We start from the raw sequence: 110,756 nt of genomic DNA, 5'->3' as shown, positions 1-110,756 counted from the left end.
GGCTTGCGCCTGCACCAGCGCGGCCTGCGCCTCTTCATGCTCCTGCCTGCTCACGGCGTTGGCCTTGACCAGTTCGCCGAAGCGATCGGCCTTGCCGCGCAGGCTGGCAATGGTGGCCTGCGAGGTGGCCAGCGTGGCTTGCGCCTGCTCGTGCGCGGCCTCGAACGGGCCGGGCTCGATCTCGTACAGCACCTGGCCCGCGCGGACCATGCCGCCTTCTTCGAACAGTCGCTTGCGCACAATGCCGTTGACCTGCGGCCGCACCTCGGAGACGCGGTAAGCGGCCGTGCGGCCCGAGAGCTCGGTGTGCACGGCCACATCACTGGCGTGCAGGGCGACCACGCCGACTTCGGGCGGCGCGTCATCGGTGGTGGAGGCCTGCTTGGCGCCGCATGCAGCGAGCGCGAGCAAGGCTATCGGAAGCAGAAGCTTGAAAGGGGTGGTCATGGCCATCGGGAATCGCGGTGCGGTACGACGCGCACGGGGATCGCCCGGCTGGTTACATTTGCACCCAAATGGTGCATTCTGCCTTCGATGTTGCGTTGCAACCTGAAGGAATCCTGTGTTTGCCGTAGGTGAAATCGGCGGCGGCCGTGGGCCCCGCTCGCGCGCCCGCAGCAGCAAAGAAAAAGGCCGCGCAGTGCGGCCTTCGTCGGAGTGTCTACAGAGGGGGAATGTGTGGTGGTAGGCCGTGAGTGGCTTGAACACTCGACCAACGGATTATGAGTCCGAAATCAAGGCACTCTGTCGCATGTCGTCGCACGATAGAATCCATATAAGTTATTGATTTATATGAATTATTCGTGCGAGATAGTGCAATGCCATTCACCACCATAGATCAAAATTCTGGCAATATTCTGGCAACGAAAAATGAACCCTTGATCGCGGCGCCTGCGCCCGTCGCCAGCGTGGGCCGCCTTCTCAATGCTCTGGCTCCCGGAACCTTCAAGACGCTCCAGAAAGTGCAGCCGAGCGGCGCACTCCAGGCGCGCAAGAGCAGCAGCAACGCCATTTCATTCTTCTGGCGTTACAGCATCGGAACCAAGAGCGAGCGCGTACCAATCGGGCTTTACGATCCTTCGGCACCGCCGAAGAGCCTGACGGCGACCGCCAAGGGGTTCTCGGTGGCCGCGGCGATCCGCGCCGCTGAAGGGCTGGCGCTCGAACACCATGACCACAGACTGCATGGTGGCCGCCCTGCCCTGCTCGAAACCAAGCGTAAAGCCGACGAGGCGGCAGCCAGGCGCGCCGACAAGGTCGGCAAACACACGCTGGAAAACCTGCTTGATCACTACGCCGACCACTTGGAACGGCTGGGGCGGCGCTCGCACCGCGACGTGCGTTCCATCTTCCAACTCCACGTTAAAGGTCCATGGCCCGATGTGGCGAGGCTGCCGGCCAAGGAAGTCACCGGCGAGCAGATCGGGGACATGATGCGGCGCGTGGCAGACGCCGGCAAGGGCCGCACGGCCAACAAGCTACGCAGCTACGTTCGTGCGGCGTATCAGACGGCGCGGGCCTCACGGTCAAAAGCGTCGGTCCCTGTCCACTTCAAGGACTACGAGATCACGCACAACCCTGCAATGGACACGGAGCCAGACGAGAGCCAAAACCGCGCCAAGAAGCAGCCGCTGCTCGAAGACGATATGCGCCGGTACTGGCAGCAGATCAACTCCATGCGCGATTTCAAAGGTGCCGTCCTCAGGTTGCACGTGTTGACCGGTGGACAGCGCATCGAGCAATTGGTGAAGCTTCACACCGAGCACATCAAGACCGATGAGATTCTGCTGTTCGACGGTAAGGGACGGCCCGGCAAGGGGGTTAGAGAGAACCTGGTTCCTCTGCTGCCGGTTGCTGTAGCGGCGTTGGCCGAGTGCAAGCCCAGCGGCGTCTTTGCGATCTCAACGGATGGCGGGGAAACGCATTTGGCAGCCACCACGCTCAGCCAGTGGGCGAAAGATGTGGCGTCGGAAGCTGGCATCAAGAACTTCCAGGCCAAGCGCATCCGCTCTGGCGTGGAGACGCTGTTGGCCAAGGCCGGTGTGAGCCAAGAGATACGCGGGCGGCTCCAGTCGCATGGCATCTCTGGCGTGCAGGCACGCCACTACGATGGCCACGACTACATGGAAGAGCAGCGCGTTGCACTCCGAACCCTATTCAATGTGTTGACCAGCATAAGACCATCGAAGACGCGCCCGGCCGCCGCCAAGCCCTTGGGCTAACACGGAGAAGAGGCTCAAGAAATGTCTTGTCATTCTCATCGGCAATCCCTAGGCACCACTGCATGAACACAAGAAAATCTCCGAAGAAGCAACCCCTCGCGAATCCAATCGGCAAGACGAACGACGCAGATGGGCAGCCCCCGAGTCGTCCAGATTGGAGTTTTTGGAAGCGACGTCGCTACTGTCGGATTTGGCAGGCAGCTCTACTTTCTCTGGATGTGGAGCCATCGCGCACGAACCGAATCAAGCTAGAGAAGTCGGAGCCTGTTCGCTATTCCGAGTATCGGAAACGCCGCGAAATTCTCATCGTCAACCGAGGGCATCACTCGCTACTGGACCCCATCGAACATTTAAGGGCGGGAGATAGAGAGGGTGAGAAATACATTGACCTTTCCCAAGTTCTCGACTTCGCGCGGCAGCAAGACTGGTCGATAGTTGAGGCATTCATCCAGGGTATGGAAGGTAAGCACATCGAAACCAGTGCGCTCGGTGCCGGCATTCAAGACATCGACGAAGACGAGTTCGATATGCACGAGCTGAAGAAGGGGGACCGGTATTTGATGGTGCGAATGGGGGCCATCCTGATCCTCCTTGAAAAGTGCCTCAGGTCTGGAAAGGAGGTTAACCCCCATCGATATCTCAAAAAGGATGACTTGAACTACTTGGCTTTAGGAAAGGAGATCGAGAAGATCATTACGGACGTAGCTAAGAAGAAGGATGCCCGCTTCGGATTTGAAGGGAATCGAAGCGTTTTTTCAGATGCCGTAAAGGCGTTAAATACGTTCTTCAGCACTGCAAAGCGCTGATCTGGGAAGTTGCGCCACCGGAATTGGGAAATTGGACTGCCTTACCTGGGAAGTTCATCTGAGACCTGAGGAGTTCGCATCTAGCTGGGAAGTTTGCTCTTTGACGCGTTTGCTTCCGTTTCAATTGAATCCATCGCGATGCTGATGGGTTCGACGGGACTCATCGAAAGGTTCAGCAACTACTTTCACGAGGAGCCCGCAGTGGCACAAGAACTCCAAGCCCTTCTTCGCAAGAAGAGGGTTCTCGAACTCACAGGGCTGTCCAACAGCACCTTCTATGCACTGATCCGAAACGGCTTGATCAAGCCGGGCGTTCCGGTGGGATCACGCATTAAGGCTTGGCCGGAAAGCGAAGTTCAAGCATTCATCGACAGCTGCATCACTGCTCGCGATACGGGAGGTGCACGATGAGCACAGCCCCTATCAACCCAATGGCGCACCTGGCCTGCCTTCCCGAGGGGGTAACCGTGTTGCACACACCCACCAGTCTCGGGACTGAGGTGGTGACAGCGGCGATCAAGGAGGCCGCAACGGCTGGCCAGAACTTCGGCTTGAAATTTCCGCCGTCGCCAATTGTCAACGTGCTGGTGTCTGGCAGCGCACGCGAGGTTCAGCGCGCGGAAGCCTTGCATGCCGGCAACGCACTCGGTGAAGACGCGGCCAAGGTCCGATTCGTACCAGTTGGTCTACGCAAGAACGTCGACTACTTCTCCCAAGAGGGGCAATTTTTCCTGCAGGCCGAGCTCTGCAAAGAGCGCGCCGCACCCGAGACATGGGTGTTCGAACAGACATTGGACGGCGAAGTTGACTTTCTGGTTGCCGATGCGTTGTGTCGGCTGCGCGTGATGGCCAAGGCAACGCACTCATGCGTGGTTGCGATTATTGCGTGTGACCGACTGCGCGAAGAAGCCCGCATCGCCGATCTGGTCGATGAGTTCATCAAGATCGAAGCGTGTGAGCCCGATGTGGATGGCGGCGTCGCTTTCTCGTTCGATTGCACGGCCCTTCAGGGGCTGCAACACTTTGGCCTGGGCAAGGTCATGTGCACGCTCAAGTTCGGCGAGGATTTCCGTTACGAGCGAACATTCACGCCATTCGTCGCAAAGAGCCTGCTGGATCGCGCCATTCGCACGCTGCACGTCAACGACTACAAAATGGCCGCGATCAGTGAGATTGTCGATTTAAACAAGTCCAATGTGTCGCGCCGTCTCGACGGGTGGCAACCGCGCCGCATTCCGATGGCCGAAGGCTGGCCAGACCAGCTCAAGGAATACTTTGCAATGGGCGGCGGCAAACGCCGCGCTGCGATCGAGGACAACGACGACAGCGAATCCGACGTCGATGACGACGACGGCGACATCGACGAAGAAGGCTGACCGACTGCCTATCGACGTGTGCAGCAAGCTTCACGTCTCACGGGCGTTGCGCTGTGTCGCGGAATGCGCGCAACCAGCGCAACGCACGCAACGCCTGTCGATCAGCTCGTCAGCTGTAACCGCTGACTATTTTTAATTCGAAGCTCGCCGGTGGTCGGCGAGCCCTTCGAAGGATCCCCCATGCCTTTCATCATCATCGGCGGCCGCGCATTCCGCGTCGTCTATGGCTTCGACCGGGTCACGCTCTGGTTCGATCGCGCCGAACTCCCCATCTCCGAAGCGGAGCTGAAGGCGCACTGTCACGAACTCGCGTTCATCTGCGGCGACATGAAGTTCAATCCTCGTTGGAAGTCCTGCATCTCCGTTTACCAGCCGAGCTGTAAGTTCTTCCGCGTACTGCTCGCGGCGCTCGGTACCGAGATAGCCATTTGCATCAACTACGTCGAGATCGTCCGCGACTTCGTGCCGGTACTGGCTCCGAACAAGGGCGTAGTGCCGCCGGGCTCACACCACTCGCCCGCAGATGCGCGTACGGCCGTCTTGCATCTGCGTGACTGGTTCTTGCGCAGTGCCATTGTCGGGCGTCAACACCAAGCCGTGGTCTATAGCCATGGTGCTCTCTTCTACTATGGTCGTCGCTGCGAGAAAGACGGCATCACGAAGAGCGCGAACGTGTTCGTCGTATACGGGGACAAGCCGTCGAAGCAGTCCGGTGTTCGTTTGAGCAAGAGTTCTCGCAACGAAGTGTCGTGCCTGCACACCGAATGGCGTGCGAACGGCACGCCGGTGCTGGCTGACCTCGGCATCTCATGCATCCAGGATCTGCTCTCATTCGACTTCCCCGCATTCTGGACGCGTGAAGTGAAGCTGCTGCGCATTCCCAAGCAAAACACTGCTCTCGGCCTACTACTTCCGGGCCAGCGAAACAGCAGCAGCCGAGCGTATCGAAAACGCGCAGCTGCGCTAGCGCCCGAGGGCTGCAACGTCATCGTGCTGCAGAACGCGCGGACCACGCATCGGATATCAGCGTCGGCGTTTCTCAAGAAGCTAGGTCGGCTGCCCCTGCAAGAGTGGTGCGCCGAAGTCCCGGCAATACCGACCAAGCACCGTCAGCCATAGCCGCTACGCAGGGCTCAACTGCTATAGATACCGAAAGTAGATCGGAAAGACCGTCAATCAGGTTGGAAATCTCCGTCTGTTCAATCTCTTCATCTACATCCGGAACCATGAAAACACAGTGCTTTTTCAAGAATCGGCACATTTCTTCGTTCTCCTACCATGTCCAAAATCTCTCCGAAAAAGCGGAACCTCACCCGGATTCCAAGCTCTTCCGCAGCTCCCCAAAGACCAACTGGCTCGAGTGTTTCGTCAGCTCTTCGCACTCCTTCTGGCTCCATCAATTCCGCTGCTTCTCTCGCTCCCGCGTCGTCTTCGCTCCCCGCCCAGGCGCCTCGTCGCACCAACCAGTCGTTCGAGCTGAGCCCTCAAGCAAAAGCCATCGTCCAGACCGATGCTCGGTATGTCGAGGGCATGGCTTGCGCCGGCAGCGGCAAAACGACGGTCTTGGTGCATCGTGTGGCGCATCTGATGGCCAAGCGCCAAGTGCCGGCATCCGCGATCTTGGTGCTCAGTTTCTCCAATGCCACGGTCTCTGAAGTCCGCCTGCGGTTCACCCGTTTTGAAGGCGAAGAAGCCCGCGAGAATGCTCCCGCCGCCAACGGCATTGACCCCGTTGATCTGCAGAGCGTGACCGTCAAAACCGCCCATGCGTTTGCGCGCCAAGTCACCCGGTCGATCTCTGGCAGCCGCAATCTGCCGAGCCTATTGAAACCTGCTGAGATCGTGGAGTTCATGACGCGCGCGGCCACCACCGCTCGAAAATCTCTAGGCAAAGACCGGACCATCGCAGCGGAGCGCCGTCTCCAGTTCCTGGCGTGGCTCAAGTCACTCACGGCCTCTGATCTCAAAGCAGCTCACGCGCTCTTCGATTTCGGCACCGCCACAGACCAGTCGATCAAGAAGTTGGTGAAGCTCGAGAGATTTGCCCCCCAGTTCGGCCCCTACAGGTTGGCGCTTCAGCTGCTGCGGCTGGCCTATCAAGCGATCAAGTTGGAACATCGAAAGATCGACTACACGGACATGCTGGTCGATGCGCGCACGGCGCTTGGAGCCCGCGACGGAACGACCGCACTCCACGACATCAAGTACATCGTGGTCGATGAGTGCCAAGATAGCAGCCTGGCCCAGCTGCAGCTCATTGCGGCGCTGGCACGGCGGCCCGGTGTTGAGCTGATGGTGTTGGGCGATCAGCAGCAGTCGATCTTCCGGTATGCCGGTGCGGCGGCGGCGGGCCATGCGCTATCCGAACTGCTGCCGGGCGTCGTGAGCATGCCACTCTCGCGTTCATATCGCGTGCCGCAGACGGTGGCAACAGCGACTACCGCGATGCTGCGGCATGGTGGTCTGGTAGACGTCCCGACCATGACCGGTCGACCCGGCGGCAGCAAGCCGGCGCTGGCTCATTCTGCTGATCTGGCTCGCCAGCTTGCGGCGGTCGCCAACGACGTTCAAGCTCGACTGGCCGAGGGTGTAGCAGCCAGCGACATAGTGATTCTGGCTCGCGTCAAATCGACTCTCCGTGAAGTCGGCGCCGCGCTGTTGGCTCGAGGCATTGATACGGATATGCGCGGCACCGTCCAGAACACCGAGCACGCGCTGCAGGTTCTCCGGCTCGTTCATCTGGTCGAGCTACACGAGGCTGCTCAGCCACTGACGCTCCGAGCATTGCGCCAGCGACTCAGACGCGGCCTTGCCGTAAAGGCATCGGGCCAGCAGTGGACCGATGCACTCCAGCACTTGCATCGGGCTGGCCGTGGGTCATCGCTTGAAGGCCGGTACATCAGGTGCGCAGCCATCTATCTCCGGCTCATGGGTGGTGTGCGTGCAGATGCGGACCGCCGCGCCGACGTGAACCGGTGGGCTCCGCTGTGCCGCGACCATCAGACCGCAGATGAGATGCGCCAGGCTCTGGCGAGTATCGCGGACTCACCGCGGGTCACGCTATCGAGCATCCACAAGGCCAAGGGCGGCGAGTGGAAGCACGTGTTCATCGTGGGCGTGGCCGATGGCCAGATGCCGAACTACTTGTCTCGAGGCAAAGACGCGTTGATCGAAGAACAAAGCCTGCTGCATGTGGCAATGACCCGCGCCTCCGAGACAGTGCGCTTGTACTGTGCACCGGTCCAGCATGCACGCAGCCGCCAGAAGTTCGACCGGCTGAGCCAGTTTCTCGATCACCCCGAGGTACTGCGGCATTTTGATATTGAGGACCGACGTTGACGACGTAGGCGAGGCTGCGACGCCGCGATCTTGATAGCGATGGCATGGCCGGCTGTGTTGGCTAATTTGAGAGCGAGTACCAGTAACTCTCAAATTCAGACCATGCCTCAACTCCCAGCCTCGTCGAAGAAGCCAACCACTGCCGCCGCCGCCAAGCCTCGTAGCCCATACAACCGTAGCCCGTATCGCGAGAAAACGGTGGCCGTACGTGTGCCCGAATCAATGCTTCCTCAAGTTCGCAAGATGCTGAGCCGGCGCCGAGATCAGACAGCGCGACATGTCAACGGCGAAACCAAAGTCAAGCCGAAGCTGAAGCCAAAGCGCAAGCTCATGGGCAATGTCTCGAGCCTACGGAAGGATCGACGGTGACTAGAGCACATGCACGTCTTTCGATGCGCCGCAGCGCTCGACATCTCCTGCCTACAGCCGCAACCGCAGGGTCCAGCACAGTGCCGAGTGTTCGTTTCGCTGGGCGGTTCTTCCCACTGTCGATGGCGGAGGCTTGCGAGCGCTCCGCGAAAGCGGCTTTCAATGCGCGCAGCTTCTCGCGGCTTTCTTCACGGCTGCGCTCGTGTTCGGCCTTCAACTTTTGGAGAAGACTTTCGGTGTTCGTCTCAAGCTGTGCTCGCTCCTCAGCAGTCAACCTTCGGTCTGTCGTCGTGTATGCCGCAACTCGTTGCTTCGAGGTCCAACCAAACAGTTTTGCGCAGCACTGCGAGCCGTAGAGCTTCAGACCTTGGTCAGCTTGAATGACGTGGATGGCGCGATAGACACCGTGGTTGCACCCTGGAGCTTGACAGCGAATACGTTGCTCTTGCTCAACCTCCACCACCGCCAGAAGAGTTGGTTCAGCCATGGGCCGAGCCCTCCCGCAAAGCTGTCTGATAGGCCTTTGCGACCTGTTCACGTTCAAAACTCACGCGCTCCCCCTCGTCCCGATGAAAACAAAAGGCTGTAAGCTAGTGTAAACAGGCGTACAGGCCTCAGGAGGGAAAGATGTTCAGGTTGTTGGTGATAGCCGCCTTGCTCTTTGGTGCCTGGAAAGGGTACGAGCACTACCAGGCCAAAAATCTTGCTGGGCGCGCGCCTGCCGCAGCGCCATTCAGTCTCACCTCCACGAGCCAGCCCTCGGCTTCGTTCTCCTGCGACGGTCGAAAATACTGCTCGCAAATGACTTCGTGCCAAGAAGCCACCTACTTCCTCAAGAACTGCCCAGGCGTGAAGATGGACGGCAACAATGACGGCGTGCCCTGCGAACAACAATGGTGCCGATAGAAATGAAATCTATGAGAAAACTCACAGTCGGTATAGCACTCGCAGGATTGAGCAGCGTGGCTCTCGCTGACGCCCCACAGTTTCAGATGTTTGCCTCGGACTTGAACAACGTTCTGAGCTGTAAGTACACGAAGACCACACCACCTGACGAGCTCGGCGGCACTCTCTACATGTGTATCGCGGGCAAAGCTGAAACGGCCAAGGTGTTCATCAACAAGGACGAAAAAACCGGCAAGGTTGAGAACCTCAAAATCATGTGGAATGATTGGTTCAAGGAGGCTGGCTACGGCGTTCACCCCGATAAAAAAGAAGCCACTGGATTTATCAACCTGCTGAGCAAACGTCTCACGCCAGCGCTCACCGCTCCGATGTTGAAAGCCTTCGAAGGCAAAGCTACCGCTACTTTCTCCTCTGACGCCTGGGACGTGAAGTACACCTACAACCGTGGCCCAGCGATTGACGAGCGGTTGTTTGTCTTCACGCCGAGGTAGACCTTTGTTGATTGCGGTATGACCCCCGACAAAGCTTCTGAGCTCAAGAAGAAGATTGCGCAACTCAAGGGCCTCATGACGGCCTACTCCACGGACGGTAGACGACCAGAGCAGCCCCACGAGTACGAAGAGCTCTACCGCGAGGTGGCACTCGACCTGGAGGACGCCAAGTACGGGAACCCCAACCCGTATAAGTCGCTTGAGGTCTTCTATGGCTACGTGCGCAGTGAAGAGCTCAAGACGTATGCCTCCCGACGAACCTGTATCAGCAAGCTCTACGAAGACTTGCTCCTTGAGCTCAGTCGCGCAGAGCGGCAAGAAAAACCCTCGAAGGTTTGGGCGAAGGCAAACGATGCGATGGAAGGCGAACTGACGCTCGTGCGCGTTCAGTGGCTCAAGGCACGCAACTTCATTCAGAGCAACACGCCGGACTTCGAAAACTCAGTCAAGGAGTCGATCAGCTGCGTTGAATCGACCCTACGAATCTTGCTTCAACAACCGAAGGCAACGCTTGGCAATCTGTTGAAGGAGGCGAATCTTGACAGCGATATCGAGCGCCTCATCAGTCAAGCCTATGGCTACGCGAGCAACAGAGACGCAGTGCGGCACGGCGGCACAAAGCCCTCAACCCTCACGAAGCTCGAAGCAGAGTTCTTCCTCGAATTCGCTGGGAGTTCAATCGCGTACATAACAGCTCGATTGAAGGGCAATGGAGGAAGCGATGCTTGAAAAACTGAAGAGGCTTTTTGGCAAGGCCCCTCCCCCGCACAACATTACGTTTAGCACAGCTCAGTCGGAGCGAATCGTTTCGCTCATGGTTGACGCCATTGAGCTCCAGCTCACCATGGCGGAAGTCGGCGAACCTTCGCAATGGACAGCGAAAACACGCTCGACAGTGTTGGGGTATATCGCTGCGGTAGGCGAAGCGATGACCAATGACCCAGGCGGGCCAAAGGCCATGTTGGTATGCGTTCAGTCCGCACAAAAAGTTCTGAGGAACACATTCAATCCCGAACTGATTCTGAACGATTTTGAAGACCTGAACGTTGCTCGCGACACCTACTACGGCGCTGGTGCTACCGCAGGTTATACAGACACACCACGCCTTCAGCAGAAAAGGCCCCTGATTGGGCTCTTGGCTGCGCTTCAGTAGGTCACTGTATGGACTGAATTGCCTTAAACGGGTTCGACACGAATCCCGAAGGCTTAGATTCATAGGAAGTACAGCCAGGTTAGATTTTAGATTAACAAAGAGGAGATTGCATTGTTTAAGTATTCGAGGGTTGCCGCTGGTTTGGTTATTGCGCTTTCTATTTCGGGTTGCTCGAAGGGATTGGATAGAAAACTAGATTTTTCAGGCACAGCCAAAGACTTGGGCGCCAGTTATGGCGAGGCAATGGCAGAGGCAACCGCTGATCAGCAGAATGTTATGCGGGAGCGCTTTGTAGAGTCGCTAGGCTATTTAGAGAGCCTCTTGAAAAATAGCAATCCGTTGGCTACCGAGGCAAATAAGGCGAAGCAGAACGCTGCGGAGCTAGATGAAATCAAGAAGATGACGGTACGTCAATTCATGATTCACTACGTGGGCAAGCAGGAAAAAGCTCTAGCGGAAGCCCAGCGTGCTGTTAATTACTTTGTCAATGAGAACGGCTTAGAGTTGACAAAGCTAGACTTGGAAAAGTTGACTCCATCAGAGATCACGGAAGCTACTCGCTCAGTGGAGCTCCAAGGAATTATCACGCTCAAGAATAATTCAAAGGACTTTGATTTTGATTTTCGAGGTTGCCAGCTTGCTTTGAGTTTAGATGGGGTTGAGGCAAACAAATTGGCCGACACGAATGATTGCAAAAAGTGGGAACCAATCATCAAAGGGGGATCGAAAGAGTTCACGTTCACCCATTCCATAAAGGAATTCGAGCAAACTCAGAAGTTTGCCCGCCTTCTTCAGAATGAAGAAGAAAAGAAAATTACTTGGAAGTTTGCTCCCTCAGGCGACTCCTATGTAAGGGGAGCAGCTGGACAGGTGTTTCAGGTGAACGCGAATGAACTGGCGGCGTTTGAAGCTCGGGCTACGAAAGCCCAAGCCGATATCGCATTGCTCCAGAAGTAAGAGAGTGCGGCCCCCGGCAGCCCCTCTGTAAACCCACTCCCGTCAGTGACGATTGCACTAGTATTTTTGATTGAAAAAGAGACAGAAATTGAATAGCTCAATCCAGACAAAGTACCGGTCTGCAGTACTTCTCGCGGCAACATGTTTGACGCTGGCACTCGCGGGATGTGGAAGCTCCGAAGTAAGTGCGGTGAAAGCTGCTGCCTTACCCCAAGATTCGACACATACATACGAAACGGCGCTATCCAAGAGAGAGTCGTGCAAAGACGACGACTGGGCCGTTTCCACCGATGAAGCGAATCGAAAAGTAGTTAGCTATAACTGTGTACTCAAGGATGGTGCCGAACTCGTCGAGGCTCTGCGCCTCCAAAAACTAGCTGACACGAACAAGGAATATCAACTCTACTATTCTGGGCTTGCAAGTACTCTTGAGCAAATCAAACAAGGGCCAGCGAGTAATCGGAAACTGTTGAGTGAGGCCAAGGCGAACCTCGACCAAGCAATGGCCGACTACAACAAGGAGATGGACGAGCTGAAAGACGATCCGATCAGGGCCATGAAAATTGCTCAAGTACGAAATGAGATGGGTCCTCTTGCGAGTGCTAAATCAGCTGTGAGCCAAGCTCAGGAGCGCCTGAAAGAGGCCGAGGAAAACCTTGAGTCGCGACTGGCCGGCATGCAACGTGAACGGGACCGCTTCGAGCGCGCAGAAAAGGCCGCCATCGAAGAGATCAACAAGACGTACGAAGGGACCACCAAAGCAAACGAAGTCTTCACGTGGTTCGTGAGGGATGGCAGCATCACACCCGCGTGGTCTGGGGTGGAGTTGTCGAAGAAGGACGGAAGCGTCGCGAAACTTCGACAAGATTGGTCGTTCACGATGCGCCACTTACTTCAGTACCGTGGCGTAGAGCACGTTCGCTCAGCTCTCAATGTTCCTGCGCACGTAATCCCTGGTCAACCGCCAGTGGTGGAGTCCACCGCCATGAAAGCAGCGCCGGAAGCAAACCGGCCAGCAGGGGCAAAGGGTCAAGCTTGCTACGACGCCAAGCTCAAAGAATTTCGTACTGGTGAAGGTGAAGAGGCCCCGGTCAGCAACGACATGATGAATGAATGGCGCGGTGAATGCGGGTTGCCCGCAGCATAAGGACTCGCTCTAGAAGGCCCAGTCCCAAGAGCGAGGCATGAGTCCGGTCTACCCAGCCGCTGCGCCAGGCAACCAACCCACTGTTTCAGGAGGCCCTCCACGGAGGGCTTTTTCATTGGCTGAAGAGCTAGGCCCCATCGGCCGTTTCAGACATACTGAACTCAGGTGTATCAAGCTGTACAAGAATGACTTCAAAGCTCCCCCTCCTCTTCGCTCTCGCCGCTCTGTCGCTCAGTGCTTGTGAGAAGCAACCTCCCCCGAAGCCCGCAAAAGCCAAGTTCGTCTACCCGGCAAGAGTTCAGGTCATTAAACCGATTGCTGATGGGCCAGGCGTATGGCAACCCCTGACGGACCATTTTCATAAAAAAAGCACGCTGGCTGACGAGTACCCGGCTGAGTGGGAAAGCATGGTCAAGCTTGTTGCCGTCTCTGCCGTCATGAACAACAAGAACTGCGACAACCTCGATTTTCTATCCCCTATGGGACTTGCGAACCACACAGCGTTTCGAGTCGGTTGTATCGGGAGGGACGGTAAGTATCGAACTTACGTTATGGCTCGCCATGTGGATTCTCAAGCGAACTTCACCATGGAATACACCAAGTAGCTCGCAGCCATGAGTAAACCCTCAGCGCTGGCGCGCTCTGCGGAAAAGCTCGGCATTCCATTCGAAGAGATTTCGCTTTGCCGAGGCCCTGAGAAGGGTTGGACGTGCCCCCAGAGTGGAGGAGTTCTGAGCGTTGAAGAGGCGGTGCTCTCCCACTACAAAATGGACGGCTGGCGCGGCTACAGCGGTGAAGGTGGACTTCTTCTGAACCTCATAAAAGCGATGTCATTCAAGGAGGTGCCCCATCGCAACCGAGCGACCTACATCGAGGCCCTCTACTACCAAAATGTTGCCTTCGAAGAAGACCGCTTCGCGCCGGCAACCTTGCTTGAACACGTCTTGAAGGCCGACCAACAGAGTGTCGTGAAGAACTTCGAGGTTATGGCCTATCGTGAGATGACAGTGGAGCGGTACGCAGGGATCAGAAGCTCTGAATCCACCTCAATGCTCGACTTCTTCCCGGGCCTTGAGCGCTGGATGTTTGTAGAGCTTCTGGCGACAGCCGGCAACGCGCTGATTCACGCAATCGCAAGCAAGTTTGCGGAGAGCCCCTATGAATATCGCAGAGGTTGGCCTGACATAACCATGTGGCGAGACGGTGAGCTCAGGTTCGTGGAAGTCAAAGGGCCAGGCGACAGACTCCACGAGAGCCAGAAGAAAATCATTGCCGAGTTCGCCAAACCCCTCGGACTTCACTTCACCTTGGCAAGTGTCATTGAATGACAAACGAAAAAGCCGATTGGTCCAAGGCCGCGATGACGCTGGAGATAACCACCTTCACCCTGGAGGAAATCGGTTCACCCCACGCGAGCGCCGTGTTGCTCCAGCACTTCGACTCCGAAGAGGGCCTTAAGTCCTTCTACTGGGCAATCCCCACTCAAGCTGAGAGAGAACAATTTTTACTGGTGTGCGCCAAGTACCGGTACATGGTCAAGGAAGGCGACTGGGTTTCGACCGTGAACAATGAGAGCCGAGTCGTTGACTATCTGACGAATTCAAACAAGCTCCTGGCTATCTTTGCCCTCATTGAGTCGTTAAGCAATGTCAAGCACATGGAGTTCTTCGATTGGCTGAAGCTCCAAGGCAATTTCCCCATTGAATCGAAGAAGACCTTGAATGACCTCCACCAGCTCTACAAGGTGGAGCATGGCTCAATCAAGAAAGTTATGAAGTTCTTCGAGCGCTTGAGCGCAGACCACCAGGCCAGACTTTGTGGCCTCCTCACGAAGCATAAGCAACCCATGGAGAACATAAAGAAACTCGCCCAGTTCTTGTACGACATGAGAAGCAAGTTTGCTCACGAGTGCAAACCAGCAGTTTCTATCCACTCCAACGATCACATTCAATATCTGAGCAAAGACTTGGTGTTGGTCAAAATTACGATTGCCGACATCATGGAAGCCTTCGAGTTGGGCCTCATTGCGCATTTTCGTGAGCGTCCGGCGACACCTACTTGACGCCAGAACCCCAGCAAAACGACCACGCTGTGGGTTGCCCCTCGCCGCTAGCGCCTACAACGGGCGCGCAAGGAAACCACGCCTTTGCCTAGGGCGAAAATACCTGGCAAAATTTAGCTGACGCCAGCAGGTGTTAGCGGGGTTGCCTCCGAGATTTTTCATCTTGGTGCCCCCTGACCAGTCCAAGTCCAGCACTCGTTCCTGGGCTTTTTTCTCCAAAACGCCCCTTCGTCTCTGACGTTCCGTCGCCGGTACGCGCTCCGCAGCCATTGCGGTTTCGCTGCCGGCTTTTTTGCGTCTACCGCTGGGTATCGCGAAGCTGACATTCTCGATACCTGGCCGCGCGCGCTTCTTTTCCTGAGAGCTTTTATGGAAAAACCACAAGATTCGCCCGCGACCGCCTTGAAGAGCGGGCAAGAAATTCAGAATTCCGCCCTGTCCGCCGCCGCCACCGAACCGACGCTCATCGGCGCCGCCGCCAAGCCGTCGAATCCGACCGCTGACGCGCCGTCGGCGCTCGCCAATGGCTACATGGCGGCATCGCAATCGAGTGCGACAGCGGCCGCCTACGCGCTCGACGAAAAAATGTTCCGTGCGGCCGGCGGCACGATACCGGCGAGCCCCGTGCAGATCGCGGAATTTTTGGCCGTGTTCGCTGGGAAATTGGCCGTCGCCACGCTGGAACGGCGGCTCATCGGCATCCACCATGCGCATGTCGAGCGCGGCTTGGCTTCGCCGGTACATGACCCCGTAGTTAAGAAGACCATGGCCGGCATCAAACGCACATTCGGCGTGCGCCAGCGCCGCGTCCGGCCCATCCTCAAAGACGACTTGGTGGCGATGATGGTGATGTCCGACCGCCAAAGACCGAAGAAAGCCGCGCGTGACAAGGCGCTGCTATTGATCGGATTCGCTGGCGCATTCCGCCGCAGCGAGTTGGTAGCCATCAAGCGCGAACACGTGACCGAGCACAGCAACGGCATCGAAATTCTGCTGGTTCGTTCCAAGACCGACCAGAGCGGGGCAGGACGAACCGTCTTCATTCCGCAGGCTAACGGTGATCGCTGCCCCGTGTTGGCGCTGCAGGAGTGGCTGACGATCTCCGGCATCGGCACTGGCTACATCTTTCGCGGCGTCGACCGTCACGACCGCATCGCCGATGGACCACTGACAGCGCAGTCGGTGGCGTTGATCATCAAATCTGCCATCGAAAAGGTTGGGGGCCACGAAGCGGATGTGTCCGGTCACTCCATGCGAGCCGGCTATTGCACGCAAGCGGCAATAGCCGGGCTCCAGCCGTTCCAGATCAGGGAGCAGACCGGTCACACGTCCGACGCCACGCTCGCGCGCTACATCCGGCCAGTGGCGAAGCGCAAGATACCGTCGTTGCTGTAGCCATACATAAAGATGGTCTCCGGCCGGCCTGTGATCATCTGCCTAGCAGCGGTTACTGCCGGAGGGAGCCGATGAACGGACTCACGCTGCCCAATACAAAGCCGACATTCGACTCGTCCACACTCACGGGCTCGAGCGGCAGCCGCACGAGGTCGTGCGGCCGTGACAACTCCACGAAGTAATGGAATTCATGCCTGCGACCGCCTCCCTGCCATCCGAGATTGCGGTCCCGCCCCTTGCGGACCTTCGTCGGGCCATTGGCGCTACTGGGAAGCTGCCGCTCAACGATCACTCATCCCCTTCGCAGCCAGTCCGCCGCAACCGCAGGGTAGGCGTCACTCCCGCCAGCAATCCGCTCCGGCCTGATGAGTATCCTGGTTGGCCCTCCACTGCGAATACAGCCTTTTTCAAGCTTAAGACCCTCGTGATTTGATAGAGCGGCTCTTGCTCACCAAGTCAGCGCCTGCTACGGCTTTCGGTAGGACGCACTTGAGCGGGAAGTCGGGACCGCACTATATCCGTTCAGGGCTAGGAAGTAGTCAAGGTCGAACTGGGAAAGCTTGCAGGTAGGGCCAAGTCGGATGTCATTGACCAGTGGAGTGGTTGAGCCCTTCGGGACTGGCTCGTACTCGAAGTACGTGTAGATGTCGTTCGCTGTGCAGCGTTGGTGGACCTCCAATTCGTTCCCGAAAGTCCTATGTTCGTTACTCGCGTTGGTCATCAGCATCGGGGTGTACACGAGACGCTTCTCAGCTTCCTCACGAAATGCATCATTCTTGTAGAAGGTTGAATAGCCGGATAGCGGGTAGAGCGCCTCGGTCATCGCGACATCGCGATCCCCGTCCTTGCACTTTTTCAGGTATGCCACCACGACCCGCTGCACCTGGGCCGTTTGATCGTTGGGGTCATAAACGACCGGCCACAGACCAACCTCCGGAGTGCCAGCGTGACGAGACGGCATGCGAGTTGGCTGCGCGAATACGTCCGCATTGAACCCGATGGCCACACCTGAGCCGTCAGCCGCGTACGCCCGCCATTGGCTGAGCAGATCCGGCTGGGACGACATACAGAAGACGAAGGGATGAAGCTTATTTATCTCAAGGTGATTCCAGAGGAAGGTCAGATCGTCCCGGCAGCTCGGATCGTCGTACTGCGTAAAGACCCGGCCGATTGCGTCGTGCGCCCACTCCACTTCCTTATGGTCGTTCATGTGCCGCGCGTCGCACAACCGCAGCTTCCGTGACTTCAGGATGTGGAACAGAGATTCGACGGAGCAGTAGTGATAGAGCGTTGCCATGGTCCAGTTTCCTAGATGTCGATCACGATCCAGTGCTTGGCGACGTACTTGAGCCGCTGCGACCTACAGTCCCCCAGCCGCCTTGTCCGTCCAAGCTCCGTTGGGCCAAATCGAGCGCTTGCCGACGTTCTTTCCCCGCGAGGACTCGCCGGAAGTCATGCTTGAACCAAGCCGCCTCTAGCAGAGGTTCATTGGATTCAACGCGGTAGCTGTGACCAGATCGGCATGCTGTCGATGGTAACGGGTACGCCGATCACTCCGGACGCAAGTAATCGATCACAAACCACCAACCGACTGAGCATGGTCGAGCGACTTGTGATGGAGATGCAGTGGTCACACGAGGCCATGTTCTTCGAACGACCGGTGATTGCCGTGAGCTGCCGTTCAGGCCCTCGATCACGAGCGACTGGGTCCAGTCTGAAGTGGCCTTCGGCAACAGGCCGCGATGTACCGCGCCATCAAAGCCGCCCAAGCGCCGACGCCGCAGCTTGGCAAGAAGCGGCTAGATCCTTGGCGAAGGTGACAGTCAGCACAGCGGGAAACTGCGGAAACTCATCTGCGTGGTGGATCCCGTTAACAAACTGCACCACATCCGATACCGTCACCATCAAGTTCCGGGAAAACGTGATGTGCGCAGGCGTGGCTGTGAACTTCTCTTTGCCCCGCGATAACAGAGCCGTCAGGCCGTACTGCGCACTAACACCACTGGAAGGGCCCAGGCCCATCGCAGCAGCGGCGTGGCTAGCCAATGTGTGACGGTTCGTCGGCTGACAGTCTCGCCACACTCGCGCGAAATGCGAAACGATGAACCCACTATCTATAGCGCCGCCGGGACGAAACTCGGAGCCACTGCGTGCCTGCAGGCCTTGGCTGGAACTGGCAATAAGATGCACGACGTTGGTCGGTGCCACGCCGGTCCCGACTAGGCTCATGAGGGCGTCGGCAGCGGTAGGCGTCAAGTGTGCGACGGCCTGCAGGCGTTGACACAGGGCCTGCTCCAGTTCGAACAAGGCGCTGTTAATGGCGGCCTGCGGGATGTCCGGAGAAGCCAGCGACAAGGTGATTGTGGAAAACACGCTTTGCACGTTCGCAATCAGAATTTCGCCCGGCCATTGCGGAAACCAGTCCGGCAATGGGACCGGTGAAGACAGCTGCGGAATCCCCAAGGGTCGCTTCGACACGAGGACAAGGCTGAATCGTTGATGCTCGGCGACCAGCTTCCTAGCCTCGGGGGTGCACCATGCTCGGTTGTCCCGAATAGTCAGACCCAAATCGTCGGACACCCCGTTGGCATCCTGGAAGCGATTGGCGACGACTGGGGCGACCATGATCGGATGCCCGGCAAGACGGCCGGCTAGGTCAGTGGCCAGCTGTTGGCGCGAATTTGTTGCTTCGATCCAGAAGACTTCGATCTTGTCGCTCTGCTGCCGGTGAAACCTCAGAAGCGAATCGGCAATGGTGTCGGGGCTGAGCATGGGCAACAGTGAGTTAACGGGCGACACCGACTGCGGCGGAAATGCGCGCGAGCAAGGGGATTTTCGCCCGGACCTGATCATCGACCAGTTCGACGAAATTGCTTTCCGCCGCGCTGGCCAGAAATGAGTTGCCGGTATAGGTGCCGAGGCCTGATTCCGCCAGCATGGAGTCGACATAGCCTTGTGCATGCTCGAAACTCGTGGAGCCCGCAGCATCGCTATTCACGGCCAGGTGCCGAAGGAGTTTGTAGGCCGCATGCAGCCAGGGTCCTTGCTCGATGCTGGCGTCGGAAAGTGCTTCGCTCGCCGCTTCTCGGAAGAACTTATAGTGCGCGCTCCTACCGATGGCGGCGACTGTCAGTTCCTCGGCTGCGTACTCACGGTACAAGACACGCGTCAGAAGCGTGGCACTCGGGATTGCCTTACGCTTGATCAGCCAGTCAACGATGTCTCGCAGCAGATTGACCGCGAGGAAGGGGTGCCCGCCGGTCTCTTCGAAGACTGCATCCACGAACGAGGTATCGAAGGCCAACGTCTGCTGAAAAGTACGGCGCACAAGTTCATGAAACTCGCTCTCGGGCGAGCCCACCTCGTGGCTGAAGAGCGGGTAGGGCTCCTGCTGTACATAGGCGCTCAACTGATTTTGGTCCATGAAGATGAAATGCGCGTTGGGTTGCTGACCTAGCAGGACCAGTAGATTTTCCGTTGCGAACTCGACCAGTTGGTCAAGCAGCGGCTGTACTACCAAGGTCCGGGCATCCTCGCTGCGGCGCCCCATAACCTTCAGTCTGCCGAACAGGCGGTCGTACTCGTCTACGATGAGAATAGAGCCGCGGTTCTCCTGCACGCCCATTGGTGCGGCCCGCGAGACGATGCTGCGTAGGAAGTCGCGCGGCAGCGGTGCAGCGCGGTCGAGCGCGTCGCAGACTTCCTCATAAAGCATGCGGCTGGCCTTATCGCTATCGGTCATCTCACAACGCTGGAACACCGCGTTGCGATCCGCAATGCCGCTGGCGAGTTCGCTGACGCCTGTGGTCTTTCCGCTGCGACGAACACTGCACCACAGTAGCACCCCCGTGCGCGTAGACAAGGTCGTCTGCAGCGCTCGGACGCTGGGCCGCTCAACGCGGAAAAACGGCAACTGGCCGGGGCTCTCCAACGGGAACCGTTCCGCGATGTTGGTCTTGAGCGGCACACTTGGTTGGACCACCACCGTGTTCTCGTAAAACCGCAGCCGCAAGCGCGAAAGCAGAAAGCCGGCGGAACTGCTGCCCTCTGCGGGCATCGGCACGACAATGTCGCGGACCTCTTTCGTTGGAAACGTGCCCTTCCAATATTCCTGCACCGCTTTTGGGGTCAGGCAGGCGATATATCCCAGCTTGGCTCTGCGCTCGATCTGATACCGCAACAACCCGTCTCCACCCAGGATGGCAATTTCCAAAGGCTTGGTATCGCTCGAGTCCGCCGGCGGTCGCAGCGTGAGGTCGATTGAGACGTCGTCAATATTTACCTGAGTTGACGTCACCACCACCGCATCGACGCTGCTCTTGGCGGAGGCGTGGTCCAGTTCCTGCACGAGCAGTTCTAGCGGGCGCCCCAGGATCGATGCGATGGCCTCCAGGTCGATGCTTTGGCCCAGTAGACGGAGGTCGGCCTGTTCCAGCAACGGCAACACGTGGACCCAGGACTTGGCGGTACGCGCCAGCAGTTCCTGCGCATTGAGTTCGCCAAGCCGCGAGGCAAGGAATCCTGCAAGGATGCCCCGCAGCATGCGGGAAGTCACCCTTCGCAACGCACGGCAGCCCTTTGGCTCGGAGATACGCGACGAATCTTCGGCATAGATTTCGACCGGCAACGCAAGGAACGAGCGTAGTCCGCCCAAGGCCTTGGCCACGGCCGCTTCCTGCGTGGTTCGACCTTGAGAAATGACTCGATCAAAGCCCTTACCGAAGATCTCGCTCGAATGCGCTTGAATTGCCTTGCCCACCGCGTCGAAGGCTGCTTCGGGATGGCTATTGCTGCGCTGCAATTCCACTGTGTCGGCGACGATCACTTTGAGCTCGTCGCGGTAATACGTTGACCATTGAAAAATGTGCCACTCGCTGAGCTCTGCGAATCTGCTATCCAAGGAAGCGATGAACTGCTGCAGACGGATCGGATGTCCAGGGTAACTGGGAGCATCAGACTCCAGGTCCACGGCGGCGACCTTGCCACTGCGCTGCAAGCGGCTGTCGAGTTCCTCGCCAAGCATGCGGCGCTTTTTCGGCATGAATCTGCCGATGATCTCCTTGATCGGCTCGTGCAGTCGCTTGATGTCGACTTGGCTGCACTGCTGAAACAGGCTGATCAAATTGTCGAACGCGTCGTTGTATTTGTGCCGAGAAATCAGCTCCTCGGCTTCAGCTAGAACTGCCTCTATGGACTTGGTCATTTCGGTCAGTATTCGAGGGTATAGGGAGCAATCGAACAAATGGAATACGCGGCTGCAGCAACGACTTTCTGCAAGGCGTAGCCGAGTCGGCCATAGCGCGCGCGAGATCAAACGACCCACCGCACCATCGCACAAATGATCTTCTACGACCCAGCCTATGGTAATTCAGAGGTCAGGCTTGAAGGATGGAGCCATGCCACTCAAAGACAGGTCGCGATGCGGCCGGGGAGAGGCCGCTGGTCACCATGCAACACCTCTCCAGGTACCAGTACTCGGTAGTTGATCAGTGTTCCCTAGAGAACGACCCCGAACGAGTAAGTCCTGAATTCCCGGTACAGGATCATGTGGGACACGAAAGCCGTAGCCTGCCAATCTGGCAGAGCACTTGCAATAAGCCCGAGGAGTGCTTTGGCCGGCATCGCTGCGGTTGGTACTGACACGTCGACGTTGTTGTAGTCCGCATGGCCGTTTCGATAGTGGCCTTCAACCTGGAACCGCAGCAGGTATGGAAGATTGTCCTTGAGCGAAAGCAGCAGTTCGCGAGCATTCCAGACTCGCGGGGCCACCCATGTGCATGGCAGGTCGTCGATGATGGGGTGGAGTGAATCGAAGCCTTCGGGGTGCTTGTTTGTGGTCTCGCGATCGCGGCCCGGGTCATGGGGGCCAAACCCCGTGCCATTCCAGGCGCAGAGCCCAACGTTCAAGCTCTTGTAGTGCACGATCAATGACGCCTCGGGCGCGAGCGCGGTCCAGTTCTTGTGAACGTAGAGGCATTTGAAGGCAAGCTCTGACAACACTACATTGCGGCGCCCGGTTAGCTTTTTGAGATGGTCGCCGAGTCGGCTTCGCAGGTTGTCTGCCTTGCCAACGTACACCGTGATGCCTTGCTTGTAGAGGACATAAATGCCTTGCTGCGATTCGACCTGAGCGATGTGCGCCACGTCCAAGGGGGCGAGCGTCAACGTATCCAAAGCAGCCAAGAGCTGACCCGACAAGGCATCGATGATGTCAATCTCGAAGGGAGCGTGAAAAGCCATTCCAGACAGCCCTAGGCTTGTTCGCCAGCTTGATTCGCCGGTTGAAGCACATGGGCGGTGCCAGGAAATGACACGCTGCGAAGATGGTTGGCGACATCTCGCAGGATTTCGTCGGAACTCTCTTGACGAGGGGGCAGCCGCTTGGCCCAAAGCCTTCCAGGGTGCAACGTGTCCCAACGCGGCCGCACGCCTTTCTCTCGTCCGCTCCCTGGCGTGTGGTTGCCGAAACCGTCGAGAAACTGGTTCCACAGGGGGTTGAACTTCGCCACGAGCAGTGATTCGCCGAGTGGAATCCACACGTCATCGACGATCAAGTACCTGCAAAAAAAATCCTCGAGCTTCAGGCTTGGTGCTACACCGTCGGTCGCTTCCCTTTGGACGGCGCGAATGCTAGCCGCATGCTCGGAAAGTCGACTTCGAAGTGCGGTGGTCTCGTCTTGCGAAGTGATGTTTTTGCCTTGCCGCGAACCCTCGGGCACAGCTTTGCCGACATAGAGCGGCGCGTCGAACTTGCCGTCTCGGTTTCTGATCGCGATGGGCTCGTAGGCTGGAAAGTCGCCGACATAGTAAATCGCGTAGATGCCTGCGCCGGCGAATTTGGCAACCTCGCCAAGTGGGTGCACGGGCGACAGCAGCATGGCTTCCGCCACGCTCGCTCCGAGGTTGCGTTTTTCGAGAGGGTTGAACGGGATGACCTTTTCTAAAGACGGCGCACCCTTCTTCACGCTTTCCTCCGAATGTCGGCGCTGGCCCGATCCGCGAGGCGCATTTGCGCTCTCATGAGTTCTTCGGCGACGCTGGCCGCGACAACCCTTCCGAGGGCGACCGGCACCGCGTTTCCAAGTTGCCTCATCGTCTCGGTCCAGGAACCATGGAACACGTAGCCGTCGGGGAAGGTCTGAATGCGGGCAGACTCGCGCACCGTGAAGTACCGCACGCTTCCATCCTGAGCCACAAGCATGTTCTCCCCTCCGGGTACGCCGTGATTGCCCGCCTTTAACGTCTTGGCGGGGAGATCCAGCGGACTGCCGGTATGGCCGGGGTAACTGCGGGCGCCCGGCTGGAAGTTGTGATCCCTGTAGTTGCCCGAAGATCGCTGGGGATCCGGCAGACCCACGAGAGCGTCGCGCACCGTGCGCCAAGGGGCCAGCGACGGACGAGGGCCAGCGGCAAGCTTGCGCACGCGAGCGGCCATTTCCGGAGGCACTGCCGGGCGTGACCGTTTCGATACTCCGTGACGATCCCAGTAAGCGCCGGAGACGTACTGGTCGTACAGCAAGGCTTCGTAGCTGTGCGTTTCCTTCGGGAAGGCCCACTCTACGCCTTGGTCATGCCTGAAGCCGACGATGAAGACTCGCTCGCGGCGTTGCGGAACACCGTAGTTTGCGGCGTTGACGAGTGTCGTGACGAGCTTGTACGTCAAGCCCTTGCCATGCCGGGTGCCGGAGGTGCGCTCCTCTTGCAGGCGCCGAAGGTGATCCATCCAGTCCTCATTTTTCCGACTCGGAACCTCCGGAAATTCGAGCTGGAGTTTGATGTACTCGAAATAGTTCGCGAAGCTCGACCGGGTAAGGCCCTTCACGTTCTCCACAATGAAGCACTTGGGACGCAGCCGCCTGATGATGTCCACGGTCGCCGGGAACATGTCCCGGTTGTCGTTGAAGGCACGATGCTTTCCGCCCATCGAAAATGGCTGACAAGGTGGGCCGCCCGCGACCAGCTCGATGTCCGTCGGAATCGAGGACCAGTCCACGGCCCGGACATCGCCTTCCGTGAGGGGCCAATCCGCTACCAGGGGGTAGGCCCTGGCTTGGTTCTCGCGGACGGTATCGCATGCCCACTTGTCCCACTCGACCACCGCCAAGGGCTTGAACCCAGCAAGCGACGCGCCCATCGCCAGGCCGCCAGCGCCAGTGAAGAGTTCCACTGCTCTCATGTATATTTATCCAGCATTTTTGTCACCGCGAAGTATGCCGCGAGTTGCTCCGATTGTCGCCGGTCGTTGTGCAACGCCGACGCCGTTCATGGATCCGTAAGATGCGACCATGGACACCCTGTCCCCTGAAGCAAGGTCGCGCCGGATGGCCGCGATCCGCCCCCGCGATACCAAGCCAGAAATGGTCGTTCGGCGACTTGTCTACGCAATGGGTTATCGCTACCGGCTTCATCGGCGGGACTTGCCCGGGACCCCGGACCTCGTCTTTCAAGGGCGGCGGAAGGTCATTTTCGTACACGGATGCTTTTGGCACCGCCACGCCGCTTGCAAGCTCGCCCGGTTGCCCAAGTCGAGGTTGGAGTTCTGGGTGCCGAAGCTGGAAAAGAATCGACTGCGAGACGAAGCAGCGCTTGTCGAGTTGGCGAGGCTTGGATGGTCGTCGCTGGTGATCTGGGAATGCGAAATTCGCGATCAAGATCGTCTGGCACGCTCGCTGCGAAAGTTCCTTGACGAGGGGTAAGCAAGGCCTCCTGTATAGCTATGAGCCGTGCTTTCAGTCCTCGTCGAGTAGCGACTTCGGACTAATCAAGGTGAGTTGCTTGCCGAAGCCCCGCAGCCACCAGCGCAACTGCCGGGATTCGACGACAGAGGCCCGAAATTCGTACTGACCGTTCACTTCCACCACCTTTTGGTCGCTGGACAACGGCGACTCCTTCAGATGCAAAGCCGGTTCAGCAGGCAATCTAAAGACCAACTGGATAGTCTTGCCCTGACCAAAGCCGAAACGTCCTTCATCGTCATAGCGCTCCAGGTCAAAGTCTGGTGGACGCTCGAAGCTGATCCCGGTGTCCTTGGCGCGGTCCATTCTATGCAGCGAGAGTGACCGGTCGTCCTGGTACCCGTCGAAGCGGCACGCCAGCAGCAGCCGCGCCCCCTGTTGCGCAAGGCCCAGCGGCATCACGCGGGCGGATGTTCGTCGACCGCTGGCGTTGCGGTAGTCGATCTCCAACCAATGATCGGAGTAGAGAGCATTGCTGACGTTTTCGAAGATCCCCTCCTGCAGCACTGGAGGTAGAAGACGAGGGTATAGGCTGACCACCCGGACCTTGTCCAACCAAGGGCCAGGCTTCCGCTTGTCTAGTGCGGATTGGCTTCGCAGACGGGCCTGATCGAAGAATCCCTCCATAGATTTCATGAGTTTTGCAGGCAGGATGCTGTGCAACTGCTGCTCGGCCAACGTCAGTAGCACGGATTCCTGCTCATTGAGTGTCGGCAGCGCGAGGCCAAAACTCTGCGGTTTCCAGGAGTAGCCGTATGGGCGCGAGCGATCGTCGCGTTCAATCTCGAAATGCTCGCTAAGTGAGTCGAGCTGCCGCTGCACAGTCCGCAGGTCACGCACAAATCCAGCTGCTTCCAACTGTCGGTGCAATTCGGGGGCAGATATCTTCCGCCCGCGAGGAATTCGCTTCAGGATTTCTAGGGACATCAGCAGTGTTTCAAGATTGCTGGCTCGCTGTGGCATGGATGGGCTTGACGTGAAGTGCAGGGAGGGGGCGGTGCGTCCCGGGGAGGCCTGACTGGTGCCAGGCTGAGCATCGAGAACGCCGTTGAAACATAATGTAAATCGAGGGCTGCCGCCATGGTGCTGTTGCGACACAAATTGTCGCTTGGTAGGCAATCATTCGCACACGCCCCGCCCAGTTTGCTCATTGGCAATCTGGTAGGGCGTTGTCGAATCAACCTAGAGGAGAAACATGATGATTCCCGGACCGATGGACCACCTGAAGGCCAACGCTATAGCCCTCGCTGCAGGTGCAGCCCTGGTGCTGTTCGTGCAGGCACTGTCACGGCTCCAAAGCGACGTCGAAACCCCTTGGTCGTCGTTCTGGGAGCGGTGGAGTTGCGAATAGGCGGCCATCAACAGACGCCGTTGTGTCGGCGCGAAATCTGGCTTTGGCATTGCGCCTCTGCGCGTTGCAATTCGCGTGCAGTGGAACGACACGCGCGTACTTCCCGGGCCATCGACATGTCCGTCCCCGGCTGATTTCCGTCTATCCCCCTCTCCGGCTCTATATCGAGAAACGAGCCAATGCCGATCACTTCACGCGGCACCACCGATGCCGCTGGCTACACACAGTGATTTGCTTTTTTTCTAGCTTTACGCGCAAGGATCTTCTGTGACAAACGAAAAAAAAAGAGCAATGACCCAGTCGGTCAGCTTTTGTCCCATCTGGGCGATGGAGGCCTCAGAAAAAGCGGGTCGGATGCTTGGTGAAATCGGCCAGGCCAACACCATCCTCGGCAAGGTGTCCACAACCGCCCAAGGTGCCGCGATCAAGGGTGGCTTCGCCGCAGAAACCTGGCATGCCGAATCCTTCAACTTGGACGCGATACTCAAAGACAAAGAGGTTCGCGCCTTCACGGACAACTTTGTCAAGACGCCCCTCGCAAGAAACGATATGACCCATGACATCGTTGTCATGAAGGGCGATGAACAACTGTTGGGCGCGCAACTGAAATACTTCAAGGACGCCGATGCAACGCAAAAGGCGTTTCGCTCCACCAAGGACGGCGTGCACAAATACCAGAACAGCGATCTGTTTCTGGGGCCGTCCGATCAGATCGAAGGTGTGAGGATCTCCGCTCAACGGGATGTGTTGAAGAACCAGCAGACCCGCCCAGAAGTCTCGCAAGCAGCTCAAAAGGTCCGGGATAACACCGCCGGACATCTGGATGCCGGTGGCGCGCAGTCCACGCCGTTGAGCAAGCAAGATGCACAGCATCTGGGAACTGCGAGCAAGACCGGCAAGGACCTGCATGAAAACATGCAGGCGGGCTACATGAACAGGGCGACCGTTCAGCAGAGCATGCGCGCAGCCGGTTCTGCCGCAATCATTACCACGGTGATTGCAGGGAGCATCAACACGTTTCAGTACCTGAGGCAGGCCAGGGACGGTCAGATCACCGCTGAACAGGCGACGTTGAAAATCCTGCAAAACACGGCGATTGCCGCAGGCGATAGTGCCCTTAAGGCAGGGGTGGCAAGTGCCAGCGTCAGCGTCGCGGCGCGTTCCATGCCGGGGCTGTTTACCGGCACAGTGTTCAAGCGCAGCTTCGCAAATGGTGGCGTCGCCGCAGCGGCGGTCTGCGCCGTCGACCTCGTGCAATGCCTGGTGATGTTCTCCGTCGGCAGGATGACCCTTGAAGAACTCGAAACGCGCACGGGCAAGAATCTTTTCCAAGCTGGGACTGGGCTCACCGGTGCCGCAGTGGGAACAGCGGTAGGCGCCCTGGGCGGCCCAGTGGGCGCATTGGTTGGCAGCATCATTGGTGGATTGATTACCACGCTGGCGGCGAGTATCGCCTTGGACAACCACATCGAAAAAGACTTCCAACTCACGCTCGCGAGCACCGAGCAAGTGGTCAGCAGCGGCATCGATATGCAGGAGGCCCTAGGCTATCTGCAAGTCTCGCAGGTGTTCTATGCCGATTTTTATAAGGGCTTGTATCTTTCCGAGCGCCACTTCGCCAGTCAGATGACGACCATGGCGGCTCAAAGTGCCCGTTTGCAAATAAAAATCAAGAATCTTTGAGGAAACCAAAATGACTGAGACGACTGTGGCGATGCAGCGGGAAATTTTTGACCAGCCACTGGAGGGGAGGCAGCTTCAAGCGGTCGATGCGCTCGTGGAGCAGCACAAAGGCAATGCAGCCTTGACCCAGCAACTAGCCCTCGATGCTTCGCGCTTGATTGCTTCCAGCCAGGAGCGTCTGGCCAAGCAATCCGGTAGTGGATTTTTCAAGCGCTTCGTCAGCAAGATCAATGGCAAGAATGGCGAGAATCAGTTGCAGAACCAGGTGGACATGCTGCAAATGCAGCGATGTGCTTGGCATTATTTGAAGCAACTTCAACATCAAAATCTGATCAACGCCCAGGCCATCGCGGTGATCCGAAACAATCTGGGGTCGATGAATGATGTGATCATCGAAACCCGCGACTTTCTCGAAGAGGCGATTGACAAGATCAACCGTCGCCTTAAGCACGTTGAAAATAACGCTAGCTTCCATAGCTGGTCGTTGCATATTGAGGCGAACAAGCGTCGATTCAAATCGATTCCTCTCAACCTTCTGGTAGTGCACCTGACCTATGACTTCATGCGCAGCCACCGCGATGTGGTGCTGACGTCCAGCGACATCAACCATTTGCTGGTTACGCTAGAGAAGCTTGGAGTGAATTGTGACGAGAAGACCTCGTTGCTCAGTTTCATTAGCGAACTGATCGCGCAAATAGAAGTCACCGGCGTCGACCGCTATCGCACGATGATCGAACTGGCGTTCGATGATCACTCGATCGCTTCGGGATTCATTCAGACGAACGTCTCTGGCATCGGATTTAATGCGCTATATTTTCTGTCCGACCAATACGAAAAAATCCTCGATTTGACCGAGGACAGCGAGCTGTGCCGGAATGACAAGGACCGAGAAAAGATCATTTCCAAGCTCTTTGGGGCTGAGTTTTCTGGCCTCTCTGCCATCTACAGCATTCGAGATTTGATTGGTGAAGTGATCGGTGGCAGTGCGCTCGCTATCGATATCTACAAAGAAACGAACGGGCTCAATTTGATCCTCAATGAGCCCGAGGAAGATGAATATTCCGAGCCCGTTTCGCTCACTTCATCTCTGCCGGAAATTCGTGCTCATTCTTTCTTGGATAGTGCGGTCAGCAATGAGGACCGATATAACTATCTGCGATTCTTTGCACTCTGTATCGATGCCTCCGCGATGCAAAGCCAATTGGGGCGGGAATTCCTTACGCAGCTTGCCGATAAGGCCGGTCGCCCGGAACTCTATGGGGAGATTATTGATTTAGCCGATAGCCCTGAAAGAAATGCGCAGTATCTACCCGGCCTGCAGGTGCTACTCAATGATGATGACAAGGTTTATACATGGCTCTTGGACGCATTCTTCCTTCTGACGCTGTGCCAGAAGAAGATTGAGAATCCGCAGATGTTGCGCATACTCGGCGTCCTGAAGCCCGCCCAATTCAAGGAAAATCTGCCTCGTCTACTGACGCTCATAAACGAGAGCGATGAAGTCTTGCAAATGGACGCTATTGTCCAGCTGATGGCGCGAACACGAGGTTGGAAAAACATCGTCGGCTACCGTGAATTGCGATTTGAACGATCCTACGCCGAGACGGAGAGAGAGCTTAATTCCGTTCGGAGAGCCGCCAACTCGTTATATATGGACCTACTCAAAGTGGGCACTCAGGCGTCAAACTACTCCGTCTTTATTGGCTCGTTCGATGGCGATAGTTTCCTGGGTAAGCTGGGTTCTGCAGTGGGCGGCTCCGCCTATTCAATGGGCCGTAGCTCAAGCCTCTCCAGCCTCAATGAAATGCGAGAGAAGGTCCGCAAGTTCATCTCAGAGAATTCAACGCCACTGAACACGGCCAATCGCATCGCAGCTCGATTTAATATGCCGGCGATTGGTTTTGATAATGAAATCTCCTATGCAAAATACGAGCTCGATAACTCAGCCGCGAACGACAACTGGTTCAATGAGTTTGAGCGTTTCGAAAAGCAAATCAATGATTCGCTGAATGCTTTCTCTGGGGCTTGCTCTGATGCTATCGATCAGCTTTCCTATTTCAAGTCAGGTGAGTTCAGCAAGTCAGTAATCGAAATAAGGGAAAAGAAGAGGGCGGAATTCCTGTCGCGGCAGCATCAGGAAAAATTAGAAAAGCAATCTGTCGTGCTCGAGAAAAACGGAGAGCGACATCTTTTTCGAATTGAATGGGAAAAAATCGAAAATCCACCTTGTGACCCCGACAACGTCAGCCATATAAAAACGGATGGCAAGGTATGGCTTATTGTTGACACTAGTGGGACTTTTTATCGCAGCGAAGATCGACAGCACTGGCAGACTGTGAGACCAAGTTCTTCTGACGGGTTTTTCCGTGTGCGAAACGTATTTTTCATCAACGGCAAATGGATCGCGCTGTCCAATCACGGCGAAGGCTTCTACTACTCCCTTGACGCCTTGGTCTGGCAGCAAACCAGCTTCCCCGACCTTCCATCGTCTTATGGCTATAGGGAGACCGAGGATGTTGTTTTTTTTAATGGCTTGTGGGTATGGAGATTTACCGAGCGCACCGAGTTTTCATATGCGGAAAAAGGTTTTTTTTACGACTCAGAGAAGACGTCCACCTATGAAAAAGCGTGTTTTTATTGCTTAGATCGACTCGATGGGCAATGGCAGAGATGGGAGTCTACGCCACAGCTGCCTGAAGGTGTGGAGGTGGAAAGCGTGCACTCCGTATTGAAAAATGAATGCTTGTTGATGTTTTGCAAATACGACTGGAGCTACGTTCGTGCAAAAAGGAAAAATGGCGATGTCTTTTTTGTAAAGTATCACACCCCGGCAAAGGGATGGCGCAACTGCACATGGGGTGGAAAAGATGAAAAATACGGAACCTCGATTGTTACGCAGATGGGCGACAGACTGATGTGTCTCCGATCAAATGAACTTCTGACCTCTGAAAAGGGCTACGAGTGGAAGCGTCAGTCTCAAGATTTTTACGTCGATAGTAGCTTCCATCTCGAAGATGTTAGTCTTTTCTTTTCAAATAGGAATAATAAAATTAAATTGAGTGGAGACGGGAGAGGTTTCGAGGAATTGATTCTTGAAGACGGTAATTGGTGGCACTTGTGCGCCAACAATCAGGGGCTTTTAAGCGTTTACTCCCCCAATTCGCATGAAACTTTTCTGCAAAACGGAAGAATTATTTGCGAGGCCGTGGCGTGAGCGATCGTTTCTAGGGAGCTTGCAAAAGAGGAAATATCCGAGAGACGGACTTTTGGAAAATAGAAATTCCAGATTATTCAATTTTTGCGTCTGAAATTGCTTTCCGTTTTAATTGTGATAGAATTAATCGGCTGATCTTTTTCAAGTCGGCTGATTTTTTCAAAAAACAACGATTTTTAGCTGTTTTTTGTTGATTTCTATCGAATTTTAGTCTTTGGCCAATTGCGCTGAAGCTCGGTTGCCAGCGGTTTTTCTACCGTCGCGCATCACTTTTTCTGATCGTTTTTGACCGTTTTGTCGGCTGCCTTGTCGTGGCCGGCGCGTGCGCGTCTGACGTCGCCGTCCCTCTCTAACTCCCGGAGCTTTTAATGACCGACACCTTGTCCGGTGGCGCAGCCGTGCCCGAAGCATTGGTTGCTGCGCCTCTTGTATTGCCGTTTACCGTGCCTGAGCACCCCCGCAATGTGGCGTTTCGCCAAGCGCAAGCGGCCCGGATGCTTCAGACCCTTGGCGTGAATCTGCATCGCTTGGTCGATGGGGATGCCTTCCAGCGTGCGGCACGTCATGTCCAGAACTTCTTTGCCCCTGAGCTTGGAATCGCCGACACCCGAACTTGCTCGTTCGATACCCCGCGCTTCTTGCTGGCTGCCGATCATCCTGCTGAGCCCTTGATTGACCCAGTTTCGCTCACCGCCGAGATCGCGGCTCTGACCGTGCCGGAACCCGATGGCGAATGCGCGGTGGCTCGAAATTTCGCTTGGCTGACGGAACTGCTTCACCTGACTCCGGTTGAGCGCAAGCTCTTGCTCTGGGCGTACTGCGCCGAAACGCAGCATCCGGCCGTGCTCAATCGAGTGCTCGGATGCGTGCCTTGCGAGAACTGGGCTGATGTCATCGAAGCACTGTCAATCCTGCTGGAAGAGCCAGTCATTGCGGTGGCCGAGTGCCTAGTTTTACCGTGTCGACTACAGGCCATGCGGTTGATCCTGACTGAGACGCAGCGAGCGCCATCAAGCCTGTCCCAGTGTCTGGATGCCAGCGACACGCTGATCGAAGTGCTGGAGACCGTGCACCGATCCAAGAATGCATTGATCTTCGACCTGCTGGAACCGCGGCTACCGCACTGGTCGCTGCAGCCGCAAAACGACGTGCCGGATGCAGCGCTCCTCGAGTGGTTCGACCAGCCAGTGGCAGACGTGTTCATCGCCAGCTTGAGCGGACGTCCACTGAACGCGGCCAATATCTCGGCGGCCATCACGTGGCTCACCGGCTGGCAGGTGCCAGATGCGCAGTGCGAGCCGCTCGCTGGCCATCTGCCGCTCGACGTCATTGAGCGGGCGGTCCAACGCTGCTTCGTCGAACACGGCCAACGCAATGAGCCGGTGACGGTGCTGGCATTGATGCAGGCACTGTATGCCGCTGCCAGCTAGTTCGCCAGTTGGCATCCCGAACAAGCGGTCTTTCAGGCCGCTTTTTTTATGTCTCGACGTGTCCATCCGGTCTGCAGGTTGAGGACCGGCACACGTCCATTCCGATTACTTCATCACCGCCATCGAAAGGAAAATCATGTGCAATCTTCTGGACCCCAACATTCGCAAGCACCGTTGCACGCCAGCGGCACCGCAGAACGTTCAACCGCTGTTCGCGCTTGGCCGAGCACTGGCAACGCCAGGCGCTCTGGAACTGCTGGAGAAACACGGAGTTGGCCCCGCGTGCTTACTGGTGCAGCATCAGAGCGGCGATTGGGGCGACGTCTGTACGGATGACGCAGCTAGCAACGTGCTGGCGCTGGCCGACGGTGGCCGCATCTTCTCCGTGTACCGGCTGCTCGACGCGGCGACGCTGGAACGCATGACCGAGCAAGAACGGCGGCGCACGCCGACCGTGTGGTGCATCACCGAAGCCGATCGGTCCAGCACGACTCTGCTCTCCCCCGATGAGTACTGACGTGGCGCGCTTGGCGAACACCGGATTTCGTGTCCAGCGGTACCACGCGGCGCTCACTGTCGGTAACGTGCTGACGACCAAGAGCCGACGTCTCGACCCTGTGGCGGTTCACATGCGTCAGAGTGAGTTGGACAGTGCCTGTGCATTGCACTGTCTCGCCATGGCGCTGGTGATCCTCGACGTGGCGAAGCGCAGTGCATTGCTCTCCATGGCACATCGGAAGTACGGCGTGGCGGCAGACCTCTATGCGGTCCTGGGCGACAGCTGGAATGAAGGTGCGTACGCGCAAGACGTGGTGGATGCGCTCGAAGCGATGGAGCTGCCAATCACAGTCCGGTCGGCGGACGGCTTCGACTGCGGCGTCGATGCGTTTGCAGTGGAGTCACTCAGAAAGGGACAGCTGACCTTGCTGGCGTACGAGAGCTTCAAGGACGGCCGATACCGCCACTTCGTCCTGGGCGTCGGAAGCGGCGGCCACATGGTCGGCCAGAAGTTCACGGTTGACTCGTTGCTCGTGCTCGACCCCTCGGCTGACGCACTGCCGTTTTCGTGCTGCAACGGGATGCTGAAGATCGACAGACCAATCGACTTCAAGCGCCGGCGCAAGTCGGTGGAATGGCGTTACGAAAGTGCCGGCCACAGCGAGCCGGTGAAACTGATGTCTGCGATCTCGGTCGTCAGCAATAGCCGAGTCCTCGGTGGCGAGAAGGCTGCGAGCTGAGCACGGCTGAAGTCGAAAAGCCGTCTCGACGGCTCCGATGGACGTGAAGCCTCTTACCGGAGGCGTCGTGTCGACGACGTTCTTTTTTGTCCTGCGGCGCGGCGGATCGGCGCAGCGGGGTCCGCCCAGTGCGGCTTCAGGTTCGTTCGAATTGGAGCAACCAGTTCCGACAGAGTGATCTTGAGGACAAAGCAAATGATCGAAAGCGTCATCAGCGACGGATTCGCGACACCCCGTTCGATTCGGCTGATCAATGTCCGATCCACCTCGGATTTGTCCGCTAGCTCTTCTTGAGACAACTGACGGTCAATTCGCAGAGTCTTGAGGTGCTTTCCCAGTTGCAGTGACACCGGATTGGTCTCGCGCTCAAGGCGTGCGGCGGCGGTGCTGCGCGATTTCGAGCCGGATTGCGGTGGTGGAGCGGACGGCGTCGCCGAGCGGGAAGCGGTTGTCATCCGTGGCGAATCTGCCCGGACGTAGCACGAACAACCACGCAGTATGCGCGTCGATGCATATACTGCACATGAATATGTAAATCAAAGCTGCTCGCTAGCTGAGAGCGGGCGACTTGAAAGTCAACTGGAGGAGAACTCGAATGACCGCTCTCGTGCATTGCCGCGCGTGTGGCGAGCCGCTGCACGCCCTGGCCATGGCATGTCCCCACTGCGGTGCTCCGCAGCCACACGCCGCCGGCGGCGCCGCCTCGAAACCGGCCGGCGGCCCGTTTCTGGCCATCGTCTCGTGCGTGCTCGGCGTTTTGACGCTTTTGGGTCTCCTGAGTGACGGTAGACCAGCCGACCGCGACGAACTGCTCGGCGGCTTCTGTCTTTCGCTCATCGCCATCGTCTGTGGCGCCCTGAGCATTTATCACCAGAAACCCGGCCGCGCAGCTGCCGTGGTTGGTCTCGTGACAGCAGGCATCGCCCTGCTGGTCTGTCTCGCCAATCTTTAACAACAGAAGAGGAGAACTTCGATGACAACGTTCGTGCATTGCCGCGGCTGCGGCGCACAGATTCATGAAACGGCGCCGACGTGCCCCAAATGTGGTGCACCGCAAGTCGTGGCGACCGGAGCGACCGTAGTCGCGCCATTGGCCGGTACGCCGAGCGAGTACAGCCAGATGGTGCCGTGGTATCGCCGCCGCTGGTTTTTGATCACGTCGTTTCTGACGATCCCTGTGGTCACCGGCTTGATCGCGCTGACCGGCTCGATGCACTACGACGCCAAGGGTTTCGTGAAGACGTTCCCCAAGAATTTCAAGACCGGCATCATCATCACATCGGTGTACTACCTGTACACGCTGACGACGCCGATCGGATCGACGCAACAGATCCTGTGCTTTCTCATGACGCTGGTCATCTCGCTGGTCATGGGGTTCAAGCGATGAGCGCGCTCAAGAGTTGGAGACGTGTCATCGCTCCGTTGGTGCTGGCAGGCACAGCGATGCTCGTCGGCTGTACTGACGATTCTCTACCTACCTGTACGGACCCGACCGCTCAGAATTTGCTCAAGAAGATTCTTGTCAATTCGGTCGCGAGAGGGCTGGACCTTTCCACTCGTGAGCCTGGTTGGTTGGAAAAGGTCGAGAGGGCGACGGAGGTCAAGTTGACGATGGTCCGAACGACCGGAACCGATGAGGAGTACCGCAAGCGTAGTTGCGCAGCTCAGCTCCAGATGATTGTGCCGAGCGGCACTGAAGTCTCGTCAGTCGAGTACACGATTCAGCAAACCGACGACAAGAAGGACCTGCTGGTCGAGATGAGAGGGCATGACTACCTCGTGCTGTCTCTCGGAGTAATGACCGGCGATGCGGCGTTCAAGCGAGCGATCGCTAACATGCCTACTCAGAAGCAGCCGGCCACGACTGGCGCCGCATCGCCTGCTCCGTCGACTCCATCGGCGCCTGGTGCCGCTGCGCCATTGACTCCCGCGCCAACAGCGACGGGTCCAACAAGGACGGTCGCGGATGCCACGTTGATCTGGCTCAACTGCGAGGACCTGTGCCACCTCCAGTACAAGACGGCCCAAGGCGAGTTGAAGTCGGCACTCTGTACGGAAGCTCCGATCTGCCGCCAGTGGACAGAAAGCCCGCCCGAGTTCAACAAGCGGATTGGATCGCGCGCGACATTGACGCTCGGCACCCAGTTCGTGCCAGAAGGCGGTGTGACGCTAGACAGCCTGCAGGGGATTGAGTGGCGGCAGTGATCTACGGCAGTTTGGTCTGTGTCCGTAGAGCTGTCGGCCGATGTTGCGTTCCGATTCTTCGATGTCCCGAGACACTTGCCTAACGGCGAGGCCGAACAGCGCGGTAGCCGCATTGGCGTGATCAAGGTCGTGCTGCAGAATCCGAGCATGGAGATGCTACTGAATCTGCTGTTCCGGTGTCCGAAGTGCTGGCAGAAGGTCGGCTACGTCTTGTTCGCCTTTTCAGGCGCGATGCTCCTTCTCGGACTACGTCTCTCGCGGCGTGCAGGGAGGGTGGAGAGCAGGACGGGGATCACTCTGAATCTAGACCAGTTGCTTGCGGATGTGCCGCTGCCGATTCCTGTGAATGGGGAGGGATTCGCGTTGGCTTCACTGGGTGTCGCGGTCGGCTTGGCGCTCGCAATTGCAGGGAAATGGGCTGGCCGTTTTTAGCGTACTTACCTAAGCTCAAGTTGTGAGCTGCCATGTCTTGAGCTCAATGCGAATGGCGAGCGAACTGCACCTTCGAGGGGAAAATGGGGCATCACTACGTTCCGCAGTATTACTTGCGTGGCTTCGCTGTAAGCACCTCCGTTTGGGTGTACGACAAGCAGCGCAAAGCGCATTTCCGAACACAAGTTAAGTCCACGGGCAACGAGCGAGGTATGTATTCTGCAGAGCTGGAGTCATTCTTCTCCGAGAAAGTTGAAGGCCCCGCAAACGAGGCAATATCCAAGGCCCGAGATCGGCAGGGCCTAGATGAGAAAGAACGGGAGGCACTAGCTCGCTATCTAGCTTTTTTCTGGCAACGTGTGCCGCGCGGTCGGGACCGAGCAATCTCGAAGATTCCACAAGTGGCGGACGAGGTCGAAACCGAGATCATTGACGGTCTGACGTTGGCAGCGACAGAGCAGCCAGACCTTTCCGACCAGGTCTCAGGACTCAAAAAGCGTGTCAAGGAGATCATCAGACGACACAGGGATCAGCCATCCGCCGATCTGTGGCGAGGAGCCATGCTACTCAACAAGGACCCGCGTATCGTCGAGGCGGTGGCTACGATGAACTGGCAATTCGCTGTGAGCGATACGGCTCAGTTCTTGACTTGCGACAATCCTGTCTTCTTTTACGAGAACGAAGGGGTGGGAAGGCCCCAGTCTGAGCTCTCCTTCCCAATTTCCAGTTCAGTCACTCTAGTTGCCTCGAATTGCCGCAAGAGTCCAGAGGGGCGATTCTTTCGAGCGGATGCCAAGCTGGTGACGAACCTGAACAGAAGGACCGCTCACAATGCTCAGAGATTCGCTTTCGCTCAGCGCGATGAGCCATGGATCATGCCGTTCTTGCTCAAGAAAGGTTGGCCGCTTCCAAGGCTGAAATAGGCGGTCGGAGCAGCGTCGTTCGAGCAGCGTTTGGGATCAAATACTCAACTGAGGCATGCACAATGCGGGCATGCCAAACATCGCATCCATTCTGAAAGCCGAAATCTCCCGCGTAACTCGCAAGGAGGTTCGCACAGAGATCGAAGCGCTCAGGAAAGCATCCGCGCAGCACCGTAGTTCGATAGCTGCGCTGCGCCGCCAGATCGAGAGCTTGCAGAAAGAGCTGCGGCGGGTCAGCAAGGGCTCAGCGCGAGTGCGGTCAGCACCCGATGCGACGGAGTCGGCTGAGCAAGGGCCGGCACGGCGCTTCAGCGCCGGTCGCTTGGCCGCGCATCGCAGCAAGCTCGGACTGTCTGCTGCGGCCTACGGCAAGCTGGTGGGCGTTTCGGGTCAGACGGTCTACCACTGGGAGCAAGGCAAGGCTCGACCGCGCGCTGCTCAGCTCGAATCCTTGGCGTTGGTGCGAAGCTTGGGCAAACGGGAAATAGCAGGCCAGCTGCAAGAGGAATAGAACTTCCGACGTCCTCCGGTGCATGACCTTGACCAGCGGGCAACTGGACATGCTGCCGAAATACGGTTTGCGTCTTGCTGCCGTGCAGCGGCAAAGGCGGTCACTACGTCGGCGCCCGACGTAGGTAGGCCGCTTAGTTGAGAGCGAGCCCTTCTGCTCGAACTGGCGTGAGGGTGATCTCGGAGCGTCTAGCCCTATTTGACCTCGCCCATACGGCCAACGCGAAGCTTTGCAGCTTGCAGGCGCGAGCGTTCAAGAACCGGACTGGGCCAAAGGAAACAAGGCTTGGATTGAGGGGATGCTGGAGATTGCTGCACTCGAAAAAACATAGGACTTGTTGAACTCAGTGACAGCGCTGGCCATGTGCTCTGCCAAGTCCTTGATAGGCTCCTTGTTTTCTTGCACATCGTTGACCGAGGCCAGAAAGAGTGCCTCCGAAATCTCATTCAACTGAGTTTTCGCCGTTTGCCGATCCGCCTCACCATACTGGATGTTGCGAAGGATCTGGCAGAACTCCCTTATCTTCATGTAGTCATCTTGGCCCTCGTTCTCCCAGATGCCCATAACCGCGGGAATCGTGACACCAACATCGGGTGGTAGTTGTGCGATTGCCCCGGCCATCGACGCGCGAACGCGCTGGCGAAAGTACTCTTCGATCTCTGGCACGGTCTTTGTGCTTGCAATGCGATCAACCGCCGCATGGCAGTCGAGTCGTACCGAAGAAGTTCCGGGCTCGTGAGTGAACTTCAACGTTATTGCGCCAACACCGGCACCGAACCGCTTGCCCATGATCCAATGAGCAGCCTCGTGTCTCGCAATGCTTCGGACATACTCTGAATTGATCATGGGCCAAGTATCAGCGATAGAAGACTTTGGAGCCCGCCGCCGAGGCGATTCGGGGGCTTACCAGAACGATGCCCGTGCCGGATGATCCCCGGCAATGCCTGGTTTTCCACCAAGTCTTGATCGCTGCCCGATGCAACAATCCTGCCTTCGAATAAGAAGCAGGAGATCATGAGAGCTAAGGCTATCGAGGTGATCAGATGCGATTTTTCCAAGAGGCCGGCTCGGAATTCCACGAAGCGCGGGGCCCTTGTCGCCGCACTTGCCTTCGTTGGCGCAATTTCGGCGCACGCGCAAATGCCTGAGCAGGGCGGGCATCTAGCGGCCCCAGACAATTGGCTAGTAAATTCCGGACAGCCGTGGCACCACAAAGTACGTGGAGCATCGACGGTTTCCCGCCTTGGCAACAGAGAACCGACTGCACAGGAGAAGGTCGTGGTTGAAAAGGCCAAGGCGTTGTTCGCGAGGTCCAGTGCAAAGGCAATGGCACTTGTGGACGATGGAGCCATCGTTTGGAGTGAAACGAAAACTCCGATCACGCCGGAAGCACTAGTGTTTGGTTTCAGCGTCGGCAAGACGGTGACCGGCCTAGCAGTCGGGCAAGCAATATGTGCCGGAAAGCTGACCCTCTCCTCGAGGCTGCAGGACCATGTCACTGAACTGGCCTCGACGGACCTGGGGCGCGCCACAGTCCAGGATCTGCTCACCATGCGCTCTGGGACCTGGGAAGGGAATAAAGATACCAGTGTGTGGAACCCCGAGCAGGCTCAGGCCATCGCGATGGGGCGTATGAACTGGCTCGACCTTCTCAAGACCGACAAGGTTAGCGCCGCCGCGAGTTCTACTTTCGGAGGCAAACGAAAGCCAGGGGAGGTGTTCAGCTATAAGAGCACAGACCCGATTGCATTAGGAGTAGCCCTCGCCCAGGCCACAGGCACACGCTACGCTGAGTGGGTAGAACAGACCGTGCTGCTCCCCGCCGGGATCGAGGGCCCTGCCGCCATTGCCCAGGATCGGGCGGCGGGATATGGCCAAGGCGACGGTGCGCTCCGAATGCGCTTCGACGACTGGGTGCGCCTGGCAGTCTGGGTCAGAAAGAGCGAAAGCCAGCCTGGTTGCTTTGGCGACTATGTTCGCGATTCGATGAAGCCGATGACGCCAACCGACAAGATTGGCAGCATGCCGGACTCCTACGGATACCTCACATGGGTTCGAGGCGAAAGTAGCTGGGCGATCGGTCACGGAGGCCAGCGGATCGCCTGGAACCGGCGAAACGGTCGAACGTTGGTTGCCTTCTCGTCGGTCGAAGACTACATGGGGGATCTCAATCAGCTATACGCTGAATGGTCTTCGCTTCCATCACTCAACATCCCTTGAGCAACTAGCCGCAGGACACGCAGTCGCGCGCAGGACTGCGGAACGATGCCGATCTTTCGTCAACGCGCCATTGAACTTTCGTCAACCGGCGTGGCGGAGCGACCGCTCTGAACACATGCTTGGGGCGAACAGCCCATAGCTGACGCGACGTCGCAACTCCAATACCCGGTGTCGACGCAGAGCTTCGATTCCTATGACGATCCAAATGGCTTTGCATCGGGGAACGCTTCATTTATGACGCACCAGCGCTTCATCCTCTTATTGCTGAGCCTCGTCTTGTCCGTCCGTAAGCGTCCGGCCAACACATGCAGGATGCGGTGGGGCGAGCAATTAGGTCGTGGTGCTTCGAGCTCTCTATGATCTCCCCAACGACCCTGGAGTTTCTTGATGTGCTCTGTCGCGCCTCGCATGAGGCATACCCCGAGGGTGGCACGCTCTGGACCTATGTCGAGGCAGCGAACCAGGGTCACTCCAGGTTCCGGGATTCACGGCGAACTCCCGCCGCTGATGCACTCAGCATCGATGAGCTCGCAAGATGGCTTCAGTGGGCTCAAGGGGACAGAGCGCCAACTAGCAGCGCTTCTATCGACATGGCGAACAAGCTGGTCGCGCTTCTTCGCGAGGATCTTGGTTTGGTCGACTTGCTCTGGTCGTTCGAGGACGGCGGGTCCGATACTGGAAAAGGCCCCTGCTTCGGAATTTGAGTGGCTGTTTCTCGCCCAGCACTACGGCCTTCCGACGCGACTTCTGGACTGGTCCTCCAACCCCCTCGTCGGCCTGTTTTTCGCAACCGAGAGACATGATGACAAGGATGGCGCGCTGCACTATCTGCAGCACGCAGTGACCGATCAGTACCATCTGCTCAACTACCGGACGGCCACCTACCCCGTGGGGGCCAAAGAAATTTTGGCAATTCAGCCGGAGCAGGGAAAGGTAGTGTTCGTCCGACCGCGATACTCGGACGCGCGCTACGTAAATCAACGATCCGTTCTCTCGTGCCCTGCGGACCCATTTCAAAGCTTGGATGTTCCCGGACTCAAGAAGTTGACAATCAAAGGCCCCTGGAAAGGTGAAATCCGAAAGAGGCTTCGAGTGCTCGGGGTCTCAACATCCTTTATCTACCCCGGTCTCGGTGGAGTAGCGGCTGAGATCAAATCATCGACATTCGACCCTATCGTGGCTGGTCGAGCAAAGATGATCTCAGCCAGGGGGACGATGAGCTAGTGGCTACCCCACTGATGGGCCGGGACGCTAGCGCCCTCCCCTACGCCGTGAGCGCCACCACCTCGGCGTCGGTCAGCTTCTGCGGCCGGTAGCGCAGCGCGCGCAGGTGAAAGGATGGTTGGCTCGTCCCTTACACCTGGGTCGTCCCAACGCCAACGAACTTCATCGTCGATGGGAACGCCACGGCCGCCACCTTGGCCAGCGCAGCCCCACCGAGCCCAAGGCGAATCCCGTCAGCCGGGTCCCCGCTCGCAAGGCATGGCGTCGCGGAGGGGCCGACCGGCTACAGCCGGCCGATTCTGTTGAAAAACTCGGTCGCAGCGCTCACCGCTGCACCTTGGCGAAAATCGACCCCTCAGATCGATCCAGGATCGACGATCGCGGCCCAGGGAATGGTTTGACCACCCCTGCAAATGTGCCCAAGAGAGCGCCACTCGAGTTTTTCAAAAGAATCGGCCATAACCAGACCTTCCCAATGACCATCCAGCTGCCCACTGTCTACCGCGCTTTCATCGACACGAACGGTCTATTTGAGGGCTTCGCTGTCTTGTCGGGTGAAGAACGCTACGTGATCCTCTGGGGCGAAGATGAGGTCGCCACCGCCAATTCAGAGATGGACGTAGACGTGTATGCACCGGGTTTCGTGGCCTTCGCTGGGAACGGCGGTGGTGAAATCTATGCCTTCGACGCGGTTGGCGCTGTCTTCATGCTTCCGATGATCGGCATGGAGCCAGAAGCAGCAATCAAGGTGGCTGACGACTTTCTCGAGCTTGCGCGGGGTTTTCAGCGGGCTGTGTCGTCGGGTAAGTGACCCTTGAACGCTGCATACGGCCAGAAACGGCCGGTCGTCAACGGCCACTTTCATGCATCCCCGCTGATCCCATCTGAGCCGACGCGCGGCGGTTGTATGAGCGTCGGCTCCGGCTGCTTAAAAGAGGGACACGACCGTCAATTTTTATCGTGCATCAATCCCGAGTCCGTTTCCGTCAGCTAACAGACTTCTTTGCCTCGGATTTCAACACGTTCAACTCCTCCGCGCTCAACGTGATCTTGAATGAGCCGAGGAATTCGATCGTGACGACGTAACCGTCAGCAAGCGTCTGAATTGGCGAGCCAGGCTCGTCAGGCTGCATCATCAACTGCCGAATTTTTTCTGCCTCTACAAAGCCCCCAACCCCGGCTAATGCAACGTGAGCAAACTCACCATGTTCCGTCTTTACGATTTTCCCTATGAGAAACGAGCGGGCGTCAGACACCTTCCGCCGCTTCGATGGCTCCTGCAACACCACTCCGGCACTGACTGCCTCAGTCCTCAGGATTTCTACGATCTTCTTTGTCTCGGGGTTCCCAAAGATCGTTTTGACAGCACTACGCATCTCAGCCGCATCTTTAACCCTTCTGAATTGTGGCTGATCGGCGTAAAAAATTTGTATTGCAGCAGGGAAGTCGCCGTATTCGGAGCGAATAACCAAGAGATCGGTCTTTTTCGTAGGCTGCCCTGTCGGGTAGACACCGAGAGACCAGGCTCGTCCTGGCGCAACCGAGCGATCCTGAACTGTTCCGATTACCAAGCCCTTTGATCTCTCCCAAATTCCTTCGGCTTGCGCTACAAGAAACTGCTCTATCTCGTTATCACCGGCGCCTCCGAAAAGGTGCTTAGGCCAAAGGTTTTCCATAGGAGTCCTAAATTTTCAAAGTGACGAGCACAGGTAAGTGATCGGAGACAGAGGCAATAGCACCATCGCTTGTTGTTAGCGGCGTGCTGCCCGCACTGGAAAGAATGACTGGTGTGCCGTTGTGTACTACATCGATGAGATCGGGTCGCAGCAGAACCTGATCTATAAGATGCCAATGCGTCGAGACGCTCTTGTCGTTTTGGTAGAAAGATCCCGGCTGACGATTGTTTTTCCAGGTTCCCAGCAGGGCCCACATAGGGTTGAAAAAATATCGGATCTGCTTGCCACGCCCGACGGCCTTAAAGGTTGAGGCCGCGATCGTCTTGCATGAAGAAGCGTTCAGATAGGCTGGGGTGACCATGGGCTCGCTAAATGGTTCCATGTTGAAGTCACCAATCGCAATACTTCGCGTGTGTAGCAACCGCTTTTCGCGTGCTTCTATTCCCATTCGCAGAAGTCGTGCGGCTTCCGCGCTGATCGGCCCGGGCTGCCACACAAAGATTGGCGCCGGCAGGTGAACGAACCACAATTCATAGTTGACCGGTATTCCAGTCGTGGTCCGAACGAGCGTACTGGGCAGCGACCCTTCATCCAGCAGGCTGTCCGGTTGCCACTCTGTTTCAGAAAGAGTGCCAAGTACGGCAAACCGCTTGAAACTCTTCTTCAGCCACCAGGTCTTCCCGGTGTTTCGACTCTGCAGGTCGACCAAGATTGAATCGAAGTCGATTTTTCCTGGTTCTGACAGACACAGCAGAACTTCCTGGTTAGGACCAGATAACGTCTTGTCGACGCAGATAGTCTCCGCCAAGTCTGCAATGGCATTAGCGATGATTCCGCTCTTGCCTTTGCCTTTTTGAACGTTCCAGTATGCGAGCGCGATCATGTATGGCGTAGGCCCGAAGATGTCGATCAGAAAACCAGTCACCGACTATATCGCTGCGTTCCCGGCACCCGTGGAGGCCTGCTGTTATCGGTAGGAATCGCAACTTCGCATGACAATTCTGCTTCGCACTTACGAACCATCGGTCGCTTTCGCCGGTAACCGCGACCGTTTTTGGGCTGCCGGTTTCGTGCCCCGAACGACTCCGCTGGGCTCCTTTGCGACATTCGCACTGCTCCAGACCGGTCATCTGAGGAGCTGGGCCTCTGCACATCGCAAAATCCGCGTATGCCAGATTTGAGCGAGCTAAATGATGATGAGGTGCGCGGCCAAGCGACTGAATGGCGCGCACGGGCGTTGCGGGGGGACAAGAGCGCAGGCGGTATCGCGCACCTCTTGGAAAAAGAGCTTCATCGCCGCCAAGGATTCGGATACCGGCCAGCCGATGCTGATGTGCTGGACACCAGGCCGCTGGAACTTCTGCATGAGCGCCGGTCATCACACGCGTGGTGGCGCTTCTGGTGACTGCCTGAGCAGCGACGAATGAGTCTCGGATTTCGCGCTCGATCTGGCTGCGATCTGTGCGGTGCGATGCTGTTAAGTGCGGCAGCATCCGCACCAAATCTGGCAACAATCTGGCAACGGATCGGCCATGAAAAAAGTCCGCTATCTTTTGGATAGCGAACTTCTCAGCATTGATGCGGCTTTGGTGGTAGGCCGTGATGGGCTTGAACCATCGACCAACGGATTATGAGTCCGCTGCTCTAACCAACTGAGCTAACGGCCCACGCGGGCCCGATTCTATGCGCCGCGCACGACCACCTACTTGCGGTAGCTCAGCGCGTTGCTCACCAGCCGCGACGTGATGTCGACGATCTGGATCATGCGGTCGTACGGCATGCGGGTCGGGCCGATCACGCCCAGCGTGCCGACCACCTGGCCGTCGACCTCGTAATTGGCGCTGACGATCGACAGCTCCTCGAAGGGCACGACCTGGCTCTCGCCGCCGATGAAGATGCGCACGCCCTCGGCCTTGCTCGACACGTCGAGCAGCCGCATCAGCTGCGCCTTCTCCTCGAAGAGATCGAAGGCGCGCCGCAGTTGCCCCATGTCGCTGGAGAAATCGGTCACCGACAGCAGGTTGCGCTCGCCGGAGATCACGACGTCGTCGGCCTTGGCATCGGTGAGCACCTCGGAGCTGACCTGCACCGCGGCCTGCATCAGCGCGGCGATTTCTCCGCGCAGCTTCTCGACCTCGGACTGCAGCCGGTCGCGCACCTGCTCGATCGTCAGGCCCGCGAAATGCGCATTGATGTAATTCGAGGCCTCGACCAGTTGCGACTGCGAGTAATCGGACTCCGGAAAGATCACGCGGTTCTGCACGTCGCCGTCGGGCGACACGATGATCACCAGCAGCCGCCGCTCCGACAGGCGCAGGAATTCGATCTGCTTGAACACCGAGGCGCGTCGCGGCGACATCACGACGCCAACGAACTGCGACAGGTTCGACAGCAGGTGGGCGGCGTTGGCGATCACCTTCTGCGGCTGGTCGGCCGCCAGGCTCGGCGTGCTCATCTGCTCGCGCTGCGCGGTGAGCATGGTGTCGACGAACAACCGGTAGCCGCGCGTGGTCGGCACGCGTCCGGCCGAGGTGTGGGGGCTTGCAATAAGCCCCAGCGCCTCGAGGTCGGACATGACGTTGCGGATGGTCGCGGGCGACAGATCCAGCCCCGCCGAACGCGAGAGCGTGCGTGATCCGACGGGTTGCCCATCGGCGATGTAACGCTCGACCAGCGTCTTCAACAGCAACTTGGCACGGTCGTCCAGCATTGCAAGATTTTAGTGTTGTACGTTAAAAATTTCGGTCGCCGACGACGAGACTAGCTCAATCGACGCAGCCGGCTCCCACCCCTCGGCCTTCGCGTGACCCCATCCCTCACCAGCGCCGACCGGACCCCCGCAGGCGAGACACCGAACATCAGCGCAATCTCCCCCAACGTGAAGCCTGCCCGATAGAGGATCGCGGCCACCCTGGCTTCATCGCCGGTAACCAGCGGCTGACGCCCAAACAGCACCCCACGCGCCCGAGCAGCCACACGTCCGGCCTCGCATCGCTCCCGAATGATCGCCCGTTCAAGCTGAGCCACCGCGCCGAGTATCTGCAGCACGAATTCACCCATCGCCGACGACGTGTCAATGGGCTCCGTCAGTGACTTGACTGAGCAACCCGACGCCTTCAAGCGATCCAGCAGCTGCAACAAGTCCTTCAAGCTGCGCGCCAACCGATCCAGCTTGTAGACCACCAGCGTATGCCCAGGCTCAAGTGCAGCCAGGGCCTTGTACAGCTCGGGTCGAGGCCCTACCCCGCTGGTCTTCTCGGCGAAAATTCGCCGCACGCCTGCAGCTCGCAGCGCATCAAGCTGCATTCGCGTTTCCTGCTCGCTCGTAGACACCCGCGCATAGCCAATCAGCACCCAATCCCCCCTCGGTCCCCTGAAACCTTTGTAAGCACTTGTAGGCTACAGGAAAGGGTGAAGCCAGTACCAGCCGCCGGGCATTGCCTGTTTTGTCGATCGACAGAAAGTATCGTCATACGCTCCGAAATCTCGTCTCGAGGGCGCGCCTGGCTAGGTTTTCAGTACAACTACACGATACCGGGTCGGTTTCACTGTAGGAGCCCGCCAGCGGGCGTGTGTTGGCCGGCCAGAGATAGGGCAGGGGCACGTAAGGCACTCAGCACCAGAGAGCAGATGCCTCCGCCACAAGGGCTACGGCGGCTTGTCTTCTAGCAGGGAAGCATGAGGGCCGCGCCGCTATGCCGTGACCTCGCGCAACCAGCGTCGAAAGTCCTTCACCAGCCAGCAGATGAGCGCGCCGCACATCGACGCCTCGACCACGGTGATGACAACGGAGAGCAGCATGCAACGAACCTACTTCGCCTGGAAGGTCCACGGCGAACCGGCCTTGACCTTCGGTTGCGAAAACCCGTTCTCGCTCGACTGCCGTTCAAGGGGCGCAGCGGGCTCACGCCGTGGCGAATCGATGATCGACAGCCCTGAAGGCCCAGCAGGCGCGGAGACGGTCTGCATCGATCCACCTCGGCCGTCAGCACCACCGCGAATTGCCTCAAGGCGAGCCTCGGAAACACGCCCTACCGCAGCATCCTCAACCGGCCACATCGTGGCCAAGGCGGACCACTCTCCGACTCGCAGCCGCACAGTGGGACCAGTGACGATGACGGCCACGCCGAGATCTCGCAGAGTGTCGAGGCTTTGCCGCTCGACAACACGCGTATTCCCGTCGAGCCACTCGACCACACCGGCAACGTGCCCCCGACCTGCGAGCAAGCCAGAGAGCCGAATCCGGTACTTTCCGCTCAGGTCTTCGAAATAGCGTTCCTGAGGCGATTTGTCCGCATCGGCTACCTTGGCCTGCACCTGGGCCGTTTGCGCGCTTGGCAGGGCCGTTCCGTTCGTCGGCGATGGTCTCGGGCCGGTCGATGCCGCTACAGCTTTCGGCGGCGGCAACTCAGGGTGGAAAAACTGCCAGAGCTTCCAGCAGCCTGCAATGAACAGCACCATCATCACCGGCACGCCGTACTTGATCGTCGCGCCTTTCCAGAACACCACCCGGTTATCGGTGTACGTCTCGGTGTTGGTGTCGTCAGACACGTGGCTCTTGTACGTGCCGAAATATTTCTCGTCGTACTTTCCGAGCTTGTCGGCGACCTTCACGAACTCGTCATTGCCCTGGCCCTTGAAGATCGTGACGCGATAGCGTTTGTCAGTGCCCAAGGCCGTGAGCTTGAGAAATGTGAACTTCTGATCCACGCGCCGACGCCAGAGCGCGAGCACGTCGGGCAGCGATTGGCCCATCAACAAAATGTCAATGCCACGGTGCCGATGCTCGGTCACGAACTGGGTCAACGCCTCCGAGGCACGGTGACGATTCGGCCACCAGTTTTGCGCTTCATCGAAGACGAGAAACGCGTTGTCGCGAACTTTCTCGATCCATAGCCCGTCAATGACCACGGTCTTTGTGCCGACCTTCTTTTCGCGCGGGCGCATGTCCTCGCGCGTGAGGACGAACAGCAGCTCACGAACACGTTCCTCAGGCAGATCGGCAGCGACCGCAATCTTCGCGTGATCCAGGCCCTCGATGTACGCACCGACCTCGCGGCCTTTCTGCAGCATCGGAATGATCTGCGTTGCCATCGCTTCGTAAGACTTGCCAGCGCCGGGCAGGCCTTCGTAAAACAGGATTGCCATGTGCTACTACCACTGGAAGAGAGTAAGGAACTTGCGCGCCAGCCTGAACGCATAGCCGCCACCGAGCACGGCGAACGCTGCGGGCACTCCCGCTTCACTCAGCAGGTACACCATGCCCGGGTCCATTTGCGCCCAGAGACTGCCCAGGCCACCGGAGATGAAGGCGGGCACAGGGATCGCCGCGACGAGGCTTGCAAACCCGTTCACGACCAGAGTGAAAAACGCAATGAATGCGTCCTGCAGGAGGCCCCACACCGCGCCGAAGGCCGCGACGATCAGGGACCAGAGCCAGTCAGTAAATTGCTTGAGCATGCGGCCTCATTCGATTGCGATGCGGAACGCCATCCAGCTTGCGATCAGCAGCAGCACGATGCGCAGCAATAGCAGGGCGTTCGTTGCGAAGCTGGTGCAGTAGAAGTCGAGGGTGATGGTGCGCTCAAGAAACGGAATCATGGCCGTGGCGGTCGGGCACGTGCCACCGCTACCGACGACGAAAAAGCCGGTGACAGCAGCGCCAATAGGTGAGCCCCTGAGCGTGGCCGCAGCACTCTCAAGAGCGCCCTTCACCGTGGCCTCTTTCTTCGTGTACAGACCATTTGAGTCAACCGCTTTCGGATCGCCACCGCAGCCGGTGTCGGACGAGTTTTTCTCGCACTTCTCGGCCTTCTTGTCTTTGTCCTTGTCCTCGGCCTCCTTCGTCACGCCGCTGCCCGTTGTCGTGCTGCTGGAGCTTCGCTTGCTGCCGTCCGGGTTGAGAGTGTCCACCGTCTTCGTGGTCGTGCTGGTGCCGTCGACATTGCGCGTTGTCGTCGTAGTCGTGACCGTCTTCGAACCGTCCGGGTTCGTCTGCGTCTCGATATCGGTCTGGCTCGACTTCGAGTCATCCGACTTCGGCGGCTCGGGCGTTTTCGGCGGCGTAGTGCCGTCCCCCGGCTGTGTCATGTCCGGCGCACACACGGGCTTTCCATTCACAACACCAGCAGCCTCGCCAGGGCCGCACGTATCAGGAGGAACGGCCTCGTTCGGGTCCGGTGCATTGCCGTCACCCGTGGGAATGCCAGGACCACCACCCGAGTCGCATTTGCTGCCGTTGTTGGCGTACTGGCCCTGAGCGAAATAGTGCCTCTTTCCACCGACGAGCGCAGTGCCCGCAGGAAACTCACCATCGAAGGCGGCAGCACAGCCAGCGGAACAAACGATGTACGGCGGGCCCTTCGCAATCTCGCTGCCAGTGTCAAAAAACCCGCTGCTGATCACCTGCCCGACATTGCAGGTGACTTGCGCCACACATGCCGTTTGCGAGGCGTTTTCAACGTAGCCACTCGCACACTGACAGCTACCACCAGCGAGAGAGCTATTCGCAGGACAAGACACGGCAGCAACGCGATACAGATAGAGCTCTACATCAGCAGCACCCCAGCCAAGCGAGAAACAAGATTGCCCGGGAGGGGCAGTACCGAACTCACAACGAGCCCATACAGCAGTGCGCACAGTGCACGCCTTGTGCGCGGTATTGCTCCCAGTGCTTTGACATGCGGAAAATTCAGAGGGCGAGAACACCGCAGAAGCAGGGATAGGCGGCAACGCCCAGGCGCTGCTAGCCAACAGCGCCAAGGTGGAGAAGATCAAGCGAAGAAGGAACACCATGCTCAGGCGTTCCAAAGGCCAGCGACACATGCGCAGCCGCAGCAGACGCCGCAGAAGAAAGCGAGGAAGAGCCACATGGTGGAAATGCCCAGGCCCGAAGGCCCGGGCGAATGGCTTAGCCGCGGAAGAAGCCGAGCACCTTCTTCGCGCCATACGACGCGACCTTGGGGCCCATCATGATGACGGCGATGGCCAGGATGGCGACGCCAACGGTGCTCAGATCGATAGCGCCAGTGAGGGACGAGAAGTCCATGATTTTTTCCTTTACTTGAAGAAACGCAGCACCGCCCCAGCACCATACGAAAGCATGTAGGTACCGACCACGAGAGAAAAGCCCCACACCCAGGCGGTGCCAAAGTCGGCAGGCGAGGGGACTGTGAAACCCGACGCAATCGCGATCTCGGAGCCCGAGACCAGCAAGTACGAACAGGTCGAAAGGTCAGCGGGTTGAGCCGCTGTAATGGCGAGCGGCTTGGTGCCGTCCGCCAACGCTGGAAGCTCCTGCGCGCAGATCACGCCGAGTCCTTCCAGGTGATCTTCGGGACCGTGGAGTGGTCCCGACGCCTCGCTTTGAAGATGCGTTCACCACGCTGCGCGGCTCGCTCGACGGCGCCGCCCAACATCAGCAGCAACGCCGGGAGAGCCATAAAGACCACAACAAGGCAGAGGAACCCGAAGCCGGTCATCGCGTGCCCTCGGTGTAGTCGTTGGCAGTGCCGAGCCGATCAAGGTCTACGACAACCACGGGTTCGTCCATTTCGCTCCACTCATGCACGAGCTCAAGAGCGGTTTCAAAGTCGGTGACGACACCGCCACCAGCTTCACGAAGTTCGCGAACCCACTCCGGCGTGCCGTCCGTCGGTGACGGGCAGAGAAACCGGCCTGTGACTTTGGACTGCACGACGAAGCGGGGCATTTAGGCTGCTGCCTTCGCGGTCGGCTGGTGGGCACGCTCGACAGGCACGATGGCCTTGAGCGTGAGCTTTGCGCCGTCCTCGCGGGCAGCTTCCATTTCGAACGTCGCCTTTGCCTTAACCGGCAGCGAGCCGCCCAGGTGCGCCCACTTGTCGAATTCCTTCGCGTCGCCGAGCTTGAACGGACGCGTGACACGACCGATGGAGCGGCCTGCGCCGTTTTCCTTGAGGTCCACTTCACAGTGGAAGGTGCAGCTACTGAAGGCGCGGCCTTCGTATTCGCCCGCCGACTCTTTCACGGCGTGGACGATGACTTCCGATTGAAATTCCATGATGCTTTTCCTGTTGCCGTGGTTGCGGTCAAACGAAGGCGTGGCAAGCGCTTTCGACCGTTGAATCTTTCGCGAAGACCGACGCAAACGAGCGCATCAATTCGGACTCCGAAAACTTGCGCACGCGGCCAGGAAGGCGCGTTGCGACGGAGAACTCAAGAAAGTCTTCCTCGGGCATGAACTTGGCAAGCAAGGCCAGCGTGGGCGCGGCAGTCTCGCGAGCCCAGCGGACCACGCGAACGACTTCGGCACTGACGGTTTCGAGCGCAAGGCGGCCCGTGGTCTTCACTGCCTCGGGCTGGACGACTGCATCAGCTTTCGCAAGCTGGAGCGCATGCCAGTCGGATGCACCAGCGAAAAAGTCAGCAGGGCGGCGAAGCATTGCGGACTTCAACACCCGCAATTTGTTGCCGTAACGCAGTTCGATTCGGAGCCAGTTGGACCCTGAATCGGGGCCGAAAAGTTGATGGCCTTTTTCGTAGCAGTTGGTCTGCTTGCCAGCTTCCTTGGAGCCGAAATACAGGGACCGTTCGCGACCGTTGAGCCAGTCACCGACGCAGTTGGACTTGAGCCGCTTGCCGCCCGAGTCACACACGCCGGCTTGGTAGTCATTGACCCAGCCATCAAAGCCGCCTTCGACGCCATCGAAGAAGTCAAGGGCCAGATCGCAGCGCGTGATATCGGCATTGCGTTGGTCCACGATGGCGGCAATACGTTGGTTCCAGCCTTCGGTTGCGAACGTGCACGCAGAACCCCAAATGTTGGCGTGCATGGTGCGCGCCTGCGCTTGCTGGCGCGGGCTTTCGCTCGACGCGAGGAAGCCGACCCATCCGCACTCAATGCCGTTGCGCTCGATGGACCAGCGGCACCGGTAGAAGTCATGGCCCTTGCGCACATCGGACGCGACGACGAAGGAATCGCCCAGGGCTTTCGCGACTTCAACAGCGAGTTCCATCGCCTGCGCGGCTGGAAAGAAATCGGGGTCCGGAAGCTCCTGCAGTGCCTTGAGCACTTCGCGCTCACGCTCGATCCAGATGTTCGTGGTGCGCGGAAAAAGAATGTCCACGCTGGGCGTCGGCGCGTTGCGCAGCAGGCATGTGAAGCGGACCCAATCGATATGGACCGGCGTTTTGGAGGCAATGCGCTCGGCTTCCAGCCTGTACTTGATCTCGGAGCCGTCGAGGACGAGGGCGGACTTTGCGGGGCGGGTCATACGACCTCACCGACCATGCGGCAGCAATCCGGGAAACACTGAACGTGAAAGCAGTCACCAACAACATGGGCAGTGGTCGGTTCGAGAAAACCGTCAGCAATCGCCATTTCGACGGCTTCCCGGCCACCATCCAGCCAAGACGGCCGCGGTGTGACCGGTTGGAGGTTATCCCCGTGATTACCAACGGGGATGTTCGACACCGGCCCGGTGGCCGCGCAGGCGCGTCCCTCCGGGCCGGCACACGAAACGAGCGGCATCCAGTCGTTGAGCATCCCTGCCCCGGACTGGCCGTTACGATGGCCACCCATGACCGTCAACCCTCTGCTTTTCTGGGCCATCTGCGCGATGGCCGCCATCGGCTTTTTGCAAGCCGTTGCCACCGTGCTGAAACGCGAGCCGCCATCCAACTCGCTCTTCGAAAAACCGGTTGCGCCGGACGGCTTCGAATGGGTGTTGATGCGCGAATCGGAAGCAACTGAATTCCGAGCATCGGTGCAACGTTGAGACAAGGCGGCTCCTGTAAAACACCTTACAAGCTGTAAGGTGCCCCGAGGATGCCAACACACCTTACAGCCTGTCAAGTTTTTTCCTGACACCCTGTGATAAAACTGACAGCCTGTTAAGGAGAAACCACTATGCCAAGCACCATGCAACTGCTGCAGCGAGCCCTCAGCGTCCAAAGCCAAGCCCGCTGGGCCGACGCCCTGGACATCTCCGACGCGACACTCTCTCAAGCAAAAAAGCGCGGTCGCCTAAGCCCGACCATCGCGGGAAGCATTGCCAAACAACTAGGCGAGAATCCGACCGAGTGGATTGCCATAGCGGCCATCGAGGCGGAACCCGAATCCCCGGCGAAGAAGGCGCTCATGCGCGCACTCAACGTTGCCAAGTTGTAATTTGTTAGCTATGACCTCTCGCTTTCGTCACGTCGCCCTGATCGGCAAATACCAGGCTTCCGGCGCCCGGGCGCAAGCCGATGCGCGCGATGGCGTGATGGAGGGCATTGGCGCCTTCCTCGAATCGCAGGGTTGCACGGTGTTCGTGGAGCGTTCGTCCTGCGAGGACACCGATGCGCCCCCGCACCCGCGCTACCAGGCGCTGTCGGTCGAAGAAATCGGCCAGCGCTGCGACCTCGGCCTCGTGGTCGGCGGTGACGGCACCATGCTCGGCATCGGCCGGCAGCTCGCGTGCTACGGCATCCCGCTGATCGGCATCAACCGCGGCCGGCTCGGCTTCATCACCGACATCCCGCTCGACAACTACCAGGCCACGCTGATCCCGATGCTGGCCGGCGAATACGAAGAAGACCACCGCAGCCTGATGCACGCACAGGTGATCCGCGATGAGGCCGTGGTGTTCGACGCGCTTGCGATGAACGACGTGGTGGTCAACCGCGGCGCCACCTCGGGCATGGTCGAGATGCGCGTGTCGGTGGGCCGGCATTTCGTGGCCAACCAGCGTGCCGACGGGCTGATCATCGCGTCGCCCACGGGCTCGACGGCCTACGCGCTGTCGGCCGGCGGGCCGTTGCTGCATCCGGCGGTGCCGGGCTGGGTGATGGTGCCGATCGCGCCGCACACGCTGTCGAACCGCCCCGTGCTGCTGCCCGATGCCGACGAGATCGTGATCGAGCTGGTGAGCGGGCGCGACGCCAGCGCCAATTTCGACATGCAGTCGCTCGCCTCGCTCGCCATCGGCGACCGCGTGGTGGTGCGCCGCTCCGATTTCCGGGTGCGCTTCCTGCATCCGCGCGGCTGGAGCTACTTCGACACGCTGCGGAAAAAACTCCATTGGAACGAAGGGGGCTCCTGAATGAAGGACCATGCCCCCCGCTTGAGGACGAACTGAGATGGCTTTGCGACGCATCGCACTGCGCGACTTCGTGATCGTGCGGTCCCTTGAACTCGATCTGTCGGCCGGCTTCACGGTGCTGACCGGGGAAACCGGCGCCGGCAAGTCCATCCTGATCGACGCGCTGCAGCTGGCGCTGGGCAACCGCGCCGACGCCGGTGCCGTGCGCGAAGGCGCCGAACGGCTCGACGTGAGCGCCGAGTTCGACGCCGACCCGGCCCTCGCCGACTGGCTCGACGAAGGCGGCTTCGAGGTCGGCGACGGCCTGTTGCTGCGCCGCACGGTCGACCTGCAGGGACGCAGCCGCGGCTGGATCAACGGCAGCCCCGCCACCGCCACGCAACTGCGCGAACTCGGCGACCGCCTGCTCGACATCCACGGCCAGCACGCCTGGCAGAGCCTGACCCGCCCCGAGGCCGTGCGCGGCCTGCTCGACGCCTACGCGGGCGCGCGCACCGACGCGCTCGACGCGGCCTGGCACAGCTGGCGGCAGGCGCTTTCGGCGCTCGAGCACGCACGCTCGGCGCAAGACTCGCTGCAGCGCGAGCGCGAGCGGCTGCAGTGGCAGATCTCCGAAGTCGCGAAGCTGGCGCCAGGCGCCGACGAGTGGGACGAACTCTCGGCCCACCATTCGCGCATCTCGAACGCGCAGGCGCTCATCGACGCGGCCCAGGGCGCGAGCCAGGCGCTCGAAGACGACGACAACGGCGCCCTCGCCGCCCTCACCCGCGCCGCGACGCTGCTGCAGAACTGCGAGCACATCGAGCCCGAATTCCGCACATTGGGCGAGGTGCTGGCTTCCTGCGTGGCGCAGGCCTCGGACGCGGCCCACTCGCTGCACGGCTACCTGCGCGACACCGACACCGATCCAAAAACCCTCGCCGAACTCGACGAACGCATGGGCCTGTGGATGTCGCTCGCGCGCCGCTACAAGCGCACGCCGGCCGAGCTACCCGCGCTGCTGGCCGGCTGGCAGGCCGAGCTGCAGGCGCTCGACGCGCAAAGCGACCTCGAAGGTCTGGAGCGCGCCGAGCAGAGCACGCAGCAGGCCTACATGAAGGAAGCCAAGGCCCTCGGCAAGATCCGCAAGCAGGCCGCGCCACGTCTGGCCCAGGCCGTCACGCAGGCGATGCAGGGCCTGGGCATGCAAGGCGGGCGTTTCGACGTCGAGCTGCAGCCGCTGGCACAGCCCGGTCGCGCCGGCCTCGAAGAAATTTCGTTCCTGGTGGCCGGTCACGCCGGCAGCACGCCGCGCGCCATCGGCAAGGTGGCCTCGGGTGGCGAGCTCTCGCGCATCGCACTGGCCATCGCCGTGACGACCAGCGAGCTGGGCGCCGCGCAGACGCTGATCTTCGACGAGGTCGATGCCGGCGTCGGTGGTGCCGTCGCCGAGACCGTGGGCCGCCTCATGAAACAGCTCGGCCGCGACCGCCAGGTGCTCGCCGTGACCCATCTTCCGCAAGTGGCGGCCTGCGCCGACCACCACCTCGTGGTCGCCAAGCGCCAGACAACGGCGGCCGGCACGGACGGCCCGCGCACCGAAAGCGGCGTGTCGCGCCTGGCGGCCGACGACCGAGCCCGCGAAATCGCCCGCATGCTCGGCGGCGAAAAGGTGTCGGCCACCTCGCTGGCCCACGCGCGCGAAATGCTCGGCCACAAGACGCCGGCGACCGCCCCATGACGACCATGGATCTCGACCTCGTCCTCATCACCGGCATGTCGGGCTCCGGCAAGTCGGTGGCGCTTCACGCGCTGGAAGACGCCGGCTACTACTGCGTCGACAACCTGCCACCCGAGCTGCTCACGGCCTTCATCGCGCTGCAGCACGAACAGCAGGCCACGCGCGTAGCGATCGCGATGGACGTGCGCAGCGGCGTGTCGCTGCCGATCGTGCCGCAGCAGCTCGAAGCACTGCGCGCCGACGGCGTCTCGCTGCGCTCGCTGTTCCTCGACGCGACCACCGATGCGCTGCTGCGCCGTTATTCGGAAACGCGCCGGCGCCACCCACTCTCGCGCCAGGAAAGCCGCACCGACGTGCCCGAGCAGCACCGCGTGCTGGTGCAGGCCATCGAACTCGAACGCGAGCTGCTGGCTGACCTGCGCGACGGCGCCGACGTGATCGACACCAGCCTCATCCGCCCCGCGCAGCTCCAGAGCTACATCAAGGGGCTGATCTCGGCACCGCAGAACGCGCTGACGCTGGTGTTCGAATCGTTCGCCTTCAAGCGCGGGGTGCCGCTCGATGCCGACTACGTGTTCGACGTGCGCATGCTGCCCAACCCGCACTACGTGCCGGCGCTGCGCGCGCTGACGGGCCGCGACGAACCGGTGATCGAATGGCTGCGCGAGCACGACGACGTGGCGCGCATGTTCGACGACATCGAGCAGTTCCTGACGCACTGGCTCGACGCGCTGGCGCGCGACCATCGCAGCTACGTGACGGTGGCCATCGGCTGCACGGGCGGGCAGCACCGATCGGTGTTCCTGGTCGAGCAGTTGGCGCGTGCCTTCGGTGCCCGCTGGGGCGCGCTCAAACGCCACCGCGAACTCGACGCCTGACGACGACGAAGGCCGTTCAGGCCTCGGCGGCTTCCAGCAACTTGCGCATCGGGGCGGGCAGCCCCAGCCGGCTCCACTCCTGCGCCTCGACCCAGCGCGCGCCCTCGCCTTGCGGCTGGACGCCCTGCAACAGCACCGGATGCAGGTGCAGGTCTTTGTGGGTCAGCACGTGCACGAAGGGCGGCAGCTCTTGCATGTCATGCGCGGCGCCCGATGGCAGGGCTGCGAGCAGATCGTCGTGGCTGTCGAACACCGGCAGGCAATGCAGCCCCGCCCAGATGCCTTTCGCCGGTCGCTTCTCCAGCCACACCCGACCTTGGGCGTCACGCGCCAGCAGCACCCACAGCGACTGAGCGCTGCGCTTGAGCTTGCGCGTCTTCACCGGATAGCGCTCCGGCGCGCCTTGGCGCAAACCCACGCAGATGGCGTTCACCGGACAAATCATGCAACTGGGCTTGCGCGGCAGGCAGACCGTGGCGCCCAGGTCCATCAGGCCCTGCGTGTAGTGCGCCACCGCCTCGCGCTGGCCGTCCGGCGGCAGCAACTGCGTGGCGAGGTCCCACAGCGCGCGCTCCTGCGCCGACGACGACATGTCGCCGTCGAAACCGAGCACGCGCGTCAGCACGCGCTTCACGTTGCCATCGAGGATGGCCACGCGCTCGCCGAAACAGAAAGCTGCAATCGCCGCAGCCGTGGAGCGCCCGATGCCGGGCAAAGTCACGAGCTCGGCGGCGGTGTGCGGAAAGGCGCCACCGAAGCGCGCGACCACCTCCTGCGCGCAGCGGTGCATGTTGCGCGCGCGGCTGTAGTAGCCCAGCCCGCTCCACAGGCCGAACACCTCGTCCTCGGTGCCGGCGGCCAGCGCCGCCACGTCGGGGAAGCGCTCGAGAAAACGCGCGAAGTAGCCGAGCACGGTCGTGACCTGGGTCTGCTGGAGCATCACCTCCGAAAGCCAGACGCGGTACGGATCGCGCGTGTTCTGCCACGGCAGTTCGCTGCGCCCGTGGCTGCGCTGCCAGCGCACGATCTGTGCGGCGAAATCCGGGGGCAGCGACAGGGATGGGGAGACGGCCGCCCGCGCGGCGGCGCGCTCAGGCCGCACGCAGTTGCTCGTCCGCGATGGCGGCGGCCGCGGCAGGCGGCTGGCTGCCGTGCTGCGCGATCAGCGAGGTGAACTCGTGCAGCCGTTCCTGCAGCGCGGCCAGGTGGCTCTCTTGCGCGGCGATCTCGGCCAACCGGTCGTCAAGGCTGCCTGCGGCGTTCTGGATGCGTTCGATCGCCTCGATGCGCTTGCTGAAATTGCGGCGGCGCTCCTTGAGCTGCGCATCGATCTGCGCGCTCGCGCCCTTGCTCCAGCGCTCGACCTCGGTCATGGCGGCTTCATTGACGAGCCGCAACCGGCTGGCCAGCGCACGCACGAGCTTGTCGCAGAAGTCAGCCTGCGCGAGCTTGATCAGGTTGCCCACGCCCAGGTAGTGGATGTGGCTGCGCTCGATCTGGCCCAGCTCCTGCTCGAAGCCGCTCAGGTCGGGCTCGGCCGGCGCCTGCAGCGTGAAGCCCTGCTCGGCGTTGAGCTGGCGGAAGGTGGCGTGCAGCATCGACTGGATCTCGGCCGTCGTCGCTTGCACTTCGCGCAGGTTGTTGCGCAGCGCATCGAAGGTTTCGCCGTACACCTTGCGCACGTTGAACTTGACGCCGGGGCGCTTGAGCGCCGCGGCCAGCTTGACCATGTCGGCCTTGAGCGCCGTGCGCCCGAGCACCGCGTACACCTCGCGCAGCAGCTTGCCCTGCACCGAGCGCAGCGCCAGGATGCGGGTGTTGCTGCCCTCGAATTCGGCGTGTTCCTGGTCGATGCGCGCGCGCATGTGGCGGATGACCGACACGTTCTTGCCGCGCAGGCCCTGCAGTTCCAGCGCCTGTTCCGACAGGTCGCGCTGGCGCACCTTCAGCAGGCGCTCGGCCTCGGTGCGCAGCGCGGTCATGCCGGCATCGACGGCGAGCCGCAGCATGGTCTCGCGCTTGCCGAGCACGCCTTCGCCGAGCAACACTTCGAGCGCCGGCAGCCGGCTGGCCTCGAGCAGGGCCGCGTCATGGCCGATTTTGGCCTGCAAGCCCTTCTGTGCGGAGACCGGCAACACCTGCGCCAACGGCACTTCGAGCAGCCGGGCGGCGCCTTCGCGCTGCCGCTCGATCTGCTGCGCGATCTGCGTCGGGGTGCTCAGCGTGTCCCACAGCGTGTCGATCTTGTTGAGCACCACGAAGCGCGTGTCGTGGCTTTCGTCGCCGGTGATCAGGTGCTCGCGCCAGATCGACAGGTCGGAGCGCGTCACGCCGGTTTCGGCGCCCAGGATGAAGACGACGGCATGCGCTTGCGGGATCAGGCTCACGGTGAGTTCGGGCTCGGCACCGATCGCGTTCAGGCCGGGCGTGTCGAGGATCACGAGCCCCTGCTCCAGCAGCGGGTGCGGCATGTTCAGCACCGCATGGCGCCAGCGCGGAATTTCGACGCGGCCTTCGGCGTCCTGCACCGGGTTGTCGTCGGGCGTCTCGGGGTTCCAGAAACCGAGCGCGCGGGCTTCGTCCTTGCTCACCCAGCGGACTTCGGCCACCTTGCCCATGGCCTGGGCCAGCTGCTCGGCGTCGTCCACGTCGATGGGCAGCTCGGTCCAGCGCGTAGGTCGCTCGCGCCAGTGGGTGAGCGAATGCGGCTCCAGGCGGGTTTCGATGGGCAGCAGGCGCAGCTTGGGCGCCAGTGCGGCGTCGTAGCCCAGCTCGGTCGGGCACATCGTGGTGCGCCCGGCGCTGGCCGGCATGATCCGCCGCCCGTAGCTGGCAAAGAAGATCGCGTTGATCAGCTCCGACTTGCCGCGCGAGAACTCGGCCACGAAGGCCACCATGACCTTGCTGGTGCGGATCTGGTCTTCGAGTGCGCGCAGCCGTTCGGCCACGGCCTGGTCGAGCAGCTCGTTGTCGGTCAGCCAACGGGACAGCCACTGAAGGCGGCGGGCGAAGTTGCTCCGCCAGGCGCCGTGCTGATCGAGCTGTTGGTTGAAAGAGCGGCTCAAGGGGAAGATGTAAGTAAGAATTTACAAATATAACATCGCCGAATGGCGAACGGGGTACCTATAAGAGTTTGCCCCGAAGCAACGCCGCGGAGCCAGCCTTCCTATGATTTCTGGCAATGGGGGCAGTAATAAGTGGAGCGCTGCCCCTGTTTCACTTGCCGGATCGGCGTACCGCACACCCGGCACGGCTCGCCCGCGCGGCCGTAGACGGTCGCTTCGAGCTGGAAGTAGCCGTTCTGCCCGTCCACGTTCGAGAAGTCGCGCAGGGTGCTGCCGCCCTTCTCCACCGCCCGCGCCAAAATCTCGCGCACCGCCGCATGCAGCTTCGCCGCGCGCGGCCGGCTGATGCGCGCCGCTGACAAGGTCGGGCGGATGCCCGCCATGAACAGCGCCTCCGACGCGTAGATGTTACCGACACCCACCACCACGTCGCCCGCGAGCAGCACCTGCTTGATGGCCGTGCGGCGTTTCTTCAGCCCCGCATGGAAGGCGTCGAGATCGAAGGCGTCGCCCAGCGGCTCCATGCCCAGCCCGCCGAGCAGCTTGAGCGCCCAGGGCGCCTCTTCGTCGTCCACATAGACCACGGCGCCGAAGCGGCGCGGGTCGTTGAGACGCAGGGTGCCGAGTTCGGTGACGAGGTCGAAGTGGTCGTGCACGCCGGGCTCCGGCAGGTGGATGTCGAAACGCAGGCTGCCCGACATGCCCAGATGCAACAGCAACAGCCCGCGGTCCAGGTCGATCAGCAGGTACTTGCCACGGCGGCGCACTTCGCGCACGCGGCGTCCGACCAGCGCCTGCGGCACCACCATCAGCGCCCAGCGCAGCGGCTTGCCGATGCGCACGGACTCGATGCGCGCGCCGGCGATGCGGTCGGCAAAGCCGCGCCGGGTGACTTCGACTTCGGGTAGTTCAGGCATGAAAAGTAAAACTCCGGCAGCGACGAAGCCCCATGCGGCGCTCGTTCAAATGGCTGGATTATTATGGTCAGATGAACCCATCGCCCCGCCGTCACCGCCTTGCGGCGGCCGCGTCTCTCGTGCTGCTTGCCTACGCAACGCAGGCCCAGTCTCTTGAACCCACCGCCGCCGGCAACCCGGCTCCCGCCATCGAGCGCACGGCGCCGCCGAAGCCGCCGGTGCGACCCCGGGCCACCACGGCCGCCAAGCCGGCCGCCGAGGCCGCACAGCCGTCGGCGCTGACGGCCGACCTGTTCTACGAAATCCTCATGGGCGAGATCACCGCCCGTTCCGGCGACCCCGGCTCCGGCTATTCGCTGGTGCTCGACGCCGCCCGGCGCCTGCGCGACGGCAAGCTGTTCCAGCGCGCGGTCGAAATTGCGCTGCAGTCGCGCTCCGGCGACGCCGCGATCTCCGCGGCGCGCGCCTGGCAGGAAGCGCTGCCCAATTCGCGCGATGCACGGCGCATCGAGCTGCAGATTTTGATCGCGCTGAACCGCATCAGCGAAACCGTCGATCCGCTGCGCGCCGAAGTGGCGGCCACCTCGCAGATCGAACGTCCCCTGCTGATGGCGGTGATCGCGCGCACCTACGGCCGCGCCGCCGACAAGAAGCTCGCCGTCTCGGTGGTCGAGCAGGCGCTGGTCGACGAACTCAAGAGCCCGACGACCGGCGGACTGGCCTGGGCCACCGTGGGCCGACTGCGCCTGAACGCCGGCGACCCTTCGGGCGCGCTGGACGCCGCGCGCAAGGGGCAGGCGATCGATCCGGCGTCCGAGGCGCCCTCGGCGCTGGCGCTCGAGCTCATCGACCCGGGCCAGCCACTGGCCGAGCCGATCGTCACGCGCTACCTCGCCAACAACCCCAAGGCCTCGCCCGACCTGCGCATCGCCTATGCACGCACGCTGGTCGAGAACCGCCGCTTCAGCGACGCCACCGCACAGCTCCAGACGCTGACCACGGCGCGCCCCGAACTGGCAGAGCCCTGGCTGCTGCTCGGCAGCCTGCAGATGCAGGCCCGCCAGGAAGCGGCGGCCGAAAGCTCGCTCAAGCGCTACGTCGACCTGATGACCGCCCCGGGCCAAAGCCAGGACGCCGGTGACGTCGCCGACCGCAAGCGCGGGCTGACGCAGGCGTATCTCGTGCTCTCGCAGCTGGCCGAACGGCGCAAGGACTTCCAGGCCGCCGACCGCTGGGTCTCGCGCATCGACAGTTCCGACAACCAGAGCGCCATCCAGGGCCGCCGCGCCAGCCTGCTCGCCAAGCAAGGCAAGCTGCCCCAGGCCCGCGAACTGCTGCGCGCACTGCCCGAGCGCACGGCGGACGAGCGCAAGCAGAAACTGCTCGCCGAAGCCCAGCTGCTGCGCGAAGCCAAGCAATACCAGGCCGCCTACGACCTGCTGGCCCAGGCCTCGGCCGCCGCGCCGGACGACGGCGACCTCGTCTACGACCAGGCCATGATGGCCGAGAAGCTCAACCGCCTGGACGACATGGAGCGGCTGCTGCGCCGCCTGATGACGCTCAAGCCCGAGAGCCAGAACGCCTACAACGCGCTGGGCTACTCGTTTGCCGAGCGCAAGATCCGGCTCGACGAGGCCCGCACGCTCATCCAGAAGGCGGTGCAGCTCGCGCCCGAAGACCCGTTCATCGCCGACAGCCTGGGCTGGGTCGAGTTCCGGCTCGGCAACACGGCGGAGGCGATCCGCATCCTCGAGGCGGCCTACAAGACGCGGCCTGACCCCGAGATCGGCGCGCATTTCGGTGAAGTGCTGTGGTCGGCCGGCCAGAAGGACCGTGCCGTCGCGATCTGGAAAGAATCGCTGCTGACGGACGCCGAAAACGAGACGCTGCAGGAAACCCTCAAGCGCCTGCGCGTCAAACCCTGAATGGCATCGATCACGCACACGGCTCCCGCGCGGGGCGACAACGCCTTCACCCGCCGCGCGGCGCTCGGCGCGGGCGGCGGTGCATTGCTGCTGTGGCTGACGGGCTGCGCCCAGCTCTCGGGCGGCCCCGCTGCCGCTCCCGGGCGTTCGGCCAGCTGGAGCGGCCGCATGTCGCTGCGCATCGACAGCGAACCCGTCCAGACTTTCGCCGCCCTGTTCGAGCTGCGCGGCTCGGCCGAAACCGGCGACCTGACACTGACCACGCCCATCGGCAGCACGCTCGCGCAACTGCATTGGGCACCGGGTGAAGCCCTGCTGAAGAACGGCAGCGACACCCGCCGCTACGACTCCGTCGATGCGCTGATCGAAGCCGCCACGGGCGCCGCCATTCCGGTCGGCGCGCTGTTCGGCTGGCTCGACGGCCGCGCCGACCCCGTGCCCGGCTGGCGCGCCGACCTGGGCCAACTGTCGAACGGCAGGCTGCAGGCCACGCGCGAATCCCCCGCGCCCCGAGCCGACCTGCGCATCGTCTTCGAACGCTCATGAAGGCGATCTACGACCTGCCTGCGCCGGCCAAGCTGAACCTGTTCCTGCACATCACCGGGCGGCGCGACGACGGCTATCACCTGCTGCAGTCGGTCTTCATGCTGATCGACTGGTGCGACACGCTGCACGTCGAGCTGCGCAACGATGGCCAACTGAGCCGCGAAGACCTCACCACGCCGCTGCCGGCCGACGACCTCGTGCTGCGCGCCGCCCGCGCGCTGCAGGCGCACGCCGCGCCCGGTCAGGGCGCGCACATCGGCATCGCCAAGCATGTGCCGGCGCAGGCGGGCATGGGGGGTGGCTCGTCGGACGCGGCCACCTGCCTGCTCGCACTCAATCGCCTCTGGAACCTGAACCTGCCGCTGTCGCGCCTGGCGCAGATCGGGTTGAAGCTCGGTGCGGACGTCCCTTTCTTTCTCGGTGGACGCAACGCCTGGGTCGAGGGCATCGGCGAAGAAATCACACCGGTAAACTTGCCGCCAGCGCGCTTCGTGGTGGCCAAGCCACCCGAGGGACTCGATACCCGACTAATTTTTTCTGCGGATGATCTGGAACGGGCAACTCCTGTTGCTATAATCTCAGGCTTTGCTGCAGATAGCGAACAGCTAGAAGCCACAAACCTCGGCAACGGGGTTTACGACTTCGGTCACAACGACCTGCAGCCGGTTGCCCAACGGCTTTGCCCCGCAGTCACCGACGCCATCGAATGGCTCGGACTGCAAGGATTCAAGGCCCGGATGACCGGCTCCGGAAGTTCGGTGTTCGCGAAAATTCAGCAATCGCCGCAGGAAGCGGAACTGCTCGAAGCCCCCCGGGGATGGCAGGTTCGACAATGCGACAATCTGGCGGTTCATCCACTCTGGGGATGGGCAGCCTGAAGAGATAATCGGAACGCTCTGCGGTTCGATGCGACATATAACGGTGGGTGGTGCAAACCATCAACCTGTGTAGGGGAGTCGCCAAGCTGGTTAAGGCACTGGATTTTGATTCCAGCATGCAAAGGTTCGAATCCTTTCTCCCCTGCCAAATCTCTCAAACTGCGGCCTGATGGCCGCAGTGCTTCTTTTGCAGTCCACCGGCTGCAATAATCGGCAGCCCACACAGGCCGCCACGACTCGAAACCTTTGGCGGCTTTCCCGCAAGCCCTTTGCACTGCCCGGACGCGCTCATGCAGGCCAATCAACCTGACTTCTTGGTTTTCACCGGCAACGCCAATCCCGGCCTTGCTGCAGAAATCGCGCAAAACCTCGGCACTTCGCTGGGCGCCGCACGCGTCGGTCGCTTCTCCGACGGTGAAGTCACCGTCGAGATCAACCAGAACGTTCGTGCACGCGACGTGTTCGTGGTGCAGTCGACCTGCGCACCGACCAATGAAAACCTGATGGAACTGCTGATCATGGTCGACGCGCTCAAGCGCGCTTCGGCCGAACGGATCAGCGCCGTCATCCCCTACTTCGGCTACGCCCGCCAGGACCGCCGCCCGCGCTCGAGCCGCGTGCCGATCTCGGCCAAGGTGGTCGCCAACCTGCTGGAAACCGTCGGCGTCGAGCGCGTGCTCACGATGGACCTGCATGCCGACCAGATCCAGGGCTTCTTCGACATTCCGGTCGACAACATCTACGCGTCGCCCGTGCTGCTGGGCGACCTGCGCCAGAAGAACTACGAAGACCTGATCGTGGTCTCGCCCGACGTCGGCGGCGTGGTTCGTGCCCGTGCACTGGCCAAGCAACTGAACTGCGACCTCGCCATCATCGACAAGCGCCGTCCGAAGGCCAATGTCAGCGAAGTCATGAACGTGATCGGCGAGATCGACGGCCGCAACTGCGTGATCATGGACGACATGATCGACACGGCAGGCACGCTGGTCAAAGCGGCCGAAGTGCTGAAAGAGCGCGGCGCCAAGAGCGTGTACGCCTACTGCACGCACCCGATCTTCTCGGGCCCGGCCATCGAACGCCTCTCGAAGGGCGCCGCCCTCGACGAAGTGGTCGTGACCAACACCATTCCTCTTTCCGACGCGGCCGTCGCGTGCGGAAAGATCCGCCAGCTCTCCGTGGCACCGCTGATCGCCGAAACGATCCAGCGCATTGCCAAGGGCGAGTCGGTGATGAGTTTGTTCTCGGACCAGGACAACCTGTTCTGACCTGAGAGCGAAAAAAGCGGGCCTCCTTCGGAGGCCTTTTTGAATCGGAGTCTCACTGGTCGCGGTGGACTCTCACAGGAGCTAGTTATGAAATTCGTCGCTTATGAGCGCGCAAAGCAGGGCACGGGTGCGAGCCGCCGTCTCCGCATCACGGGCAAGACCCCGGGCATCGTCTACGGTGGTGACACCCAGCCGCAACTGATCGAAGTCGATCACAACGCGCTGTGGCACGCCCTGAAGAAGGAAGCCTTCCACTCGTCGATCCTCGAAATGGACCTCGCCGGCGCCGTCACCAAGGTGCTGCTGCGCGACGTGCAATACCACCCGTTCCGCCAGCTGGTGCAACACATCGACTTCCAACGCGTCGATGCCAAGACCCGCATGAACATGAAGGTGCCGCTTCACTTCAAGGGTGAAGAAGAGTCCGACGCCGTCAAGCTGGATCACAACCTCGTGAACCACGTGATGACCGAGCTGGAAATCAACTGCCTGCCGAGCGATCTGCCTGAATTCCTCGAGATCGATCTCTCGGGCCTGAAGAAGAACGCCACGCTGCACGTCAACGACATCAAGCTGCCCAAGGGCGTGAAGTTCGTGAGCCACGGCAAGACCAACCCCGTCATCGTGTCGGCCGTGCCGCCGCTGGTGTCGGAAGAGCCGGCACCAGCTGCCGAAGGCGCTGCTGCCGAAGGCGCTGCTGCTGCCGCTGGCAAGCCCGCCGCCAAGACGGCCAAGAAGAAGTAATCCTCTTTCTTTCCGTCCGCGAACAGAAGGCCCGCCTCGTGCGGGCCTTTTGCTTTGTGGGGCGGCGAGATAATTCCCACCATGATCAAGCTGTTTGTCGGCCTCGGAAACCCGGGCCCTGAATACGAAGCCACGCGCCACAACGCCGGCTTCTGGTGGATCGACGCCCTCGCGCGCGACTGGAAGCTCAACCTCGTGCCCGAGCGCGGCTACCACGGCCTCGCGGCACGCGCGAACATCGGCGGCCAGAGCATCTGGCTGCTGGAGCCGCAGACCTTCATGAACCTGTCGGGCAAGTCGGTGGCCTCGCTGGCGCGCTTCTTCAAGATCGCCCCCGAAGAAATCCTCGTGGTGCACGACGAACTCGACGTGGTGCCCGGCCAGGCCAAGCTCAAGTTCGGCGGTAGCCATGCGGGCCACAACGGCCTGCGCGACATCCACGCCCAGCTCGGCACCGGCGACTACTGGCGCCTGCGGCTGGGCATCGGCCATCCCGGCGTGAAGTCGGAGGTCGTCAACTGGGTGCTCAAGAAGCCGCTCAAGGAACAACGTGAAGCGATCGAAGACGCCATCGTGCGCACCTTGCATGCCGCCCCCGCCCTGGTGGCCGGCGAGATGGAAAAGGCCACGCTGATGATTCACACGAGCAAACCGCCGCGGCCCAAGCCGCCGAGGCGGGAGCCCGGCGACGGAGGCACGACGCCTGCCGCCACCTAGCCGGCCACGGGAGTGCAGGGAGGGAGAGAACTAAAAATGAGAAGAAGAACGACGAAGAACAAGAAGACGGAAGAAGCCGCAACAAAGACGGCAACCAACCGGGTGATGGCTGTTTTTGCGATCGCGCTGTCCGCCGCCTCCATGGGCGCTTCAGCCCAGACCTGGCGATGCGGCAACACCTATTCCGACCAGCCGTGCGAGGGCGGGCGGACCGTGAAGGTAGACGACCGGCGCAGCGATGCGGACCGCAAGGCGTCGGAAGACGCCGCGCGCCGCAACGAACGCAGCGCCGGCCGGCTGGCGCGCAGCCGCCAGTCGCTGGAGCGGGAGGCGGTCAGCCAGGGCAGTGCCACGACCTTCGATGCGGGGCGCTTCACCACGAACGCGCAACCGCTCACGCCCGCCGAACGGGCCGCCCAGGCTCGCCAGCGCAAGCACACGGCCGACCCCCGCCCGACGAGCGCGCGCTTCAACAGCCCGTCGACCGGCGACGAAGCCCCGAAGGAAACAGCCAAGAAGAAAAAGAAGAAGGAGTAGCTCGGCTCAGACGGCGCCGGCTGACGACGGCGAGGCGGCATCCGACGCGGGCGGTGCCGCCTTGTCTGCCGTGAGGCGCACGTACTTCTGCAGCAGCGTCTCGCGGGTTTCCACATGGTCCGGGTTCACCGGGATGCAGGCCACCGGGCAGATCTGCACGCACTGCGGCTCGTCGAAGTGGCCGACGCACTCGGTGCACTTGTGCGGATCGATCTCGTAGAACTCGGCGCCCATGTAGATCGCATCGTTCGGGCACTCGGGCTCGCAGACATCGCAGTTGATGCATTCGTCGGTGATCATGAGGGCCATTCCCCGATTATCGGCGGACCGGGCGACTGCCCCGCTGCAGGTCTTGCGGAGCCCCCGCCAGCGTCAGGGCGGTCCGGCGAGGAGCGACAAAGTTCACAGTCGAGGCACGGTTGTTGCACCAGTCAGTTATGCTGCGGCCCGCCCCATGAGTCTGTTTCTATTCAAGCGCATCGCCACGCTGATCGGTACCCTGATCGGCGCCTCGGTCATCGTTTTCCTCGTCCTCGAGATCCTGCCCGGCAATGCCGCGCAGATGCTCATGGGCCCCGACGCCTCGCCCGATGCCGTTGCCGCCCTGGCCACCAAGCTCGGCCTCGATCAACCCGCCTGGACCCGCTACTGGCACTGGATCGCCGGCATGCTCACCGGCAACCTCGGCGACTCCTACGCCTACAGCTCGCCCGTCATCGACCTGATCCTCGAGCGCCTGGCCCTCACCGTGCCACTCGCCGTGATGGCGATGAGCCTGACGGTCGTGATCGCCCTGCTGGTCGGTGTGACAGCTGCCGCGCGCCACAACAAGCTTGGTGACGTCGGCCTCATGGGCATGGCGCAGGTCGGCATCGCCATTCCCAACTTCTGGTTCGCGATCCTGCTGATCCTCGTGTTCTCGGTGCAGCTGCAGTGGTTCTCCGCGGGCGGCTTCGAGGGCTGGGGCGAAGGCATCTTCGCGGGATTGAAATCGCTGCTGCTGCCGGCCTTGTCGCTCGCGGTGGTGCAGGCCGCCATCCTCTCGCGCATCACACGCTCGGCGGTGCTCGAGGTGATGCGCGAAGACTTCGTTCGCACGGCGCGCGCCAAGGGCGTGTCGCAACGCATGGTGCTGTGGACCCACGTGCTGCGCAACGCGATGATCCCCGTCATCACCGTCATGGGCATGCAGTTCTCGGAGCTGCTGGCCGGCACCATCGTGGTGGAGAACGTGTTCTACCTGCCGGGCCTGGGCCGGTTGATCTTCCAGGCCATCAGCAACCGCGACCTGATCGTGGTGCGCAACTGCGTGATGCTGCTCGCCGCGATGGTGGTCATCGTGAACTTCGTGGTCGACGTGCTCTATGCGGTGATCGATCCGCGCATCAAGGCGAGCGACGTATGAGCACGACCACCGTTCCGAGTGCTGCCGCGCTCAAGGTGCCGGGCTTCTGGCGCCGCGCCCTGCACCACCGCAGCTTCGTGATCGGCGGCGTGCTGAGCCTGCTGCTGTTGATCGCTGCCGTGCTCTCCCTGGTCTGGACGCCCTGGTCGCCTTACGCGATGGACATGGCGAACAAGATGCAGGGCCCTTCGGCCACGCACTGGCTCGGCACCGATGCCTTCGGTCGCGATGTGGCTTCGCTGCTGCTGGTGGGCGCACGTGCGTCCATCCTCGTCGGCGTGATTGCCGTGGGCATCGGCCTCGTGGTCGGCACGGCGCTGGGCCTGCTCGCGGCTGCGAGGCGCGGCTGGGTCGAGGAAGCAGTGATGCGCCTGTCGGACTTCACGCTCGCCTTCCCCGCCATCCTCTCGGCGATCATGATGACGGCCGTGTTCGGCGCCGGCATCGTCAACGCGATCGTCGCAATCGGCATCTACAACATCCCGACCTTCGCGCGCATCACGCGCGCCTCGGCCAACGCGATCTGGTCGCGCGAGTACGTGGCCGCGGCACGCGCCTGCGGCAAGGGATCGTTCGCGATCACCATGCAGCACGTGCTGCCGAACATCTCCGCCGTGCTGATCGTGCAGATCACGATCCGCTTCGCCATCGCCATCCTGGCGGAAGCGGCGCTGTCGTATCTCGGCCTCGGCACGCAACCGCCGCAGCCCTCGTGGGGCCGCATGCTCAGCGAAGCCCAGACCCTCATGTTCCAGCAGCCGCTGCTGGCCGTCTTCCCCGGCATGGCCATCGCCCTCGCGGTGCTCGGCCTGAACCTGATGGGCGACGGCCTGCGCGACCTGCTCGATCCGCGCCTGGCACGCGCGAGGTAAACAAGCACGTCATGGCGCTTCTCGAAGTCAACGACCTCCACATCGGCCTGCAGACGCAGCGCGGCCCGGCGGAAGCCGTGCGCGGCATTTCCTTCTCGCTGGAGCGCGGCGAAACGCTGGGCATCGTCGGCGAGTCGGGCTGCGGCAAGTCGATCACCGTGATGTCGCTCATGGGCCTGCTGCCGTCCACCGCGAAGGTCACGGGCAGCATCCGCTTCGATGGCACCGAGCTGGTCGGGCGCGACGAAAAGGACATGTGCCAGATCCGCGGCAACCGCATCGGCATGATCTTCCAGGAGCCGATGACGGCGCTGAACCCCGTGCACACCATCGTGCGCCAGGTCGGCGAACCGCTGCGGCTGCACCGCGGCCTGTCGAAGGCCGAGGCGCGCAAGGAAGTGCTCGCGCTGCTCGACCGCGTCGGCATTCCCGACGCCGCCTCGCGCCTCGATGCGTACCCGCACCAGTTCTCGGGCGGGCAACGCCAGCGCATCGGCATCGCGATGGCGCTGGCCTGCGGGCCCGACCTGCTGATTGCCGATGAGCCCACCACCGCGCTCGACGTGACGATCCAGAAGCAGATCCTCGAGCTCATCCAGGGCCTCGTGGCCGAGCGCGGCATGGCACTGATCCTCATCTCGCACGACCTCGGCGTGATCTCGCAGACGGTCTCGAAGATGCTCGTGATGTACGGCGGCAGCGTGGTCGAGAGCGGACCGACCGACGCCGTGTTCGCCAAGCGCGCCCACCCCTACACCCAGGGCCTGTTCGCCGCGCGCCCCGCCATCGGCGCGCCGCGCGGCCTGCGCCTGGCCACCATCCGCGGCAGCGTGCCCGAGCTGGTCGACCTGCCGCCGGGCTGTCCGTTCGCGGGCCGCTGCGCGTACACGGTGGATGCCTGCCACACCACGCGGCCGTCCGCCACGGTGCTGCCGCCGGACCACGCGGTGCGCTGCATCCGCCTCGAAGAAATTGCGGCCGAGCAGGCCGTCGCGCCATGAATTCATCGACCCCGCTGCTGCAGGTGACCGACCTCGTGCGGCACTACGCCCTGCCGCGCGAAAAGCTCTTCGGCCCGCCGCCCACCGTGAAGGCCCTCAACGGCGTGAGCTTCGCCGTGCAGGCCGGCAAGAGCCTGGGCATCGTCGGTGAATCGGGCTCGGGCAAGTCGACCATCGCGCGCCTCGTGATGGCGCTGGACACACCCACCTCGGGCAGCGTCGCGCTCGAAGGCCGCAACCTGCACACGCTGTCGAAGGCAGACCTGCGCACGGCGCGACGCGACTTCCAGATGGTCTTTCAAGACCCGTACGGCTCGCTCGATCCGCGCCAGACCGTCGCGCGCATCGTCGCCGAGCCGCTCGAAGCACTGGCCGAAACGCGCCGTGCCGAGCAGCGCGAACGCGCCGCCGAAGCGCTCGCGGCCGTGGGCCTGCGCACCACCGACCTCGACAAATACCCGCACGAGTTTTCCGGCGGCCAGCGCCAGCGCATCGCCATTGCACGTGCCCTCATCACGCGACCCAAGCTCATCGTGGCCGACGAACCGGTGAGCGCGCTCGACGTGTCCGTGCAGGCCCAGGTGCTCAACCTCATGCAGGACCTGCAGCAGCAGTTCGGCATCAGCTACCTGCTCATCAGCCACGACCTCGCGGTGGTCAACCACCTGTGCGACGACGTGTGCGTGGTGTTCAAGGGCCAGATCGTGGAGCAGGGACCGCCGGCCGATCTGTTCCACCATGCACAGCACCCGTACACCCGCACATTGCTGTCGGCGGTGCTGCACACGCCGCCCGGCGGCACGCTGCGCGCCGCCTGAAGTCACCGGGGCGCGGCCTCGGACACATCGGTCATGAGCATCTGGTGGCGCAAGCGCCTGGCTTCGCGCAAGATCGCTCGCCCATCCGGGAACGTCCCGAGGAAATACCGCCCGCGCCGGCGCGCACCGGAGGGCCTGCTGCGAGAGAATGATCCGCTGCACGTGGCATCTTTCGTGCTGTGTGTCTTTCTTTCGTGGCGCTGCGCTTCCCTCTGGGGCACGGTGCGCGCCGAAGCAGTCATTCGACACTGACCGTTTTCCGGAGATCACCCCGTATGTTGAACCGTCGCACCCTCCTTACCACCGCCGGCGCCACTGTCGCCCTGGCCACTCCGCTGGCCGGCATGGCGCAAGGCCGGAAGGACGCCATCGTGATCGGCATGGCCCTGGAGCCGCCGGGCCTGGACCCGACCACCGGTGCCGCCGCTGCCATTGCCGAGGTCGTGCAATACAACATCCTGGAAACGCTGACCAAGATCAACGTCGACGGCAGCGTCACGCCGCTCTTGGCCGAGAGCTGGGAAATCTCGCCCGACCTGAAGACCTACACCTTCAAGCTGCGCAAGGGCGTGAAGTTCCAGAACGGCGAGCCCTTCAACGCGTCCACCGTCAAGTTCGCGTTCGACCGCGCCGGCGGCGAGAAGAGCACCAACAAGGACAAGCGCACCTTCGCCAACCTCGCTACGCAGGTGGTCGACGAGCACACGGTCGTGGTCATCAACAAGGAGATCGACCCCGACCTGCCCTTCGTGCTGGGCCAGGCCACGGCCGCCATCGTCGAGCCCAAGAGCGTCGACGGCAACGCCACCAAGCCGATCGGCACCGGCCCCTACAAGCTGGACAGCTGGGCCAAGGGCTCGTCGATCACGCTGAGCAAGTGGGAAGGCTTCCGTGCACCCGCCGTCGCCAAGATCAACAAGGTCACCTTCCGCTTCATCTCGGACACCGCCGCGCAGGCCGCCGCCGTGCTCTCGGGCGACGTCGACGTGTTCACGCGCATCGGCACGCGCGCCGTGCCGCAGTTCCGCAACAACCCGCAGTTCCAGACCATCCTGGCCGGTTCGCGCGCCAAGACCATCCTCTCGATCAACAACAAGAAGAAGCCGCTCGACGACGTGCGCGTGCGCCGCGCCATCCTCGCGGCCATCGACCGCAAGGCCTTCATCGAGGGCGCGGCCGACGGCCTGGGCGTGCCGATCGGCAGCCATTACGTGCCGGGCGCCGCGGGCTATGTCGACACCACGGGCATCAACCCCTTCGACATCGAGAAGGCCAAGAAGCTGCTCGCCGAGGCCGGCGTGAAGACCCCGCTCGAACTGCGCATGACCCTGCCCCCGCCGCCGTATGCGCGCCAGGGCGGCGAAGTCATCGTGGCCCAGCTCGCCAAGATCGGCATCAACGTGAAGATCCAGAACGTCGAGTGGGCGCAGTGGCTCAGCGGCACCTACGGCAACAAGGACTACGACCTGTCGATCATTTCGCACGTCGAGCCCTTCGACCTCGGCAACTACGCCAAGCCCGACTACTACTGGGGCTACCAGTCGAAGGCCTTCGACACGCTGTTCGACAAGATCAAGTCCACCGGCAACGCGGCCGAGCGCAACAAGCTGCTGGGCGAGGCGCAGAAGCTGCTGGCCACCGACGCGGCCAACGGCTTCCTCTACCAGCCGCAGTTCCCGACCGTGGCGAAGAAGAACGTCAAGGGCCTCTGGAAAGAGAACCCGATCTTCGTGAACGACCTGTCCGCGCTGTCGTGGGGATGAGCCCCGCAGTGTCTGACCCCTCCCTGCCTTCGTTGAGCGACCTGTCGGCACAGGAGCTGTCCGCGGCCTACCGCGAGAAGCGCCTGTCGCCGGTCGAGGTGACGCGCGCCGTCATCGCGCGCATCGAGCACTGCGAGCCCCGGCTGCAGGCCACGTGGCTGTTCCGGCCCGAGGCCGCGCTGGAGCAGGCACGCGCCTCGGAGCAGCGCTGGCAGCGCGGCGATGCGCGCGGTCCGCTCGACGGCGTGCCGACCACCATCAAGGAAAACATCGCCACGCGCGGTGACCCGCTGCCCGCGGGCACCGCCGCCGTCGACCTCATGCCCGCCGCCGCCGACGCCCCACCGGCTGCACGCCTGAAGGAGGCCGGCGCCGTCATCGTCAGCAAGACCACCATGCCCGACTACGGCATGCTGTCGTCGGGGCTGTCGAGCTTTCACACGCTGGCGCGCAACCCCTGGGACCTGAGCCGCACGCCGGGCGGTTCCAGCGCCGGCGCCGGTGCCGCTGCGGCGGCGGGTTACGGTCCGCTGCACCTGGGCACCGACATCGGCGGCTCGCTGCGGCTGCCTGCGAGCTGGTGCGGCATCTTTACGCTCAAGCCCAGCCTGGGGCGCATCCCGATCGATCCGCCCTACATGGGCCGCGCCGCCGGCCCCATGACGCGCACCGTCGGCGACGCCGCGCTCATGATGCAGGCGCTGGCCCGGCCCGACGCGCGCGACAGCATGAGCCTGCCCGCGCAGGACATCGACTGGGCCGCGTTCGACGTCGCGCCCGACCACCTGCGCGGCCTGCGCATCGGGCTGCTGCTCGACGCCGGCTGCGGCCTCGCGGTCGAACCCGAGATCCAGGCCGCGGTCGAGCTGGCCGCGCGCCTGTTCGAAAAGGCCGGCGCCATCGTCGAGCCGATGCAGCCCTTCATGTCGCAGGCCCTGCTCGACGGCATGGACCACCTGTGGCGCATGCGCTCGCTCGTGGACCTGAAGGCCCTGCGCCCCGACCAGCGCGCCAAGGTGCTGCCCTACATCCGCGAATGGGCCGAGAGCGCCGCCGAATTCAGCGGCGAGCATGTGTTCCGCAGCTTCAGCCAGTTCCACGCGACGCGCGTCACCACGGTGAACGCCTGCGCCCGCTTCGACTACGTGATCTCGCCGGTGTCGCCCAACATGCCGGCGGCGGCCGAGGCGCCCTCGCCCACCAACGACCCGCTGCGGCCGCTGGAACACATCGGCTTCACCGTGCCGTTCAACATGTCGGAGCAACCGGCCGCATCGGTGAACTGCGGGTACTCGGCCGGCGGTCTGCCGATCGGGCTGCAGATTGCAGGACAGCGCTTCGATGATCTCGGCGTGCTGCGCGTGGCGCGCGCGTTCGAGCAGATCCGGGAAGTGCAGCGGCCCTGGCCTGAAATGCCTGGGCGCTGAGTCCGTCGCCTGACGCGCCCGGTCCACGGGCGCAGACGCACGAATCGCGCCGTACCGTGAAGAACTGCCTCCGCTGCCGGAGGCATCCCCCGCACAATCCGCCGTCGTCACGACCTTGTCACAGGTCGGGCGACTGAAGATCAACAAAACGGGGGAAATGCAATGCACACATGGCGTGCTGCGGCGTCGGCGCTCGCTTGCAAAAAAGAAAAAGAAGGCCGCTCTCTGCAGGGCAGGCCGAGGACATCGGAACACCAAGCCGGTGCCGTATGCAAGAAGTGCTAGTCCGCCAGAAGATCGCTCTTCAGAAGAACGAGTTCAAGGCCGGCCGCGAAACGCTCATCTTCATTCACGGCCTTGCTGGCAGTTCCAGCGCCTGGTCGGATCATGTGAATGGCTTTTCAAGCCAGTTCAATCTCGTCCTGCTGGACCTCCGGGGCCACGGAAAGTCGCATCGTTACCCGGCGTTCTCCGACTACCTGCCGTCGCATTTTTCGGAAGACATCGATGCCGTGTTTTCCGACCTTTCGATCTCGGATGCGACGCTCGTCTCACACTCTTTCGGCTGCCTTGTCGCATTGGAGTACGCCGCGACAAGGCCCGACCGGATAAAGAAGGTCGTTTTCATTTCTCCCCGGTTCGGCGCCCCGAACAGGGTGCTTCTCTTCGCTTCATGGGCAGCATCGGTGCCGGTGAAATTCATCGGAAAGCTTCTTTCGGGATCGTCAATTCCAAGGCGCCTTGACTACAAGGATTTCCCACGGAACACAGATTTCAACCCCAAGCGGATGTGCGGCGACATTGCCAACACGGGTCTGCGCACCTACCTCCACTGCATCAGACACGCGCTGCGCCTGGACCATGAACGGAAGGCTTCTCTGGTCGGGTGTCCAGTGCTGCTTGTCCACGGTGATGCAGACCGAGTCTTTCCATTCGCGCACGCGCTGCATGCGCAGAAGGTCATGCCGCATGCCCGACTGGTTCGTGTTCCGAAAGCGAATCACGTCGTGGTACTGACCCACATCGATCTGCTGCATGACGAAATCGAGCGCTTTGTCTCGGCCTCCGTCTAACAGGGAAGAAAAAACAATGCACAAGAAAGAACGCGCCATTCACTGCGTCACGTTCCTTGGAACACCTCCCTTTTATTTTCTTGCGTCATTGCCGTTGTTGATTTTTGGCTTCAGGCTGGTCCTTGCGTATTACCTGGCGGTCATGGCCACCGAACTGGTGTGCGCCGTCATCAAGCTCCTGACACGCACAGAGAGACCGATTCCAAGAAAACGGCTCACTCTGTACGACCAATACGACGCGTCCACATTTCCCAGCGCCCATACGGCACGAATCGCCTCCAACGCGACCGTCGTCTTCTTGTTCTTTCAGGGCGCATGGCTGGCTGCCCTGGGTTGCATGCTGGTCGTTCTCGTCGCATACAGCCGCGTCGCGCTTCAACACCATTTCGTCAAGGACGTGGTAGTTGGCGCATTGGTGGGCATCGTGATCTCCACATTGATCTACCGATCGGTGTTCACCGCATGACGCCTTACCTCAAGCTGATGCGGTTTCATTTCCACATCTCGTTCATCAGCGTCATTGCCGGAGCGCTTTTCTTTGCCGAGCCCGATTTTCGTTTTCCGGTGACAGCGATTTTTCAGTGCTACGTCCTCTTCAACGTGTTGCTGTATGGCGGCATCTATACCTTCAACGACATCATTGATGTCGCAGCGGATGCGGCGCATGGAACGAAGAAGAATCGCCCGCTGCCATCGGGACAGCTCGGTATCGGACCGGCATCTCTGTTCTGCGCGCTTCTGATCGGCGTCTCGCTGTACTTTTCCCAGCGCCTTTTCTCGAACGATGTCTTGCTGATCTTTTTGGCTTTCGTCGCAGCCAATGCGGCCTATACCCTGGCACTCAAGAAGATCCCCTATGCGGGCCTTTCCATAGTTGCGTTGACCCATACCTTGCGGCTTGTTCTTGGGATCGTGATTGCCAACGGATCGCCTGATCCGTACTTTTTCGGTGCGTTCTACGCCATGCTTTTTTGCATCGCAGTGACGATCCATGGAACGTACAACGTCAAGCCCGAAGACAAGAAGTACTACCCCCGCTGGGCGCTGATCGCTTGCCAGATCGCGTGCTCGATATTCATCGTCGGCCTGGCGATGCATGCAAGTCCTTCATCCGTGTCATGGCGAATCCTGCTCGTTGTTTTTTCAGTGTTCGTGGCGAGCTCGCATCTGCATTTCATGCGCCATCCCCTCGCCGTGCTCTTCATGGCCAAAGAAAAGAAAAAATGACATGCGCGTGCTAATGGTTTCGGACGTTTTTCTTCCTCGCATCAACGGCGTATCGATATCGATCGACACGTTCCGCCGCACCCTGGAGTCCCAAGGCGTAGAGGTCATCGTCCTCGCCCCACGCTATGGCAATGAGAACGACGAGGCCCGTGTCATCCGGGTGGAGGGCCGCCCCTTGTTCGGTGATCCGGAAGACCGCCTGCTCTCGTGGAAGGCCACGTATCGCGCGGTGCTTGATGCGGCTCGCAACTGCGACGCGATTCACATCCAGACGCCGTTCGTTGCGCACTTCGCGGGTCTGCGCGTCGCCCGTTCACTGAACCTACCGGTTCTGTCCACCTACCACACGTTCTTCGAGGAATATCTGCATCACTACGTCCCGCTGATCCCCGCGAGACTTCTTCGATTCGCCGCGCGCACTTTCAGCCGCAGCCAATGCAATGCAATGGACGCAGTGATCGTTCCCTCATCTTCCATGCAGCACCGACTGACGAGCTATGGCGTATGCACGCCGCTCCACGTGATGCCTACGGGCGTGCCCCTCAAGAAATTTGCAGCGGGACAAAGGGATAGGTTCCGACAACGCTACGGCATTGCTAGCGATCGCCCGGTTGCACTTTTTGTCGGCCGCGTGGCCCATGAAAAGAACATCGGCTTTCTACTCGATGCCTGGGCACAGGCACGTGCCCGTCAACCCAACCTGCTGCTTCTGATAGCGGGAGATGGCCCGGCCCTCGGTGCACTCAAGGAGCAGGCGCATACCCTGAGTCTGGGAGAGTCCGTGATCTTCCTCGGCTATCTCGACAGCACAGAAGAACTGCCTGATTGCTATGCGGCAGCTGACGTATTTGTCTTCACATCCCGCACGGAGACACAAGGACTGGTCTTGCTCGAGGCAATGGCCGCAGGGCTACCGGCCATCGCCTTGTCAGAAATGGGAACAACCGACATCCTCGGCGCCGGTCTAGGCTGCCTGACACCTCCGGCGGAAGCTGCAGCTTTCGCACAAGCCATTCTTCGCTTCTTCTCCGATGCGCCTCTGCGCGCACGCTTGCGCCAGGAGGCACTGGCGCTCGCGCTCGACTGGTCGGACGACGCCTGGGCGCGGCGTCTCGCGAACCTGTACCAAGCGCTGATCGCTAAACAACGCTAGGAAGAGGCGAAGGCCATGCACCCGCATCACGCCTCGCCACGAGCAATCACCCTAGCTGCGACGACAGCATCTCCCGCGCCCGCGTCACGAACGCGGTCTCCCCCCGCCGCGCGGGCAACCACTGGAACGCCACGCGAGGCAGCGCCGGAAGCCCATGCGGCGGCGCGAGCCGCGCGATGCCGTCGCCGATCGCCGATTCGTTGAGGCAAGCCACGCCCAGGCCTGCCGCCAAGGCCGACTGAAGGCCCGCCACGCCTGACGCCACGTGCGCCAGCACGTAGGGCACGCGGCGGCGGCGCAGCAGGGCCACGGTGAACTGGTGCAGCGAGCAGGTGTCGGGCAGCGCCAGCAGCCGCACCGGCTCGCTGCGCACCACGCGCAGGCCGGCCGCACCGAGCCACGCCAGCGATTCGCGCCGCAGCACCGCGCCGCTGCCGCTCGCTGCCGCATTGGCGCCTGCGATGTTCATGGCCAGCCCCACGTCGAAATCGCCGTGCGCGTAGGCGGCGCGCAGCGCGTCGCTCTTCAGGATGGTCACGTGCAGCCGCACCTGCGGATAGCGCTCGCCGAGCCGCCCGAGCAGGCGGGTGAGGTCGCCGGGGCGGAAGTAGTCGGTCACGGCCAGCCGCAGTTCGCCCTGCAGGGTTTCGCCGCGCAGGTCGCGAAAGGCCTCGTCGCTCAGCGCGAGGAGGCGCCGCGCATGGCCCAGCAGCCGCATGCCCGCCTCGGTGGGCACCACACCGGCCTTGCTGCGCGTCAGCAGCGACTGGCCGGCGCGCTCCTCGAGCTTGCGGATCTGCTCGCTCACCGAGGACTGCGACAGGTACACGCGCGGCGCCGCGGCCGTGAGGCTGCCGGCGTCGGCCACCGCCACCAGGGTGCGCAACTGTTCGAGGTCGAAGCCTTGCATGGTGTCTGCCTATCCATTCGGTTATCCGATGGATTTCATCATATCTTCCCGCTTTTCCGATGACGAGGCTGTGCCCACAATCACCCCATCGACCCCTAGTTCTTCACCCCCCAAAAAGGAGTTCACCATGCCCCACATCGTCGTCCACCTCTCCGGCCAGCCTGACGCCGCCCTCACCCGCAAGACCGTCGACACAGTCGCCGAGCTCACGCAGAGCGTGCTGGGCAAGGCGCTGTCGGTCATCGCCGTCACGGTGCAGTACATCGCCGCCGACAGCTGGTTCATCGGCGGGCAGTCGCTGGCCGAACTCGGCAAGTCGGCCTTCCACCTGGACATCAGCGTGACCGACGAGACCAACACCAAGGCCGAGAAGGCGCGCTACCTGCGCGAGGTGTATGCGGCCATGGCGGCGCTGCGGCCCAACCTGCACGAGGTCTCTTACATCCATGTGATCGATGCGCGCGGCGCGGCCTACGGCTACGGCGGCAAGACACAGGAGTACCGCCACCAGCAAGCGGGCGTCTAGGGCGTCTCGCAGGGACTTGAAAGACGCCGAGGGCGTGGCACCATGCCGCCATGCCCTCCCACGGAACCCCGCTCGCCGCCGACAGCCTCGGCAATCCGCTCACGCTCGACGACGCCGCCAGCCTCGCGTTGGTCGACGACTTCGTCATGGGCTTCATTTCGACCGAGGCGCGCGCCGTGAATCTGCTGGCGCTGGCCGAGCACGATGCCAGCCCGATCGTGCAGGCCTACTGCGCGACGCTGCACCTGTTCGCCGAATCGCGCGAGGCCGCGGCCAACGCGCGGCCCTTCCTCGACAAGGCGCGCGCCGGCGCCGGCCGCGCCACGCCGCGCGAGCAGCGCTACATCGCCGCGGTCGAAGCCTGGGCCGATGGCGACATCGCGCGCGCCATCACGCTGCATGCCGAGCAGGCGCGCGAGCATCCGCGCGACCTGGTCTCGGTGAAGCTCGGCCAGTACCACTGCTTCAACACCGGCGACTGCCCCGGCATGCTGCGGCTCGCGCTCGCGGCGCTGCCGGCCGCGGCCGAGGTGCCCTACGTGCACGGCATGGCGGCCTTCGGCTACGAGCAGTGCCACCTGCTGCGCGAGGCCGAGGCCAGCGCGCGCCGCGCGATCGGCCTGTGCCGCAAGGAGCCCTGGGCGCACCATGCGCTGGCGCACGTGATGCTCACCGAAGGCCGGCTGGCCGAGGGGCTGGCGTTCATGCAGAGCGTGAGCGACACCTGGACCGGACTCAACTCCTTCATGGTTACGCACAACTGGTGGCATGTGGCGCTGTTCCTCATCGACCTGGGGCGCAACGCCGAAGCGCTCGCGGTGTACGACGAACACGCCTGGGGCGTGGTGAAGGACTACTCGCAGGACCAGATCGGCGCTGTGTCGCTGCTCGCGCGGCTCGAGCTGGCGGACATCGACGTCGGTGCGCGCTGGGACGACGTGGCCGACCACCTGCGGCAGCGCCAGGCCGACCACGTGCTGCCCTTTCTCGACCTGCAGTACCTCTACGGCCTGGCGCGCGCCGGCCGGCCCGAGGCCGAGGTGCTGCTGCACAACATCGAGGCCTTCGCGCCCGTCGCGCCGGCGTCCACGCGCGCCGCGTGGCAGCGCGTGTGCGTGCCGGCCGCGCGCGGCCTCGTGGCCCATGCGCGCGGCGATGTGGCGGGCGCGGTCGAGGGCCTGGGTGTGGCGCTGCCGCGCATGATCGAGATCGGCGGCAGCCATGCGCAGCGCGACCTGTTCGAGCAGCTGTACCTCGACGCGCTGGTGCGCACCGGCACCGAGTCCGCGCTCGCTGGGGCGCAGAGCCTGCTGCAGCAACAGCTCAACGGCCAGCCCGAATCGCTGCGGCTGCGGCGGCAGGCGGATGCGGTCTACGCGCGGCTGGGGCTGGGAGAGCTTACCGGAGGTGCCCCGACGTTGATCTGAACGAGACAACCTCAACCGCACCCTCCGCGGTTTTGCAAACTACTCCGCACTCTCTTTGAGTTTGTCCGCCGGCAGGCGCCGCGTGACCATTGTTTGCTTTGGTGCAGCGTGCACACGCCCCAGACTTTTTGACCGATCACTCGTCAAGGTCTCGTGCGTGTCTTCCCTCTTCACCATCTCGCGAACCGTCTGCGTCAGCAGCGCCGCCATGCCCAGCTTGCTGGGCAGTCCCGCACTGGAATTCAAATCCCTCGACGGTCGCGAAGCGTTGGGGGAGCTCTTCGAATACACCGTGCGGCTGCAGACCCCCGACAGCCCGGCGCTCACCGACTACGTCACCGCCAATATTCCGGTCAAGCAACTGATCGGCAAGGAGTTCGGCATTCGCCTCGAACTCGACGGCAAGGGCTTTGGCGTGGCTGCCCGCACGGGCGCAGGCACACGCGAGATCAGCCCCTGCCTCTTCACTCAGTGACGAGGAAGCCATCGCCTTGTGGGACAAACTGCTCGACGGGTTCAAGTTCCGCGTGGCCGTGCCGGGCGCACCGGCCGATGCGGTGGCGATCAAAAAAGGAAGCTGATGATGACAAGCAACTCAACACCCATGCATCGCCGGACCTTGCTCGCATTGGGCGTAGCAGCGGCCCTGCCGATCCCGTCCCTGGCATCGACTCGAACCATCGCCGAATTGGCGGAAGCACCCGCAAACGGCCTTTGGAGGCCCATCAGCTCCTTTGAAAAGCGCTGAACCGGTTTCGCACAAATCAAGTTCGGGATCGATTGCCGGGGCGCTGTGCAACAACGTGCGCATTGCCAATGCCTGCGACCCCGCATGGTGGGCCAAGAAGGAATGGGACTACCCCCCGAAGGAAGAGCAATGAAGGACGCAACCATGAACCCGCGCATCGAGAGACTGTTCGAACACACCAAACTGCTGTGCTTCGGGCGCTATGTGCTGACCGTGCCCGTGGATTCGCGTCTCGCCTTTGGGCGCGACTTCCCGACCTTGCCCAACCAGGCCAAGGACATCGAGAAGGTCATGAAGGCCGAGCGGGCGAAGATTCTGGCGGCCGAGAAGACCGCCGAGATCACCTACTTCGGCAAAGGGCCTGCTCCAAACACGTGGCTGATTCGGTCCTATATGGATGACACGGCCAAGAAACTTGAGCTGGAAGGCTTTCGCTTCTACTACCTCGTCGGACCCCACATCTTCATGGACAGTGATGCAACGGCTAAGAGTCAAAAGGTGACAGCGTCATCTTTGCTCGCAGACGCTGTGGAAACCGCCAAGAATCTGCGCGCGCGCGAACCGGACGAGGTTCCCACCGATCAGGGCCTTTGCCACGAATACGGATTCACTTACGACGCCTCGTTCAGCAGCGCCCTCTCGCAGGTCGGCCTGCACATGGCCGCATTGCCCGACGTGGTCTTCAGCGTCGAAAGCAATCAGGCCGCCAGCACCCGAGGCAGCAACGGCTACGGCTTGCTCAAGCTGATCGACGACCGCAAGCGCGAAGCAGGCAGCAGCTACCCCCAGCTCACCACCTTGCGCGAGGGAAAGAAGAACGTCCACGGCTGGGCCGGTGAAGAGTCGCTGGTGCGCTACCCCGACGGGACGCAGGAGTTCGAATGGATGTTTATCGGCGAGAGCGGCAATGTCGCCCGCCCGGCGCGGCTGGACGTGACGATGCACACCAAGGTCGCGTCGGATCGTGTGGGCGCAGCCCCAGCCTCTTCACTCAGTGACGAGGAGGCCATTGCCTTGTGGGACAAGCTGTTCGACGGGTTCAAGTTCCGCGTGGCCGTGCCGGGCGCGCCGGCCGATGCGGTGGCGATCAAATGAGGCAACCATGGGTGACCGGCAACGCAACGCCAACGCGCCGACAGGTTTTGCTCGCATTGGGTGCGATGGCGGCTCTTCCCATCTCTTCCCACGCTTCGATGCCAAGCATCGTCAAGTTTGCGGACGAACCCACCAATATCCTGTGGCGGCCTGCCGGCTGCCTATGGGAGCGGACCGCTGTACACGAACGACACAGTCCTCGCATTCAGTCGCCGTCGCTGTGACGCGCCGGCATCGTGGTTTCGATCCATTTGTTCAATGACCTTGCGCAATTTCGATCGCTTACTTGAATTCAAACCAAGGACCGATCGATGAAAAATATGCCACAGCAGAGACCTCTCGGCCATATCCTTTCGCCTTTCAGGGATCGCGAAGTCTATGTACTCGCGGCTCTCCACGAATCGCAGTGTCACTATGTCACTGAAGTCGTGCCCGAGGGCGACGCACTGTTGTGCTTTCTATCGCTGATCGATGCGCACATCGAGAGGGCCTTCCGGACAATGCAGGGACAAGGTCTGCAGTACCGTGTGATGGCGGGCTCGACTGTCCCCGTCGGCAGACTCGCGGTACCGAACGGCCTGCTGATGGCCAGCTTGCACCTTGCCTGGTTGACGAAAAACAGGCGGCTGATGGTGCGCCCGAGCGGTACGCCATGCCAGTATGTACGCTCCCTGGTGCTTGCGCCGACTCCTTCGGCACCTTGCACATTCGAGGTGGACGATGGCTCGTTGGCTGCCGTGGATCGCCTGCACGAATCCGGCGGACTTTTTTCATGGTGCGAGATAAACGATACGCCCTGGAGTTGGGAGCCCGCGGGACTGTACAAGCTTGCCGAACGGGCGGTTCGCTCGTCGCAGGCATTCGTTCATCCGGGAGGTGCGATCGACAACTACGAATTTGGGCTCTTCGATCCAGAGTTTGAGCAGTGGCACTTCGTGCCAAGCACGGTAGCCGAATGAAGGCACGCACGGCACGCAAACAACCTGTGGAGATCGATCCAGCCTGCCGGCTCGTGCAGCAGCGCTTGGACTCCGTGGGCCTGTGGTTTACCGAGCCCATCGTGCATGAAATGTTCGTGCTGTCCGGGCGCAGCTTGAATGAACCTTTTCGAAATCTTCCAGTGCCGGTGGCATTTCGCGCCTGCGGTGGATTGCGGGCCTGGAATTCGGTTTTCGAAGCGCTGCCTGCCTCGCGATCCGTTCGCGACATGGCCGGCGACCCGGATGAACTAGTAGTGGATGTGCAAGAAACGCTGAATGCCCTGATGCAAGCCATATGCCGTTGCGACGCAACGGACGATGAGACGCTCAGGGAAGCAAGCTACTACGCGCAGGGTCGGATGGCACACGCCAGCCTCGCTTTGTCATTCTGGCTGCGCGGAGGCACGCTGTATGAGCCGACACCCGCCTTGGGAGGTTTGCTAGGCGGCGTCGACCTCTCGCTGGACCTTCCGATAGGCCTGCTGCGCCCGCCGGCCAATGCCATGTGCATTCTTGTTCCCATAGAACAGCGCAAGCGCTGTGCAGATGTGGAATCGATTTTTGTGTTTACCTCCAAGCCGAAGTGCGCGGAGCCTGGGCGCGTAGAGCGCGCAATCACGCTTTACGCGGCAAGACGGAAAGACAACGAAGTCACCCAGGTGCGCGATTTGCGGATGAACATCGGCGACGAGACATGCGCGGTGCACCATCTGCTAGCGAGGGCCATGAAGCGCCGCGAGCGGGAAAGCGATGACGAGTACGCGAGCATTCAAGTGCTGTGGCCTGCAGTGCTCGACTACACGGTCAAGACCTTGCTGTATCTGAGCCTGGACGATGCCACGATCTCGCAAGATCGGACCTATAGCAATGCGCCGAAAACCTTTCCTGGCCTGGGCAGACGCAAGCGTGAACTCAGGCAGGCACAGATTGAGCAGCTTTATGACCGATACATCGTCGGCCCCACCAGGCCCGACGATTGGGCTGGCGCGCAAGCTGGCGAATTGAGCCTGGACGGCCAAATATCACCGCATTGGCGGCGCGGTCACTTTCGCCAGCAGGTGCACGGGCCGCAGGGCAAACAACGCAAACTGATTTTCATCAAGCCAACATTGATACGTGCCGACCTGCTCGGGACAGTTCAATAGGGAAGGGAAGTCGGCAACCATGGCACGGGCATTTGGCGAGTCCGGTCATCGAACAAGACCACGCCAGAATTCGCCCTCAGTCCTTGCTCTTCAGGTGCCGCCGCTGGTCGTAGGTCGGCTGCGGCGGCATATCGACCAGGTGGCGCGTGTCGGCCCACTCGACGATTTCGATGGCGTCCGGCGCGGCCGGGTCGGCGATGCGGATGCGGTTGAAGCCCGCATTCGGAATCTCGCTCTGGCGCGGGCCGCTGAGGCTCAGGCCGCGCGCGGTGCGCCACACCATGTCGAGCACGCCGCCGTGCGTGACGACGACCAGGCGCTGGCCGCGGTGCGCGGCGGCCACCGTGCCGAGCGCACCGATCACGCGCGCATGGAACTCGCGCGCGCTCTCGCCCTGCGGCATGGCGTGGTCTTCGCGGAACTCCAGCCACTCTTCCCAGGCGCGCGGATGCTGGCTCTGGATCTCGTCGGCCCGCAAGCCCTCGACTACGCCGAAGTGCTGTTCGCGCAATGCCACCGAGGTGACCACTTGCAGCGACAGCTGCTGCGCCGCGGGCGCCGCGGTCTGCTGGGCCCGCATGAGGTCGCTGCTGATGAGGTGCTGTGCCGTCTCGCCCGCCAGACGCAGGCCAAGGCGGCGCGCCTGCTCGTGGCCGATGTCGTTGAGCGGCACGTCCGCATGGCCCTGGAAGCGCAGCTCGCGGTTCCAGGCGGTCTCGCCGTGGCGGATCAGGATGAGGTCGGTGGGGGCGGAGTCGGGGGTGCTGGAGGACATTGCATGCATTGTCCCCCGAGTGCATGACATGGCGGCTTCGTGCCAACCCGCTGTTGCACCACTGCCACCTCGTACACGCCGTCCGATCGCGCAGAATCAGCCCATGCCTCATCTTGTCCTGCTGCCCGGCCTTGCCTGCGACGAACGCCTCTGGGAGGCCCAGTTGCCCGCACTTCCCGCCGCCTTCGGCGCCCGCGTGAGCGACGTCCAGACGCGCCACGACACCATCGAAGGCATGGCCAGCGCCGTGCTGCGCGAACACGACGGCCCGCTGGTGCTGTGCGGCGCGTCGATGGGCGGCATGGTCGCGATGGAAGCGGCGCGCCAGGCGCCCGAGCGCATCGCCGGATTGATGCTGCTGGGCACCAGCGCACGGCCCGAGACGCCCGACATGTTCACGCTGCGCGAAGGCGCCATCGAATGGTTCGAGCGCGGTGAGGTGCGCGAGATCATCGAGCCCAACGTCGCCTTCGCCTTCCATGCCGCGCAGGCCGCCAACCCGGCGCTGGTGCAGCGTTATCTCGACATCGTGCTCGGCGCCGGCGCGGCCCAGCTCATCCGACAGAACCACGCCGTGATGCGCCGCCCCGACGCACGCACACACCTGGCCCTGCTGCGCGCACCGGTGCTGCTGATGTGCGGCGACGACGACCGCCTCGCGCCGCCCGAATGCACCCGCGAGATGGCGGCGCTGCTGCCGCGCGCCGAGGTGGTGTGGGTGCCGCAGTGCGGCCACATGCTGACGATGGAGAAGCCTGCGTTCGTCAACACGGCGCTCAACGCCTGGCTGGGCAAGCACTTCCCGAACGCTTGAGAGCCCCGGTCAGTGCAACTGGCCGCCGGTTTCCGCGACGTCCTGCTTCACAGCCAGCGCGGTCTTCACGGTGATGCGCAACGCATCCACCAGCGTTTCGAGCGCCATGCTCGGCGCGCCCGGAAAGCGCGCCGCCTGCGCCGGCAGGTAGGGAATGTGGATGAAGCCGCCACGCACGCCCTTCGCCGCCGCGTGCGTCGCGATGTGGTGCATCAGCCCGTAGAAGAGGTGGTTGCACACGAAGGTGCCCGCGCTGTTCGACACCGAGGCCGGCACGCCGCCCGCGCGCAGTTCGCGCACGATGGCCTTCACGGGCAAGCTTGAGAAGTAGGCGGCGGGTGCGCCGGGCACCACCGGCACGTCGATCGGCTGGCGGCCGAGGTTGTCGGGCACGCGGGCGTCGTCGACGTTGATGGCGATGCGCTCCGGCGTGAACTCGGCGCGGCCACCGGCCTGGCCGATGCAGATCACCAGCGTCGGCTGGAGCTCGTCCATCGCGCGGTCGAGCGCGTCGAGCGCCTCGCCGAAGACGCAGGGCACGAGGCGCGCATGCACCGTGGCGCGGCCGCAGGTCCAGCCGTCGAGCGAGCGCACGGCTTCCCATGACGGATTGAGCAGCTCCTGCTCGAAGGGCTCGAAGCCCGTCAGCAAAACCGAGGGAGAAGCGCGCTTCGCCGGCATCGCATTCAGGCCATTGCGCGGACGGTGATGCCTTCCTGCTGCAACCGCTCGCGGATGCGCCGCGCGAAAGCCAGCGCGTGCGCGCCGTCGCCATGCAGGCACACACTCTGGGCGTTGACGGCCACAGTGCTGCCGTCGATGGCGACCACGCGGTGGTCGCGCACCAGCGACAGGGTCTGCGCCAGCGACTGCTCTTCGCTCTCGATGAGCGCGCCGGGCTGGCTGCGCGGCACGAGGCTGCCATCGGGCATGTAGCCGCGGTCGGCAAACACTTCTTCGACGGGCTGCAGGCCGGCACGGCGGGCCGCGTCGATCATGTTGCTGCCCGCGAGGCCGAAGAACTTGAGCGAGGGATCGAAGCGACGCACCGCCTCGCACAGCGCCTCGGCCAGTTCGGGCTCTTTCACCGCCTGGTTGTAGAGCTGGCCGTGCGGCTTCACGTGCGCGAGCCGGCCGCCCTCGGCCTTGACGATCGCAGCCAGCGCGCCGACCTGGTAGAGCACGTTCGCCACGATCTCCTCGGGCGGCAGGTGCATGGTGCTGCGGCCGAAGTTCTCTCGGTCGGGAAAGCTCGGGTGCGCGCCGATCGCCACGCCGTGCGCCATGGCCCAGCGCACGCACTGCTGCATCGTCTTGGCATCGCCCGCGTGCCAGCCGCAGGCGATGTTGGCGGAACTCACGAGGCCGAGCAGCGCTTCGTCGCTGCCGGCGCCTTCGCCGAGGTCGGCGTTCAAGTCGATCTGCATGGGATGTTCTCCGTCTCGTGGGGCAGGTGCGGGAGCAACCTGCGCTGACCGACAGTCTAGGCCGCGCCGGGCCAGCCCGCAGCGGCGAGCCCCTGCGCCACTTGCGCCAGGTAGCGCTGCTGCCCGGCCCAGGCCGCGAGCGCATGCGTCAGGTCGGTGCGCACCAGCCGCAGCCGGCCGCCGAGCGGCGCCTGCGCGAGCTTCCAGAGGTCGGCGCGGATCACCACGCCGATGCGCGGGTAGCCGCCGGTGGTCTGCGCGTCGCCCATGAGGATGATCGGCTGGCCCGAAGGCGGCACCTGGATCGTGCCGGGAATCACGCCCGACGACAGCATGTCGCCGCCCGCCTTGCGCTGCAGCTCGGCGCCGGCGAGCCGGCTGCCCATGCGGTTGCTCTGCGGCGTGATGCGCCAGCGCTCGTTCCACAGCAGCGCCTGCGCGTCGGACGTGAACAGGTCGAACTCGGGGCCGGGCAGCACGCGCAGCGCGAGCGCGCCGTCGGCCTCGGCCGAGCCCCAGTCGGGCGCGCGCAAGCCGAAAGGCCGGCGCGCACTTTGGTTGGCATCGAGGCGCGAAGCGCCCAGCGCGAGCCGGTCGCCCTTGCGCAATGCACGACCGTCGTGGCCGCCGAAGCCGGCCTTGAGGTCGGTGCTGCGCGAGCCGAGCACCGGCGCCACGTCGATGCCGCCCGCTACCGCGAGCCAGCTGCGCAGGCCGGCCTTCGGTGTGCCGGGCGCGTTGGCGCCGGCGAGCCGCAGCGTCTGGCCGGCGCGCACGGGCACGCTCCAGCAGGGCCACAGCGGCATGCCGTCGAGCGTGGCACCGAAGTCGTCGCCGGTGAGCGCGATGCGGGTGTCGGTCTCGAACTGCAGCTCGCAGCCGCCCAGGGTGAATTCGATGCCGGCCGCCGCGTCGGCGTTGCCGGCCAGCCGGTTCGCCAGCGTGAGCGCGAGCATGTCGAGCGCGCCGCCCGGGCAGATGCCGAGCTGGCGCAGGCCGGGCCGCCCGAGGTCCTGCACCGAGGCATGCACGCCGGGTTTGCGCACGAGGATCATGTCTGCAGGCTTTCGACGACGAAGCGCACGCGGTCGCCCGGACGCAGCAAGGTGGGCGACTCGGCCGACGGGTCGAACAGCTCGAGCGGCGTGCGGCCGATGAGCTGCCAGCCGCCCGGCGACACCAGCGGGTAGATGCCGGTCTGCTCGCCGCCGATGCCGACCGAGCGCGCGGGCACGGCCGTGCGCGGTTCGGCGCGGCGCGGTGTCGCGAGTTCGGGCGACAGCCCGCCCATGAAGGCGAAGCCCGGCAAGAAGCCGAGCAGGTAGACCACGTAGTCGCCGCCGCTGTGGCGACGCACCACCTCGGCCGCCGACAACCCGGTGTGGGCCGCCACGTCGGCGAGGTCCGGGCCGTGCTCGCCGCCGTAGGCCACGGGAATCTCGATGCGCCGCCCTTCGGCGGCATGGGCCGCGAGCCCCGGCCAGGCCTGGAGCACGCGCGCCGCGAGTTCCTCGAACGCCACGGCGGTCGGATCGAAGGTCAGCGTGAGGTTGTTCATGCCCGGCAGCGCCTCGCCGACGCCGGGCCAGGCCAGCACCTCGGCGGCCAGCGCCCAGATGCGCTGCTGCTGCGCCAGCGTGGCGGGCGCGGGCAGGTCGCACACCAGCGCCGCATCGCCCAGCGGATGCAGGCGGGGCAAGGGGGTGTTGCTCACCTCCGCGCGAAGCCTGGGAGCGGGTTCATTCCCTGCCGAGGCTGCGGACTTTGGCCGTGAGCTGCTGCTCGACGTTCGGCGAGACGAACTTGTTGACCTCGCCGCCGAGCATGGCGATCTCGCGCACGAAGGTGCTCGAGATGAACTGGTACTTGTCGCTCGGCGTCAGGAACACGGTCTCGACATCGGGCATCAGCGAGCGGTTCATGCCGGCGAGCTGGAACTCGTAGTCGAAGTCGGTCACGGCGCGCAGGCCGCGCACCATGGCCTTGCCGCCGCGCGCGACGACGAAGTCGCGCAGCAGGCCCGAGAAGCTCTCGACCGTGACCTGGTCGCTGTAGGGCTTCACCGCCTCGCGGGCCATGTCCATGCGCTCGGAGAGCGTGAACAGCGCCTTCTTGTGATGGCCCGCCGCGACGGCGACGATCACCTTGGAGAAGAGTTGGGTTGCACGCCGCACCACGTCCTCGTGACCGAGGGTGATGGGGTCGAAAGTGCCGGGATAAACCGCGATCACGTTGCTGGCCATGGTTGGTTCTTCCTCATGCTGCCGGTGCGGCTTGTCCGGCGGATTATGCAGGCACGGACACAGCGCGCCGCAGCAGATGGGCATGCACGGCGCCGGCCTTCAGGTAGCGGAATTCCACGAGGCCCAGCGCGGTGAGTTCTTCGGCGGCCCAGCGGCGCGGCGCCTCCAGGTAGATCGCGCCGTCGGCATGCAGCGCACGCGCGGCGGCGCGCAGGGCCGGCTCGTACAGCGCGACGGTCTCGAAGGGCGGATCGAGAAACACCGCCTGCAGGCTGCCCGCCGCCGCACGTTCGAGTGCGGTGACACCGTTGCCGCGTTCCACGCGCACGGCCTTGGCCGAGAGCTTGGTCTTGGCGGCTTCCAGCTGGGCGACCAGCGCGCCGTCCTGCTCGCACAGCAGCACGTTGGCCGCGCCGCGCGAGGCGGCTTCGAGGCCGAGCGCGCCGGTGCCCGCGAAGGCGTCGATGCAGTGCCAGCCCGGCAGCCCACCGCCGCCCACGCCGGCCAGGCTCGCGAGCCAGTTGAACAGCGTTTCGCGTACGCGGTCGGGTGTGGGGCGCAGGCCGGGCTTGTCGGCCACGGCGAGGCGGGTGCGTTTCCACTCGCCGCCGATGATGCGGACCTCGTTGGGCCGCGACGGGCGCTTGGCGGCGGGGGCGCGCGAGGCAGGCGCGGCGGCGTTCTTTTTTGTGGGCTTCTGGGGCATGCGGCGAGCTTAACGCCGCAGCTGGCCCCACTTCACTCAGTAGCCCATGAACGCGCGCCGGGCCAGCAAGGCCGCCAGCACGAGCATCGTGCCGCCGATGAGCGCATCGAGCATCTGCCAGGCGCGCGGCCGTGCAAACACCGGCGCCAGCAGCCGCGCGCCGAAGCCCAGCGCGGTGAACCACAGCACGCTGGCCAGCGTCGACCCGGCCACGAACCAGAGCTTGAGCGCGCCCGGGTACTGCGCCCCGGCGCTGCCCACGAGCAGCACGGTGTCCAGGTAGACGTGCGGGTTCAGCAGCGTGAAGCCGGCGGCCTGCGCGACCACCGCGGCGCGCGAGCGCGAGGCGCCCTGCGACACCGTCTGCAGCGCGACCGGCTGGCGCGAGCGCCACAGCGCGCGCAGGCCGTAGCCGCAGAGAAAGGCCGCGCCGAAGCCCGCGAGCAGCGTTGCCAGCATCGGCCGGCCCTTCAAGGCCTGCGCCATGCCGGCCACGCCCGCCGCGACCAGCACCGCGTCGCAGGCCGCGCAGAACAGCACCACCGCGCTCACGTGCTCGCGGCGCAAGCCCTGGCGCAGCACGTACGCGTTCTGGGCGCCGATGGCGACGATGAGCACCAGGCTCATGAAGAGCCCGTTGAGAAAAGCGGTGGAGGTGAGGACGGCGGTCATGGTCCGAGCTTGCCGCCCGCCTCACCTTCAATCAAACTAAACTTTCTAACTTCAATTCAGTTTTACTTCATTCGCCACCATGCTCGACTACGCCGCCCTGCACGCCCTCGCCGCCGTGGTGCGCGAAGGCAGTTTCGAGCGTGCCGCCCGCGCGCTGCACGTCACGCCCTCGGCGGTGTCGCAGCGCGTGAAGCTGCTCGAAGAACGCACCGGCGGCGCGCTGCTGGTGCGCGGCCAGCCCTGCGTGCCGACCGAAGCCGGCCTGCAGCTGTGCCGGCACGTCGAGCGCGTGGGCATGCTGGAGCACGAGCTGCGCGAGGCCCTGCCCGCGCTCGGCATGGGCAGCGGCGAGGCGCACGAGCGCGTCACGGTGCGGGTGGCGGTCAATGCCGACAGCCTCGCGACCTGGTTCATGGCGGGGGCCGCGGCCTTTGCTGCACAGGCGCCCGACGCCCTGCTCGACCTCACGGCCGACGACCAGGACCACACGGCCGAACGGCTGCGCAGCGGCGCCGTGCTCGCGGCCGTGACCGCACTGGCCCAGCCGGTCACAGGCTGCAACAGCGAGGCGTTGGGCACGGTGCACTACGTGGCCGCCGCGAGCCCCGATTTTGTGGAACGATATTTCGCCAAAGGCGTGGGGGCGCGCACGCTGGCCGCCGCGCCGAACCTGGTGTTCGACCGCAAGGACCGGCTGCAGGCGCGCTGGGTGCGTCGCATCTGCCATCGCAACGTGGAAACGCCGCGCCACTGGGTGCCCTCGCCCGCCGCCTTCGTGGAGGCGGCCTGCCGCGGCATGGGCTGGGGCATGCATCCGACCAGCATGGTGGCCGACGCCTTGCGCGACGGCACGCTGGTGGAGCTGGTGCCCGGCGAGACGCTGCCGGTGCCGCTGTACTGGCAGCAGGCGCGCGCGGCGCCCCGTCTGCTGGAGCAGCTCGGCGCTGCGGTGCGCGCCGCCGCGCGCAGCGGGCCGCACGCGCTGGCCTGATCGCTTGTTTAGGGCGCGGCCTGCTTGCCGCCCACCACCACCGTCACCATGCGCTGCGGCTGCAGCTTGCGGCCGAACGCGGCCTTGATGTCGGCGGCCGTGACCGCGTTCATGCGCGCGGTCCAGGTGTCGAGGTAGTCCAGCGGCAGGCCGTACCAGGCGATGTTGGCGACGTTGCCGATCAGCTTGCGGTTGCTGTCCAGCAGCAGCGGGAAGCCGCCGATCAGGTTGTCCTTCGCGGCCTTCAGCTCCTTCTCGGTCGGGCCTTCGGCCACGAACTTCGCGAGCTCCTCGCGCGAGACCTTGGTCGCTGCGTCGGCCTGGTCGGGCCGGGTCTGGAAGCCGATGCGGAAGGCGCCCGCGTCGAGCCCCGGCGCAAAGCCGCTGTACACGCTGTAGGCCAGGCCGCGCTTCTCGCGCACCTCTTCGGTCAGCCGCGAGACAAAGCCGCCGCCGCCGAGCACGTAGTTGCCGAGCGTGAGCGCGAAGTGGTCCGGGTCCTGGCGCGGGTAGCCGGGCTGGCCGATGAAGACGTGGGCCTGCGCCGAGTCGAACGCAATGCGCTCGTCCTTCGGCGCCGTGAGCGCCACCACGGGCGCGATGGCCGGCAGCGGTGCGCAGGCGGCGGGGCTGGGCAGGCGCGACAGCAGCGTGGTCGCCAGTGCCTCGGCCTCGGCGCGCGTGACCGCGCCCACGATGCTGAGCTTGGCGCGGCACGGCAGGATCAGCTGCTCGTAGCGCTGGCGCATGGCGGCGGTGTCGATGCGCGCCAGCGTCTCTTCGGTCACTTCCTGGCCGTAGGGGTGCGTGCCGTACACGGCCTGCGCGAAGGCGCGGCCGACGACGGTTGCGGGCTTGGTGTTGGCTTCCTTGATGGCGGCGTTGATGCGCTCGCGCTCGCGCGGCCAGATGTCGTCGGGGAACGAGGGCTCACCGATCTCGCGTGCGGCCAGGGCCACGGCCTTGGTCAGCAGCGCCGGGTCGGACAGCGTGCGCAGCGTGTAGCTGGTGCGGTCGGTGCCGGCGCTCACGTCGAAGCTGGCGCCCAGATCGGCCCAGGCCTCGCCCAGCGCGTTCTGGTCGAGCGCGGGCTCGCCGTTGCGGCCGGCGCGCACGCCCTTCTCGACCATCGCGGCGCTGGTGCTGGCCAGCCCGGCCTGCGCGGCCGGGTCGCGCCGGCTGCCGGCGTCGAAGTCGACCTGCACGTCGACGATCGGCAGCGCATTGGTCGACACGAGGTACACCTTGGCGCCGTTGGCCAGCGTCCAGTGCTCGATGGGCAGCGCGGCCTGCGCACTGCCCATGCCGAACAGCGCGGTGATGCCCGCCAGGAGGGCGGTGCTTGCAATTTTTGGGAGGTTCTTCATGAGGGAATCCGGTGCCTTTCAGCGCATCTCGCCAGCGGGGGCGGCGAAGCCGCGGCCGCGCTTGGGTTCGGGCGGCAGGGGTCGCAGCGTGGCGACCGTGAGCTGGTCATCGCCGAAGTACTTGGCGGCCACGGCCTGCACCTGCGCCGCCGTCACGGCCTGCAGCCGGGCGACGATGCGCTCGCTGGCGTCCAGCGGCAGGCCCTGGATCCAGTTGCTGCCGAGTTCGCGCGCCTGCGCCATCACCGAGTCGCGCTTGTAGGTTTCGCTCGCCACCCACTGCGTCTTGACGCGGGCCAGCTCGGCCTCGCCGACGCCTTCTTTCGCCACGCGCGCCACCTGGGCACGCAGTGCGGCCTCGACCGTCTCGGCGGTCTTGCCAGCGGCCGGCACGCCGTCGAGCATGAACAGCTGCGGACCGCGGCCGACGAAGCCGGAGTACGCGCCCGCCGAATCGGCCACGCGGCCGGGGCCTTGCGTGAGCGCGCGATCGAGCCGCGCACCGGCGTAGCCGTCGAGCACGGCCGAGAGCACCACCAGCGCCCAGGCGTCGCTGTTGGCGTCGTCGATGTTGGTGAGCTGCGGCACGCGGAAGGCGAGCGACACGTACGCCTGCTCGGCCGGGGCCTTGAACTCGAGGCGGCGGATGCCGCGCTGCGTGGGCTCGGTGCGCGGCTTGCGCTCCGGCACGGCGCGCGCGGGGATGCTGCCGTAGTACTTCTCGGCCAGCGCGCGCACGCGCGCCACGTCGACGTCGCCGGCCACCACGAGCACGGCGTTGGCCGGCACGTACCAGCGCTGGAAGAAGGCGCGCGCATCGGCGGGCGTCATCGACTCGAGGTCGCTCATCCAACCCACCACCGGGCGGCGGTACGGCGACGAGGTGAAGACGGCCGCGTTCTGCTGCTCGCCGAGCAGCGCGCGCGGCTGGTCGTCTGTGCGCAGGCGGCGCTCTTCCTTGACCACTTCGATCTCGCGCTTGAACTCGTCGTCGGGCCACTGGTTGTTGGCGAAGCGGTCCGATTCGAGCTTCATCACCTGTTCGAGGCTGCCGACCGGGATCTGCTGGTAGTAGCCCGTGGCGTCGCGCATGGTGAAGGCGTTTTCCTGCCCGCCCAGCGCCGCCACGCGGCGCGAGAACTCACCGGCCGGCACGGTCTTCGTGCCCTTGAACAGCATGTGCTCCAGCACGTGCGCCACGCCCGAAGCACCGTCGACCTCGTCCATGGAGCCGACCCGCACCCACACCATCTGCACCGCGGTCGGCGAGCGCCGGTCGGGCTGCACGATCACGGTCATGCCGTTGGCGAGGGTGAATTGCTGGGGGCCCGGGGCTGCGGCGGCGGAGGCCGACGCGGCGGGGGCGGGGGTGGACTGGGCCAGCGCGGGCACGGTCCACAGCGCAGAAAGCGCCAGGGCCAGCACCGCACCAGACGCAGCACGGCGTGGCGAGAGGTGTTTCATAGAATGGGTCGGATTGTAAAAAGCTCCTGATGTTCAGTTTCTTCAAGAAAAAACCACCTGCCGATGCCCCGGTGACACCGGCCCCGCCGCCGACCACCGAACCCGCGCCCTCCCCGGCCGCGGAACCCGCACCGGCACGTTCGGTGTTCTCGCCGTCGAGCTGGTTCGGGTCGAAGCCTGCGGCGGAGGCGCCTACGCCCGTTCCTGCGCCGGCCCCTGCACCCGTGCCAGCCCCGGCTCCCGAGCCGACGCCTGCCGTGCCTGTGGTTGTTCCGGCTGCAGAAGTCACACCTGTGGTGGCGCCAGCCCCCTCCCCTGTGCCTGCACCGACGCCAGCGCCGGTTCCGGTCGCCGCACCGGCGCCGATCCCTGCGCCAGTACCCGTTCCTGCACCTGCACCCGCTCCCGTCATCGCACCGCCGCCCCCACCAGCGCCCGTGCCCCCACCGCCTCCCGCACCCGTCGCCGTCGTTGAACCACCCGCCATCGCCACCGAGCGCAAGAGCTGGTTCGACAAGCTCAAGACCGGCCTGCGCAAGACCGGCACCGGCATCCAGGCCGTGTTCGTCAATGCGCAGATCGACGACGCGCTGTATGAAGAACTCGAGTCGGCGCTCTTGATGGCCGACACCGGCGTGAAGGCCACCGAGTACCTGCTCGACGACCTGAAGGTGCGCGTCAAGCGCCAGATGGCCACCGACGCCGCGCAGGTCAAGCTGCTGCTGGCCGATGCCGTCACCGACCTGCTCAAGCCGCTCGAGAAGCCGCTGGTCATCGGCGAATACACGCCCACCGTGATCATGGTGGCCGGCGTCAACGGCGCGGGCAAGACCACCTCCATCGGCAAGCTCACCAAGCACCTGGCCACCGAGGGCGCCTCGGTGCTGCTGGCCGCGGCCGACACTTTCCGCGCAGCGGCGCGCGAGCAGCTCTTGGTCTGGGCCGACCGCAACACCGTCGAGATCGTCAGCAACGAAGGCGGTGACCCGTCGGCCGTGAGCTTCGACGCCGTGAACGCCGGCAAGGCGCGCGGCAAGGACGTGGTGCTGGTCGACACGGCCGGCCGCCTGCCGACGCAGCTGCACCTGATGGACGAGCTGAAGAAGATCAAGCGCGTCGTCACCAAGGCCGACGCCACCGCGCCGCACGAGGTGCTGCTGGTGATCGACGGCAACACCGGCCAGAACGCACTCGCGCAGGTCAGGTCCTTCGACGAAACGCTGGGCCTCACGGGCCTCATCGTCACCAAGCTCGACGGCACCGCCAAGGGCGGCGTGCTGTGCGCCATCGCGCGCGAGCGGCCCATTCCGGTGTACTTCATCGGCGTCGGCGAAAAGCTCGAAGACCTCGAGACCTTCAACGCCCGCGAGTTTGCGCAAGCACTGCTGGGCTGAGCAAAGAAGCTTTCGCCTTTCGCTTCGGACAAAAAAACGGCCCCCGGCTTTCGCCGGGGGCCGTCAGCTCCCTGTCTTTCTTATTTCTCCCTTGTATTCCCCCTGCGTGTGGCCTGTGCGGCGTCGCGTTTCGTGTGCGAAAGCACCGGTGGGCGACGCCTGCAATACCCCCTGATTTCGCTTCCCTGAGACCCGAAATTACGACGGGAGGCGAAAGCCCGGCAGTGCCAAAAGTCATTGCATGTGCACCCAACCGATGGGATCGGCACGCAATGAACTACAACGTATTCACTTTCAGCCGCAGGCAGTGTGCGAAACGCTACGGTGCCGGCGCCAGCTCGGCCATGGCCTGCAGCAGTGCATCGGGCGCCACGGGCTTGAACAGCACCGGTACGCCCGACTCGCGCACGCGCTGCAGGCGGTCGGGCGAGGTCTCGCCGGTGATCAGCAGAAGCGGCAGTTCGGTGCCCAGGTGCCGACTCAGGCGCAGGCCGGCGTCGAGGCCGTCGACGCCGTCGGCCAGGCGGTAGTCGCACATCAGCAGGCCGAAGGGCCGGCCTTCGGCGCGGGCCTGGTGCAGCGCATCGGCTGCAGCGGCCTCGTCGGCGACGGCGTGCGCGTCGATCGCGTGCGAGCGCAGCAGGCCGGTCATGGCTTCGCGGATTTCGAGTTCGTCGTCCATCAGCAGCACACGACCGGGCAGCGTGGCGGCGCGGCGGCGTGCAGCCAGTTCGACGCTGCCGGCCGGGAACGGCCCCACGAGCGCGCTGACCTGCGGCGGCACGGTCGGCAGCACGACGCGGAAGTGCGTGCCCCGGCCCGGGCGCGAATGCATCTGCACCGGATGGCCCAGGAGCCGCGACAGGCGACGCACGATCGACAGGCCGATGCCCAGCCCGCGCGCGCGGTCGCGGCCCGGGTTATCGATTTGATAGAACTCTTCGAAGATGCGGTGCGACTGCTCGGGCGCGATGCCGATGCCGGTGTCGCGCACCTCGATCCACACGGTGTCGCCGCGGTCGCGCGCGGTGACGGTCACGCCGCCCTGCACGGTGTACTTGAGGGCGTTGTCCATCAGGTTGGACAGCATGCGGTGCAGCAGCTGCGGATCGCTTCGCACCCACAGGCCGCTGGCGCGCACGCGCAGCTGCAGCTCCTTCTGCTCGGCCTGCGCCGAGAAGGTGTGGTTGAGCGGCAGGAACAGCGCATCGAGCTCGACCGGCTGCGGCGATGGCGTGATGACGCCCGCGTCGAGCCGGGAGACATCGAGCATGGTGTCGAGCGATGCGCCCAGCGCGTTCACGGCGCGCATCAGGCGCTCGGCGTTGCGGCTCTCGGGACGGCCGCGCAGCTCGTTCTCGAGCGCGGCGCCGAACAGTGCGATGGCGTGCAGCGGCTGGCGCAGGTCGTGGCTGGCGGCGCCGAGGAAGCGGGTCTTTTCTTCGCTGGCGCGTTCGGTGGCGGCGATCTGCTCGCCCAGGCGCGCGGCCAGCGCCTCGTTCTCGAAACGCAGCATGAGCGAGTCGGTGAGCAGCCGGTGCTGGCGCACGCCGGCGTGCAGCGTGAGCATCAAATAGGCCGAGCCGGCTGCGGCCAGGAACAGGTGCAGGCCGTCGCCTTGCCAGGCCAGCGCGATGATCATGCCCAGGGACATGGGCAGCGTGTAGCCGAACAGCGCGGGCTTGAGCGGCCACAGCGACTGCGCGGCGCGCGCGCAACTGCCGACGATCACGGCCATCAGCAGCGAGGTCATGGGCATGTTCTCGTGCGGCACGATGAACCAGGGCACCACCGCCGTGATCATGCTGACCAGCGTGACCATGCGCGAGATCTTGCGGGCCCAGTACGGGCTCTCCGAAGGCGGGCGGGCGGGTGTCCAGCGCGGCGTGAAGAAGATGTAGATGTCGACCGCCACCAGCGCGGCCATCCAGAACAGCAGGCGTGCATCGCTGAGCTGCGAATAGATGATGCAGCCGAACACCACCACGAAGCCCAGGTGGGTCAGCGTGGAAATGCCGTAGGTGTCGTAGACCGAGCCGACGTGCTCGCGCAGCACGCGCTGGCTCAGCAGCTGGCCGGCTGCGGCATCGCCGCGGCCCGCCAGCGTGGCGCCGCTCAACGCAGCATGCTGATCAGCTGGGCGCGCGAGCGCATGCCGAACAGCAGGAGGATGGTCGAGACATGGTTCTTCACCGTGCCCTCGCTGAGGTTGGCCAGTTGCGCGATCTCCTTGTTCGCCTTGCCTTCGAGCACCCACTGCAGCACCTGCGTCTGGCGCGGTGTGAGTTCCTGCCAGGCGCTGGCGTGCGCGAACTCCGCATACCCCGACAGCGACTTGGGCAGCACCGCGGGCGGCAGCGGCTGCTGCGGCGTGCCGTCGGCCTCGAACAGGCCGCAGGCGCGGATGAAGCCCACCATCTCCTTCAGGTCGGCGGACTTCGGCAGGAAGGCGCTGGCACCGAGCGCGAGCGCGCCCTGCGCCAGCGTGCTGTTGGCGGTGCCCGAGAGCACCACGACGCGCGCCGCCGGAAAGCGCAGCCGGAACTCGGCCAGGCCGCTGAGCCCGTGCGTGTCGGGCAGCGCGAGGTCGAGCAGCACGAGGCCGATGGCGGCTTCGTTGGCCGCGTAGAGCGCGAGCGCGTCGGCGATGTTGCCGGCCTCGAACACCGCGATGCGCGCGCCCGAGGTGGCGGCCTGGGCCTGCACCAGCGCGCTCACGCCCAGGCGCAGCAGGTCGTGGTCGTCCACCACCAGGATCGCGCCGGACACGCCGGCAGGCACACCGGTGTCGGTGAGGGGCGACGGGGGTGCGGAGGGGGAGTCGAAAGAGGCCACGGATTTGATCTTAGCGGCGCAAGCCCCGGGCGACAGTGCCCTTAGTCATGGCGCCGGGACAGCGCTACTTGCCATGGTGCCGCACCGTGGGCACCATGGAAGTCCTGCCGCAACGCACGGCGCCCCGGAGACCTGCCATGACCCACACTGCCGCCGCCCCCCTCGCCACCAGCGAGCGCAAGGTCGACCGCCTGCTCGCCCACTACGAGGAGAGCCACCGCCATCCGACCAACGAGCTGATCCACTTCGTGGCCATTCCCGCGATCATGCTGAGCATCGTCGGGCTGCTGTTCGCGATCCACCCGTGGGTGGCCTACGCCTTCGTGGCGGCCAGCCTCGTGTACTACGCCCTGCTGCGCTCATCGGCCTTCCTCGTCACCATGCTGGCGCTCACGGTGCTGGCGCTGGTGGCGGTGCATGCGATGGGCACCGCGGTGCTGCCGGTGTCGGCGGCGATCTTCGTGGTGGCGTGGATCTTCCAGTTCGTCGGCCACAAGATGGAAGGCAAGAAGCCGTCGTTCTTCGAGGACGTCCAGTACCTCTGGGTCGGTCCGCTGTTCGTGCTGTCGAAGCTGTTCCTGAAGCTCGGCATCCGCTGGTAGCCGGCGGCCTCTGAGAGGGATGGTGTCCCTCGCGTTCTCTGATGTGGCACGCAGCGTCCGAGCACGAGGGTTCGTTCAAGGCGACACGAGCGCCTCGGCCTCATAGGCCCGTTGCAGCAGTTCCACGAAAGCCGGCGCGGCCGGCAACGCCACGTCGCCGATGCGGTGCACCGCCACGCCCGGCGTCCACGAGTTCATGACCACGGCGCCGGCCAGCGCGGGCAGGTCGGTCCTCCGCAGCACCTGGCTGCGCTGCGGGACGCCGAGGCGATCGAGTTGGCGGCGCACGATGTCCATCGTGGTACCGGCCAGGACGTCGGCCTCGGGCCACACCACCGCCTGGCCGTCCCAGAAAGCCAGGTTCCAGATCGACGCCTCGCCGAGCCGGCCCTGCCGGTCGAGAAAGGCCGTGTCGTCGAAGCCCTGCGTGGCGGCCTGGCGCAGCAGCTGCGTCTTGGCGCCTTCGCCGACGTGCTTCACGGCCGGCAGGAAGCGCTCGTGCTCGATCGCGGCCAAGGTCAGCGGGCCGGCGGGGCCGTTGGACGGCGGGCCGGTGCGGATCAGCAGCTCGGGCGCCGCGTCGGCCACGGTGAATTCGCCGGCCGGGGAGTAGACGGTGGCGGTCAGCGACAGGTCCGCCGGGCCGGCCGCGAGTGCGGCACGCAGGTGAGCGCGCACTGCGTCGTCAGGCAGCGCCTGGCCGAACAGGGTCTGCGAGGCGAAGCGCAGCCGCGCCAGATGGAGGTCGAGCCCCCGCACCCGGCCGCCGCGCACCTGCATGGCGGTGAAATGGGCGTGGCCCGCGAAGGCCAGCGACGCCAGGGCCTCGGCGGTTGCGGGCTGGCCGTTGCGTTGCACGACGAAAGTGGAAGAAGAAGGGGCGCTGGCGGACATGGTTTCGTTGCTCCTGAGAGGGCCGTTGCGGATGGATCATCAAGTTCCTGAACTATCCCGCGTTGACTTCCCTATGGGAAACGAATAGTTTTTAGGGAATCATCAAAAATTATTTGAAGATCAATGACCCCCCAACTGATCCCCGGCACCCGCGCCCTGCGCACCTTCGAGGCCGCCGGGCGGCACCTGAACTTCACGCGGGCCGCCGAGGAAGTCGGGCTGACGCCGGCGGCCGTGAGCCACCAGATCAAGGAAATCGAGGACCAGCTGGGCATGGTGCTGTTCACGCGCACCAGCCGCAGCATCCGCCTGACGCCCGCCGGCGCCGTGTGGTTCGAGGCCACCGCCGACGCGCTCGACACCCTGCGCCGCGCCGCCGGCCGCGCCCGGCGCATGGCGCGCGGGACGGCGACGCTGCGCGTGTCGACCAGCGCACGCTTCGCGACCAACTGGCTGCTGCCCCGGCTGCCGCAGTTCCGTGCCGCGAATCCGGGGCTGGAACTGGGTTTCGACATTTCCGACGCGCTGCGGGATTTCGACGCCGACGACATCGACGTGGCGATCCGCTTCGGCAAGGGGCACGACGCGGGCACGCGCGCGCAGCGCCTGTTCGACACCGTGATCGTGCCGGTCTGCAGCCCGAAGCTGCTCGCCAGCGGGCCCCCGCTGGCGACGCCGCGCAACCTGTTCCAGCACACGCTGTGCTACGTCGACTGGAAGACCGACGGCATGGTCTGGCCGAACTGGCCGATGTGGATGGCCGCGGCCGGGATCGAGGGCTTCGACGACAGCCGCTGCATTGGGTTCGCCGACTCGAGCGACGTGGTGCGCGCCGTCACCGAAAGCGGCATGGTCGGCCTGGCCGACCTGGACATGATCGCCGCCGACCTTGCCCAGGGCCGGCTGGTGCGGCTGTTCGACATCGGCGTGCCCATGGTGGCGGGCTACGCCTACCACCTGGTCTACCCGGAAGGCAGCGCCAATGACCCGCGCATCCTGGCGTTCCAGGACTGGCTGCTCGGACAAGCGGCACGGACTTGAAAAACGCCAAATGGCATACAAATATCCAGCAAATCGCGACAAAAGCTATCGCAACGATAGAAATGCAAGGGAACCCTTGGCTTAGCACTCCCTCTAACCGAGTGCTAATATGACCGCCACAAAGGAGTTTCCCCTGATGACAACGCTGTCTGGAGTCTCTGCCAACCAGCTGGCCGTCGCCAACCCATGGTCGATGGTCCCCCCGCTGGGCAACCTGGATGCCTACATTTCGGCCGCCAACCGCCTGCCGCTGCTCACGCTCGAAGAAGAGCAGGGCTTCGCACGCAAGTTGCGCGACCAGAACGACCTCGAAGCCGCCGGTGCGCTGATCCTGTCGCACCTGCGCCTGGTCGTCTCCATTTCCCGCCAGTACCTGGGCTACGGGCTGCCGCACGGCGACCTGATCCAGGAAGGCAACGTCGGTCTCATGAAGGCCGTGAAGCGTTTCGACCCCGACCAGGGCGTGCGGCTGGTGAGTTACGCCATGCACTGGATCAAGGCCGAGATCCACGAGTACATCCTGAAGAACTGGCGCATGGTCAAGGTCGCGACGACCAAGGCCCAGCGCAAGCTGTTCTTCAATCTGCGCTCGATGAAGCAGAGTTTCAAGGCCGACTCGGCCGCGGCCGACAACGGCACGCACCGGGAAACGCTGAGCCCCGACGAGGTCTCGCAGATGGCCACGCGCCTGAACGTGAAGCCCGAGGAAGTGCTCGAGATGGAAACCCGCCTGTCGGGTGGCGACGTGCTGCTCGATCCGGGTCCGTCCGATGACGGCGACGAAGGCTTCGGCCCGATCGCCTACCTGGCCGACGCCACGCAGGAGCCGACCGCTCTGCTCGAATCGCAGCAGCGCGATCGCCTGTCGAGCGACGGCATCGCCACCGCCCTCGAGGCGCTGGACGAGCGCAGCCGCCGCATCGTCGAAGAGCGCTGGCTCAAGGTGAACGACGACGGCTCGGGCGGCATGACGCTGCACGACCTGGCCGCGGTGTACGGCGTGAGCGCCGAACGCATCCGCCAGATCGAAGTCGCGGCGATGAAGAAGATGAAGAAGGCGCTGGCCGAGTACGCGTAAGCGTTGCGACCGCCCTCCTCCACGAAAAAGCCCGGCAGTGCCGGGCTTTTTTTCGTTCAGGGGGCGCAGGTCAGGGTGTCGATTTGGTCAACGTGCGCAACGCCCGTTTCGCGATGTAGCGGGTCTCGGCGGTGGGCGACTCGGCCACCCAGCGCGTGCACAGCGTCTCGACCCATTCGGGCTGCGTCTTGCTCGCGTCGTTGAGCCAGTTGGCCACCGAGTTCTGCACGTAGCGGTGGCCGTCGGCGCGCAGCGGCTCCAAGAGCGGCAGCGCCAGCCAGGGCTCGGCCTTCAGCGCCTCGATCTGCGCGCACCACACGCCGCGCGGGCGCGTGAGTTCGCTGGCAAAGCGACGCACGTTCGGATCGGCATCGGCCACCCAGGGCTGCAGCAGCGCCAGCGCCTCGTCGAGCGAGCCGATGACGCTGTCGCGCACGGCCATCCATGCGAACTCGCGCACGCCGAAGTGCGGGTCGGCGGCGAAACGGCGCACGGCGACGAGCTGCTCGGCGAGCGGCAGGTCCGACAGCGTGATCCACTGCACGGCCCAGCAGCGCGCGACGTCGCTCGCGTGCGTGGCCAGCCGGTGCGCCACGGCATCGCGCTCGGCATGCGCAGCCGTCATGTCGTACAGCGCCCGCGCGATGTGGCTGTGGCGCTGCATGGGCTTGAACGCGGCCAACATGGCGAGCGTGTCGTCCAGCCGTTCGTGCGCCGCGTCGAGGCCGACATGGCCCGCCACGCTGCGCGCGAGCAGAGGCAGTTCGAGCGCGAGAAATTCGTTGAGGTTGACGGTCTCGAGCAGCCCGCCGTTCAGCGCGCCCAGCACCTCGGGCGGAATGAGCGCGATGCGGAACGCGCCCTTGCGCGACTTCAGATGGTCGACCGATGCGGTATTCATGCCCTGGGCGCCCGGCTCAGGAAGCGAGCAGCGTCTTCAGGTCCGACACCATCGCCGGCACGCCCGCGCCATAGCGCGCGTAGAGCCGCAGCCGGCCTTGCGGGTCGTAGATGTAGCTCGCGGCCGAGTGGTCCATCGCGTAGCTGGTCGGCGTCTTGCCGTCGACCTTCTTGTAATAGACCTTGAAGTCTTTCGCGAGGGCGACGAGTTGCTCGGGCGTGGGGATGAGGGCCACGAAGCTCGGGTCGAACGCGCCCATGTAGGCCTTGAGCACCTCGGGCGTGTCGCGCGCCGGATCGACGGTGACGAACAGCACCTGCAGCTTGCTGCCGTCGGCGCCGAGCTGCTGCTTGACCTGCGCCATTTCGGTCATCGTGGTCGGGCAGACGTCGGGGCACTGCACGTAGCCGAAGAACAGCACGACCGCCTTGCCCTTGAAGTCGGCCAGCGTGCGCACCTTGCCGTCGGCGTCGGTGAGCGAAAAATCCTTGGCGTAATCGGCGCCCGTGATGTCGACCGCCTGGAAGCTCTGCTTCGGTTGCTGCTCGCTGCAGGCCGACAGGCCCAGCCCCAACGTGGCCGAGGCGGCCACCCAGCCGGCGGTGGCGGCGATCGATTTCAGGGCATTGCGCTTGTTCATGGGCAGACGGTCCGGTCAGCGGAGGTAATGGTCGATGAGCAGCGCCGCGAACAGCACGCTCAGGTGGATGAGCGAAAACCGGAAGGTCTTGCGCGCCAACGCGTCGGAGTAGTTGCGCCACAGCGCGAAGGCATAGCCGGTGAAGCCGATGCTCACGCCGATGGCCACCGCGAGGTAGAGCCAGCCGCTCATGCCGTAGATGAACGGCATCAGGCAGGCGGCGAACAGAATGAAGGTGTACAGCAGCACCTGCAGCCGCGTGAACTCGTTGCCGTGCGTCACGGGCAGCATCGGCAGGCCGGCCTTGCGGTAGTCCTCGACGCGGTACAGCGCCAGCGCCCAGAAGTGCGGCGGGGTCCACAGGAAGATGATCAGGAACAGGATCAGCGCCTCGGGACCGACATCGCCCGTCATCGCCGACCAGCCCAGCACCGGCGGCATGGCGCCCGAGGCGCCGCCGATCACGATGTTCTGCGGCGTCAGCGGCTTCAGGATGACGGTGTAGATCACCGCGTAGCCGACAAAGGTGGCGAAGGTGAGCCACATGGTCAGCGGGTTGACCGTGAACCACAGCAGCGCCGAGCCCGCCGCGCACAGCAGCGCCGAGAACACCAGCGCCTGCATGTCGCTGAGCTGCCCGCGCGCCGTGGGGCGCCAGGCGGTGCGCTTCATCTTGGCGTCGATGCCCTTCTCGACCAGGCAGTTGAACGCGGCGGCCGCACCGGCCACGAGCCAGATGCCCAGGCAGGCCAGCACGCCGCGCTGCACGTCGGCCCACGACGGCAGGCCGGGCACGGCCAGCACCATGCCGATGAGCGCGCAGAACACGATCAGCTGCACCACGCGCGGCTTGGTGAGCGCGTAGAACTGGCGCAGCACGTTGGCGGTGCTGGTGTGCTGAACGGGGATCGGGGTGCTCACGCGGTGGCTTTCTTCGGTTGGGGGGTGCCGCGCGCATTGTCGACGGCGCGCGGAATCGGTGCAGCCGATCCAGCGGCAACGCTTTCGCGGCGGCTTTCGCACAGCGCCCAGGTCAGGACCACCGCCAGCGCCGCGGCGCCGCCGGTGTGGAGCACGGCCGCGGCCAGCGGCCAGCCGAGCAGCACGTTGCCCAGGCCCGTGGCCAGCTGCAGCAGCGCCAGGCCGGCCAGCCAGTTTGCCTGCGCGCGCAGCGCCTCGAGGCGGCGCAGGCGCCAGGCCAGCAGGCCGAGCGCCACGAACACGGCGTACGCCATGAGGCGGTGCGCGTAGTGGATGGCGGTGAGCGCGGAAAAGTCGAGCGGCCGGCCGTCGCCGGTCACGCCGAGGTGGCGCCAGATCTCGAAGCCCTGCACGAAATTCATCGGCGGCCACCAGCTGTCCTGGCAGGTCGGGAACTGCGTGCAGGCCAACACCGCGTAGTTGGTGCTGACCCAGCCGCCGAGCGCGATCTGCAGCACCAGCAGCACCGCCGTGGCGATCAGCCCGTTGCGCAGGGCCGGCGACACGGCCGTGGGCAGGCGCTGCGCCGCCACCTGGCGGTAGCGCACGGCCTGGATGCACAGCAGCGCGAGCAGCACGATGGCGCCCATCAGGTGCATCGTGACGATGGCGGGGAACAGCTTCCAGGTGACGGTCATGGCGCCGAAGGCGCCCTGCAGGCAGACCCAGACCAGCGTCGCCGCGGGCCACCAGGCGCTGAGCACGACGTGGTGGTGCGCACTGTCGAGCGGCGGCGCGGGCTGGCGCCGCTGGCGGCGGCGCACGATCCAGGTCGCGCCCGCGAGCGTGAGGATCAGCACCCCGACGCCGGTCGCGAGGTAGCGGTGAACCATCTCGATCCAGGCCTTGCTGTGCGTCACCGGGCCGGTCGGCTGGGCCGCCTGCGCCATGGCGATCTCGTGGCGTGCGCCGGCCGGGCTGGCGTTGCCGTAGCAGCCGGGCCAGTCGGGGCAGCCCAGGCCCGAATCGGTGAGCCGCGTGAAAGCGCCGAACAGCGTGAGATCGAAGGTGAGGAACAGCGTGAGCACGGTCAGCGCGTGCAGGCGCCGCGCCGGGCCGGAGCCGGCGTTGCGGCGCCACACCCAGAGCAGCGGGCCGAGCGCGAGCAGCACGCCGGCGGCCATCATCCAGGCGATCGGCGTGAGGTCGTAGAGGGAGCTCGTGTCCATCGGGCGATTGTTCGTGCGGGGCTCAGCGGCCCGCTTCGTCCCACGAGGACGAGGCGCGCAGCAGGCGGTCGATGTCGCGCTTGGCGCGGCTCGCGCCGGCGGCGTCCATGCGGGCCGGGAAACGCATCATCCAGTTGCCCATCGGGTCGACCACGTAGAGGTGCTCGGGCAGCGTGTGGCCCCTCACGGGCGCGAGCCAGCGGGCGAGTTGCTCGGCCGGCACGCGCAGCACGGTCGCGCCGTGCAGGCCGTTGGTCAGGCGCTCGGGCACAGGCGCCGCGTCGCTCACGAGCCAGACGCGGTCCAGGCGGTCTTTCTCGCGGCCCAGGCTCTCGCGCAGCTGGCGCTGCAGGTACAGCTGCTGCTCGCACAGCGCGTCGCAGGCCGCATCGGCCACCGCCACCAGCAGCCACTGGCCCTTGAGCGTGGCCAGCTCGACCGGCGCACCGTTGCGGTCGGTTGCCGTGAGGCGGGGCATCTCGTGCTGCGGATCGATCAGCTCGCCGTACACGCTGCGGCCCTCGGGCCGGATCACGTAGTAGGTGAAGTACGAGGCGATGACGGGTGCCGCGCACATCAGCAGCACGGCGATCATCTTCCAGCGCCCGTGGACGGTGCGGCGGTTCTCTGCCTCGTCGAGCGCCTGGCCCGGCGACGGCATCGAGTGCACGGTCAGGCCCAGCGGCTCGTCAGAGGCTGCGGCCATCGCGTGCGCGGCGCCGCGCGCGCCGGAAGGGGGAGATGAATTGGAACCAGACATAGAGGATGACAACGAGGGCCGACAGGCCGAACCACTGGAATGCGTAACCGTAGTGCCTCTCGAGGCCCAACGCCGGGGCCGGCCAGTCGCGCTGCAGGCCCTCGGACGCCGGCCCGCTCTGCTGCAGCGACACGTCGGTGCGCAGCGGCAGCTGGGTCTCGGCACGGAATGCCTCCAGGTCGAGATTTTGCCGGATGGGGGAAGACCCCTGAATGCCCGGTGCCGGAGCGGTGGGGCCGGAAGCGGCCGGGGCCGGCGCGGGGGCCGATGCAACGGGGGTCGGTGCAGCCTTGGAGCCGAGTTCGAACAGGTGGCTCGGCGGCGGCTCGATCAGCGCCGTGAGCTCGACGATGCCGGGCGGCGTTTCGACCACGCCGAGTTGCGTGCGGTCGACGAAATTGCGCTGCACCCAGCCGCGCTGGACCATCACGGTCTGCTCGCTGCCTTCGAGTGCGAACGGCGTCAGCACGTAGAAGCCCGGCGTGCCGTGCATCTGGCGGTTGTCCAGGTAGACCGTCTGCGCCGTGAGCCACAGGCCGCGCAGCTGCACCGGCCGGTGCAGCTCGCCGACCGCTTCGCCCAGCGCCAGGAACTCCGCCTGCGACAGCGGGGCTTTCTGCTTCTGCGCGTCGATGCGGGCCTGCAGCGCTTCTTTCTGCGCGGCGCGCGAGAGCTGCCAGCGGCCCAGCGACACGGTGGCCGCCAGCGCCAGCACGGCCGCCAGCGTGACGATCAGGAAACGGCCCCGGCCTGCGCGGCGGCGCGGCGTGGCAGAGGAGACAAGGGGCTCGTAGGTCACTGGAGCGGACGGGGCGTGCGGCCGATAATGCGGGTCATGAAATACTTCGTCGCCCTGATCTTTCTGGGCATCTTCGCGAGCCTCGCCTTCGCGCTCTACTTCATGCTGAAGGACGGTCGCGACGGGCAAAACAAGCGCGGGGGCATGGCCCGCGCGCTCACCTTTCGGATCGGCCTGTCGGTCTTTTTGTTCCTGTGCATGCTGCTGGCCTGGAAACTCGGCTACATCCAGCCCACCGGGCTCCCGCTCGGGAAGTAGCAGATGGTGCTCGTTCCACGAGAACCATGAAAAAGGCGCCTTACGGCGCCTTTTTTCTGGAATGCCGTGAGGGTCTTCGCTCAAAGCCAATAGACCAGCACGTACAGGCCCAGCCAGACCACGTCCACGAAGTGCCAATACCAGGCGGCGCCCTCGAAGCCGAAGTGACGCTCGGCGGTGAAGTGGCCCTTCTGCAGGCGCAGCGTGATGAACAGCAGCATCAGCATGCCGATGAACACGTGCAGGCCGTGGAAGCCGGTCAGCATGAAGAAGGTCGAACCGTAGGTGCCCGAGGTGAGCTTGAGGTTCAGCTCGGTGTACAGGTGGAAGTATTCGTAGCCCTGCACGGTCAGGAAGATCACGCCCAGCAGCACGGTGAGCCACATGAAACGGATGCACTGTGCGCGGTGGTCGGCACGCAGCGCGTGGTGGGCGATCGTCAGCGTCACGCCCGAGCTCAGCAGCAGCGCGGTGTTGATGGTCGGCAACCAGAACGGGCCGACGGTCTGGAAGGGCTCGATGATGCCGGCCGGCGAACCGGTGACGCCAGCGGCGACGCTGGGCCACACGGCCTTGAAGTCGGGCCAGAGGATCGCGTTGTCCAGGCTGCCGAGCGTCGGCAGCGCGTGGGTGCGGGCCCACCACAGCGCCGTGAAGAAGGCGCCGAAGAACATCACTTCCGAGAAGATGAACCAGCTCATGCTCCAGCGGTACGAGAGGTCGATCTTGTGGCCGTACTGGCCGCTCTCGCTCTCGCCGACGGCGGCACGGAACCACACGAAGAGCGTGCCGAGCCAGATCACCATGCCCAGCAGCAGCGACCAGGCGCCCCACTGGTGGCTGTTGATCCATTGCCCCGCGCCGAGGATCACGAAGAACAAGCCGATCGCGGACACGACCGGGTAGGCCGAGGGTCCGGGCACGAAGTAGTAGGGCGTGGTGCCGTGGGTGGTTGAACTCATATCAGCTCCTGGCTTTCTTTCTTCTCTCGATTCAATGATTCTGGAGATCGTGGTTTTTATCTTCGGCTCAGCAGGCAGCGCTCAGGCGGTCGCGACCACATGCCGCACCAGCAGCACCAGCCCGACCACGAAGACGATCACTGCGGCAAACGCCACCACGATGACGTGCAGCGGATTGAGCTTGCCCAGGTCTTCCTTGTAGGCGCTGTTGCGACGCACCCCGAAGAACGACCAGCCCACCGCCTTCATCGTGTCCCACAACGTGGACTTGCGGCGCGGGGCGTTGGGTGGCGACGAACTCACGAGCGCGGCTCATCGGCGACAACATGCGAAACGGCGGCCACCGGGGCCGGAGGCGTCTTGCCGCCCACCTCGAAGAAGGTGTACGACAGCGTGATGGTCTTGACATCCTTCGAGATCTTGGGGTCGATCACGAAGGCGACCGGCCACTGCTTCTTCTCGCCCGCATCGAGCGTGTACTGGTTGAAGCAGAAGCACTCGAGCTTGTTGAAATGCGCCGCGGCCTGCTGCGGCGCATAGCTCGGGATGGCCTGCGCGGCCATGCGGCGGTTCTGCGTGTTCTGGAACTCGTACATCACCGTGTTCAGCTGGCCCGGGTGCACTTCGATGAAGCGCTCGGCCGGCTTGAAGTCCCAGAGGCCGCCGCGCACGTTGGAGTCGAACTCGACCTTGATCGTGCGGGTCATGTCGACCTGCGTGTTGTCCGGGATGCGCACGTTCTTGGCGCCGCTCGCGCCGCCCGGCACCTGGAGCTCGGAGAGCGCGAGGATGTTGATGCCGGTCATTTCGCAGATCGCGCGGTACATCGGCACCAGCGCATAGCCGAAGGCGAACATGCCGCAAGTCACGACGGCCAGCTTGCCGACCATGCGGACGTTGGCGCGGCGGATGCGTTGGCCGAGGCTCATGCTGTTGCTTCCGTTCGGGGTGCGATATGCGGTGGCGCGGTCAGCGACCGCTGAACCAGACCATGCGGGCGATGAAGCCGATGAAGAAGATCACCGCGATGGAGGCCAGCGTGAGCCCCATGCGTCGGTTGTTCTTTCTTTGTTCGGGTGTCGTCATCGTC

120 protein-coding genes and 2 tRNA genes (1 of these 122 only partly in view) are annotated in these 110,756 nt (G+C 63.0%); 68 read left to right on the top strand and 54 right to left on the bottom strand.

What is annotated here, in order from left to right; translation table 11 throughout:
* Together CY658_RS03150 and cas5 are read right to left on the bottom strand one after the other, a co-directional pair.
* Positions 1-447, bottom strand: the 5' end (the start) of a protein-coding gene (locus tag CY658_RS03150) for an efflux RND transporter periplasmic adaptor subunit (RefSeq protein WP_101490201.1). It extends 693 nt beyond the left edge of the window; the window shows 447 of its 1,140 coding nt (coding positions 1-447); its start codon is at positions 445-447; its stop codon lies off the left edge, out of view.
* Complete coding sequence (gene cas5, locus CY658_RS33155) at positions 444-716, bottom strand: CRISPR-associated protein Cas5 (RefSeq protein ID WP_143713571.1); 273 nt, start codon at positions 714-716, stop codon at positions 444-446. The genes CY658_RS03150 and cas5 overlap by 4 nt, the downstream gene beginning before the upstream one ends.
* Positions 717-818: 102 nt before the next feature.
* Here cas5 and CY658_RS03145 point away from each other — a divergent pair, with 102 nt between their 5' ends.
* The 6 genes from CY658_RS03145 (at position 819) to CY658_RS03120 (ending at position 7,743) form a co-directional block, all read left to right on the top strand.
* Positions 819-2,222: an integrase gene (locus CY658_RS03145; RefSeq protein ID WP_257884645.1), complete on the top strand. Its 1,404-nt coding sequence runs from the start codon at positions 819-821 to the stop codon at positions 2,220-2,222.
* Positions 2,223-2,284: 62 nt separating this feature from the next.
* The gene (locus CY658_RS03140; protein WP_143713569.1) at positions 2,285-3,028 is read left to right on the top strand and encodes a hypothetical protein; all 744 of its coding nucleotides are present in this window, start codon (positions 2,285-2,287) and stop codon (positions 3,026-3,028) included.
* A 201-nt stretch (positions 3,029-3,229) separates the two neighbouring features.
* A complete protein-coding gene (locus CY658_RS03135; RefSeq protein ID WP_180838850.1) occupies positions 3,230-3,439 on the top strand; it encodes a helix-turn-helix transcriptional regulator in 210 nt (69 codons plus the stop codon).
* Positions 3,436-4,404, top strand: a complete 969-nt coding sequence (locus CY658_RS03130; protein WP_143713566.1) for a hypothetical protein — start codon at positions 3,436-3,438, stop codon at positions 4,402-4,404. Before CY658_RS03135 ends, CY658_RS03130 begins: the two co-directional genes overlap by 4 nt.
* Positions 4,405-4,584: 180 nt before the next feature.
* Positions 4,585-5,523, top strand: a complete 939-nt coding sequence (locus CY658_RS03125) for a hypothetical protein (protein ID WP_101488816.1) — start codon at positions 4,585-4,587, stop codon at positions 5,521-5,523.
* Positions 5,524-5,682: 159 nt separating this feature from the next.
* A complete protein-coding gene (locus CY658_RS03120) occupies positions 5,683-7,743 on the top strand; it encodes a UvrD-helicase domain-containing protein (protein WP_101488815.1) in 2,061 nt (686 codons plus the stop codon).
* 328 nt (positions 7,744-8,071) lie between these two features.
* Here CY658_RS03120 and CY658_RS32360 read toward each other — a convergent pair whose 3' ends face one another.
* Complete coding sequence (locus tag CY658_RS32360) at positions 8,072-8,599, bottom strand: hypothetical protein (protein ID WP_143713565.1); 528 nt, start codon at positions 8,597-8,599, stop codon at positions 8,072-8,074.
* 140 nt (positions 8,600-8,739) lie between these two features.
* On the opposite strand from CY658_RS32360, the gene CY658_RS03115 reads away from it, so the two are divergent.
* The 10 genes from CY658_RS03115 (at position 8,740) to CY658_RS03075 (ending at position 16,223) form a co-directional block, all read left to right on the top strand.
* Positions 8,740-9,018, top strand: a complete 279-nt coding sequence (locus tag CY658_RS03115; RefSeq protein ID WP_101488814.1) for an excalibur calcium-binding domain-containing protein — start codon at positions 8,740-8,742, stop codon at positions 9,016-9,018.
* A 56-nt stretch (positions 9,019-9,074) separates the two neighbouring features.
* The gene (locus CY658_RS03110; protein ID WP_143713564.1) at positions 9,075-9,509 is read left to right on the top strand and encodes a hypothetical protein; all 435 of its coding nucleotides are present in this window, start codon (positions 9,075-9,077) and stop codon (positions 9,507-9,509) included.
* A gap of 18 nt (positions 9,510-9,527) precedes the next feature.
* Complete coding sequence (locus CY658_RS03105) at positions 9,528-10,238, top strand: hypothetical protein (RefSeq protein WP_101488812.1); 711 nt, start codon at positions 9,528-9,530, stop codon at positions 10,236-10,238.
* Entirely contained in the window at positions 10,231-10,662 is a 432-nt protein-coding gene (locus CY658_RS03100; RefSeq protein WP_143713562.1) for a hypothetical protein, read from the top strand. Before CY658_RS03105 ends, CY658_RS03100 begins: the two co-directional genes overlap by 8 nt.
* Positions 10,663-10,773: 111 nt before the next feature.
* Entirely contained in the window at positions 10,774-11,619 is an 846-nt protein-coding gene (locus tag CY658_RS03095) for a hypothetical protein (protein ID WP_143713560.1), read from the top strand.
* 190 nt (positions 11,620-11,809) lie between these two features.
* Entirely contained in the window at positions 11,810-12,766 is a 957-nt protein-coding gene (locus CY658_RS03090) for a hypothetical protein (RefSeq protein WP_143713558.1), read from the top strand.
* A gap of 185 nt (positions 12,767-12,951) precedes the next feature.
* Entirely contained in the window at positions 12,952-13,371 is a 420-nt protein-coding gene (locus tag CY658_RS32355; RefSeq protein ID WP_143713556.1) for a hypothetical protein, read from the top strand.
* A 9-nt stretch (positions 13,372-13,380) separates the two neighbouring features.
* Complete coding sequence (locus tag CY658_RS03085) at positions 13,381-14,094, top strand: VRR-NUC domain-containing protein (RefSeq protein ID WP_101488808.1); 714 nt, start codon at positions 13,381-13,383, stop codon at positions 14,092-14,094.
* Positions 14,091-14,828, top strand: coding sequence for a hypothetical protein (locus CY658_RS03080; protein WP_143713555.1), 738 nt, complete (start codon positions 14,091-14,093; stop codon positions 14,826-14,828). The genes CY658_RS03085 and CY658_RS03080 overlap by 4 nt, the downstream gene beginning before the upstream one ends.
* A 369-nt stretch (positions 14,829-15,197) precedes the next feature.
* On the top strand, positions 15,198-16,223 hold the full coding sequence (locus CY658_RS03075) for a site-specific integrase (protein ID WP_257884643.1): 1,026 nt from the start codon (positions 15,198-15,200) through the stop codon (positions 16,221-16,223).
* Positions 16,224-16,689: 466 nt separating this feature from the next.
* Here the strand turns inward: CY658_RS03075 and CY658_RS03070 are convergent, their stop codons facing one another.
* The 6 genes from CY658_RS03070 to CY658_RS03045 all read right to left on the bottom strand — a co-directional run bounded on the left by CY658_RS03070 (position 16,690) and on the right by CY658_RS03045 (position 24,399).
* Positions 16,690-17,520, bottom strand: a complete 831-nt coding sequence (locus CY658_RS03070) for a DUF2971 domain-containing protein (protein ID WP_101488806.1) — start codon at positions 17,518-17,520, stop codon at positions 16,690-16,692.
* Between the two features lie 458 nt (positions 17,521-17,978).
* Entirely contained in the window at positions 17,979-18,995 is a 1,017-nt protein-coding gene (locus CY658_RS03065; protein ID WP_101488805.1) for a hypothetical protein, read from the bottom strand.
* Between the two features lie 13 nt (positions 18,996-19,008).
* Positions 19,009-21,426, bottom strand: a complete 2,418-nt coding sequence (locus tag CY658_RS03060) for a hypothetical protein (protein ID WP_101488804.1) — start codon at positions 21,424-21,426, stop codon at positions 19,009-19,011.
* Between the two features lie 293 nt (positions 21,427-21,719).
* A complete protein-coding gene (locus CY658_RS03055; protein WP_101488803.1) occupies positions 21,720-22,463 on the bottom strand; it encodes a GIY-YIG nuclease family protein in 744 nt (247 codons plus the stop codon).
* Positions 22,464-22,474: 11 nt separating this feature from the next.
* Complete coding sequence (locus CY658_RS03050; protein WP_257884642.1) at positions 22,475-23,188, bottom strand: Eco29kI family restriction endonuclease; 714 nt, start codon at positions 23,186-23,188, stop codon at positions 22,475-22,477.
* Positions 23,185-24,399 carry a DNA cytosine methyltransferase gene (locus CY658_RS03045; protein ID WP_101488802.1) on the bottom strand — a complete coding sequence of 405 codons (1,215 nt, stop codon included), beginning with the start codon at positions 24,397-24,399 and terminating at the stop codon, positions 23,185-23,187. The genes CY658_RS03050 and CY658_RS03045 overlap by 4 nt, the downstream gene beginning before the upstream one ends.
* A 109-nt stretch (positions 24,400-24,508) precedes the next feature.
* On the opposite strand from CY658_RS03045, the gene CY658_RS03040 reads away from it, so the two are divergent.
* Complete coding sequence (locus CY658_RS03040; RefSeq protein ID WP_101488801.1) at positions 24,509-24,919, top strand: very short patch repair endonuclease; 411 nt, start codon at positions 24,509-24,511, stop codon at positions 24,917-24,919.
* Between the two features lie 33 nt (positions 24,920-24,952).
* Here CY658_RS03040 and CY658_RS03035 read toward each other — a convergent pair whose 3' ends face one another.
* Positions 24,953-25,921, bottom strand: a complete 969-nt coding sequence (locus tag CY658_RS03035; RefSeq protein ID WP_101488800.1) for a helix-turn-helix transcriptional regulator — start codon at positions 25,919-25,921, stop codon at positions 24,953-24,955.
* Positions 25,922-26,600: 679 nt separating this feature from the next.
* Between CY658_RS03035 and CY658_RS03030 the strand changes: the two genes are divergently transcribed.
* The 5 genes from CY658_RS03030 to CY658_RS03005 all read left to right on the top strand — a co-directional run bounded on the left by CY658_RS03030 (position 26,601) and on the right by CY658_RS03005 (position 33,874).
* A complete protein-coding gene (locus tag CY658_RS03030; RefSeq protein ID WP_101488799.1) occupies positions 26,601-27,992 on the top strand; it encodes a hypothetical protein in 1,392 nt (463 codons plus the stop codon).
* A 10-nt stretch (positions 27,993-28,002) separates the two neighbouring features.
* Entirely contained in the window at positions 28,003-31,206 is a 3,204-nt protein-coding gene (locus tag CY658_RS03025; protein ID WP_101488798.1) for a hypothetical protein, read from the top strand.
* A gap of 368 nt (positions 31,207-31,574) precedes the next feature.
* A complete protein-coding gene (locus CY658_RS32350; RefSeq protein WP_143713553.1) occupies positions 31,575-32,636 on the top strand; it encodes a hypothetical protein in 1,062 nt (353 codons plus the stop codon).
* A 136-nt stretch (positions 32,637-32,772) separates the two neighbouring features.
* A complete protein-coding gene (locus CY658_RS03010; protein WP_257884641.1) occupies positions 32,773-33,153 on the top strand; it encodes a type I restriction endonuclease subunit M in 381 nt (126 codons plus the stop codon).
* Complete coding sequence (locus CY658_RS03005) at positions 33,143-33,874, top strand: hypothetical protein (RefSeq protein WP_143713551.1); 732 nt, start codon at positions 33,143-33,145, stop codon at positions 33,872-33,874. Before CY658_RS03010 ends, CY658_RS03005 begins: the two co-directional genes overlap by 11 nt.
* A gap of 53 nt (positions 33,875-33,927) precedes the next feature.
* On the opposite strand, the gene CY658_RS03000 is transcribed toward CY658_RS03005, so the two are convergent.
* Positions 33,928-34,329: a helix-turn-helix domain-containing protein gene (locus CY658_RS03000; protein ID WP_257884640.1), complete on the bottom strand. Its 402-nt coding sequence runs from the start codon at positions 34,327-34,329 to the stop codon at positions 33,928-33,930.
* A 140-nt stretch (positions 34,330-34,469) separates the two neighbouring features.
* Between CY658_RS03000 and CY658_RS02995 the strand changes: the two genes are divergently transcribed.
* The 6 genes from CY658_RS02995 (at position 34,470) to CY658_RS02970 (ending at position 37,945) form a co-directional block, all read left to right on the top strand.
* Positions 34,470-34,826 carry a hypothetical protein gene (locus CY658_RS02995; protein WP_101488794.1) on the top strand — a complete coding sequence of 119 codons (357 nt, stop codon included), beginning with the start codon at positions 34,470-34,472 and terminating at the stop codon, positions 34,824-34,826.
* Between the two features lie 21 nt (positions 34,827-34,847).
* Complete coding sequence (locus tag CY658_RS32655; RefSeq protein ID WP_101488793.1) at positions 34,848-35,261, top strand: zinc ribbon domain-containing protein; 414 nt, start codon at positions 34,848-34,850, stop codon at positions 35,259-35,261.
* On the top strand, positions 35,258-36,079 hold the full coding sequence (locus CY658_RS02985; RefSeq protein ID WP_143713550.1) for a hypothetical protein: 822 nt from the start codon (positions 35,258-35,260) through the stop codon (positions 36,077-36,079). Before CY658_RS32655 ends, CY658_RS02985 begins: the two co-directional genes overlap by 4 nt.
* Positions 36,080-36,097: 18 nt before the next feature.
* On the top strand, positions 36,098-36,511 hold the full coding sequence (locus tag CY658_RS02980) for a hypothetical protein (protein ID WP_101488791.1): 414 nt from the start codon (positions 36,098-36,100) through the stop codon (positions 36,509-36,511).
* Between the two features lie 83 nt (positions 36,512-36,594).
* A complete protein-coding gene (locus CY658_RS02975) occupies positions 36,595-37,434 on the top strand; it encodes a DUF4238 domain-containing protein (RefSeq protein WP_101488790.1) in 840 nt (279 codons plus the stop codon).
* A gap of 70 nt (positions 37,435-37,504) precedes the next feature.
* Positions 37,505-37,945, top strand: a complete 441-nt coding sequence (locus CY658_RS02970; protein ID WP_101490196.1) for a helix-turn-helix domain-containing protein — start codon at positions 37,505-37,507, stop codon at positions 37,943-37,945.
* 252 nt (positions 37,946-38,197) lie between these two features.
* Here the strand turns inward: CY658_RS02970 and CY658_RS02965 are convergent, their stop codons facing one another.
* Entirely contained in the window at positions 38,198-38,791 is a 594-nt protein-coding gene (locus CY658_RS02965; RefSeq protein WP_143713548.1) for a hypothetical protein, read from the bottom strand.
* 432 nt (positions 38,792-39,223) lie between these two features.
* Between CY658_RS02965 and CY658_RS02960 the strand changes: the two genes are divergently transcribed.
* The 3 genes from CY658_RS02960 to CY658_RS02950 all read left to right on the top strand — a co-directional run bounded on the left by CY658_RS02960 (position 39,224) and on the right by CY658_RS02950 (position 42,200).
* A complete protein-coding gene (locus CY658_RS02960; RefSeq protein ID WP_180838849.1) occupies positions 39,224-40,165 on the top strand; it encodes a serine hydrolase domain-containing protein in 942 nt (313 codons plus the stop codon).
* A 387-nt stretch (positions 40,166-40,552) separates the two neighbouring features.
* Positions 40,553-41,389, top strand: coding sequence for an FRG domain-containing protein (locus CY658_RS33150; RefSeq protein ID WP_374221078.1), 837 nt, complete (start codon positions 40,553-40,555; stop codon positions 41,387-41,389).
* A gap of 475 nt (positions 41,390-41,864) precedes the next feature.
* Complete coding sequence (locus CY658_RS02950; RefSeq protein WP_101488786.1) at positions 41,865-42,200, top strand: SMI1/KNR4 family protein; 336 nt, start codon at positions 41,865-41,867, stop codon at positions 42,198-42,200.
* A 175-nt stretch (positions 42,201-42,375) separates the two neighbouring features.
* Here the strand turns inward: CY658_RS02950 and CY658_RS32340 are convergent, their stop codons facing one another.
* From CY658_RS32340 to CY658_RS02890, 14 genes are all read right to left on the bottom strand, one after another.
* Positions 42,376-43,065 (bottom strand): hypothetical protein, encoded by a 690-nt coding sequence (locus CY658_RS32340; RefSeq protein ID WP_143713546.1) that lies wholly within the window; start codon positions 43,063-43,065, stop codon positions 42,376-42,378.
* A gap of 7 nt (positions 43,066-43,072) precedes the next feature.
* Entirely contained in the window at positions 43,073-43,948 is an 876-nt protein-coding gene (locus CY658_RS32335) for a hypothetical protein (RefSeq protein WP_143713544.1), read from the bottom strand.
* A 707-nt stretch (positions 43,949-44,655) separates the two neighbouring features.
* A tRNA-Ile gene (locus CY658_RS02935) sits at positions 44,656-44,732 on the bottom strand.
* A 35-nt stretch (positions 44,733-44,767) separates the two neighbouring features.
* A complete protein-coding gene (gene hrcA / locus CY658_RS02930; RefSeq protein ID WP_101488783.1) occupies positions 44,768-45,775 on the bottom strand; it encodes a heat-inducible transcriptional repressor HrcA in 1,008 nt (335 codons plus the stop codon).
* A gap of 50 nt (positions 45,776-45,825) precedes the next feature.
* Complete coding sequence (locus CY658_RS02925) at positions 45,826-46,419, bottom strand: recombinase family protein (protein ID WP_101488782.1); 594 nt, start codon at positions 46,417-46,419, stop codon at positions 45,826-45,828.
* A gap of 456 nt (positions 46,420-46,875) precedes the next feature.
* Complete coding sequence (locus CY658_RS02920) at positions 46,876-48,213, bottom strand: zonular occludens toxin family protein (protein ID WP_101488781.1); 1,338 nt, start codon at positions 48,211-48,213, stop codon at positions 46,876-46,878.
* Positions 48,214-48,219: 6 nt separating this feature from the next.
* The gene (locus CY658_RS02915; protein WP_101488780.1) at positions 48,220-48,525 is read right to left on the bottom strand and encodes a hypothetical protein; all 306 of its coding nucleotides are present in this window, start codon (positions 48,523-48,525) and stop codon (positions 48,220-48,222) included.
* A gap of 6 nt (positions 48,526-48,531) precedes the next feature.
* Positions 48,532-49,500: a hypothetical protein gene (locus tag CY658_RS32330; protein WP_143713542.1), complete on the bottom strand. Its 969-nt coding sequence runs from the start codon at positions 49,498-49,500 to the stop codon at positions 48,532-48,534.
* Between the two features lie 475 nt (positions 49,501-49,975).
* Complete coding sequence (locus CY658_RS32650; protein WP_180838847.1) at positions 49,976-50,113, bottom strand: hypothetical protein; 138 nt, start codon at positions 50,111-50,113, stop codon at positions 49,976-49,978.
* Positions 50,114-50,124: 11 nt separating this feature from the next.
* A complete protein-coding gene (locus tag CY658_RS02905) occupies positions 50,125-50,376 on the bottom strand; it encodes a hypothetical protein (protein WP_101488778.1) in 252 nt (83 codons plus the stop codon).
* On the bottom strand, positions 50,373-50,546 hold the full coding sequence (locus CY658_RS32645) for a hypothetical protein (RefSeq protein WP_180838846.1): 174 nt from the start codon (positions 50,544-50,546) through the stop codon (positions 50,373-50,375). The genes CY658_RS02905 and CY658_RS32645 overlap by 4 nt, the downstream gene beginning before the upstream one ends.
* Entirely contained in the window at positions 50,543-50,776 is a 234-nt protein-coding gene (locus tag CY658_RS02900; RefSeq protein WP_101488777.1) for a hypothetical protein, read from the bottom strand. Before CY658_RS02900 ends, CY658_RS32645 begins: the two co-directional genes overlap by 4 nt.
* Positions 50,777-51,106, bottom strand: a complete 330-nt coding sequence (locus CY658_RS02895) for a hypothetical protein (protein ID WP_101488776.1) — start codon at positions 51,104-51,106, stop codon at positions 50,777-50,779.
* 28 nt (positions 51,107-51,134) lie between these two features.
* The gene (locus tag CY658_RS02890; RefSeq protein WP_101488775.1) at positions 51,135-52,319 is read right to left on the bottom strand and encodes a replication initiation factor domain-containing protein; all 1,185 of its coding nucleotides are present in this window, start codon (positions 52,317-52,319) and stop codon (positions 51,135-51,137) included.
* 306 nt (positions 52,320-52,625) lie between these two features.
* Between CY658_RS02890 and CY658_RS02885 the strand changes: the two genes are divergently transcribed.
* The 5 genes from CY658_RS02885 (at position 52,626) to rapZ (ending at position 56,729) form a co-directional block, all read left to right on the top strand.
* On the top strand, positions 52,626-52,823 hold the full coding sequence (locus tag CY658_RS02885) for a hypothetical protein (RefSeq protein WP_101488774.1): 198 nt from the start codon (positions 52,626-52,628) through the stop codon (positions 52,821-52,823).
* A gap of 143 nt (positions 52,824-52,966) precedes the next feature.
* Positions 52,967-53,215: a hypothetical protein gene (locus CY658_RS02880; RefSeq protein WP_143713540.1), complete on the top strand. Its 249-nt coding sequence runs from the start codon at positions 52,967-52,969 to the stop codon at positions 53,213-53,215.
* 10 nt (positions 53,216-53,225) lie between these two features.
* Positions 53,226-54,131, top strand: coding sequence for an NAD kinase (locus tag CY658_RS02875; RefSeq protein WP_056573377.1), 906 nt, complete (start codon positions 53,226-53,228; stop codon positions 54,129-54,131).
* 37 nt (positions 54,132-54,168) lie between these two features.
* Entirely contained in the window at positions 54,169-55,851 is a 1,683-nt protein-coding gene (recN, locus tag CY658_RS02870) for a DNA repair protein RecN (RefSeq protein WP_101488772.1), read from the top strand.
* A 5-nt stretch (positions 55,852-55,856) separates the two neighbouring features.
* Positions 55,857-56,729, top strand: a complete 873-nt coding sequence (gene rapZ, locus CY658_RS02865; protein WP_101490195.1) for an RNase adapter RapZ — start codon at positions 55,857-55,859, stop codon at positions 56,727-56,729.
* Positions 56,730-56,745: 16 nt separating this feature from the next.
* Here rapZ and mutY read toward each other — a convergent pair whose 3' ends face one another.
* From mutY to mutM, 3 genes are all read right to left on the bottom strand, one after another.
* Positions 56,746-57,780: an A/G-specific adenine glycosylase gene (mutY, locus tag CY658_RS02860; protein ID WP_180838916.1), complete on the bottom strand. Its 1,035-nt coding sequence runs from the start codon at positions 57,778-57,780 to the stop codon at positions 56,746-56,748.
* 40 nt (positions 57,781-57,820) lie between these two features.
* A complete protein-coding gene (locus CY658_RS02855) occupies positions 57,821-59,794 on the bottom strand; it encodes a dynamin family protein (RefSeq protein WP_101488771.1) in 1,974 nt (657 codons plus the stop codon).
* Positions 59,795-59,895: 101 nt separating this feature from the next.
* On the bottom strand, positions 59,896-60,711 hold the full coding sequence (gene mutM, locus CY658_RS02850; protein WP_101488770.1) for a bifunctional DNA-formamidopyrimidine glycosylase/DNA-(apurinic or apyrimidinic site) lyase: 816 nt from the start codon (positions 60,709-60,711) through the stop codon (positions 59,896-59,898).
* Positions 60,712-60,782: 71 nt separating this feature from the next.
* On the opposite strand from mutM, the gene CY658_RS02845 reads away from it, so the two are divergent.
* The 8 genes from CY658_RS02845 (at position 60,783) to CY658_RS02810 (ending at position 67,323) form a co-directional block, all read left to right on the top strand.
* Complete coding sequence (locus tag CY658_RS02845; RefSeq protein ID WP_101490193.1) at positions 60,783-62,636, top strand: tetratricopeptide repeat protein; 1,854 nt, start codon at positions 60,783-60,785, stop codon at positions 62,634-62,636.
* Positions 62,637-63,182 carry a lipoprotein insertase outer membrane protein LolB gene (locus tag CY658_RS02840; protein WP_101488769.1) on the top strand — a complete coding sequence of 182 codons (546 nt, stop codon included), beginning with the start codon at positions 62,637-62,639 and terminating at the stop codon, positions 63,180-63,182.
* Complete coding sequence (gene ispE / locus CY658_RS02835; RefSeq protein WP_101488768.1) at positions 63,179-64,060, top strand: 4-(cytidine 5'-diphospho)-2-C-methyl-D-erythritol kinase; 882 nt, start codon at positions 63,179-63,181, stop codon at positions 64,058-64,060. Before CY658_RS02840 ends, ispE begins: the two co-directional genes overlap by 4 nt.
* A gap of 71 nt (positions 64,061-64,131) precedes the next feature.
* A tRNA-Gln gene (locus CY658_RS02830) sits at positions 64,132-64,208 on the top strand.
* Positions 64,209-64,350: 142 nt separating this feature from the next.
* Positions 64,351-65,325: a ribose-phosphate pyrophosphokinase gene (locus tag CY658_RS02825; protein ID WP_056573402.1), complete on the top strand. Its 975-nt coding sequence runs from the start codon at positions 64,351-64,353 to the stop codon at positions 65,323-65,325.
* Positions 65,326-65,412: 87 nt separating this feature from the next.
* Positions 65,413-66,069: a 50S ribosomal protein L25/general stress protein Ctc gene (locus tag CY658_RS02820; RefSeq protein ID WP_101488767.1), complete on the top strand. Its 657-nt coding sequence runs from the start codon at positions 65,413-65,415 to the stop codon at positions 66,067-66,069.
* An 81-nt stretch (positions 66,070-66,150) separates the two neighbouring features.
* Positions 66,151-66,786 carry an aminoacyl-tRNA hydrolase gene (gene pth / locus CY658_RS02815; RefSeq protein ID WP_101488766.1) on the top strand — a complete coding sequence of 212 codons (636 nt, stop codon included), beginning with the start codon at positions 66,151-66,153 and terminating at the stop codon, positions 66,784-66,786.
* Between the two features lie 141 nt (positions 66,787-66,927).
* Complete coding sequence (locus CY658_RS02810; RefSeq protein ID WP_143713535.1) at positions 66,928-67,323, top strand: hypothetical protein; 396 nt, start codon at positions 66,928-66,930, stop codon at positions 67,321-67,323.
* A gap of 6 nt (positions 67,324-67,329) precedes the next feature.
* Here the strand turns inward: CY658_RS02810 and CY658_RS02805 are convergent, their stop codons facing one another.
* A complete protein-coding gene (locus CY658_RS02805) occupies positions 67,330-67,632 on the bottom strand; it encodes a YfhL family 4Fe-4S dicluster ferredoxin (protein WP_099792625.1) in 303 nt (100 codons plus the stop codon).
* Positions 67,633-67,777: 145 nt separating this feature from the next.
* Here CY658_RS02805 and CY658_RS02800 point away from each other — a divergent pair, with 145 nt between their 5' ends.
* From CY658_RS02800 to CY658_RS02750, 11 genes are all read left to right on the top strand, one after another.
* Complete coding sequence (locus tag CY658_RS02800; RefSeq protein ID WP_101488764.1) at positions 67,778-68,728, top strand: ABC transporter permease; 951 nt, start codon at positions 67,778-67,780, stop codon at positions 68,726-68,728.
* Complete coding sequence (locus tag CY658_RS02795; protein WP_101488763.1) at positions 68,725-69,600, top strand: ABC transporter permease; 876 nt, start codon at positions 68,725-68,727, stop codon at positions 69,598-69,600. Before CY658_RS02800 ends, CY658_RS02795 begins: the two co-directional genes overlap by 4 nt.
* A gap of 11 nt (positions 69,601-69,611) precedes the next feature.
* Positions 69,612-70,601, top strand: a complete 990-nt coding sequence (locus CY658_RS02790) for an ABC transporter ATP-binding protein (RefSeq protein ID WP_101488762.1) — start codon at positions 69,612-69,614, stop codon at positions 70,599-70,601.
* Positions 70,598-71,419: an ATP-binding cassette domain-containing protein gene (locus CY658_RS02785; RefSeq protein WP_101488761.1), complete on the top strand. Its 822-nt coding sequence runs from the start codon at positions 70,598-70,600 to the stop codon at positions 71,417-71,419. The genes CY658_RS02790 and CY658_RS02785 overlap by 4 nt, the downstream gene beginning before the upstream one ends.
* A 33-nt stretch (positions 71,420-71,452) precedes the next feature.
* The gene (locus tag CY658_RS32325) at positions 71,453-71,671 is read left to right on the top strand and encodes a hypothetical protein (RefSeq protein ID WP_143713533.1); all 219 of its coding nucleotides are present in this window, start codon (positions 71,453-71,455) and stop codon (positions 71,669-71,671) included.
* Positions 71,672-71,694: 23 nt separating this feature from the next.
* A complete protein-coding gene (locus CY658_RS02775) occupies positions 71,695-73,182 on the top strand; it encodes an ABC transporter substrate-binding protein (RefSeq protein WP_101488759.1) in 1,488 nt (495 codons plus the stop codon).
* Positions 73,179-74,609: an amidase gene (locus CY658_RS02770; RefSeq protein ID WP_180838844.1), complete on the top strand. Its 1,431-nt coding sequence runs from the start codon at positions 73,179-73,181 to the stop codon at positions 74,607-74,609. Before CY658_RS02775 ends, CY658_RS02770 begins: the two co-directional genes overlap by 4 nt.
* A 269-nt stretch (positions 74,610-74,878) precedes the next feature.
* On the top strand, positions 74,879-75,682 hold the full coding sequence (locus CY658_RS02765) for an alpha/beta fold hydrolase (protein ID WP_180838843.1): 804 nt from the start codon (positions 74,879-74,881) through the stop codon (positions 75,680-75,682).
* A 16-nt stretch (positions 75,683-75,698) separates the two neighbouring features.
* Positions 75,699-76,148, top strand: coding sequence for a phosphatase PAP2 family protein (locus tag CY658_RS02760; RefSeq protein ID WP_180838841.1), 450 nt, complete (start codon positions 75,699-75,701; stop codon positions 76,146-76,148).
* Positions 76,145-76,909: a UbiA family prenyltransferase gene (locus CY658_RS02755; protein ID WP_101488756.1), complete on the top strand. Its 765-nt coding sequence runs from the start codon at positions 76,145-76,147 to the stop codon at positions 76,907-76,909. Before CY658_RS02760 ends, CY658_RS02755 begins: the two co-directional genes overlap by 4 nt.
* Position 76,910: 1 nt before the next feature.
* Complete coding sequence (locus CY658_RS02750) at positions 76,911-78,062, top strand: glycosyltransferase (RefSeq protein WP_101488755.1); 1,152 nt, start codon at positions 76,911-76,913, stop codon at positions 78,060-78,062.
* Between the two features lie 46 nt (positions 78,063-78,108).
* Here the strand turns inward: CY658_RS02750 and CY658_RS02745 are convergent, their stop codons facing one another.
* Entirely contained in the window at positions 78,109-78,972 is an 864-nt protein-coding gene (locus CY658_RS02745; RefSeq protein WP_101488754.1) for a LysR family transcriptional regulator, read from the bottom strand.
* 127 nt (positions 78,973-79,099) lie between these two features.
* On the opposite strand from CY658_RS02745, the gene CY658_RS02740 reads away from it, so the two are divergent.
* The 6 genes from CY658_RS02740 (at position 79,100) to CY658_RS02715 (ending at position 84,893) form a co-directional block, all read left to right on the top strand.
* Positions 79,100-79,498 carry a tautomerase family protein gene (locus tag CY658_RS02740; protein WP_101488753.1) on the top strand — a complete coding sequence of 133 codons (399 nt, stop codon included), beginning with the start codon at positions 79,100-79,102 and terminating at the stop codon, positions 79,496-79,498.
* A 50-nt stretch (positions 79,499-79,548) separates the two neighbouring features.
* Positions 79,549-80,925, top strand: a complete 1,377-nt coding sequence (locus tag CY658_RS02735; protein ID WP_101488752.1) for a tetratricopeptide repeat protein — start codon at positions 79,549-79,551, stop codon at positions 80,923-80,925.
* A 157-nt stretch (positions 80,926-81,082) separates the two neighbouring features.
* Positions 81,083-81,400 carry a hypothetical protein gene (locus CY658_RS02730; RefSeq protein ID WP_143713531.1) on the top strand — a complete coding sequence of 106 codons (318 nt, stop codon included), beginning with the start codon at positions 81,083-81,085 and terminating at the stop codon, positions 81,398-81,400.
* Positions 81,401-81,802: 402 nt separating this feature from the next.
* Positions 81,803-82,768, top strand: coding sequence for a T6SS immunity protein Tli4 family protein (locus CY658_RS02725; RefSeq protein WP_257884636.1), 966 nt, complete (start codon positions 81,803-81,805; stop codon positions 82,766-82,768).
* A 311-nt stretch (positions 82,769-83,079) separates the two neighbouring features.
* Positions 83,080-83,727: a hypothetical protein gene (locus tag CY658_RS02720; protein ID WP_101488750.1), complete on the top strand. Its 648-nt coding sequence runs from the start codon at positions 83,080-83,082 to the stop codon at positions 83,725-83,727.
* On the top strand, positions 83,724-84,893 hold the full coding sequence (locus tag CY658_RS02715; protein WP_143713529.1) for a hypothetical protein: 1,170 nt from the start codon (positions 83,724-83,726) through the stop codon (positions 84,891-84,893). Before CY658_RS02720 ends, CY658_RS02715 begins: the two co-directional genes overlap by 4 nt.
* A 76-nt stretch (positions 84,894-84,969) precedes the next feature.
* Here CY658_RS02715 and CY658_RS02710 read toward each other — a convergent pair whose 3' ends face one another.
* Positions 84,970-85,668, bottom strand: coding sequence for a histidine phosphatase family protein (locus CY658_RS02710; RefSeq protein WP_101488748.1), 699 nt, complete (start codon positions 85,666-85,668; stop codon positions 84,970-84,972).
* A 103-nt stretch (positions 85,669-85,771) separates the two neighbouring features.
* Here CY658_RS02710 and CY658_RS02705 point away from each other — a divergent pair, with 103 nt between their 5' ends.
* Positions 85,772-86,482 (top strand): alpha/beta fold hydrolase, encoded by a 711-nt coding sequence (locus CY658_RS02705; protein ID WP_180838840.1) that lies wholly within the window; start codon positions 85,772-85,774, stop codon positions 86,480-86,482.
* Between the two features lie 9 nt (positions 86,483-86,491).
* Here CY658_RS02705 and pcp read toward each other — a convergent pair whose 3' ends face one another.
* The 7 genes from pcp to CY658_RS02670 are packed head-to-tail and all read right to left on the bottom strand — an operon-like array spanning position 86,492 to position 91,530.
* Positions 86,492-87,163 carry a pyroglutamyl-peptidase I gene (pcp, locus tag CY658_RS02700; RefSeq protein ID WP_101488747.1) on the bottom strand — a complete coding sequence of 224 codons (672 nt, stop codon included), beginning with the start codon at positions 87,161-87,163 and terminating at the stop codon, positions 86,492-86,494.
* A gap of 5 nt (positions 87,164-87,168) precedes the next feature.
* A complete protein-coding gene (gene pxpA / locus CY658_RS02695) occupies positions 87,169-87,909 on the bottom strand; it encodes a 5-oxoprolinase subunit PxpA (protein ID WP_101488746.1) in 741 nt (246 codons plus the stop codon).
* A 56-nt stretch (positions 87,910-87,965) separates the two neighbouring features.
* Positions 87,966-88,964, bottom strand: coding sequence for a biotin-dependent carboxyltransferase family protein (locus tag CY658_RS02690; protein WP_101488745.1), 999 nt, complete (start codon positions 88,962-88,964; stop codon positions 87,966-87,968).
* A complete protein-coding gene (gene pxpB, locus CY658_RS02685; protein WP_101490189.1) occupies positions 88,961-89,608 on the bottom strand; it encodes a 5-oxoprolinase subunit PxpB in 648 nt (215 codons plus the stop codon). Before pxpB ends, CY658_RS02690 begins: the two co-directional genes overlap by 4 nt.
* 40 nt (positions 89,609-89,648) lie before the next feature.
* The gene (coaD, locus tag CY658_RS02680; RefSeq protein WP_062481439.1) at positions 89,649-90,152 is read right to left on the bottom strand and encodes a pantetheine-phosphate adenylyltransferase; all 504 of its coding nucleotides are present in this window, start codon (positions 90,150-90,152) and stop codon (positions 89,649-89,651) included.
* Between the two features lie 43 nt (positions 90,153-90,195).
* Positions 90,196-90,858: an RsmD family RNA methyltransferase gene (locus CY658_RS02675; protein WP_101488744.1), complete on the bottom strand. Its 663-nt coding sequence runs from the start codon at positions 90,856-90,858 to the stop codon at positions 90,196-90,198.
* Positions 90,859-90,894: 36 nt separating this feature from the next.
* Complete coding sequence (locus tag CY658_RS02670) at positions 90,895-91,530, bottom strand: LysE/ArgO family amino acid transporter (RefSeq protein ID WP_101488743.1); 636 nt, start codon at positions 91,528-91,530, stop codon at positions 90,895-90,897.
* Between the two features lie 79 nt (positions 91,531-91,609).
* Here CY658_RS02670 and CY658_RS02665 point away from each other — a divergent pair, with 79 nt between their 5' ends.
* The gene (locus CY658_RS02665) at positions 91,610-92,521 is read left to right on the top strand and encodes a LysR family transcriptional regulator ArgP (RefSeq protein ID WP_101488742.1); all 912 of its coding nucleotides are present in this window, start codon (positions 91,610-91,612) and stop codon (positions 92,519-92,521) included.
* An 8-nt stretch (positions 92,522-92,529) separates the two neighbouring features.
* On the opposite strand, the gene CY658_RS02660 is transcribed toward CY658_RS02665, so the two are convergent.
* Both CY658_RS02660 and CY658_RS02655 read right to left on the bottom strand, forming a co-directional pair.
* Positions 92,530-93,888 carry a M16 family metallopeptidase gene (locus CY658_RS02660; RefSeq protein WP_101488741.1) on the bottom strand — a complete coding sequence of 453 codons (1,359 nt, stop codon included), beginning with the start codon at positions 93,886-93,888 and terminating at the stop codon, positions 92,530-92,532.
* Positions 93,889-93,906: 18 nt separating this feature from the next.
* Entirely contained in the window at positions 93,907-95,352 is a 1,446-nt protein-coding gene (locus CY658_RS02655) for a M16 family metallopeptidase (RefSeq protein WP_101488740.1), read from the bottom strand.
* A 29-nt stretch (positions 95,353-95,381) separates the two neighbouring features.
* Here CY658_RS02655 and ftsY point away from each other — a divergent pair, with 29 nt between their 5' ends.
* Entirely contained in the window at positions 95,382-96,746 is a 1,365-nt protein-coding gene (ftsY, locus tag CY658_RS02650) for a signal recognition particle-docking protein FtsY (RefSeq protein WP_180838838.1), read from the top strand.
* Positions 96,747-97,065: 319 nt separating this feature from the next.
* Here the strand turns inward: ftsY and CY658_RS02645 are convergent, their stop codons facing one another.
* Together CY658_RS02645 and CY658_RS02640 are read right to left on the bottom strand one after the other, a co-directional pair.
* Positions 97,066-98,865 carry a hybrid sensor histidine kinase/response regulator gene (locus tag CY658_RS02645; protein ID WP_257884635.1) on the bottom strand — a complete coding sequence of 600 codons (1,800 nt, stop codon included), beginning with the start codon at positions 98,863-98,865 and terminating at the stop codon, positions 97,066-97,068.
* Positions 98,862-99,581: a response regulator transcription factor gene (locus CY658_RS02640; RefSeq protein ID WP_101488738.1), complete on the bottom strand. Its 720-nt coding sequence runs from the start codon at positions 99,579-99,581 to the stop codon at positions 98,862-98,864. The genes CY658_RS02645 and CY658_RS02640 overlap by 4 nt, the downstream gene beginning before the upstream one ends.
* A 137-nt stretch (positions 99,582-99,718) precedes the next feature.
* On the opposite strand from CY658_RS02640, the gene CY658_RS02635 reads away from it, so the two are divergent.
* Positions 99,719-100,183: an Mpo1 family 2-hydroxy fatty acid dioxygenase gene (locus CY658_RS02635; RefSeq protein WP_101488737.1), complete on the top strand. Its 465-nt coding sequence runs from the start codon at positions 99,719-99,721 to the stop codon at positions 100,181-100,183.
* A gap of 75 nt (positions 100,184-100,258) precedes the next feature.
* On the opposite strand, the gene CY658_RS02630 is transcribed toward CY658_RS02635, so the two are convergent.
* Positions 100,259-101,077: an aminotransferase class IV family protein gene (locus CY658_RS02630; protein ID WP_101488736.1), complete on the bottom strand. Its 819-nt coding sequence runs from the start codon at positions 101,075-101,077 to the stop codon at positions 100,259-100,261.
* Positions 101,078-101,200: 123 nt separating this feature from the next.
* Between CY658_RS02630 and CY658_RS02625 the strand changes: the two genes are divergently transcribed.
* Complete coding sequence (locus CY658_RS02625) at positions 101,201-102,118, top strand: LysR substrate-binding domain-containing protein (RefSeq protein ID WP_101488735.1); 918 nt, start codon at positions 101,201-101,203, stop codon at positions 102,116-102,118.
* A 136-nt stretch (positions 102,119-102,254) separates the two neighbouring features.
* The gene (gene rpoH, locus CY658_RS02620; RefSeq protein WP_101488734.1) at positions 102,255-103,196 is read left to right on the top strand and encodes an RNA polymerase sigma factor RpoH; all 942 of its coding nucleotides are present in this window, start codon (positions 102,255-102,257) and stop codon (positions 103,194-103,196) included.
* A gap of 70 nt (positions 103,197-103,266) precedes the next feature.
* On the opposite strand, the gene CY658_RS02615 is transcribed toward rpoH, so the two are convergent.
* From CY658_RS02615 to CY658_RS02590, 6 genes are read right to left on the bottom strand one after another with little or no spacing between them, the layout of a single operon-like run.
* Entirely contained in the window at positions 103,267-104,097 is an 831-nt protein-coding gene (locus CY658_RS02615) for a DNA alkylation repair protein (protein ID WP_101488733.1), read from the bottom strand.
* A 16-nt stretch (positions 104,098-104,113) separates the two neighbouring features.
* Positions 104,114-104,737 carry an SCO family protein gene (locus tag CY658_RS02610; RefSeq protein ID WP_099792682.1) on the bottom strand — a complete coding sequence of 208 codons (624 nt, stop codon included), beginning with the start codon at positions 104,735-104,737 and terminating at the stop codon, positions 104,114-104,116.
* A 15-nt stretch (positions 104,738-104,752) separates the two neighbouring features.
* On the bottom strand, positions 104,753-105,658 hold the full coding sequence (gene cyoE, locus CY658_RS02605) for a heme o synthase (RefSeq protein ID WP_101488732.1): 906 nt from the start codon (positions 105,656-105,658) through the stop codon (positions 104,753-104,755).
* Complete coding sequence (locus CY658_RS02600) at positions 105,655-106,887, bottom strand: COX15/CtaA family protein (protein ID WP_101488731.1); 1,233 nt, start codon at positions 106,885-106,887, stop codon at positions 105,655-105,657. The genes cyoE and CY658_RS02600 overlap by 4 nt, the downstream gene beginning before the upstream one ends.
* Positions 106,888-106,909: 22 nt before the next feature.
* Positions 106,910-107,593, bottom strand: a complete 684-nt coding sequence (locus CY658_RS02595; RefSeq protein ID WP_101488730.1) for a hypothetical protein — start codon at positions 107,591-107,593, stop codon at positions 106,910-106,912.
* The gene (locus CY658_RS02590; protein ID WP_101488729.1) at positions 107,577-108,446 is read right to left on the bottom strand and encodes an SURF1 family protein; all 870 of its coding nucleotides are present in this window, start codon (positions 108,444-108,446) and stop codon (positions 107,577-107,579) included. The genes CY658_RS02595 and CY658_RS02590 overlap by 17 nt, the downstream gene beginning before the upstream one ends.
* Positions 108,447-108,473: 27 nt before the next feature.
* On the opposite strand from CY658_RS02590, the gene CY658_RS02585 reads away from it, so the two are divergent.
* On the top strand, positions 108,474-108,704 hold the full coding sequence (locus CY658_RS02585; protein WP_062481367.1) for a twin transmembrane helix small protein: 231 nt from the start codon (positions 108,474-108,476) through the stop codon (positions 108,702-108,704).
* Between the two features lie 80 nt (positions 108,705-108,784).
* On the opposite strand, the gene CY658_RS02580 is transcribed toward CY658_RS02585, so the two are convergent.
* From CY658_RS02580 to CY658_RS32865, 4 genes are all read right to left on the bottom strand, one after another.
* The gene (locus tag CY658_RS02580) at positions 108,785-109,666 is read right to left on the bottom strand and encodes a cytochrome c oxidase subunit 3 (protein WP_101488728.1); all 882 of its coding nucleotides are present in this window, start codon (positions 109,664-109,666) and stop codon (positions 108,785-108,787) included.
* Positions 109,667-109,747: 81 nt separating this feature from the next.
* Positions 109,748-109,915 carry a DUF2970 domain-containing protein gene (locus tag CY658_RS02575; protein ID WP_099797201.1) on the bottom strand — a complete coding sequence of 56 codons (168 nt, stop codon included), beginning with the start codon at positions 109,913-109,915 and terminating at the stop codon, positions 109,748-109,750.
* 50 nt (positions 109,916-109,965) lie between these two features.
* Positions 109,966-110,595 (bottom strand): cytochrome c oxidase assembly protein, encoded by a 630-nt coding sequence (locus CY658_RS02570; protein ID WP_099792696.1) that lies wholly within the window; start codon positions 110,593-110,595, stop codon positions 109,966-109,968.
* A gap of 40 nt (positions 110,596-110,635) precedes the next feature.
* Positions 110,636-110,752, bottom strand: a complete 117-nt coding sequence (locus CY658_RS32865) for a cytochrome oxidase small assembly protein (RefSeq protein ID WP_216846572.1) — start codon at positions 110,750-110,752, stop codon at positions 110,636-110,638.
* Positions 110,753-110,756 lie beyond the last annotated feature (4 nt).

The sequence above is a fragment of the Variovorax sp. RO1 genome, assembly GCF_002849325.1.
GTDB lineage: Bacteria > Pseudomonadota > Gammaproteobacteria > Burkholderiales > Burkholderiaceae_C > Variovorax.
Note: the sequence above shows the minus strand (reverse complement) of the source record. Positions and strands in the feature narration are given on the sequence as shown.

Bases quoted from the DNA above. Each gene is read 5' to 3' on its own strand.
- CY658_RS03145 (WP_257884645.1), top strand. From the start codon at position 819: ATGCCATTCACCACCATAGATCAAAATTCTGGCAATATTCTGGCAACG.
- CY658_RS03140 (WP_143713569.1), top strand. From the start codon at position 2,285: ATGAACACAAGAAAATCTCCGAAGAAGCAACCCCTCGCGAATCCAATC.
- CY658_RS03130 (WP_143713566.1), top strand. From the start codon at position 3,436: ATGAGCACAGCCCCTATCAACCCAATGGCGCACCTGGCCTGCCTTCCC.
- CY658_RS03125 (WP_101488816.1), top strand. From the start codon at position 4,585: ATGCCTTTCATCATCATCGGCGGCCGCGCATTCCGCGTCGTCTATGGC.
- CY658_RS03120 (WP_101488815.1), top strand. From the start codon at position 5,683: ATGTCCAAAATCTCTCCGAAAAAGCGGAACCTCACCCGGATTCCAAGC.
- CY658_RS32360 (WP_143713565.1), bottom strand. From the start codon at position 8,599: ATGGCTGAACCAACTCTTCTGGCGGTGGTGGAGGTTGAGCAAGAGCAA.
- CY658_RS03115 (WP_101488814.1), top strand. From the start codon at position 8,740: ATGTTCAGGTTGTTGGTGATAGCCGCCTTGCTCTTTGGTGCCTGGAAA.
- CY658_RS03105 (WP_101488812.1), top strand. From the start codon at position 9,528: ATGACCCCCGACAAAGCTTCTGAGCTCAAGAAGAAGATTGCGCAACTC.
- CY658_RS03100 (WP_143713562.1), top strand. From the start codon at position 10,231: ATGCTTGAAAAACTGAAGAGGCTTTTTGGCAAGGCCCCTCCCCCGCAC.
- CY658_RS32355 (WP_143713556.1), top strand. From the start codon at position 12,952: ATGACTTCAAAGCTCCCCCTCCTCTTCGCTCTCGCCGCTCTGTCGCTC.
- CY658_RS03085 (WP_101488808.1), top strand. From the start codon at position 13,381: ATGAGTAAACCCTCAGCGCTGGCGCGCTCTGCGGAAAAGCTCGGCATT.
- CY658_RS03080 (WP_143713555.1), top strand. From the start codon at position 14,091: ATGACAAACGAAAAAGCCGATTGGTCCAAGGCCGCGATGACGCTGGAG.
- CY658_RS03075 (WP_257884643.1), top strand. From the start codon at position 15,198: ATGGAAAAACCACAAGATTCGCCCGCGACCGCCTTGAAGAGCGGGCAA.
- CY658_RS03070 (WP_101488806.1), bottom strand. From the start codon at position 17,520: ATGGCAACGCTCTATCACTACTGCTCCGTCGAATCTCTGTTCCACATC.
- CY658_RS03065 (WP_101488805.1), bottom strand. From the start codon at position 18,995: ATGCTCAGCCCCGACACCATTGCCGATTCGCTTCTGAGGTTTCACCGG.
- CY658_RS03060 (WP_101488804.1), bottom strand. From the start codon at position 21,426: ATGACCAAGTCCATAGAGGCAGTTCTAGCTGAAGCCGAGGAGCTGATT.
- CY658_RS03055 (WP_101488803.1), bottom strand. From the start codon at position 22,463: ATGGCTTTTCACGCTCCCTTCGAGATTGACATCATCGATGCCTTGTCG.
- CY658_RS03045 (WP_101488802.1), bottom strand. From the start codon at position 24,399: ATGAGAGCAGTGGAACTCTTCACTGGCGCTGGCGGCCTGGCGATGGGC.
- CY658_RS03040 (WP_101488801.1), top strand. From the start codon at position 24,509: ATGGACACCCTGTCCCCTGAAGCAAGGTCGCGCCGGATGGCCGCGATC.
- CY658_RS03035 (WP_101488800.1), bottom strand. From the start codon at position 25,921: ATGCCACAGCGAGCCAGCAATCTTGAAACACTGCTGATGTCCCTAGAA.
- CY658_RS03030 (WP_101488799.1), top strand. From the start codon at position 26,601: ATGACCCAGTCGGTCAGCTTTTGTCCCATCTGGGCGATGGAGGCCTCA.
- CY658_RS03025 (WP_101488798.1), top strand. From the start codon at position 28,003: ATGACTGAGACGACTGTGGCGATGCAGCGGGAAATTTTTGACCAGCCA.
- CY658_RS32350 (WP_143713553.1), top strand. From the start codon at position 31,575: ATGACCGACACCTTGTCCGGTGGCGCAGCCGTGCCCGAAGCATTGGTT.
- CY658_RS03010 (WP_257884641.1), top strand. From the start codon at position 32,773: ATGTGCAATCTTCTGGACCCCAACATTCGCAAGCACCGTTGCACGCCA.
- CY658_RS03005 (WP_143713551.1), top strand. From the start codon at position 33,143: ATGAGTACTGACGTGGCGCGCTTGGCGAACACCGGATTTCGTGTCCAG.
- CY658_RS03000 (WP_257884640.1), bottom strand. From the start codon at position 34,329: ATGACAACCGCTTCCCGCTCGGCGACGCCGTCCGCTCCACCACCGCAA.
- CY658_RS02995 (WP_101488794.1), top strand. From the start codon at position 34,470: ATGACCGCTCTCGTGCATTGCCGCGCGTGTGGCGAGCCGCTGCACGCC.
- CY658_RS32655 (WP_101488793.1), top strand. From the start codon at position 34,848: ATGACAACGTTCGTGCATTGCCGCGGCTGCGGCGCACAGATTCATGAA.
- CY658_RS02985 (WP_143713550.1), top strand. From the start codon at position 35,258: ATGAGCGCGCTCAAGAGTTGGAGACGTGTCATCGCTCCGTTGGTGCTG.
- CY658_RS02975 (WP_101488790.1), top strand. From the start codon at position 36,595: ATGGGGCATCACTACGTTCCGCAGTATTACTTGCGTGGCTTCGCTGTA.
- CY658_RS02970 (WP_101490196.1), top strand. From the start codon at position 37,505: ATGCCAAACATCGCATCCATTCTGAAAGCCGAAATCTCCCGCGTAACT.
- CY658_RS02965 (WP_143713548.1), bottom strand. From the start codon at position 38,791: ATGATCAATTCAGAGTATGTCCGAAGCATTGCGAGACACGAGGCTGCT.
- CY658_RS33150 (WP_374221078.1), top strand. From the start codon at position 40,553: ATGTGCTCTGTCGCGCCTCGCATGAGGCATACCCCGAGGGTGGCACGC.
- CY658_RS02950 (WP_101488786.1), top strand. From the start codon at position 41,865: ATGACCATCCAGCTGCCCACTGTCTACCGCGCTTTCATCGACACGAAC.
- CY658_RS32340 (WP_143713546.1), bottom strand. From the start codon at position 43,065: ATGGAAAACCTTTGGCCTAAGCACCTTTTCGGAGGCGCCGGTGATAAC.
- CY658_RS32335 (WP_143713544.1), bottom strand. From the start codon at position 43,948: ATGATCGCGCTCGCATACTGGAACGTTCAAAAAGGCAAAGGCAAGAGC.
- hrcA (WP_101488783.1), bottom strand. From the start codon at position 45,775: ATGCTGGACGACCGTGCCAAGTTGCTGTTGAAGACGCTGGTCGAGCGT.
- CY658_RS02920 (WP_101488781.1), bottom strand. From the start codon at position 48,213: ATGGCAATCCTGTTTTACGAAGGCCTGCCCGGCGCTGGCAAGTCTTAC.
- CY658_RS02915 (WP_101488780.1), bottom strand. From the start codon at position 48,525: ATGCTCAAGCAATTTACTGACTGGCTCTGGTCCCTGATCGTCGCGGCC.
- CY658_RS32650 (WP_180838847.1), bottom strand. From the start codon at position 50,113: ATGGACTTCTCGTCCCTCACTGGCGCTATCGATCTGAGCACCGTTGGC.
- CY658_RS32645 (WP_180838846.1), bottom strand. From the start codon at position 50,546: ATGACCGGCTTCGGGTTCCTCTGCCTTGTTGTGGTCTTTATGGCTCTC.
- CY658_RS02900 (WP_101488777.1), bottom strand. From the start codon at position 50,776: ATGCCCCGCTTCGTCGTGCAGTCCAAAGTCACAGGCCGGTTTCTCTGC.
- CY658_RS02895 (WP_101488776.1), bottom strand. From the start codon at position 51,106: ATGGAATTTCAATCGGAAGTCATCGTCCACGCCGTGAAAGAGTCGGCG.
- CY658_RS02890 (WP_101488775.1), bottom strand. From the start codon at position 52,319: ATGACCCGCCCCGCAAAGTCCGCCCTCGTCCTCGACGGCTCCGAGATC.
- CY658_RS02885 (WP_101488774.1), top strand. From the start codon at position 52,626: ATGACCGTCAACCCTCTGCTTTTCTGGGCCATCTGCGCGATGGCCGCC.
- CY658_RS02880 (WP_143713540.1), top strand. From the start codon at position 52,967: ATGCAACTGCTGCAGCGAGCCCTCAGCGTCCAAAGCCAAGCCCGCTGG.
- CY658_RS02875 (WP_056573377.1), top strand. From the start codon at position 53,226: ATGACCTCTCGCTTTCGTCACGTCGCCCTGATCGGCAAATACCAGGCT.
- recN (WP_101488772.1), top strand. From the start codon at position 54,169: ATGGCTTTGCGACGCATCGCACTGCGCGACTTCGTGATCGTGCGGTCC.
- rapZ (WP_101490195.1), top strand. From the start codon at position 55,857: ATGGATCTCGACCTCGTCCTCATCACCGGCATGTCGGGCTCCGGCAAG.
- mutM (WP_101488770.1), bottom strand. From the start codon at position 60,711: ATGCCTGAACTACCCGAAGTCGAAGTCACCCGGCGCGGCTTTGCCGAC.
- CY658_RS02845 (WP_101490193.1), top strand. From the start codon at position 60,783: ATGAACCCATCGCCCCGCCGTCACCGCCTTGCGGCGGCCGCGTCTCTC.
- CY658_RS02840 (WP_101488769.1), top strand. From the start codon at position 62,637: ATGGCATCGATCACGCACACGGCTCCCGCGCGGGGCGACAACGCCTTC.
- ispE (WP_101488768.1), top strand. From the start codon at position 63,179: ATGAAGGCGATCTACGACCTGCCTGCGCCGGCCAAGCTGAACCTGTTC.
- CY658_RS02825 (WP_056573402.1), top strand. From the start codon at position 64,351: ATGCAGGCCAATCAACCTGACTTCTTGGTTTTCACCGGCAACGCCAAT.
- CY658_RS02820 (WP_101488767.1), top strand. From the start codon at position 65,413: ATGAAATTCGTCGCTTATGAGCGCGCAAAGCAGGGCACGGGTGCGAGC.
- pth (WP_101488766.1), top strand. From the start codon at position 66,151: ATGATCAAGCTGTTTGTCGGCCTCGGAAACCCGGGCCCTGAATACGAA.
- CY658_RS02810 (WP_143713535.1), top strand. From the start codon at position 66,928: ATGGGCGCTTCAGCCCAGACCTGGCGATGCGGCAACACCTATTCCGAC.
- CY658_RS02805 (WP_099792625.1), bottom strand. From the start codon at position 67,632: ATGGCCCTCATGATCACCGACGAATGCATCAACTGCGATGTCTGCGAG.
- CY658_RS02800 (WP_101488764.1), top strand. From the start codon at position 67,778: ATGAGTCTGTTTCTATTCAAGCGCATCGCCACGCTGATCGGTACCCTG.
- CY658_RS02795 (WP_101488763.1), top strand. From the start codon at position 68,725: ATGAGCACGACCACCGTTCCGAGTGCTGCCGCGCTCAAGGTGCCGGGC.
- CY658_RS02790 (WP_101488762.1), top strand. From the start codon at position 69,612: ATGGCGCTTCTCGAAGTCAACGACCTCCACATCGGCCTGCAGACGCAG.
- CY658_RS02785 (WP_101488761.1), top strand. From the start codon at position 70,598: ATGAATTCATCGACCCCGCTGCTGCAGGTGACCGACCTCGTGCGGCAC.
- CY658_RS32325 (WP_143713533.1), top strand. From the start codon at position 71,453: ATGAGCATCTGGTGGCGCAAGCGCCTGGCTTCGCGCAAGATCGCTCGC.
- CY658_RS02775 (WP_101488759.1), top strand. From the start codon at position 71,695: ATGTTGAACCGTCGCACCCTCCTTACCACCGCCGGCGCCACTGTCGCC.
- CY658_RS02770 (WP_180838844.1), top strand. From the start codon at position 73,179: ATGAGCCCCGCAGTGTCTGACCCCTCCCTGCCTTCGTTGAGCGACCTG.
- CY658_RS02765 (WP_180838843.1), top strand. From the start codon at position 74,879: ATGCAAGAAGTGCTAGTCCGCCAGAAGATCGCTCTTCAGAAGAACGAG.
- CY658_RS02760 (WP_180838841.1), top strand. From the start codon at position 75,699: ATGCACAAGAAAGAACGCGCCATTCACTGCGTCACGTTCCTTGGAACA.
- CY658_RS02755 (WP_101488756.1), top strand. From the start codon at position 76,145: ATGACGCCTTACCTCAAGCTGATGCGGTTTCATTTCCACATCTCGTTC.
- CY658_RS02750 (WP_101488755.1), top strand. From the start codon at position 76,911: ATGCGCGTGCTAATGGTTTCGGACGTTTTTCTTCCTCGCATCAACGGC.
- CY658_RS02745 (WP_101488754.1), bottom strand. From the start codon at position 78,972: ATGCAAGGCTTCGACCTCGAACAGTTGCGCACCCTGGTGGCGGTGGCC.
- CY658_RS02740 (WP_101488753.1), top strand. From the start codon at position 79,100: ATGCCCCACATCGTCGTCCACCTCTCCGGCCAGCCTGACGCCGCCCTC.
- CY658_RS02735 (WP_101488752.1), top strand. From the start codon at position 79,549: ATGCCCTCCCACGGAACCCCGCTCGCCGCCGACAGCCTCGGCAATCCG.
- CY658_RS02725 (WP_257884636.1), top strand. From the start codon at position 81,803: ATGAAGGACGCAACCATGAACCCGCGCATCGAGAGACTGTTCGAACAC.
- CY658_RS02720 (WP_101488750.1), top strand. From the start codon at position 83,080: ATGAAAAATATGCCACAGCAGAGACCTCTCGGCCATATCCTTTCGCCT.
- CY658_RS02715 (WP_143713529.1), top strand. From the start codon at position 83,724: ATGAAGGCACGCACGGCACGCAAACAACCTGTGGAGATCGATCCAGCC.
- CY658_RS02710 (WP_101488748.1), bottom strand. From the start codon at position 85,668: ATGTCCTCCAGCACCCCCGACTCCGCCCCCACCGACCTCATCCTGATC.
- CY658_RS02705 (WP_180838840.1), top strand. From the start codon at position 85,772: ATGCCTCATCTTGTCCTGCTGCCCGGCCTTGCCTGCGACGAACGCCTC.
- pcp (WP_101488747.1), bottom strand. From the start codon at position 87,163: ATGCCGGCGAAGCGCGCTTCTCCCTCGGTTTTGCTGACGGGCTTCGAG.
- pxpA (WP_101488746.1), bottom strand. From the start codon at position 87,909: ATGCAGATCGACTTGAACGCCGACCTCGGCGAAGGCGCCGGCAGCGAC.
- CY658_RS02690 (WP_101488745.1), bottom strand. From the start codon at position 88,964: ATGATCCTCGTGCGCAAACCCGGCGTGCATGCCTCGGTGCAGGACCTC.
- coaD (WP_062481439.1), bottom strand. From the start codon at position 90,152: ATGGCCAGCAACGTGATCGCGGTTTATCCCGGCACTTTCGACCCCATC.
- CY658_RS02675 (WP_101488744.1), bottom strand. From the start codon at position 90,858: ATGCCCCAGAAGCCCACAAAAAAGAACGCCGCCGCGCCTGCCTCGCGC.
- CY658_RS02670 (WP_101488743.1), bottom strand. From the start codon at position 91,530: ATGACCGCCGTCCTCACCTCCACCGCTTTTCTCAACGGGCTCTTCATG.
- CY658_RS02665 (WP_101488742.1), top strand. From the start codon at position 91,610: ATGCTCGACTACGCCGCCCTGCACGCCCTCGCCGCCGTGGTGCGCGAA.
- CY658_RS02660 (WP_101488741.1), bottom strand. From the start codon at position 93,888: ATGAAGAACCTCCCAAAAATTGCAAGCACCGCCCTCCTGGCGGGCATC.
- CY658_RS02655 (WP_101488740.1), bottom strand. From the start codon at position 95,352: ATGAAACACCTCTCGCCACGCCGTGCTGCGTCTGGTGCGGTGCTGGCC.
- ftsY (WP_180838838.1), top strand. From the start codon at position 95,382: ATGTTCAGTTTCTTCAAGAAAAAACCACCTGCCGATGCCCCGGTGACA.
- CY658_RS02635 (WP_101488737.1), top strand. From the start codon at position 99,719: ATGACCCACACTGCCGCCGCCCCCCTCGCCACCAGCGAGCGCAAGGTC.
- CY658_RS02630 (WP_101488736.1), bottom strand. From the start codon at position 101,077: ATGTCCGCCAGCGCCCCTTCTTCTTCCACTTTCGTCGTGCAACGCAAC.
- CY658_RS02625 (WP_101488735.1), top strand. From the start codon at position 101,201: ATGACCCCCCAACTGATCCCCGGCACCCGCGCCCTGCGCACCTTCGAG.
- rpoH (WP_101488734.1), top strand. From the start codon at position 102,255: ATGACAACGCTGTCTGGAGTCTCTGCCAACCAGCTGGCCGTCGCCAAC.
- CY658_RS02615 (WP_101488733.1), bottom strand. From the start codon at position 104,097: ATGAATACCGCATCGGTCGACCATCTGAAGTCGCGCAAGGGCGCGTTC.
- CY658_RS02610 (WP_099792682.1), bottom strand. From the start codon at position 104,737: ATGAACAAGCGCAATGCCCTGAAATCGATCGCCGCCACCGCCGGCTGG.
- CY658_RS02600 (WP_101488731.1), bottom strand. From the start codon at position 106,887: ATGGACACGAGCTCCCTCTACGACCTCACGCCGATCGCCTGGATGATG.
- CY658_RS02595 (WP_101488730.1), bottom strand. From the start codon at position 107,593: ATGGCCGCAGCCTCTGACGAGCCGCTGGGCCTGACCGTGCACTCGATG.
- CY658_RS02585 (WP_062481367.1), top strand. From the start codon at position 108,474: ATGCGGGTCATGAAATACTTCGTCGCCCTGATCTTTCTGGGCATCTTC.
- CY658_RS02580 (WP_101488728.1), bottom strand. From the start codon at position 109,666: ATGAGTTCAACCACCCACGGCACCACGCCCTACTACTTCGTGCCCGGA.
- CY658_RS02575 (WP_099797201.1), bottom strand. From the start codon at position 109,915: ATGAAGGCGGTGGGCTGGTCGTTCTTCGGGGTGCGTCGCAACAGCGCC.
- CY658_RS02570 (WP_099792696.1), bottom strand. From the start codon at position 110,595: ATGAGCCTCGGCCAACGCATCCGCCGCGCCAACGTCCGCATGGTCGGC.
- CY658_RS32865 (WP_216846572.1), bottom strand. From the start codon at position 110,752: ATGACGACACCCGAACAAAGAAAGAACAACCGACGCATGGGGCTCACG.